Below are 115,343 nucleotides of genomic sequence, written 5' to 3'. Positions count from 1 at the left end.
GGCGCGGAGTTTAAGGATGAGGAAGTAGTGGTTGATCGCAATTACATTACTTCGCGTACACCAAAAGATGAGCCTGCATTTGTTCGTGAAATATTGAAGGTCCTGAAATAAATAAGCAATATTTAAATTAGAGTCTTATAATCCAAGGAGGTAATGGCAATGAGCAGAAAAATCCAAGCGTATTTCAGAACTGAAAATGAAGCAGAAGGCGCAAAAACAGCATTGATTAGCTATAAGGTGGATGGTTTGGAGGTTTGGCCACTCACAGACCCTATCGGCAATGATCGTAATATTCTGTTTCCAATCATTCCACTGGATAGTGCATCTGTAGTCGCAGGCACAACTGGAACGCTTGGAACGGCTAGCACACCTGCAGCTGGAGCTATGCTGGTTCCTGGCATTGCCGCTTCCGATACTCGGGCTGACCCTGAAACACATTATAGTGTGAATGAAGATCAGGTTAGTGCGAACGTGGCAGAAGGAGATCTCGAAGATGGGGATTTAAGTGAACTTCGTTATGTGATGGAGCTAAGTATAGCAGAAGAAAATTATAATGAAGTTGTGGAAATCCTTCGGGGCAAAGGGGCCTATGTTGAACAATTCGAATAGTATTCTATTAAAAATAAACCGCTTTCATGGAATGTAATATAATCGTAATATTACGTACATGATTCCTTAATATAGCGTGTTTATAATAAAGGCATGACCCCCTTTTTAATAATATATGATGATGGACCTGCAGCATTCGGCTGCAGGTCATTTTTTTTATTACAATATAATTGCTGAATAAAAAACTCGGAAGCTGTCAAAATTTATGCCAGGCATCCTTTTTACTACCTTGACTTTAATGCAGTAGTTCAGTAGTATATTAACAATATACGATTTTATCATATGGTTTTGATGACGGGACCAAGTAATTCGAGAACCCACAACTCCAGAGAAGAATCCCTTGTCGATTCGGATGACATCTACTTAAGTGGATGATGAACCGGTATCGCTTGGCTGCAAGGATTCTGTTGATGAGCGAATGAATGACCTCCCCGAGAACGTACGGCGAAAGTGGGCAGTATTGATTGCCGCGATCAGTAGCCGTTACGCGTAGGCGGGCGTTAACCGCTTTGAGCGGCTTCAGTATATTTTTACTGATCCGGAATGTGGGTGGTACCACGTGGTGTATTATTGGTTATGATAATCCCTCGTCCCTGTTTTTTTATAAAACAGGGCGAGGGATTTTTTGCTTTTTCTGCAATAGAAACAGATGAAGAGAACAGCTTTAGAGGGGTTATTTTTTAGGAGGGATAGACTGTGGCTAAAGAAAGATTCGAGAAACCAACAGGAACGCAGGACGTGCTTCCGGGTGCTGTGGAGAAATGGCAGTATATTGAGGGGAAGGCCAGAGATTTATGCCGCCGTTTTAACTACCGGGAAATTCGCACACCTATGTTTGAACACACAGGGTTATTCGAACGTGGAGTAGGCGAAACAACGGATATTGTGGAAGGCGAAATGTATACGTTCAAGGACAAAGGCGACCGTGATTTGGCTCTTCGTCCAGAAGGAACGGCTGGTGTCGTGCGGGCTTACGTTCAGAACAAGCTATACGGTGAACCTGATGTAAGCAAGCTGTATTATATCGGACCTATGTTCCGTTATGAGCGTCCGCAGGCCGGAAGATATCGCCAGTTCCATCAGTTTGGGATTGAGGCGTTTGGGGCCGTGGATCCGGCTATTGATGCAGAAGTAATCTCTATGGGTTATCAATTCTATAAGGATCTAGGTCTTAAGGATGTAAGAGTGGAGCTTAATTCCGTGGGTAATGCACCAAGCCGTGCGGCTTACCGGGAGAAGCTGCTGGGATTCCTTAGACCGATGAAGGATAACCTCTGCAGTGACTGTCAGCGTCGAATCGAGCGTAATCCGCTTCGTGTGCTGGATTGCAAGGTGGATCAGGATAAATTTACAGATGCGCCTTCCATTTTGGACAGTTTGGATGATGAATGCATAACTCATTTTGAGAAGGTTAAGATGCATCTCGACATCATGGGTGTGGAGTTCACGATTAATCCTCGTCTTGTACGTGGTTTGGATTATTACACGCATACTGCGTTTGAATATAAAGCAGCTGGCATTGGCTCTATTGATACCGTAGGCGGCGGAGGCCGTTACAACGGTTTGGTTGAAGAAATCGGTGGACCGGATCAACCGGGTATTGGTTTTGGGATCGGGCTGGAGCGTATTCTTCTTATTCTGGAAGATCAGAAGGTAGCACTGGAGACTGCAAAGCCACTGGATGTGTATTTTGTAGCTCTTGGCGAAGAGGCTGACATTGAAATTTCCAAGCAGCTATACTTTCTGCGTAGCCAAGGGTTCTCGGCAGAACGCGACTACCTCGGCCGGAAGATGAAGGCACAGATGAAGTCAGCTGACCGTATGTCGGCACGTTATACTGCGATTCTTGGCGAAGACGAGCTGAAGAATGGTGTAATTGCGCTGAAGTCGATGAGCACAGGGGAACAGCAGACTGTGAAGCTCGAAGAGCTGGCTCAGGCGTTGGTATAGAAGAAGACTTTTTAAATAGAAACTTATTTTTAACTAAAAAGGGGAATGGTGAATTATGCAAAGAAGTCATAACTGTGGGCAATTAACACCAGAACATATTGGACAAACGGTAACCTTGAACGGATGGGTCCAGACCCGCCGCGACCTTGGGGGCGTACTTTTTATTGACCTGCGTGACAGAAGCGGTATTGTGCAAGTTGTATTCAACCCGGACTACTCCGGCGAAGCACTGCAAATTGCGGATAAGGTTCGCAGTGAGTATGTTTTGGCTGTCAAAGGAAAAGTGGTTAAACGTGATGAAGAAACCATTAACCGCAATCTGCCAACAGGTGAGATTGAAGTTCAAATTACAGACATCGAAGTGCTGAACGCTGCTAAGACTCCTCCATTCTTCATCGAAGATGGAGTGGAAGTAGACGAATCTCTTCGCCTGAAATATCGTTACCTGGATCTGCGTCGTCCAGAAATGCAAAAAACGCTGTTGCTACGCTCGAAAGCTTCTAAGATTTTCCGCGACTTTCTTGACAGTGAAGGATTTATTGATGTAGAAACACCAATCCTAACTAAGAGCTCACCGGAAGGTGCTCGTGATTATTTGGTGCCAAGCCGTGTGCATGAAGGCGAATTTTTCGCATTACCGCAATCTCCACAAATCTACAAGCAGCTATTGATGGTGGGTGGCGTTGAACGCTATTATCAAATTGCTCGTTGTTTCCGTGATGAAGATTTGCGTGCTGACCGCCAGCCGGAATTTACACAAGTGGACATCGAGACTTCATTCCTGTCTCAGGATGAGCTGCTTGGCATGATGGAGAACCTGATGCAGCGTTTGTTTAAAGAAACTGTAGGAGCGGATATTCAGCTTCCATTCCAACGTTTGACTTATGCTGAGGCTATGGGCAAATATGGTTCAGACAAACCTGACCTGCGTTTTGGATTAGAGCTTGTAGAAATGAACGATATTGTTGCCACAAGTGGCGTAAAGGTATTCGCTTCCGTGATCGAAAAAGGCGGAGAAGTGAAATGTCTAAATGCTAAAGGCTGTGGGACTTGGACTCGTAAAGAAATCGATGATCTCGGACCTTATGCTGCGCGTTATGGAGCGAAAGGTTTGGCTTGGATTCAAGTGAAAGACGGCGAGTTCAAAGGACCGATTGTCAAATTCTTCACTGAAGAAGAAATTGCAGCTGTGAAGGAGCGTACAGGCGCTGAAGAAGGTGACCTACTGTTGTTCTCCGCTGATACCAAAAAGGTTGTAGCGGACGTTCTAGGCGCCCTTCGTGTCAAAATCGGACGTCAGCTGGGTCTGATCGACGATAATGTGTTCAAGTTCGCTTGGGTGACTGACTTCCCATTGCTTGGTTATGATGAAGATCAGAAACGTTATGTAGCAGAACACCATCCGTTCACTCGTCCACGTGAAGAGGATCTGCATCTGTTCGACACAGATCCAGGTGCAATTCGTGCACAAGCCTACGATATCGTTCTGAACGGTTATGAAGTAGGCGGCGGCTCCATGCGGATTTACAAACGTGAAGTACAGGAAAAAATGTTCCAAGCTCTCGGCTTCTCAGATGAGGTTGCTTACGAGAAATTTGGTTACCTGATGGATGCGTTCGAATATGGTACACCTCCACATGGTGGTATTGCCTTCGGTTTAGATCGTCTAATTATGCTGCTGGCGGGTCGTACAAATCTACGCGAAACCATCGCATTCCCGAAAACGGCAAGTGCAACGGACCTGCTTATGGATGCACCTGCACCAGTAGACGGTTCACAATTGGAGCAACTGCATATTAAGCTGGCTCTTAAACCAAAGAAAGAAAAAGAAAAAGAATAATTAAATAAAGCGGGCGAGGCAGATTTCTGCTTCGCCATAGCTTTTGAAGGAGGCTGACCTCATGCTGCATCAGTTCTCACGTACGGAACTGGCGATCGGACCGGAAGGTCTGGAGATTATGAAGAACAGCACAGTAGCGGTACTTGGTATCGGCGGTGTTGGCGGTATGGCTGTTGAGGCATTGGCTCGTAGCGGGATCGGCAGACTGATTCTGATTGATAAGGATTCCGTCGACATTACCAATGTGAATCGGCAGATCCACGCACTTACTACAACGGTTGGGCAAAAGAAGGCCGAACTGATGGTAGACCGTGTGAAGCTGATTAATCCGGAATGTGAAGCGATTGCGCTGAACATGTTCTATACGGAAGAAACCTATGAGGAACTGTTCAAGCTGAAACCGGATTATGTGATTGATGCCTCGGATACGATTATCTACAAGGTCCATTTGATTAAAGAATGTCTGGCACGTGGAATTCCTATGATCTCAAGCATGGGCGCTGCCAACAAAATGGATCCTACAAGATTCCAGGTAGCGGACATTTCCAAAACAACGTATGATCCGATTGCCCGGGTCATTCGCCAGAAGCTGCGTAAGGATGGGATTAAGAAAGGCGTGAAGGTGGTTTTCTCTACGGAGCCGCCAATGAAGCCACGTCAGGATGTTACGGACAAGATTGTTCCGGAGAATGCGCCGGATCGACGTAAAGCGAAACAACCGCCAGCCAGCAATTCATTTGTTCCACCGGTAGCCGGCCTAATTATGGTCAGCGTTGCCGTGCGTGACTTGCTTGAGGCTGGAGGCGTCAGCTTGTAAGTGAATCGCTGAGCTGAGGCTGTTTCAATTATAGTTATAGGATTAGAGTAATGGACAAAAGGGCGAGTAGCTGGAATCCGGCTGCGTACGCCCTTTTGTTGTCGTTAAACAGGCGGGTTCTGCAAGAAGCAGGCCACAAATAGGCATAATAGCTGAACCGGGATGAACGGCTGATTATTAGATTTATAATCCGGGTAATATCCGCCTGCGGAACTTAATATCAGTGGAGGTTTTTGTACATGAAATCGAATTTTTGGCGAAATAGTGTGGGGCTTGCGCCTGAGAATGACTGGAAACGGGAATGGGCTGCAGGGATTCTCTCCTATTTTGCTTCAGTTTATATTGTTATGGTGAATGCGACGATTCTCCATGACGCGGGGATGCCGCTTAGACCGGCAATGGTGGCTACACTGTTGACCGCAATTACCGGCTGTCTGCTGATGGCTTTTGGCGGGAAGACGCCTATCATCGTGGTTCCCGGGATGGGGATTAACGCATTTTTCACTTATACGCTTGTTCATTCCATGAAACTGGACTGGAGAGAGGCGCTTACTGTAGTCGTTATAACAGGCGTGTTATTCGCTATCGTGGCCTTTACATCACTTTATCGTATTCTTAGTGAGGCAATTCCCCAAAACCTGCAGCATGCCATTACAGTCGGTATAGGGCTGTTTCTGACCTTTATAGGGCTGCAAAAGAGTGGGATAGTGATTGCCCATCAGACTACTTTTGTTGCCATAGGACATTTTAGTGATCCTGCAGTTATTACATCCTGTGTGACTTTATTGCTGGCTTTAGTGTTATTTATCCGGGGAACTAACGGAGGCCTGCTGATAAGTATGCTGGTCGGTACAGGACTTGCCTACCTGCTGGGAGCTGCACATGCACCGGAAAAACAGGCCTCAGGGCATGTATTCTCAGGTTATGGCGGCCTATTTTTCGGAATGGACTGGAGCGGCATTGTGAGCCTGGTGTTCTGGATTGCTGTATTCCTGTTATTGTTAATCGTTGTATTTGAAAATATCGGTCTTGTAGCCTCGCAGACGATGATGGCAGGCCGTCCAGAACGCTTCAAAAGCAGCCTGCGTGCGCTCTCGCTTGCTAATATCGCCGCGGGTCTTTTCGGAAGCAGTCCGGTTGTGGCCGCTGCAGAATCTAATGCAGGAATAGCTGCGGGCGGGCGTTCGGGTCTCACCTCGCTGGTGACAGGGCTTCTATTCGGGGCGACCTTCTTATTCCTACCGCTGTTATCCTATATTCCCGACAGTGCGATCGCACCGATCCTGATTGTGATCGGCGGACTAATGGTACAAAATGTGCGTGAGATGGACTTAAGTGATTTGACCGAGCTGTTCCCGTCTTTTCTAATCATGGTTATGATTCCATTCACCTATAGCATCGTGGACGGTATGGCTTTTGGTTTTATTACCTACCCAATTGTGAAGCTGGCGCTGGGCAAAGGGAAGGAAGTGCCACCTGCGTTGTATGGAATTGCTGGTTTGTTTGTGGCTAACTTTATTTTGCAGGCTGTGCTATAGAGCGGCATCCAGTTTCTTTGATTGCGAGGGACCTGTTGCACACTAATTAGCTCTATTAGCCAGCGTTGAAATCAAAGAGGTAAATGCGTGTGCCGCTGATTGGATTCAAATGTGCGTAGACGTCGAAAACAAAGGGATAAATACCGTTGACTGGAGCTAAATGCGTGTAGACGACGAAATCTAAGGGATAAATACCGTTGAATGGGGCTAAATGTGTGGAAGCCTCGAAAACAAAGGGAAAAATACCGTAGATGGAAGCTAAATGTGCCTGGACGTCGAAATTAAAGGCAAAAATGCCTCTGATTGGAGCGAAATGCGAGCGAACGCCGAAAACAGAGGAGAAAATGCCTCTGATGCGAGCTAAATGTGCCTGGACGTCGAAATCAAAGGCAAAAATGCCTTTGATCGGAGCTAAATGTGTGCGAACGCCGAAAACAGAGGCAAAAATGCCTCTGATACGAGCTAAATGTGCCTGGACGTCGAAATCAAAGACAAAAATGCCTCTGATGCGAGCCAAATGTGAGCGAACGCTGAAATTAAAGGCAAAAATGCCTCAGATTCGAGCTAAACGTGTGCGAACGTCGAAAACAGAGGCAAAAATGCCGTTGATTCGAGCCGAACGTGTGCGAACGCCGAAACCAAAGGCAAAAAAGCCTCTGCTCGGAGCTAAATGCGTGCGAACGCTGAAACCAAAGGCAAAAAAGCCTTTGGTTTGTCTCAAACATTCGGCGCTTGTGCATGCTAAGGAGCACTAAAGGGCTTTAGAGGTTGAAGAACTTATAAGTTAAGTTTAGTCAAATCATTTGAAAGATTTGGTATTTAAGTGCTGATTGTGCTACAATGGGTATCCTTTTGCGTGAGAAATGGGCGTAGGAGCATGAAAATTTAAGCTCGATAAACTTTTAGGAGGTAACTGAAATTGGAAGACAACTTTCAAAGTGCCTATCAAGAGGAAGAAGACAGGCTGAATCAAGCGCTTACTGAAATTGACACTTTGCTGGAGAAGCTCCAGCAGACACCAGTGTACACGGGACATGACTATACGGAACAGGTGCTGGAAGCGAACCGTGATCAGAAGCGCAAAGATCTTGCTAAGCTTAGGCAGGAGCCTTATTTCGGACGGCTTGATTTTCAAGGCAATGATGAGAATGAACGGAAGGCACTCTATATAGGCAAAATCGGCGTAGACCGTGAGCAGGTAAGCGACCGTCCGCTAGTCATCGACTGGCGCGCACCGGTAGCAAGCCTGTTTTATTCGTTTACCGGCGGTACCGAGCCAGCCTCCTATGAAGCCCCTGAGGGACTAATAGAGGGGCTAGTATACCTCAAACGCAACGTGGTGATTCGGAAGCAAATTCTGGAGCGGGTCGCGGATACGTACAATCGGGAAAGCGATGCACCGATTGTATCAGATGAGTTTCTCGTCTATCGACTTGGGGAGAACAAGGATAATCGTCTACGGGATATCGTATCGACCATTCAAGAGGAGCAGGACAAGATTATCCGTGCTGCCAAAAATACAGCGCTAATCATTCAGGGCGTGGCAGGAAGCGGTAAAACAACCGTTGCACTGCACAGGCTTGCTTTTCTGCTGTATCAATACAAGGATCAGGTTTCTGCGGAAAAAATGATCATTTTTGCACCAAACCGGATGTTTTTGGATTACATCTCGGACGTATTGCCTGAGCTCGGGGTAGGTAATATTGCTCAAAGTACATTTCCGGATTGGGCGGCTAATGTACTAGGACTGGAATTGCCGGAACAGGATGCGACAGAGACGATGAACCGCTGGTTCGAAACCCCTGGCGGCATGCCGGTAATTACAGAAGAGACGCCGGGGCGCCTCAAGGGTTCCACGGTGCTGATGGGAATCATAGAGTCCAGCATCAAGCTATTGGAAAGCAGCTCTGTACCTGAGGGTGATTTTAGCCCGTGGGAGGGTGCGGTGCTACGCCGTTCTATGATTTTGCGCTGGCATAATGAGGAGTATGCTCCCTATCCTCCAGCCAAGCGCAAGGAACGGGTAATGGCGCGGATTCATCGCTGGATTGAGATGGAACTGAAGAAGAGTCCGTCAGCTGCTGCTATGAAGGATCGCAAGAAAAAAGGCGCGCAGCGAGAGAAGGCTTATAGTGCCAAATGGCCTAAATATGATCCATTAACGATCTATAAGCAAATTTTCCGAGCAGCTAAACTTCCTGAGGATTGGCCGGTTGAACCGCCTGAGGAAATTCCGGCAGCTGTACTGAAGGAAACGGCAAAAGAGCTGAAAAAAGGCATCATACGTGAAGAGGATTTACCTCCGCTGCTGTATATCCATTATCTTTTGAATGGTGATGAGGGCGTTACTCGCTTTGACCATGTAGTAATCGATGAGGCTCAGGATTTTTCACCTTTCCAAATTGCCGTTCTGGATTTATATGTGCGAGGCCATTCCTTTACGATCCTGGGTGATCTCTCGCAGGGCATACATGCCTATAAAGGCGTACACGCGTGGGAAGAGATGCAGACGTTGTTTGCACCTGAGAACACGGCTTATCACGCGCTGACACGCAGCTATCGTTCTACTATGGAAATTATAGACTTCGCTAATGGAATTCTATCTTCAGGTGTGGAGAGCTCATTGCTGGCTGTTCCTGTGTTTCGTAGTGGAGATCCCGTGCGTATGATCGCCTATGGCGAGGATGCCGGGGAACTGGTGGCTGATGAGCAAGCTCGCTTGCGGACAATAACCTCTGCACTGAAGTCTCTGTCAGGAAGGGAATACCGTACGGTGGCTGTCCTAACAAGAAATCTTCATGAGGCTGCAGAACTATATGCGGAGCTGGCACAGCATTTTGAAGATATTCATCTGATTGATGGCAGTATGACGCAATATCAGGGCGGGTTATCGGTGCTGCCTGTCTATTTATCAAAAGGTTTGGAGTTCGATGCGGTGATCTTAGCAGATGCCGATCAAGACCATTATGGAGCGACGGCTTGGGACGCGAAGCTGATGTATGTCGGCTGTACACGTGCTCTCCATGAGCTGTGGCTGCTCCATAATGGGGAAGTTCCTTCCTATGTGCAAACGGCGGCTGGAAGCGATTCTGAGGGAGAATAAGACTGGTGGAGAATGGTTATAACTGTTCTTGGTCTTGTAACTCCCCCATAGGTATGGCTTAATAATAAGTGTCCGGCCGGGCAAGAACACTTCTGGAAGGAGGCTGATTGAAATGATTTCAGTATACGAGGTGGTTTCCGTTTAAGACGGAAACCTGCTTAAAGCGAGGAGGCCTTACGGCCTCCTTATTACTAACATAAGAAGTACCACACTTATCCATAAGAACGAAATTTATGAAATCGAATGTAGACGCTACCAAAAGGTTTTTATATAATGAAATTACGGATTTTTCCAAATATGAGGAGAAGAAAGGAGGCAGGTGACGTGATTATAACTAAAAACTTAGTTGACCGACGCATAGGGACACACCTGTTGAAGGAGGAAATGCAAGTTGAGTTATGTAAATGGGAAGGATGTGCTCCCCCCTGGCTTGCTCGAAGAGCTTCAGGGATACATCCAAGGTGAACTGCTCTACATCCCAAAGAAGACGGAAGAGCGGGTTCGATGGGGCGAGAACAGCGGTTCGAGGAAAGAAATAGCGAACCGGAACAAGGAAATTTTCAGTTGTCATCGAAGCGGTGATTCCGTAGCGGAACTTCAGAAGAAGTACCATCTATCGGAAGAAAGCATTCGTAAAATCATATCAAAAATGCGGCTGGCAGTAAATTGCTAGCTTGCAATTCAAGCATAAACGCCTCTGGTGTCCTTAGAAGGACGGTAAGCGTTATGCGAGAAATCATAAGGATAAAGTGTAGTGTGAAACCTATACTTTCTTATATTTTGAAAAAAGAGCATGGCTCCCGCCTTTCTAAGACGAGATCATGCTCTTTTTATTTTGGCGTAAAATAAGTCTATGCTGATACTGTTACCTTGAACCGGCAGGACATCCTAATCCTTCCCTGTGATATGGTATGATAGAGAGGGATTTACATTGAGCTTTTACAAGAATATAGCAAGGAAGTGGAGTTATGGATTTATTTTCTTTCGGAGAGGACACCGGGGGCGGACGGCTGCTTGCGGACCGGATGAGACCGGAGAATCTTGATGAATATATTGGTCAAGAGCATATCATAGGTCGGGGGAAGCTGCTGCGAAGAGCGATTGAGGCGGATCAAGTCTCTTCGATTTTGCTCTATGGCCCCCCGGGATGCGGCAAGACGACACTCGCGCATATTATTTCTCATCACACGCAAGGAGAGTTCGTACGTCTGAATGCGGTGGAAGCTACCGTGAAGGATGTACGGGAGGTTATTGAGCGAGCTCAGAACAATCAAACATTGTACGGCACTAAGACGATCCTGTTCCTGGACGAGGTGCATCGATTTAATAGCTCACGCCAGGATGCGCTTTTGCCAGCAGTAGAAAAAGGGACTATTACCTTCATTGGAGCGACTACAGAGAACCCGTTCCATTATGTTAATGGGGCGCTTATGAGCCGATCCACCTTATTTCAGCTGGAGGCATTAACGAGTGAACACAGCTTGATCGCGATGCGCAGAGCCTTGGCGGACAAAGAGAAAGGTCTTGGATTTATGGAGCTTCAGGTTGATGAGGAGGCTTTGTTGCATATTGCAACAATGGCTAATGGAGACATCCGGCGGGCACTAAATGCGCTGGAGCTTGCAGCCCTGACTACCGCGCCGCAAGTTGATGGAAGTGTTCATATCACGCTGGAGGTGGCGGAAGAATCCATTCGGCGCCCCATTGTGAAGGCTGATGAATCTACGCAGTATGATGTGCTATCCGCTTTTCATAAAAGTATTCGCGGTTCCAGCGACGCCGCGTTGTTTTGGTTTCTGTATGCGGTAGAAAAGCTTGGAATGGACCCTATGACTTTTATTCGGCGCCTGATTGCAGCCAGCAGTGAGGATATCGGCTTGGCTAATCCCCAAGCTATGGTTCAAGCGGTGAGTGCGCTGGATGCGTATCGAAACAATGGTTGGCCAGAGGCGAAGCTGAACATTGCCCAAGCTATTCTTTTTGCAGTGGAAAGTCCGAAGTCTAATGCTGTGGTTATGGCTATTTCCAATGCAATGGCAAGTATGGATGAGATCAAATCAGCGGAGGTACCGCTGCATCTGCGTGATACGCACTATAAAGGTGCAACTGCGTTAGGGCATGAAGGATATCAATATCCGCACAATTTTCCGGGGCATTATGTGAAGCAAGAGTATTTACCTAAGGAGATTTCTCAGCGTGTTTTTTATCAAGCTACTGAGCAAGGAAATGAGATTAAGATTCGTCATAATCAAAAGCTTCGGCGGGAGCAGTAAGCAGCTAGCGACTGTAATACCTTCCAATTTCATGCTGGAAAGCCAAAGATTTTAACTTTCAGTCGAACTAAATAATTCCCAAAAAAAGGCGGCCTAGAGCCGTTTTTTTGTTGCCTACGTTACTTTTAATCACATCGATTGAAAATTTTTTATAGGAAAAGATTGATAATTTACCATAAGTTAATTAAAATGAACTACAAAGTTACGAGATGTTCATTTTTATTTCCGATTGAACTACTGGTAGTATTCTTAACAGTGTTAATTATCATCACATTGGTTATTTCAAAATGTTTCATGAAAATCAACACTATTTATATCAAAATTTACATAATATTTTCATTGTGTTAATTTTGAAATCCTTGTCGTTAGGGTGATGAATATGGGCGAAGAACTACTAGAAATCAAAAATTTGTCGACATCGTTCAGAATTGCAGACGACTATTATGCTGCGGTTGATGATGTTACCCTGTCTGTTCGCAAAAATGAAATTCTGGCTATCGTTGGAGAATCTGGTTCAGGAAAAAGTGCGCTCGCCTTTTCCATTATGGGGCTGCATACCAGAGCCAGAATTGACGGACAAATCAAATACAAGGGCCAGGACATCGTTACTATGTCTCCTGCTGCACTAAACAAGCTGCGCGGGCAAGAAATGTCTATGATTTTTCAAGATCCTTTATCCGCTTTAAACCCGCTAATGATCATCGGTTCACAGATTGAAGAAGTACTTATCCTACATGATTCCAAGCTTTCTAAGAAACAGCGAAAAGAGAAGGTCATTGATCTTTTGACCAAGGTTGGAATTTCCCGTCCCGAGCATACATATCAGCAGTACCCCCACGAATTATCCGGTGGCATGAGGCAGCGGGTGGTTATCGCCATTGCGATAGCCAATGGACCCAAGCTTTTGATCGCCGACGAGCCTACCACAGCACTAGATGTGACTATCCAATTACAAATCCTTGAACTTATTAAAAAATTAAAAAACGATATGGAAGCAGGCATTATCTTAATCACTCATGACTTAGGGGTTGTAAGCGAAATGGCTGACCGTGTTGCGGTGATGTATGCCGGACAAATCGTCGAAATCGCAGATATTTTTACGTTGACGTCTAATCCGAAACATCCATATACGAGATCCTTATTAAACTCCATTCCAACGGCAAAAGAAGAAAAATCCAGGTTGCATGTGATTCAGGGGATTGTTCCACCACTGCAAAACCTTCCGCGTAAGGGCTGCCGTTTCTCGGCACGGACACCTTGGATTCCTGAATCGGAGCATGAGGAGAACCCACAGCTGCATGAAGTCGCACCCGGACATTTCGTTCGCTGCACCTGTTATAACAATTTCCATTTCCCTGATACTAACGAGGAGGCAATCCACAATGGGACTTCTTGAGGTTAAAAATTTAGCAGTACATTTTCCGATCCACGGCGGTGTTTTTCGAAGGGAAGTTGGCGTAGTTAAGGCTGTCGATAATGTTAATTTTACCATTGAAGCTGGGCAAACCTATGGTCTGGTTGGTGAATCTGGTTCCGGAAAGACGACAACGGGTCGCGCGATTATAGGTCTTAATTCTATTACTAGCGGCAGCGTGATTTTTGAAGGGCAAGATTTGGCCTTGAGGGGTGTACGAAAGCAAAGAAATGTCCGCAAAGACATTCAGATGATCTTTCAGGATCCGTACTCTTCCTTAAATCCTAAGAAGCGTGTACTCGATATTATTGCAGAACCGTTGCGTAATTTCGAAAAAATGTCTCCAGGGGAAGAAAAACGCCGGGTGCAGGAATTGCTTTTACAAGTAGGCTTAAGTCCTGAGAACATCCTGAAATATCCGCATGAATTTTCTGGCGGCCAGCGGCAGCGGATCGGAATTGCCAGAGCAATTGCACTCAAGCCAAAACTTATTATTGCTGACGAGCCGGTATCTGCGCTAGATGTCTCAGTACAGGCACAGGTGCTTAACTTCATGCAGGACATTCAAAAAGAGCTGAATCTTACTTTTCTATTTATCAGTCATGATCTCGGGATCATCAGGCATATGTGCGATCACATAGGGATTATGTATAAAGGACGACATGTGGAGCAAGGGACTGCTAAAGATATTTTTGACAATCCTCAGCATATTTATACCAAACGACTCATTGCCGCCATTCCTGATATTGATCCGAAACAGAGAGAAAAGCAGACGGCATTCAGAAAATCAGTAAGCAAGGAATATGAACAAGCGCACCGGAATTATTTTGATGAAGAAGGCATGGCTTATCCATTAAAATCAATTTCCGAGACTCATCTGGTAGCCTTGCCTGAGAAAGGTTGAGAATATGTGGAAGATTATCGTTCGTAGAATTCTTATAATGATCCCTCAAGTAGTTCTATTAAGTATTCTTGTTTTTCTTATGGCGAAGGCGATGCCTGGTGACGCACTCTCAGGAATGCTCGATCCGAATATTGATCCGGCGGCCATTGATGCGATGAGAGAAAAGCTCGGTCTAAATGATCCATGGTACATCCAGTACTGGGATTGGATCACTAAAGCGATACAAGGGGATTTCGGCCAGTCCTTCCGTTTCAAAATGCCGGTCTCAGAGCTAATCGGACAACGCCTGATGAATACACTTTGGCTGGCCATTGTTACGCTGATTCTTACATACCTTATTGCTATCCCGCTTGGTATTACCAGCGGACGTTATAACGATTCGTGGCTGGATCGCTTGATAACTGGCTATACCTATATTGGATTTGCTGCACCATTGTTTATTTTTGCACTTTTAATGGTATGGGTTTTCGGATTTCATTTTCATTGGTTTCCTACCAGCGGCAGTGTCAGTCCCGGGGAAGTTCCAGGTACACTAAGTCACTTCTGGAGTAAATTCTACCATCTGCTTCTGCCTGCGTTATCTATGGCGCTAATTGCAACGGTTGGGACCGTCCAATATCTGAGAAATGAGATCATTGATACGAAGCAAAAAGATTTCATTCTCACTGCTAGAGCTAAAGGGGCTTCGGAGTCACGCGTATACAATCGTCATATTTTGAGAAACTCCTTGCTGCCGATCGCTGCATTTTTTGGATATGAGATCACTGGGCTAATCGGTGGTACGGTGTTCGTTGAAACGATTTTCAGCTATCCAGGAATGGGTTTGCTGTTTCTAAGTTCGATAACGATTCGGGATTTCAGCGTGGTAACAGCCCTCGTTCTTCTGTATGGGGTTGCTTCCATCGTCGGTGCGTTGTTATCAGACATTATTTTAAGTATCGTAGATCCTCGTATCCGGATTAAATAAGAAGATGAACACTTTGGGGTGAATGAAATGGCAAAGACGAGCGCAGAGATAGCTCTGCTGCAGGAAACTGATAAAAGTCCATCGGGCTTCAAAATTGTTTGGCGGGAGATGGTGCGGGATAAGCTGGCACTGGTCTCATTGATTTTCCTATTTACGATTATTGCTGCTGTATATGGGATCTCCTTATTTTTAGATCAGAAAGAAATTGTCACGGTTGACTTGTTCGCCCTATATGAGAAGCCTTCGGCTGTGCATTGGCTGGGGACTGATTATGGAGGACGGGATGTATTCGGTCAATTAATTATAGGAACACGAAATTCCATGTCTATTGCCTTTATGGTTACATTTTTTACGGGAATTATCGGTATTCTGGTAGGTTTAGTCTCAGGTTACTTTGGGGGAACGGTAGATAATGTCGCGATGCGTATTGTGGATTTCTTCATGATTCTACCTTTTTTAATGATTGTTATAGCTTTTGTCAGCGCAGTTCCTAAATACAATACGTTGACCTTCTCCTTTATCATGACAGCATTTCTTTGGATGGGGATTGCCAGGCTAATTCGTTCCAAGACATTGCAAGAGAAGGAATTGGATTATGTTCAGGCATCTAAGACCCTAGGCTCCTCCAATCTAAAAATTATGTTCACGCAAGTTCTGCCGAACTTAAGCTCAATCATTATCGTAACAATGACCTTGAATCTGGCAGCTAATATTGGATTGGAATCAGGCCTATCCTTTCTAGGTTTTGGTTTTCCAGAAAGTACACCCAGTCTGGGTACTCTAGTAAGCTATGCGAGAAATCCGCAGACTCTTGAGTTCAGATGGTGGATCTGGTTACCCGCATCATTGCTGATCCTGGTATTGATGTTGAGTATAAATAATGTGGGTCAAGCGCTTAAACGTGCGACCGACGCAAGACAAAGAAAAGGATAATAAGGGAGGAAATGATTAAATGAGAAAAGCCATTCGTTCAAAAGCTTTACTAGTTTCATTAATGTTTGTAATGTTGTTCGCTCTTGCGGCTTGCGGCTCCAAGAACAACAACGAAGCGGCTGAATCAACAGCAGCTCCTAACGCCAGCGCACCTGCGGCAACCGCAGAAGCAACGGCCGCGCCTGAGGCAGAAGACGGACTTTATAACATTAAAGATTTCAGTAACGTTAAGACTAACCAAGGTGAAGCTATTGACGGAGGGACAATTACATTTGGACTTGTTTCCGATAGTCCATTTGAAGGCACTTTGAACTGGAACTTCTATTCTGGAGATCCAGATGCTCAAGTTCTGAACTGGTTTGATGAAGGTTTGTTAACTTGGGATAAAGACTATGTTTATACTAATGATGGTGCGGCTACTTATGAAGTTGCAGAAGATGGACGTACCTTTACCTTTACGATTCACGACAATGTAAACTGGCAGGATGGTAAACCAGTAACAGCTGAAGACTGGTTGTTCGCCCATGAAGTTATTGGTAATCCTGCTTATGATGGTCCTCGTTACGGTTCTGACTTCACTAATATTGAAGGCATGGATGAGTACCATTCCGGTAAGGCCAAAACCATATCCGGGATTAAAGTGCTGGGTGATAAGAAACTGCAAATTACTTATAAGCAATCTACACCTTCCTTGTTAACGGGTAGCGTATGGATTTATCCATTAGCCAAACATATCTTTGGCGGCATGGATGTTGCCAAAATCTCCTCTTCCCCTGAAGTCCGCCAAAAGCCAATTGGCTTCGGAGCTTTTAAAGTAGAGAGTATCGTTCCTGGTGAGTCTGTAGTATTTGTTAAGAATGAAGATTACTGGCGCGGAGCCCCTAAACTGGATAAAGTAATTTTGAAGGTTATCAACCCAACAACGATTGTACAAGAACTGAAATCTGGTGGAGTTGACTTGGTGGATTCCTTCCCTATTGATCAATACCCTGATAATGCAAAGATGTCAAACGTTGAATTCCTGGGTGCGGTTGATCGTGCTTATACGTATATAGGCTTTAAGCTTGGTAAATGGGATGCAACGAAAAAAGAGGTTGTTACCGATCCTAAAGCTAAAATGGCGGATGTGAATCTTCGTAAAGCAATGTGGGCAGCGGTTGACAATGATACTGTTGGTAAAAAGTTCTATAATGGTCTGCGTTGGAATGCGACTACCTTGATTCCACCTTCCCATCCTGAATTCCATGATGCTTCCAATCCAGGTGTAGCTTATGATCCAGAAGCAGCTAAGAAGATCCTGGATGACGCTGGTTACAAACTAAACGGTGAATTTAGAACGAATCCAGATGGCAGCGAGCTGAAGATTAATTTCATTTCGATGACTGGTGGAGACATTGCTGAGCCGTTGGCTCAATATTATGTACAATCCTGGAAAGCGATTGGTCTGAATGTAACTTTGGAAATGGTAGAGTTTAATACCTTCTATGATCGCATAGGTCAAAATGGTGAGGATGATCCTACTGTTGATGTGTACCAAGGCGCTTGGGGTGTAGGGATTGACGTTGACCCATCAGGTCTGTATGGCAAAGATGCAATCTATAACTTCCCACGTTACTCGAGTGCAGAGAACGATCGTTTGCTCGCCGAAGGGATATCCGAGGCTGCATTTGATGTAGACAAACGTAAAGAAATCTATAAAGAGTGGCAACAATTTATGGTTGACGAGATTCCAGTATTCCCAACACTTTATCGTGCTGTAATAGTGCCGGTTAATAACCGCGTCCTGAATTATTGGGCTGTTGGTGATGGAGTTGGAATCTATTATAACGACATTGCGGTTTCTGCAGATAAAGCTGCGGTAGCTCAGTAAGAGGGTATTAATGAACAGCAGTTCAAGGAGAGATCCTGAGCTGCTGTTTTTTGTTTTTCATTAAATTAACAATAATTCCTATATTTTGTGCATTATTTACTGTAAAAATATAGTGTTTTAATGAAAGATATGGTATATTTTGGGTGAGAGCGAAACTTTCGCTTAAATATAGCTCTTAGAGTGAGGTGAGTGGATGATCGCAATGACGGGTACCTGATTCAAGTGAGGGAGGTGTTACGGGACTGAGGTGTAATCTTTCTTGTGGCATTCACTGAAGAGAGGGGCAGTAGAAATGATCAAGAGGTATAGGAAACAAGGACTGGTGTTCAGTTTGTTGTTTACGCTTACATTTTGTTCAAATGCTGCATTTCAACCGGCGATAGCAGAGGCAGCGGCCGGAGACTACAACTATGCGGAGGTTCTACAAAAATCTATTTATTTCTACGAAACCCAGCGGTCTGGTGAATTGCCAGATAACAATCGGGTGGAATGGCGGGGCGATTCCGGTCTTTTGGACGGGACGGATGTGGGACATGATCTGACTGGTGGTTGGTACGATGCCGGTGATCACGTTAAATTCGGTTTGCCTATGGCTTATTCTACAACGATGCTGGCGTGGTCAGTTTATGAGTACAAGCAAGGATATCAGGGGTCTGGGCAGCTGGAGGAAATTTTAGACAATATTCGCTGGGCAACCGATTATTTTGTAAAAGCTCATACCGCTCCTAACGAGCTGTGGGGACAAGTTGGTAACGGAACAACCGATCATAATTGGTGGGGACCCGCAGAAGTCATGCAGATGCAGAGACCTTCCTACAAAATTGATGCCACTCATCCCGGATCAGATCTTGCCGCAGAAACAGCTGCAGCGTTAGCTTCAGCATCCATTATTTTCAGGGATACGGATGCCGTATACGCGGACAAGCTGCTGCTGCATGCTAAACAGCTTTACAATTTTGCAGACACTTATCGCGGCTCCTATTCCGACAGCATTACCGACGTCAAACAATATTATAATTCTTGGAGCGGTTACGCGGATGAATTGAGCTGGGGGGCTGTCTGGTTGTATTTGGCGACTAACGATCAGCAGTATCTCAATAAGGCTATTGCAGCAAGCGATCAATGGGGAACGAATCAGGCTGGAAACTGGGGGTATCAGTGGACACAGTCTTGGGACGACAAGCATTATGGCGCTCAATTACTGTTGGCACGAATCACCGGGCAGACCAAGTTCATTCAATCCACTGAACGGAATATGCAGTATTGGACGACTGGAGTGGGTGGAACAAGTGACCGTGTTGCCTATACACCTGGCGGACTAGCCCATCTGGATCAATGGGGCGCATTGCGTTATGCAGCCAATCAGGCTTTTATGGCCTTCGTTTACTCAGACTGGGTGAGCGATCCGGTGAAGAAAGATACGGCGCGCTCTTTCGCGGAGAGACAAATTACGTATATGCTTGGCGACAATCCACGAAACAGCAGTTATGTTATCGGTTTTGGTAACAATTCTCCTCAGCATCCCCATCATCGAACCTCACATGGATCATGGAATGATAGTCAGAGCGTTCCGGTAAATCATCGCCATGTCTTGTACGGAGCGCTAGTTGGAGGCCCGTCCAAAACAGACAGCTACACCGACTCCATTAACGATTATGTCTCGAATGAAGTTGCAACCGATTACAATGCAGCTTTTACAGGAGCTATTGCAAAAATGGTGCTGCTGCATGGACAAGGGCAACAGCCCCTTGCACAATTTCCACCTGCAGAGACACGTGAAGATGAGATGTTTGTCGAAGCCTCTGTGAATGCTAGTGGCAGCAACTTTGTAGAGATTCGAGCATTGCTGAATAACCGTACGGGCTGGCCGGCAAGGGCCAGTAAAGAGATGTCTTTTAACTATTATGTGGATCTTAGTGAAGCGATAGCGGCTGGTTATGGTCCTGAGGATATTACGGTTACAGCGGGAGGCTACAATCAGGGTGGAACGGTGTCTGCACTTCAGCCTTACGATGCAGCTAACCATATCTACTATACTAAGATCGATTTTACAGGTACTTTGATTTATCCGGGTGGACAATCTGCTCATCGTAAGGAGATTCAATTCCGAATTGCAGCTCCGCTGAACACTAACTTCTGGAATAATACTAATGATTTTTCATTCCAAGGGGTGGCAGCTCAAGGAGTAACTCCTGTAAAAACTGCGAACATTCCGGTGTTTGATGCAGGTGTACACATGTATGGAGAACTTCCAGCGGGTGGCGGACAACCTGGAGAACCTCAAGTCCCTGCACGTCCGACTAATGTTCAGGCTGTAGCAGGTAATGGGACTGTCCATTTGACTTGGAATGCGATTAGCGGGGTCAGTGAATATACCGTTAAACGCAGTGAAGTGAGTGGAGGCCCGTATACGGTGCTTGAGAATGTCACGGGAACGGATTACATGGATAGTGGACGGGTGAACGGAACCACTTATTATTATGTGATCACTGCCACGAATAGTGTAGGGGAGAGCTTGCCATCTATACAGGTTAGTGCTAAACCCCAAGAACCGACACAGCCCACAACGGGAAATTTGAAGGTGCAATATCGTACGAATGATACGAATGCCAGTGATGGACAGCTGCGCCCTCAGTTCCGAATTATGAATACAGGAACCGAGTCTGTGGCACTTAGCGGCCTGAAGCTGCGTTATTATTTCACTGTGGATGGGGATAAACCACAACAGTTTCATTGTGATTATGCTGTAGTGGGCAGTGGTAATTTAAGCGGCAGTTTTGTTAAGCTGAATCCCGCCAGTACGGGCGCGGATTATTATCTGGAGATTTCTTTTGGTGCAGGGGCTGGAAGTATAGCGCCTGGTGGAGATAGCGGCGAGATTCAGGCTCGCACCAATAAGACGGACTGGACGGATTATAATGAAACGGATGATTATTCCTACAGCGCGGTTCAGCAGACATTTGCCGATTGGAATAAGGTTACACTTTATCAAGGTGAAACACTTGTATGGGGCTTAGAACCATAAATATATCCAAGAGAGGGAGCTTGCCTAAGATGATGAAATTGAGCTTAATAAAGAAGCCTGTTTCTGTAATAATGGCCGCAGTCCTATTTCTCTCACTCATGACCGGTCTATTTAATTTTAGACCTCAGACTGCTCACGCTTCAACTACGGAGCAGACGCGATTTCTGCAATTATATGCGCAGCTAAAAGACCCCGCAAATGGTTATTTCTCTGCCGAAGGAGTACCTTATCATGCGGTAGAGACCTTGATGAGTGAAGCCCCTGATTACGGACATATGACGACCTCAGAAGCTTACAGTTATTGGATGTGGCTTGAGGTACTCTATGGTTATCACACAGGGGACTGGACTAAGCTGGAATCCGCTTGGGACAACATGGAGAAGTATATCATCCCTATTAACGAAGGTGATGGCAAGGAAGAGCAGCCAACCATGAGTTATTACAATCCGAACAGCCCGGCTACGTATGCAGCGGAGCATGCTCAGCCGGATCAGTATCCAAGTCAGCTAGGTGGCCAGTATACAGCAGGTAAAGATCCGCTAGATGCTGAATTGAAGGCGACGTATGGCAACAACCAGACCTACTTGATGCACTGGCTGGTAGACGTGGACAACTGGTACGGCTTCGGCAACTTGCTGAATCCTACGCATACAGCCGCTTATGTGAATACATTCCAACGGGGTGAACAAGAGTCCGTTTGGGAGGCGGTCCCTCACCCGTCTCAAGATGACAAAACGTTCGGAAAAGCAAACGAAGGCTTCATGAGCCTGTTCACAAAAGAAGCTAACGTGCCTTCCGCTCAATGGCGTTACACGAATGCTACAGATGCCGATGCACGGGCAGTACAAGCAATGTACTGGGCTAAAGAGCTCGGCTACAACAATACAGTGTATTTGAATAAAGCTAAGAAAATGGGCGATTTCCTGCGGTACGGTATGTATGATAAATACTTCCAAAAAGTAGGAAGTGCAGCTACTGACGGCACCCCTGATGCCGGGACTGGCAAAGATTCCAATCAATATCTTCTGGCTTGGTATACCGCATGGGGCGGTGGACTTGGAGCAACAGGAAACTGGGCTTGGAGAATCGGTGCGAGCCATGCCCACCAAGGGTATCAGAATGTCGTAGCTGCCTACGCACTTTCTGATTCGGATGGTGGTCTGATTCCGTCATCAGCTACAGCTGGGCAGGATTGGGAAAATTCTCTGAAACGTCAATTGGAATTTTATACTTGGCTGCAGTCCTCTGAAGGGGCAATTGCCGGTGGAGCGACCAATAGTTATCAAGGCGCTTACAAGGCTTATCCAGCTGGAACCAGTACTTTTTATGGCATGGCCTATGACGAAGCTCCAGTCTACCACGATCCTCCATCCAATAACTGGTTCGGAATGCAGGCATGGAGTGTGGAGCGGGTAGCAGAGCTGTACTATATCCTCGCTTCTAACGGAGACACTACATCTGAAAATTTCCAAATGGCAAAACAAGTTATAGAAAATTGGGTAGATTGGTCTAAAGATTATGCCTTTGCCAACAAACGTCCAGTTACGGATGCTGAAGGTTACTATCTGAACAGCCAAGGAAATCGAATTCTTGGAGGCGCCAATCCGCAAGTGGCTACAGTCTCTGCACCAGGAGAATTCTGGATTCCAGGTAATGTGGAATGGACAGGACAACCTAATACGTGGAATGGCTTCAGTGGTTCTGCCGCAAACAGTAACTTGAAAGCTGTAACTAAGAGTCCAAGCCAAGATACAGGTGTACTGGGCAGCTATATTAAGGCACTTACCTTCTATGCGGCTGGCACCAAAGCTGAACATGGCAGCTACAGTACTCTGGGAGGAGAAGCTCAGGTACTGGCTAAATCTTTGTTAGACACGGCATGGGGTTATAACGATGGAATTGGTATTGCAACTACCGAAAGCCGTGCAGATTATTCTCGCTATTTCACTAAAGAAGTCTATTTCCCAAGCGGCTGGACAGGTACATTCGGCCAAGGAAATACAATCCCTGGTACATCAACAGTGCCTTCCGATCCTGCTAAAGGCGGAAATGGGGTATATGCAAGCTATACCGATATCCGTCCAAATATCGTAAATGACTCTAAGTGGCAATATCTGCTGGACAAATACAATACTTCTTTTAATAAAGTGACTAAAACATGGGACAATGGAGCCCCTGAATTTACCTACCATCGCTTCTGGTCGCAAGTAGATATGGCAACTGCTTATGCAGAATACGATCGATTGATCAACAGCAGCGTGCCTACGGAGCCAGTAGCTCCAAAAGCACCTTCCAAACCAAGTGCGGTCGCTGGTAACCAAGTTGTAGATCTTAGTTGGAACAACGTAACTGGAGCTACAAGCTATACTGTGAAAAGAGCTGCAACAACTGGTGGCCCTTACAGCGATGTGGCTGTTGTCACTCAAGCTACTTACAGTGACACTTCCGTGGTTAACGGTACGGATTATTACTATGTAGTTAGTGCTTCCAACGTGGTTGGAGAGAGCCCGAATTCGCCTGAGGTTCACGCCAAGCCTATGGATGTACCGATTCCGGCACAAGGAGATTTGGTGGTGAAGTACCGGACAAGTGATACCAATCCGGGAGATAATCAGTTCCGCCCGCAGCTGCAAATTGTTAACAATGGGGATACGGCTGTAGCGCTTAGCGATGTAAAGCTGCGGTATTATTACACGATTGATGGCGATAAACCTCAACAATTTAATGTTGACTATGCTAACATCGGTGGAAGTAATATACAGGGAACATTCGTGAAGGTAGACCCTGCCAAAACTGGAGCGGACTATTATTTAGAAATCTCCTTCGGCGCAGGTGCAGGCAGTCTTGCACCGGGAGCCAACACGGGTGATATCCAGATCCGGGTCAACAAAACGGACTGGAGCAATTACAACGAGGTTGGAGACTACTCGTATGATCCTACCAAAACATCTTACACGGAATGGAATCATGTGCCGTTGTACTTGAATGGTGCTCTAGCATGGGGACTTGAGCCTTAAAGTCTAAATGAGGGAAGCCCTAGCCATTTGGCTGGGGCTTTTTTTGTTATTGGCTGGTTAGCGACTGCACTGCGACTAATTGTGGCTTCATGTCCATTTTAATTGTATTTCCTACAACTAAAATAGGCTCTAGCCGCGCCAACGTAATTTAATTGCACTTCATACAACTATTTATCAGTATATGGATACTTATTGAGATATAAGCTCAGTTTAACTGTACAATGTGCAACTAAAACCCAAAAAGAAATAAAAAAGCACGAAATTGCTGTATTAAATACAACTATTTCGTGCTTTGGTATGCTAGTTAGATATTGTGAGTCACTACGATTACTTGTAGATCAAGCTTTTATAGAAGTTTGGTTTACATTCACACTTGTGCTGAAGGAACAACCTTCTCCGCGTATTCTATCGTTCCGCCGCCGAGACATTGCTCCCCGAGATAGAAGACAACAGCTTGACCAGGTGTGATCGCTTTTTGTGGAACATCAAAGGCTACATTAATCGTTCCATCTTCACGCGCTGTAAGGGTCACGCCTTGATCTGGCTGGCGATACCGGAATTTGGCGGTGCATTTCAGCGGCTCTTGCCCAAGCGCTTGACCGTCAATCCAGTTAACACCGGAAGCAATCAAGCTAGTGGAGTACAGGCTGTGGTGCTTGTCTCCTTGTACTACATAAAGAATGTTGCGGCTAAGATCTTTTTCAGCTACAAACCACGGTTCGCCGTTGCCAGAGCCACCAATACCAAGGCCTTGGCGTTGGCCTAACGTGTAATACATAAGTCCGTCGTGGCGGCCTTTGATCTCTCCAGTTACTATGTCAACCATATCGCCAGCTTGTGCCGGGAGATATTGGCTGAGGAATTCGCGGAAGTTGCGCTCGCCGATAAAGCAGACGCCTGTGCTATCTTTTTTCTTGGCAGTGTAAAGTCCTGCTTCTTCAGCAATTCTCCGCACTTCAGGTTTCGGCAGATGTCCAATAGGGAACATTGTTTTAGAGAGTTGATGTTGCCCCAGTGCATTCAGGAAATAGGTTTGATCCTTATTGTTGTCTACGCCGCGGAGCAGCTTGTACACACCATCTTCTTCTATAACACGTGCGTAATGTCCAGTTGCGACATAATCGGCACCAAGCTGAAGAGCTTTGTTCAAAAATTCTCCAAACTTAATCTCACGGTTGCACATGACGTCAGGATTTGGCGTCCGGCCGGCCTTATATTCATCGAGAAAATAAGAAAATACCTTATCAAAGTATTCCTTCTCGAAATTAACGGTATAGTAAGGAATATCAATCTGCTCGCATACGCGGCGAACATCCTCTGCATCGCTTTCGGCCGTACATACTCCGAATTCGTCGGTATCGTCCCAGTTCTTCATGAAGATGCCGATGACGTCATAGCCCTGCTGCTTGAGCAGAAGCGCCGTGACGGAGGAATCGACCCCTCCGGACATGCCGACGACGACACGGGTGTCTTGTTTTGCTTTTGTCATCGTAATCACCATTTCTGTACCCAAAATACCGGTCATTCATGGAACACCCGGCTCAAAATGTATTATAACATACCTGTCTACTCTAAACCTCTGAAATAAGAGACTGGAAACAACAAAATGTCCACCTGGGGTGAACATTCTCGTAAAATGTTTTGTTTTCCATTTCATTTGTGACTTCGGATATGATAACATAAACTGAGAGTAATTATCGGAATACCTTGATATGACAATCCAAATGACTTGCCGAATCAATAGTATACAATAATCAGACATTAAACTGAAAGAGGTGCCCCTTTGAAAATATCAACCAAAGGTCGTTACGGACTAACAATTATGATGGAGCTTGCACTGAAATTTGGTGAAGGACCAACTTCACTTAAGAGTATCGCTGAGAAAAATGGTCTTTCCGAGCATTATCTGGAGCAACTAATTGCTCCTCTGCGCAATGCAGGACTTGTAAAAAGTATTCGTGGTGCATATGGCGGATACATTTTGTCGCGTGAGGCGAATGCTATCACTGCCGGTGATATCATCCGTGTGCTGGAGGGTCCTATCTCTCCTGTAGACTTCACGGAAGAGGACGATGCAGCGAAACGGGATTTATGGTTGCGTATTCGCGACAGTATTGCCGATGTGCTGGATTCCACAACACTTTATGATTTGATTAACTACAAAGAAGAGAGTTTGGCTGACAATTACATGTTTTATATTTAGATCTCCAATGAAAGATAACTCAACAGTATTATGAATCAACCTTTAGGCTCCCATTTGGGAGTCTTTTTTTATCTTTTATTATCTGTGATTCTATTTGTTCTTACGTTTATTAAGGAGCGCAATCCAGCAGCAAAAGGCTCCGATAAACGCTGCGAGAATCGGTATCCATTGATTAGAAGTCAAGTTAGCACCTCTCCATAGTACTTATAATTCTTTCGTCATAAAAACACTATAGGGGTCTTCAATGTAATCTGCAAACGGACTACAGTATTCAAACCCATATTGTTCATATAGTTTTCTAGCCGCTTCGAACCCTTCAGTAGATCCGGTTTCCAAGCTCAGCCGCCGATAGCCTTGTTGCTTAGCTTCTTTAATAATATGGGCAAGCATTTTAGATGCAATGCCCTTCCTAAGATGCTTGGTAGAAGTACGCATGGATTTGATTTCACCATGATGGCTACCCATGTCTTTAAGAGCACCGCAACCTAAGAGTTCGCCCTGCTCCCAGGCACTCCAGAAGGTGATTTCTGGTGTTTTTAATTTATCTAAATTTAACGCATGTACACTCTCTGGGGGAGATTGCTCAAACATGCTCTGAAGATGTTCACTGATCAATGTTATGATTTCGGTTCCGGTTAAGTTATCGATTCTAATCTCCATATTATTCACTCCCAATGATAAGATTATGGTTTGTTGTATATATCAAGTTTCTTTAGCGGAGTTCGCTGTTGTATGTTGTAGCAATCGGTCCAAGGCTTTCTGTGTAAGTGGCATAAAGTAATTAAGAATTAAGCCGCCTAAACAAATGGTAAGTAGAGTGCCAATCCCAATAGGTCCATTGAAAATAATAGCTGCAAATAAGAAAACAAGATAAATGATTGTTCTAGTAAATAGTATACTAAGCCTAGTTATCGTTTGCAGTACTAATGTTAGCCGGTCCACTGGAATCGGTGCGAAATTTGCGTATAAATAAATGGATGTACCTAATCCAATTGCGATTAAGCCTAAACCATAAAAAGCAATTTTACTGATCCACAGATTAGGCTCGATCAGATAGTTAAACAAAAAAAGCCACATATCAATACCTAAGCCTGCTATGAATGCAGTTACCAGCCCTAATAATTCCGGTCTTTGCTTGGATAAACATGAATTACATCCAATCAATAGGCATGCGATCAGCACTTCCCAACTGCCTACTGTAAGACCGACATTTTTGGATAGACCCACTAAAAGTGCATCAAAAGGTGACGCTCCAAGGTCAGAGATTATTGTTAGTGAAACGCCTAGGGTTAAGATGAAAATCCCGCAAGTGAAAATGGAAAACGTAGTTACACTAAACTTCTTCATTCTTTTGAAGCAGAAAGATCTTTAGTCATTAAAAGATGAGGGATGCCATCCTCCATAAATTCAGTAGATGAAGCCCGATAACCAAGTTTCTTATAGAAGCCCTCCGCCTGAGTTTGCCCGTGCAATTTAACTTTTTGATGCCCCTTTTCCACCACGATCTCTTCTAATGCAGAAATGATTTTTTTCCCAATTCCAAATTTACGATAAGGTTCTAGGATGCAAATACGCTCTAACTTACCTATACCATCAAGAACGCGGATCCTTCCTGTGGCAACTGGTTGCCCATCATAATAGGCCAGGACATGTTCACATTCTCCATTCAGTGTATCGAATTCATCAAATTCATCATTAAGGGGAACGCCTTGTTCCTCAACAAATACTTTTTTTCTGATTGAAAATGCAGCTTCAAGTTCCTCGATTATTGTAATTCTTTTAAGATTCATTCTTGCTTACTCCATTCTGTATTTGTTTTTTTTAGGAAAAACGTCATAATGAATTAACGACAATTATAAGTATATATACAATCAATATTGTTGTAAATACAACAATATTGGAACTGGTAGGTGATTGAATGAAAGAGATCCTTCGTGAAGTTGGAATGATAGCGAGGGCATTAGATTCCATAAGTAATATAGAGTTCAAGGAATTAGAGCTTACAAAGGGGCAGTATTTATATCTGGTCCGGATATATGAGAATCCGGGCATTATTCAAGAAAAGCTGTCGGAAATGATAAAGGTGGACCGAACAACAGCAGCGCGTGCGATTCAGAAGCTTGAAATCCAAGGTTTTATTGAAAAGAAAGACGATGAAACAAACAAAAAAATAAAAAGGTTATTCACAACTGAAAAAGGTAAACAAGCCTACTCTTTTCTGAAGAGAGAAGGGGACCATACCGACTTGGTTGCGTTAGCAGGATTATCTGAAAAAGAAACGGAAGTCTTGTTTCAACTTTTGCAAAGAGTTAGGAAAAATGTTGAGGTTGAGTGGGAATACGTAAAAAAGGGAAATAAAAGAGAGTACTAAAATCAGCAATTGTTATTGAACTAACCCAACACGATCGCAAGAAAAAATGTCTTGCTAGTGATTATACTGGCAGGGCATTTTAATGAGATGATTCATATATCAACGGAGCCGTGGAACGTACGGAGCGGAGAATAAAAAAAGAACACCCTAAAGTGTTCATTAAGGTTAATTAATGTTAATTATTGTGCTGCGGGGGTATTTCCCATTGCAATAGAAATTCTGTTCCAACTGTTGATTTGATTAATAATCAGCACAAGATCAACATATTGTTTCTCATCGTAATGTTCACGTACTTGCTTATATAGCTCATCCGGAACTCTTTTGGAAGGGATCAGCGTAATATGCTCAGCTAGTTCGAGAGCAACCTTCTCTTCAGTTGTATAAAAACTACATTCCTCCCAAACATTTAAACAATAAATTCGTTGTTCAGTTTCACCCATTTTACGAGCTTCGGATGTATGCATATCTATACAGAAAGCACATCCGTTAATTTGAGAAACTCTGATTTTGATAAGTTCTCTTGTAGTCCGATTAATCGTAGATCTTTTGGTGTACATCTCCATATCCATCATGATTTTCATACCCTCAGGTGCAACTTCATTGTAAGCAACTCTTTGACTCATTAGGCAAGACTCCTTAGGCTTTAATTTAGGAATAGTATAACTTTATTTTAACACTATTATTCTTAATATGCGAACATTTGTACTTATTTTTGTTTATAAGAAGGCAGAAATCACCCGCCGACATATCCTCAAAGCGGAACGGAAATGATATCAATATAATCTTCCACCTGTCTAATTGGCTGTTATTCCACGAGTTTCCCCTTCCTCTTGCCTCACAACTATCGGCTTCCTGGTGAATAAGTTGATAGAAACCAAGAGGAGGAGTGAGGAAATGCCTTATACAACAGGTCTTATTACAAATACAAGAGCAACTGGTACTGCAGCAAGTAATGTAGTAGTCAGTGTTCGTAACACAAGTAATGCGAGTGCAATGATGATCGTCGAAGTTTTTGGTGTTCCATATTCGATGCCAGCTCTTACTCCGCTTTATGTCACAGGGTATTACGTTCCTGCAAAGAGTTCTGATATTAGAGAGTTTTTCATTGGGGGCAATTTGGCTTACGAGGTACAAATTAGTAGTCCTTTTCCTTTGGCAGAAGTAGTTACCTCCGTGTATGGGCTGGACGAGTTCGGAAATCTAGTTACTGATCAGCGAGTGCTTCAATCTGAATTGACGCAGATTACCGCATTATCTATCCCTATATAATAGTAACGTTTAGACCATTAAGCAGCAGTCGCTGAAAGAAATAGGGCGATTGCTGCTTTTTTAGGCGCAATAAAGTATTTTAGGGGCATTCACACAATCATATGAGAGGAATCAAAATATACTGATTTTATACTCCAATGTAGAGAGAGGTAAAAATCATGGCGGATGTAGGAGTAGTTATGCCTGTGTATACCCAAAAGCCGGAGTTTCTGCGGCAAGCTCTGCAGTCTGTTCTACACCAATCTTTTACCAATTTTCGGCTGGTTGTTGTGATCGATGGAGCACCAGATATGGAACCGCTCGTGAGATCCATTATTGTCGAAGATCCGAGGGTAACGGTTATTTCTTACGCACAGAACAGGGGTATAGCACATGCACTGAATACTGGCTTTGATCTTTTGTTTAGTGAGCCCAGTATTCAATATTTGAGTTGGGTTTCCAGCGACAATGTTTATGAACCCCGTTTCCTCGAAATCCTTCGGGGGGCGCTAGTTAGAGGTCCACAGGAGTTAGGCATCGTGTTCAGTTCTTTTCAAAGCATCGATAACGAGGGAAAGTTTCTTCACAACGAACATCAATTGGCTACGCAGCGTAATTATCAGTCACAGCCCAAAGAGAGATTGCTGGATTATTCGCTCATTGGCGTATCTTTTATGTACAAAACACAGATTGCGAAGCTTGTTGGAGCTTATGGAATGGAACCGGTGGAAGATTATGATTACTGGCTGAGACTGGCTGAACATTGTGAGATTCGCTTTATACCGGTGGAACTGGTGAATTATCGTGTAGATTCTACCTTTAGTGTATCTGCCCAGTTACATTCGGTTGAAAATCATCGTAGATGGAGATATGCCTATCATTTGACCCGCCATCAGGCGCGGTTTCGCAGAGGGATTCCGGCGATGATTACCGTTTTATATCCTGTAGTGAATGCTTGTGCGGATGAAATAACGAGGATAGAGAATCTGTACGAACAAACGTATAGCAATTATGAATGCCGGGTGCTGGATTTATCAACTACACGTCAGCCATCAGCTCTATTGGAAACCATACCTCATCCTGCGACAGCGTTCGCTTGGCTGCCTGGGGCTGTGGAGTCACACGCGATTTGCAGTGCTATTGAGCAGCTATCCACCCCATTTACGATAGTTTTAGGTCCAAAGGTTTTTATAGGAGCGCTCGATATTGAGTACATGCTGGAAGCTTTGATTACTACGGGTGGGGATACGATTTCCAACTACTACACGGATGATCATAGCTTGATTGGATTTCGACACAGACATGTCCCCTCGACCAAAAGCCACTATTATAATGAGCTGTTTCGCAGCGCAGATTTGTATGATTTGTTGAAGATCTCTTTTACCTAAAATAATTTGCGAATGAGTGATCATGATGAAGATTTTGTTCACTTTTTATAACCCGAGTGGTGGTATGCAAACTCTGAACCGAGTTCGCTGCCAAGCGTTATATGCTCGCGGTGTAGAGTGCCATTTACTGTATACACACCATGGGAAAGGACAGCAGAATATCCGTAACATTCAAACGCATATTACCAATAGTGATGACGAGATCAGGGCAATGCTTGCTCGTGAAGCTTTTGACTTAATTGTAGTGTGTACGGATATTAACTTAGCAGAGCGGATTCGAGGGTTTGGGTATAAAGGGCCGCTTGTTTTTGAAGTGCAGGGTTTAGGTACCTTAGATGAAGCTGAGCAGGTCGTTAATAATTTTACAGAGCGCATTTACAGGCTCACCGATGCACTGCTGTATCCGGAAACAACCCATTTGCAGGCGCTTTTCAAAGGCGGATTTCCAACCATTCCACAATATTGTTTTGATGATCCGATCGATTGCGATCAGTTTGGATATACCAATTATCCCGCGAAAAGTTTCCCTATCCTCGGTTGGGTAGGACGCATTCAAACGAATAAGAATTGGCGGGAATTTCTGCAAATCGGGCAAAGGCTGCTGACGATCCATCCCGAGCTTTATTTATGGATTTTTCAGGATGATACGTTGTTTGATCCAGAGCAAAAAGAAAGCTTTGATCAATTTGTAGCTGAGACAGGGATTTCTTCACGATTAATTTCGTATTCCAATATTCCTCATGAGCAAATGGCAGATTATATGAGCATTATTGGTGATTCGGGAGGTTTGCTCCTTTCGACCTCAATTTTGGAAGGATTTGGATACGCGGTTGCTGAGGCGATGTTGTGCCGTTGTCCTGTACTTACTACAGATTCAGACGGCGTTCGAAGACTCGTCATTAACAATCACACTGGAAAAATATACACGAGAGGGCAGCTGGATGAAGCTGTGAATGCTGCTCTATCCTTAATGGATGATCCGGCACTGCGGGCCAGAATCAGGATGAATGGAGAATGGCATATCCGGACTAACCTGTCCTCCGAGCTGTATGCAGACAGATTTCTACAGATGTATCATCAATTGATGGGACGTAGAATTCAAATTGAGCGGCGCTGGTCTTAACTCTGCGGTTAATCTGCAGGGTTAAGATGTTTTTTCATGGATTAACAACGAGGTCAGAATTAGTATCAATAAAAGGGTGACAATCATTCCTACCATTTGAATAATATTGTTTTCTATATCTCATTGATTAATTCCTTCGTATTATTCCGGACATTTCCCACTGTAGTGGAAACCGGATAGGCTCTCATTTGATGCTGATCATAGGGTTTAAGAAGCTTTATTAACGAAGTTGCGTCTTGATTGCTCCGGCTTAGCCATTCAGGCTCATCCTCAGGCTTCAAAATAACTGGCATACGGTTGTGGATTTCAGCCATAAGTTCATTTGGGGTAGTCGTTATAATCGTGCAGGTACTTAATTTATTACCTTCAGGGTCCATCCAAATATCATACAATCCGGCCATTGAAAAAATACCCCCATCGCGCATCACGATTCGCATGGGCTGTTTACTGCTGCCCTGTGCCTTCCATTCATAGAAACCATCAGAAGGGATGATGCAGCGGCGGGAGCTTACTAATCGCTTGAAAGAAGGCTTCTCAAGGAGTGACTCTACCCGGGCATTGATCATTTTACTGCCGATTTTATCATCTTTGGCCCAAGAAGGAACCAGACCCCAGCGCAGTTCCCCAAGTTTATTGCTGGACCCTGTGTTAATGACTGCCGGAATTTGCTGCATGGGTGCTGCGTTATATGTTGGAGCATAGTGGATAATGGTAGAATCATTGGCAAAATATCTGACCATCAGCTCTTCCATGGTGACTGTTATTGTATATCGTCCGCACATTTTATACACTTCCCATTCGGTCGTTTTTGAGGCTAGATTTGTTTACAGCTTGTAATCAGCATGTTATGCTCGAAATATTTCTTAGCTTGAACGGCTGTTGAGGGTTGTATCTTATTATAAACGAAGCACAATGAATGAAGAAAGCGGTGCATATAGGTGATTTTGGTAAGCTCTTGTTTAGCTGGCATGAAGGTAAGATATAATGGTACGGATTGTTTGGATGAGAAAATTCAGAAGCTTTTGAATGAGAATCAGGCTATTGCTGTGTGTCCGGAATTATTAGGGGGATTCTCTACGCCTAGAGAGCCAGCTGAAATTGTCGGCGGGGATGGTGAGGATGTGCTTGCAGGAACGGCAAAAGTAGTGGACCGGTCGGGAACAGATGTAACAGAACTATATTTAAAAGGGGCCTATATTACGCTTGAAAAAGCTCAAGAGGTTTCAGCCACGATGGTAGTCCTCAAGGAAAACAGTCCTTCTTGCGGCAGCACCATGATTTATAACGGAGAGTTCAAAGGGAAGAAGATCGCTGGCAACGGCGTGACTGCGGCTTTACTTAGAAAAAACGGCATAGAAGTTACCTCTGAAGAGAATTGGCTGTCATTATCCTAGCCTATACAGGGAATTGATTACAATATTGTGTTCTTTAGTTTGTGGAAAACTAACTTCTCGCGCGGTATAATTTAATAGTTCTTAAAAACGAACTATTGTCCTATACCCTAGAAGTGGAGAAATGAATGATGAAAACCATCTATTTGGACCACGCCGCATCAACTCCGGTTCATCCCGAGGTGGCCAAGGTCATGCTGAATATAATGACAGAACAATATGGAAATGCGTCCAGTGTACATCAGTTCGGACGTTCAGCCAAGAAAATATTAAATGGGGCGCGCGATACTATCGCCGCCTTTTTAGGCTGCTCGCCGGAAGAGTGGGTGTTCACTGGCGGCGGAACCGAAAGCGACAATCTAGCCCTCTATGGAGCTGTCGCTGCTGTTGCCCAGAAAGGCAATCATATTATCACCTCTGCGATAGAGCATCATGCAGTGCTACATACCTGCGAAGAGCTGGAGAAGGAAGGCTTTAAGGTTACTTATCTTCCTGTGGATTCTACAGGCCGAGTATCCGTTGCAGACGTAGAAGCAGCGGTGCAGGAAGACACGGTGCTAATCAGTGTAATGTATGCCAATAATGAGGTAGGAACCGTTCAGCCGATTCAGGAAATTGGCCAGCTTGCCAGAGAGCGGGGAATTCTGTTCCATGTTGATGCTGTACAAGCTCTTGGTGCCTTACCGATCACACTGCGGGAGCTTCCGGTAGATTACATGAGCTTTACAGCTCACAAAATCAATGGACCTGGGGGGATCGGTGGCCTTTATGTGCGGAGTGGAGCACCGCTGCATCCAAGACTCCACGGTGGCCTTCAGGAGCGCGGCAGACGAGCCGGAACAGAAAATCTAGCAGGTACTGCTGGATTTGCCAAGGCTGTTGAGATAGCAGTTACAGGTCTATCAGAACGTCGACAAAAAGTGCAGCTCCTGCGCAATAGACTACTTGAAGAGCTGGATACGCTGATTGGACGGGAAAGTTATTCGATTAACGGCAATACCGATCATTTTTTGCCAAGTATACTGAATTTGAGCTTCCCGGGAGCTAGAACAGATGTTATGCTGATGAACCTGGATATGGACGGGATTGCGGCGGCAAGCGGTTCAGCCTGCACGTCAGGATCACTGGAAATATCCCATGTTCTGAGAGCAATGGAGCTTCCAGAAAATATTTTAGGGTCCGCGATTCGATTTAGCATGGGTTTGGGTAATACTACTGAAGAAATTGAGTACGTTGCTCGAAAAGTTGAAACCATTCTGAATCGGCTGCGTATCAGAGACTAGTTACTTCTAGGCTATGATAGGTATCCCGATCATTCGGGCTTTCACTTTTTGAGAACTCGTAATTACACTCAAAGTGAGGAGACCGAGCAGCCATGAAACTTCAAGATCTGATCGGCTTGGCTGTATATGAAGTTGAAGAGGGTAACGCAATCGGCAAAATTGTCGATATTTTGCTCGATTCAAACTGGAATATTACGGGTATTGAACTGGAAAGCAAATCTTTTTTTGGTGGCCATGTGAAATTTGTGGCATGGGAAGATATTGTGGCCTACGGCGAGGATGCTGTCATGATTCGTAGTAAAGAGTCGATTGATAAGATAGATGCCGATCATATACCTTGTACTTTTCTACTTGGAAAGAACAAACTTAAGGATTTAAAAGTGCTAACTACAACTGGAACTATACTCGGACGAATATCTGATGTTTATTTTGACCAAAAGTTGGGAAACACAATAGGAGCGCTGGAAATTAGTGACGGGCTTGTCACTGATTTGATCGAAGGCCGCAAATGGCTGCCTTGTTCTGACGAGATGTCCATTGGTGAGAATGCATTAATGGTTCCTGCGATGAGCGAAGAACGGCTACAAAAAGCCATTAATATTGTTAACGGATAGGTGGAATGTATTTTATGAAGTGTCCAAACTGCAACTCCAAAGATATCGGAAAGATCGGTTCCCACCAGTTTTATTGCTGGGGCTGTTTCATCGAATTGACGGTAAATGGCGAGAAAATGTCGGTTTATCAAGTTGAAGAAGACGGCACACTAAGCTCACTGGATGACCTGTTCTCCGGGGATGATATGACTCAGGATTTCCCGCAAATTCATGCGTCGTCTTAACTATGAATCTTGCTTTGTAAGCAAGACTGCTCTATGTACTTAAGCGTCAATTTCCTTTCAGCTGAAATCAGTTGCAAGGTTATTGACGCTTTTTTGTGTGTTTGATGGTTATTTTGCTGCGGCCATACATATACTTATTTACGAAGCTAGTCCAGGCTCTACCGCAGGAGGGTACTCTCATGGAACAATGGTCCCAAAGTAAATGGTTCCGCTGGATGATCGGAGTGCTGCTATCCCTGATCATTTTGTATTTTGTTTGGTTGCTTCGTCCGATGCTGCAGGGGATTTTTGTATTCTTAAAGGCAATCCTCGCTCCATTTCTGGCAGCTATGATTATTTCCTATGTGCTGAATCCCGTGGTTAGTATGCTGGCCGGACGGAAGATGCCGCGTAGCGTAGCTGTTCTACTTATATATGCAGTGTTTCTAACGGCGATTACCGTGATCGCCATCAACCTTATCCCGATGTTTATTGAGCAGCTTGAAGAGTTAAATGAACATCTGCCTGAGATCACACTGCAAGCCCAAGGCCTGATGAGCCATATGAATACAAGGCTAATACCACCTGGGGTTGAAATGGGGATGAACAACTGGTTTTTTCAACTGGAGAATCGTCTGGCCGAAGGGATTTCTCATTTTCTCGATAACATAGGGACAACGATTAACTTGCTGTTCAATGCTTTTATCGTGCCGTTTCTGGTGTTCTATATTCTGAAGGATTTTGACGTATTTGAACGGACGGTGGTCTCTTGTCTGCCCCGCGCACGCCGCAAGTCTATTGTTACTTTGTTAAAAGATATTGATGCCGCGCTCGGCAATTACATTCGCGGACAATTTCTGGTCTGCATCATTATAGGTGTGCTCGCCTATATCGGCTATGCTATCGTCGGAATGCCTTATGCCTTACTGTTCGCCAGTGTGGTGGCAGTATTTAATATTGTTCCGTATATGGGTCCTTTTCTAGGGGCTGCACCTGCTATTGTGATGGCTTCGACCGTCTCTTTTCGATTAGTTCTACTGGTTGCTGTGGTAAACACTTTATGCCAAATTGTGGAGAGCAATATTATTTCTCCACAGGTAGTAGGCAGGACGCTACATTTGCATCCGCTGCTTATTATCTTTGCATTGCTGGTAGGTGGTGAGCTGGCAGGGATGATTGGACTGATCCTTGCTGTACCGTTCTTTGCAGCTGCAAAAGTCGTTATTCAACACTTTATGGCGTTTTTAATCAAACGAAAGCCTGTATAAAGGGATAATCATTGACTATTGATAACAGTTTTGTATATAATGTTGGGGAATATTACTGATGACTCAGTATATAGTTGTTCGATGATGAGGAGTATTAATTCTATACCGTTATTGCAGAGAGCCGGCACTAAGGTGCGAGTCGGTTAACGGAACAGAGTGAACTCACCTCGGAGTAACGGTGCAAGTTTACAGGATATCCATAAGAGATAATGGATGTCATGAATGAACCGCCGTCGCCTCACCCCCGCTAAAGGGTGCAAAGTGAGTGGCAGAATAAAGTATATTCAGCCGCTAACTAGGGTGGTACCACGGGAATTATAACCTCTCGTCCCTAGCGATAATACGCTAGGGATGGGAGGTTTTTTTGTAAATATAAGAGAGTATACGTTTCACGCAATACTTCATGTCTTATATTTCCCGCATAAATGCTTACCGTCCTTATAAGGACACCGAGGGCGTATATGCTTGGTTAAGGAATAAGAAATCTAAGAAGTAACACTCCAAGGAGGAGCAGACAATGAGCGACAATCAAACAAATAGCATACCCGCTACTGGTTACCGGGCGCAGGCTATTGAGCCGAAATGGCAAAAGTTCTGGGATGAGAACAAAAGCTTTAAGACAGGAGAAGATCCTGAAAAACCCAATTTTTATGCACTGGATATGTTTCCGTATCCTTCAGGTGCAGGACTGCACGTAGGTCATCCAGAGGGTTACACAGCGACGGATATCGTTTCTCGCTACAAACGGATGCGCGGTTTCAACGTATTGCATCCGATGGGCTGGGATGCTTTTGGACTTCCGGCAGAGCAGTATGCGATGGATACCGGCCAGCATCCACGTGATTTTACCGATAAGAACATCGATAATTTCCGTCGTCAGATCAAATCGCTGGGTTTCTCCTACGATTGGGACCGCGAGATCAGTACGACAGATCCGGATTATTATAAATGGACACAATGGATTTTTATCCAGTTGTATAACAAAGGCCTGGCTTATGTAGCAGAAGTACCTGTTAACTGGTGTGAGGCACTGGGTACGGTACTTGCCAACGAAGAGGTTATCGATGGTAAAAGTGAGCGCGGAGGTCACCCTGTCGTGCGCAAACCGATGCGTCAATGGATTCTGAGAATTACAGAGTACGCTGAGCGTTTGCTGGAGGATCTGGAAGAGCTGGATTGGTCCGAAAGCATCAAGGATATGCAGCGCAACTGGATCGGGAAATCAACAGGTGCAGAAGTGAACTTTAACATTGAAGGTCACGAAGCTAACCTGACCGTGTTTACTACACGTCCAGATACACTGTTCGGAGCAAGTTACTGCGTATTGGCACCAGAGCATGAGCTTGTTGATGTGATTACAACTGAAGCACAGCGTGCTGCTGTGGCAGAATATCGTGAAAAAGCTTCTCGTAAGAGCGATCTGGAGCGTACGGATTTGGCGAAAGAGAAGAGCGGTGTCTTCACAGGCGCATATGCAATTAATCCTGTGAATGGTGCTAAGGCGCCAATCTGGATTGCAGATTATGTGCTTGCTGGTTACGGAACGGGAGCAATTATGGCAGTTCCGGGTCACGATACTCGCGACTGGGAATTTGCTAAACAATTCGGCCTGAATATCGTGGAAGTCGTTCAAGGCGGCAACGTTGAAGAAGAGGCTTATTCTGGAGATGGCCCGCATGTCAATTCTGATTTCCTGAATGGACTCAAGAATGAAGAAGCGATTGCGAAGATGATTGCTTGGTTGGAAGAGAAGGGCGTAGGTAAAGGCAAAGTAACTTATCGTCTGCGTGACTGGCTGTTCAGCCGTCAACGCTACTGGGGAGAGCCCATTCCAATTCTGCATTTGGAAGACGGCACAATGAAGACTGTTCCGGTTGATCAGCTGCCGCTGGTACTGCCAGATGTAGAGGCAATCAAACCTTCGGGTACAGGGGAATCTCCACTTGCGAATGTAACAGAGTGGGTGGAAACTATCGATCCTGAGACTGGCATGAAGGCTCGCCGCGAGACGAACACCATGCCGCAATGGGCGGGCAGCTGCTGGTATTACCTGCGTTATATTGATCCGAAAAATGATCAAGAGCTGTGCTCCCCTGAGAAACAAAAAGCATGGCTTCCAGTAGATCTGTATATTGGTGGAGCGGAACATGCCGTGCTTCACTTGCTCTATGCACGATTCTGGCACAAGGTGCTTTATGATCTCGGCGTAGTTGAAACAAAAGAACCTTTCCATAAGCTGGTTAACCAAGGTATGATTCTTGGAAATAATAATGAAAAAATGAGTAAATCACGCGGAAATGTCATCAACCCTGATGAGATTGTAGAAGCATTTGGTGCAGATACGCTGCGTGTGTATGAAATGTTTATGGGCCCTCTGGAAGCAACCAAACCTTGGAATGAAAAGGGTGTAGAAGGAGTTCACCGTTTCTTGTCCCGTGTATGGCGCCTGTTCGTGAGTGAAGATGGTAAGCTGAGCACCAAAATCACAGCAGACGGTGGCACTGACGAGTTCAAACGCACTTGGCACAAGACCATTAAGAAGGTCACTGATGATTTCGAGCATCTGCGTTTCAATACCTCAATTAGCCAATTGATGATTTTTATTAACGATGCTTATAAGCAAGAAACTTTGTCCCAAGAAGCTGCTGAACACTTCGTACAAATGTTGTCACCACTGGCGCCTCACATCGCTGAAGAGCTGTGGCAGCTGCTCGGTCACGAAGGAAGTATCAGCTACGTGGCTTGGCCAACGTATGATGAAGCATGGACGGTGGATGCTGAGGTTGAAATCGTTATTCAGGTAAATGGTAAAATCGTACAACGCGCATTGATCCCGCAGGATATGGGTCAAGAAGAGATGCAAGCTCATGCGTTGTCACTCCCGAATGTGAGTGCAGCAGTAGAAGGTAAAACCGTACGCAAGATCATTGCGGTTCCTGGCAAGCTTGTAAATATCGTAGTGGGTTAAGCGAAGAACGCAATATTGCCCGCAGCAACGGAGAATTCCGTGCTGCGGGTTTTATTGTTTTCTAACGGTCTACGGGACTTTGAATAATACCGTCATGCCCAAATAACGCATCCAGCTTGGTAACATCCTCATCGTATTTATCATGGGTAGTCATGATGAGACGTTCGAATACGCCCTCAAGGCTAATGCGAAGATGGTTCAGTGCCTCTGCGGTAATCCCACCACGGACAGCTACACGTTCTTGAAGCTCTTGCGGGGTGAATTCTCCTTCTGTTAGCAGCTTGCCTGTTCCAAGCAGCATTTCACCTGCAAGCCGGCTGATTAACGTCTCTTCAATCCCGGTAACTTCCACCGCAGCTTCAATCCAGCGTTCAATGAAATAGCTCAAGAACGCAGGTCCGCAGCTGGAGAAATCAGAAGCGATTCGGGTATGGGCCTCTTGAATTTCCAAAGGAACACCTATGAAAGACAACAGCTGCAGCAGCACGAGCCTGTCTTCTTTATTAAGCCTGCTGCCAAATATGCACAGTGATGTCCCACTTTTGACACAGTGTGTAATGCTGGGGATGATCTTGGCTATTTTGGACGGCAAAGCGGATTCCAGATGTTGCAATTGAACGGGACTTGTAATGGATACGACGATTTGATCGCTACGGAGATAAGGGCCGATCTCATCTGTTAAGGTTTTGAATTCCAGCGGTTTTACACATAAAAAAACAATGTCACTTCCAGTCGCTGTTTCACTATTGCTTCCGCATAAGTTTATGCCGGGATGACGATCTTCTAGCTCCAGCAGTTTATTCAGACTGCGGTTGCTGGCGAGTACATCGCACGGATTCAGGGCTCCGGAAGAAAGAAAGGCGTCAATCAGCAGGCTGCCCATGCTGCCTGTTCCGATAAATCCAACTTTCACCTGTGGTTCCTCCTTTCTAGCGTTGCTTATTTACTAACTGACATGAATGCTCTTCGTTATATGTATGCAGGATAGACTTGGACAGATGACAGGTTTTGTATGAATTATTAAAGGAGTTTCCAGCCGCAGGAATGTATGAAGATTCACAAAAAGGCATAAGAAGAATTTTTGTGAGGAGGAAAGTAATATGAATAAAGGAAGTATCGTACTCGGAGTGGCTGCTGCTGTAATAGGAAGTGGGCTTTTATGGGCGGCAGGGAGCAAGGGCGATTCCGGGATTGCCGGGTGGGAGACTTTGAATGTTGGTATGGAGCAAGCGGTTGGAATCGCTGAGTCTGGTGCCGCTCCAGCTGCTGGGGGCAGTGAGGGAGGTCATCAGACGAAGGGAAATAAGCTACATTTAGAGAAAGATGCAGGGCAGGCTGAAGCTGCTGGGAATGCTGAAGAAGGTGAGAAGGTTAAGGAGGCTGCGCAAGCAGAACAAGCTGACCAAACTTCGGCAGCTGAAAAAGCTTCGACAGCAGTTGCGGGGGAGAGAGCAGAAGGAGCGGGCCAAACGCCAATGGCAGAAGGCCAAACACCAGCAGGGGCAGAAGTTCAAATGCCAAACATTGCAGGGAAGCAAACGCCGGCAGGGGATAAAGTTGTTGCGGCTAAGGAGACAACTGAGCTTTCCATATCAGCAGCTTCACAGGAAGGTAAAGTAAATGTGAATACTGCGGGTGTTAAGGAGCTGATGGATCTTCCGGGCATCGGAGAAAAGAAGGCTCAGGCAATTATGGATTACCGCAACCGTGCAGGGACCTTTCGCAGCCTGTCTGATCTGGGGAAGGTAAAGGGGATAGGACCTAAAATGCTGGAGAAGTTAAAAGCTTTAGTAATATTTTGAAGATAAATAAGAAATGAAGATCGTTGGAAGTGCCACAACCGTTGTCCTAGTGAAAACTTGCGGGGATGTGCTACAATAGTTAACAACTATTTAGAAGGATATGGAGATTGATTATGACTACTGCCTATCGTAAAGACTGGGATACTTATTTCATGGACATTGCCTGTATGGTCTCAACACGTTCACGCTGCTCACGACGACATGTAGGTGCTGTACTGGTGCAAGGCAAGAAGCTGCTTGGTACCGCGTACAACGGGGCGCCAATGGGCGTACCTGATTGCTCAGAGGCAGGTTGTATGCTCTCGGAGCAATATGAGATGGAGATCGTGGATGGCGTAGAGACTATGGTGAAGAAACAGCGCTGCATTCGCACGATTCATGCCGAACAGAATCTTTTGCTATTCACAGACCGGATTGACCGGGAAGGCAGTACCGTCTACGTGACGGATGAGCCTTGCTGGACCTGTGCAAATATGCTGGCTAATAGCGGTATTGTGGAGATTGTGTATTATCGTCCTTACCGTAAGGATATGGAAAAGGTAGAAGCAATGATGGCTGCCAAAGGCATCGTATTTCGCCAATTGGAGAACTATGAGCCGCCAAGTGAAACGATGATTAAAGTAGCGGAGTAGCTGTATTGTACAACCCTAATTGAATAAGATGGCTTGAGGAAGAACCTCTCGTGCGCTTTTATGGCGTATGCAGAGGTTCTTTTTTTTTGTTAAATCTTGCGAAAGGAGGAGAGTGGAGGCATGAAGGAGAGACCCTTATTAAGTTTTACAGTGTGCTGGATTGCTGGAAGCGCAGCAGCGTGTTTAGGTTCAGGGTTTAGAACGTGGTTGGCGTGGGCTGGTTTATTAATTTTACTGGTGAGTATGAGGGTTTGGGTGAACATGAGATGGAAACAGCTGGCGATATTTTGTTTGGCGATTAGTTTATCCGCTGGATATTGGGAATGGAATGAAGGCCGCAATTTAAGTCACCTGCCTGAAGCGCTAGGGAGATTATTGTCGGAGTTGAATGAGACTGCCGTGGAGGCTAAGGGGACGATAGTTTCCGTTGTGGAACGGGACGGGGACCGGGTTGATTTCACGATGAAGCTCTCAGAGTTATCGTTGATTACTGAGGAAGATGCCGCTTCACCTGATCCGCGGGACGAACAAGATAAAAGAGTGCATGGGGAGTTAATTATGGTGCAGATCAAACTACTTGCCGAGCAAGAAATCGCTATTGCTGCGGAGTGGCGCAGAGGGGATCAGGTGTCGCTAAACGGTGTACTTGAAGAGCCAGCAACAGCGCGGAATTACGGAGGGTTTGATTATAGGGCCTATTTGCATACGCAGAAGATTCACTGGATTCTAAAGAGTCAAGGTGCAGAAAATGTACAAGCAACTGCTCCAGATTCATGGAATCCGTTAATGATCTTACGCTGGAATGATAAAGCGCGGGCAATTCTTGGAGCGGAGACGGATCGGCTGTTTCAAGCGCGCCACTCTGGATATATGAAGGGTTTGGTGATTGGGATGCAGGATGATCTCGATCCGGATACCTTTAAGCAGTTCTCACAACTTGGTTTGACACATATCCTCGCCATTTCAGGTATGCATGTTGCGGTGTATGTTGGTGTTCTTTTATTTATATTCAGGCGCTTACGGATGACAAAAGAAACCACGCTAACAGTCACCTTAGTGCTCGTTCCTGTATACGTCCTGTTGACAGGTGCGGGTCCGTCTATCGTGCGTGCGGGATTAATGAGTATGATTGCATTGCTCGCTGCACGAGTTGGCATGCTGAAGGATGGACTGAATATTTTGGCTGCAGCGGCACTGGTTATGCTGATTTGGAATCCTTACATGCTGCTCAGTGTCAGTTTCCAGTTGTCGTTTCTGGTGACCTTAGGATTAATGGTCTACGTTCCGCTTATGGACCCTCTGCTGAGCGCACTGCCACGCTGGCTTAAAAGCGCCGTCTCTGTGACTCTAGTTGCCCAGTTGGTCTCATTTCCATTGACGATTTATTATTTTAATCAATTTTCTCTGCTGTCTTTAGTGGCTAATCTGGTTTTTGTGCCCTTTATTACTTTTATCGTATTGCCGTTAGGAACGCTTGCGCTACTGCTTGGACGATTGTGGGGAGATGCCGCGATTTTTTTGGCACATATTACGGAGCTGCTGAATAACGTTACTTTTTATGCGGTTGAATGGATTAATGGTTTTGCTGGTGGAGTTCTGATTTGGCGCTCGCCTTCACTGCTGTGGATCGGAGTGTATTATGTCTTATTGTATGGGCTGTTGTATGCTGCCAAGCTAAGAGTAGAAGCCCGCGCAACACCTCAGTATATGGAGGATGAGACGAGGCCGTTAGCTGAGATTGGTTTATCTGTGAACAAGCACGGCGGGTTTGGGGGAACGGGGAGCGCACAGTATTTTTTGGATGAACCTAAGATTGTACGTTGGAGCGGAGCGATTGTTCTACTATCTGCGGTTGGACTGGGCCTAATGCTGTACAAGGGTTATCAGTCAGAACGTCAAGCGGGTAAAGGGACGATTAGTTACCTGGATATCGGGCAAGGCGACAGTATCCTCATCACTACACCAAAAGGAGCTCATATTCTTGTAGATGGTGGAGGAACGTTAAATTTTGGGCAAAAAGAAGAATGGCGCATTCGCCGCAGCCCGTTCGAGGTAGGGGCTAAAGTGTTGGTGCCTTTGCTTAAAAAACGTGGGATCCACCGTCTGGACGCGATTATTTTGACTCATGGGGATCAGGATCATGCCGGGGGACTCCAAGCCGTTATGGAGGCGATTCCGGTTTCGGCACTGCTTTTTAATGGCACACTCGCTGACCGTGAATCTTATATGGAGATGATGCGGACTGCGCTGGAGAACAATGTTCAACTGTATGCCGTACATCAGGGAATGAGGCTTTCCCCGGATGATAAGACGGAGCTGTCCTTTTTATGGCCGGAAGAACAAGATAGAGAGGGAGCAGCGTCAGGTTCTTCTATGCTGAATAGCATCCCACTGCTGGAGGATCAGAACCACGATTCTGTAGTTTTTCGTCTAGAGATGAACGGAAGAAATTTTCTATTTACCGGAGATATGGATCTGGAAGCCGAGGAGGAGATTGTGCAGCAAGCCCTGCAAAAGCGCATTAACGCAGGACCTGTCATTGACGTTTTGAAAGTAGCTCACCATGGGAGCAAAACTTCAACAGGCGAGTCTTGGCTGCAGTTTTGGCACCCAGCCGCTGCGGTGATTTCTGCAGGAGTAAATAATCTATATGGTCATCCGAAAGCTGAGGTATTGGAACGTTTGGAAGCTAATCAAGCTGCTATTTTTAGAACGGATCAGCAGGGAGAGATCCAGATGCGTGTGCGGGCCGACGGGATTATTGTGCGTCATAAGTTGGCGGAGGGAGCGGATTAGGGAGGTAGTCGAGTAATGTGATTGAGTGCTGGGTTGGTGTATGTTAATTTTCGCAGGCTCTATAAAGTCCCTTTAAGGCCCCTTTAAAGCTCCTTAAAGCCCCTTTAAAGCTCCTTTCGTGGTCTTTTACACCACTATAAAATCTAAAACCTTGTTTAGTTGCACTTTGTGCAATAGATCGCACCTTAAAGTAGCTGGATCTTCATTTAGTTGCACTTTGTACACTTAAAATCTGGAAAAACGCCTATTTTTCTAATTTTGAGCAGAAATAGTTGCATGAAGTGCAACTAAATCACTTTATGAGCTGGAAAGATCTTTTTTAGTTGCACAAAGTGCAACTAAACGCTCCATATGAACATATCAAAGCACCTCAGTTACATATTATCGTTGTAGCGATACTAACTTTCACATAAGTTCCTGTTACTTGCTGATGATCCCAGTCCATTTGTTCTAGCACCAGCTGCTCTAATAATGCAGATGATATCCTGTCTAGCACCTGCTGTTTTAGCGTAGTAGCTACTGTCCCTGTTCTAGCACCAACTACTCTAATACTGTAACTGTTGTCCTGTTTAGCACCAGCTGCTCTAATACTGTAACTGTTGTCCTGTTTAGCACCAGCTGCTCTAATACTGTAACTGTTGTCCTGTTTAGCACCAGCTGCTCTAATCCAGTAGCTCTAGGAACCGCCGTCCTCCTCCAGTAATTATTACGTACGCATGCACAATCTATGTAAACGCTTTATAATAGAGATAGAAGATTCTGGTAAACTCTATGCCTACTTAAACTATGTTGCAAAGTGCGGTGGTGAGAAGCTTGTGTCCTCCGTGTTTTGTAGCGAATTAGGAGATGAAGCGATAGTGAATACATATGCAGAATTTAGAGTCACAGCGGAAAGTGTATATGATGTTCAAGTGGAACGCAGTAATCCAATTGGACATGCTTGGCGGATGATCGCCAGGGATCATGAGCAGGTGTTCGGAAAAGCTCCGGTACAAGGAGCAGCAGCTACTGTAATTATTCGTTATGCGACAGAGGATGATGGCTGCCCGGAATGGGCGGAGGGTTTTTGTTTGCGTTTTACAGGTAGTGAAGAGGATCGGATCTTGCATATTATCGGCCGCGATGAATTGGGCATTATTTATGGGATGCTTCATTATAGCCGCCACGTGCTTGGTGTCGATCCCTTCTGGTTCTGGGCGGAGCTTCCTCCTGTTAAGAAAGATGCGATCAATTTACCTATTTCTGATTACAACAGCATTCAGCCAAAGGTACGCTACCGAGGTTGGTTCGTGAATGATGAAGTGTGTCTTATCGGCTGGAAGGAGGATTATCCTCCGACGGCGGAGGTATGGGAGCCTGTTTTTGAAGCGCTGCTGCGCTGTGGTGGAAATATGGTAATCCCGGGGACAGATTTGCCGAGAAACGGAATTCATCATCAGCTTGCGGTGGATATGGGACTGTGGATCACACATCATCATGCGGAGCCGCTTGGCGCGCAAATGTTCCTACGTGCTTTTCCGGGCAAGCAAGCCAGCTATAAAGAATATCCAGAATTGTTTGAACAGCTGTGGAGAGAGGCCATCGAGCGGCAAAAAGATGAAAAAACACTCTGGGTGCTCTCTTTCCGCGGACAGGGTGATAAACCTTTTTGGGAGAATGATCCCTCTTTTGATACTCCGGAGAAACGGGGCGATTTGATCTCATTTGTAGTTCGCAAGCAATACGATATGATCTGTGAATATGTGGACCAGCCTGTGTGCTGTATGGCGATGTACGGAGAAATTGCAGAGCTGTATAAACAAGGAAAGATCGAAGTGCCAGAAGGTGTTATTAAAATATGGGCGGATAACGGATACGGTAAAATGGTGTCGCGACGACATGGCCATCTGAATCTGCGCGTGCCTGCTCTACCCGAGGCAGGAGATCAAGGCAAAAACGGGGTATATTACCACGTCACCTTCCACGACTTGCAGGCCTCTAATCATCTAACACAATTCCCAACGGATCCGTCCTTTATAGTGGAGGAATTACAGGGGGCATTTGCGGCAGGGGCTAGTGAATATCTGCTAGTGAATTCAGGGAATATTTTGCCTCATCTCTATACATTAGATCTGACAGCAAAGTTGTGGATGGATGGAACAGCAGATGCTGATGAACAGCTTCAGACCTTCGTTAACCGTTTCTACACAGCGCAGCAGGGGCGAATTGCACAATTGTACAAAAGCTACTTCAAAAACACCATAGTATATGGTCCTAATGCTGACGACCGCGCAGGCGATGAATTCTATCATCATCCGGCAAGGCAGATTATAGGGCATTGGCTGCAAAATAAGACGGAGAGCGATGAGCGACTGCGCTGGGCCTCAGGGGATGTTCCTTTTTTAGAGCAGGTTCGATGGTTCAGGGATCGAGCTGAGCGAGTAATACTAGTCTGGTATCTGCTGCGAAAGCAGTGCCTAGAGGTGATGGAACTTTTACCCGAAAAAGAGCGAAACAGGCTGCATGTTCAACTGCTAGTTCAAATTGAGCTGCATTGGAGCGGGTGCAGAGGGTTATCCTCTCTTTGTCAGGCGTACATGTGTTACCAAGAAGAGCGATTTCCAGAGGCGTTTATCGAAGCTTCTCATGCGGTTTGGGATTATAAGGAGGGCCAGCAGGCTCTTTTACGGGCAGAGATCGGCCAGTGGGAGCATTTTTATCGGGCTGATTGGTTGACCAATATTGCCAACACTATAGATCATGTAGAAACGGCCCGTAAATTTTTGCGGATTCAGGGGGATAGTCCGGATATGTTTTTATGGTATAAGGAATATTTGATGCCCGAGACCGAAAAGCATATCTATCTGGAAAATACGCATCGTAATCCGTTATCAGACGATGAGCTTGCACGGCGGCTACAGGAGAAATTCAGCTCTCTTTAAAAAATATCCACACACCACTAGTGAACGCTTAAACGTTCATCGGTGGTGTTTTTTAATAAATGACCTATTTTTTTATTTTAGAGGGAACTTTTTCAAGTTTGGAAAGTCTTATTAGGCAAGAGGTGAGGCGAAACATGCTAAGCGAAGATATACCATATACAGCAGCGTATGCGCCCGCAATGAGTTTGCGGGAAATGATGGAGGCGTATGGCTCGGATGTGTGGAATTATGCTTTTTTCTTAACTAGAAGTCGAGAGCAGGCAAATGATATCAGCCAAGAAGTGTTTTTGAAGGCGTACAAGAATGTTGGGAAATACCGGGGGCAATCTTCGATGAAAACCTGGCTGCTTACGATTACCAGAAATACGGCCTTCAGTTGGAGCAAAAATAGCTTTTGGCGCAGATTCATAGCTTTGGGTGATCAACCTACTGCTGTTAATGCACCTTCTGCGGAAAAAGAAGCCCTTGGCAATCAGTATGCGAACCGGATCTGGGAAATTATTATGACCCTTCCAGAGAAGAACAGAGAGGTGCTTGTGCTAGATATTCAACATGGATTATCCATTGCCGAAATGTCAGATTTGCTGAATGTAGCACAAGGAACCGTGAAATCTCGGCTCGCGCGGGCGAGAGAGAAGGTTAAAGAGGCTATCCAGAAGGAGGAGAGGGAATGAAACGCAACGCCGATGATAGTAATCCAGTGATGATCGGGCAGACGGATTGGTATGCGCAAGCAGGCAAAAATCCTTTCATTGAAGATGGTTTTACGCCTGAGTTAATGATGCGGATCGAACAGGCTGCTGCGAATAAAAGTTCAGCTTACAAACGTTATTGGATAAATAAAAATGTGGTGTTGACCAGTCTGGCTACGATTTTGTTGATAGGTGCGCTTACCTTCCCTATGGGCATATGGAAAAACACAGGGCCAATCCATTCGTCATCCGTTCAGTCACAAGGCGCAGGCATACTGCCTTCTTCTAGTCCTGCAACTAATGATAAAGCGATAGAGCCTCCGACAAGTCCAGTAGAATTTGAGATTAGCGGTAAGAAATACTACATGCCTTTGCCAATTAACAGAGATAAGAGTAAAGCGTATGCCGTTGAGACAACAGCGGGAATCCTTTGGTCGCCGCCACCCCCGATGGTGGACTACAAGAAGCCAAAGTACACACATCCTACAGAACCGTTCACTCTTTACCTGAGCTCGAAGGACCAGACGGAATTATCGGCTTCTTCAGCTACTAGGATTTATACTTTACCTCTTTTTGCAGGAGGGGCAAGTACTTATCAATATTTGAGTGGATTTTTTGGAGCGGGCGATTACGCTCTGCTATTTACCTATACGAAGACTATAGGTTCAGGCATTATGGAGAATGGTAGATTTTTTATTCTAAATGTTAAAAAAGCAGCGACAGGAGAATCAGTGGTACCGAAAGAGCTTACGTCCTTTGATTGGGAGCTATTAGAATATAAGTCAATAATCGCAGTGGATAAGGAGCATGACCAGATCGTATTTAGTTACCTAGAATACCCGGTAGATAAGACATACCAAGACAAAACAGTGCTTTATGATATGGAGACCTTAAGCATTCAAACACCTGCATCGACCATTGGATTTAGAGACATTAATGGACAATCGTTAACCATGGAATATGAGATGAATGGAGAACTTTATAAAGCTGATATTCTTACGAAAGGTGGACCAGGGTGGTTAGATGAAGATTGGGCATTTTTATCAGAAGAGCGACAAAATGAGCTGTATCAGGAATTTTACAGTCAGACTCCCTAGTAGATAAATCACTAAATAAAAGCTATACTTTTTGATAAAGTATTTTCTTTTGAGAAGAGTGGAGCCGAAGCGATGAAGAAGTTAACGATTGATGATGTGGCTCAAAAAGCGGGAGTTTCGAAAAGTACGGTCTCCCAATTTTTGAACAAACGTTTTAAATATATGAGCGAAGCGACGAAAAACCGGATTGAGGCCGTAATTGAGGAGCTTAATTATCAGCCAAATGGTCTGGCACGCAGTCTGAAGCAGAACCGGACGCATATGGTCGGGATCATCGTAGCTAATATTGACTACACGCTGTCAATCCAATGTATCCGGGCGATTGAGAATGAGCTGCAGCATCACGGAATCCAAGTGATCATATGCAACGCAGATGAGAATGCGGAGAAAGAAAGCAAATATGTAGAAACCTTAATCGCTCGTCAGGTGGATGGGCTGATTATTTTTCCTACAGGGAATAACCCGTCTGCCTATAGCAAGCTGGTAGAGGCTGATTTCCCGCTAGTCTTTATGGATCGTCTAGTAGATGGAATCACCACGCAGAGTCTATTGCTGGATAATGAAATGGCGGCAAAGATAGGCGTAGGGCAGCTAATTCAGCAAGGCCATGAGCGGATTGCTCTGGTGTCCCTCCCAATTGGGGAGCATGCGATTACTCCTCGCAAAGAGCGGATTAGTGGCTACAAAAAAGCGATGGAAGAAGCGGGCATAACGCTGCGTGAGGAGTATATTTGCAGTGTATCCAAAGAGGAATTAGCTTCGGGGCTGGAACACTTATTAGCACTGCCGGAGCCACCAACTGCACTGCTGGCTACGAACGACATCACACTAGCGGAAATTCTGAAATATGCGAATCGAAATGCCATCTCTATTCCAGAACAGTTGTCGGTCATCGGGATAGATGATGCGGAATTCGCGCAAATTTATAATCCGGTCATTACGACAATCCGTCAGCCTGCTTACGAGATGGGGATGCAGGCTGCCAAGATTATACTCTCTTGTATCGAGGATAAGGGAGCTTCTGTTCCAATTACATACCGTTTCCCGCCGACCTTGCAGCAAGGGCAGTCGGTGAAGTCTTACAAATAAGTTTGAACTATAAAAAGGGGAGTGCCCAGCAGCTATTTCTTAGCTTGCTGGGCACTCCCCCTTTTATTGGACCTAACTTTATCTAAACACTAAACTTGGGTTTGATTGGGTAATATTCTCGCGTAGGAAGTCACTATCGGACTCAGCTGACCTTATATGCGGTATAATCCCATATTTGGAGTACTATCGGACCCCATCGCAGCTATCGGCATGGAAAACATGCTAAATGCCCTTTTTCATAAGGAATAGTGTCACTGGAGTCCGAAACTACGCCGCAAAGGTGAAAAAATTGCAAATAGCGTCTTCTGGGTCCGAAAGCCCTGAGGTACGTGATTACACTGCTGAAGCATAGCAATAGCCATAGCATAGCAATAGCCATAGCATAGCAATAGCAGCCAATCAGCAACCCAAAAAGCAGAGCAGCGCTCCTCCAATAACGGAGAATCGCTGCTCTGTGTCTTTTTGCAATTATTAGACTTCTTGTTGCATAAACTTCGCAAGTTCCTCACGGGTGGGAAGTCCGTCCATATCGCCTGGCGACATGACGGCTAACGCACCGATCGCATTGCCGCGTTTGACGGCCTCAGCAATCGGAAGCTTTTCCAGCATCGCACTGATTACGCCAACCGCAAATCCATCACCTGCACCCACCGTATCAACAACCTGCTCCACCTTGAATCCGTCCACGTAACCTTCCCCAGCAGAGGATTTATAGTAAGCGCCTTCAGGGCCAAGCTTGATGACGACTAAGCTTACGCCACGCTCCAGGTAATAGTCTGCAATCTCTTCGGGTGTGCTCAGTCCGGTAAGGATTTTACCTTCACCGAGTCCCGGCAGGAACCAGTCGCAGCGTGTAGCCAGATCATTGATGGTACTCACCATTGTTTCTGTATCCGGCCATAAGCTGGGACGCAGATTAGGATCCAGAGAGATCGTCTTTCCTTTACTCTTCATAAATTCCATAGCGTGAATAGAAAATTCATGACAGCTCTTGGACAAAGCGGCGGAGATACTTGTAACATGCAGATGTCCTGCGGAGTTGAAGTAAGCCTCGTCGAAATCCTCCAGACTAAGCGTGGAGGCCGCGGAGTTTTTGCGGAAGTATTCGACCTTTGGATCGCCGGTAACCACTTTCGATTTGATAAGCATACCTGTTGAATACTCTTTAGTAAAAGTAATATTGTCCGTATTAATGTTCTCGTTCTTCATCGCCTGTGCAATGAATGTGCCAAAGTTATCTTCGCCAAGCTTCGTAACATAACCTGTAGGATGATTCAAACGCGACAAGCCTGTAGCCACGTTGCTTTCTGCACCTGCTAATGCTTTGGAGAACGAAAATACTTCATGCAGAGGACCGGCCTCATTCGCATAAAACATCGCCATCGGCTCCCCGAAAGTGACGGCATCCAGCTGTTTACTCATTTTTAGTTCCTCCTAGGGTAATGATTTTATCCCAGTATAATGATTTGTAATTTGAAATTATCACATAAATCGGTTTTGTACAATAAAAGAATAATTGTTAACCAAAAAACTTTTTTCGTAAAAAGAAAATAATGTTTCCATAAACCCTTGTTTTATAAAGGTTTTTCTTAGATTTTATTACTTATTTGCACCTGATGTAATAAAAATGTATTGACTGTTAATCGTATTGTTATTACTATTTCCTTATAGAACAAAACGCAATAATTAGTAAATTTAATAAAAAAGTTTATCTAAAAAAGTATTTCCTGTTTATCTATGATCGTACCAAGAGAAAGGGAGTCTACTGATGAAGAAAATGAAAGTATTGCAGAATGTGGCATCCGTCGGGGTTGTAGCGGTTATTCGAGCAGATAGTGCTGAGGAAGCTTTTAAGATGTCCGTTGCTTGTATAGAAGGCGGTCTAAATAATATTGAGGTAACTTTTACTACACCAGACGCGGATGTGGCGATTAAGAGATTGGTTGCTGAGTACGGAGGTCGTGCGGTGATTGGCGCCGGAACTGTCTTGGACCCCTTAACAGCTAGAATAGCCATTCTTGCAGGTTCAGAGTTTGTGGTTAGTCCCTCTTTTGAAGTGGAGACAGCTAAGATGTGTAATCTTTACGGCATTCCCTATATGCCTGGTTGCATGACATTAAATGAAATGAAGGAAGCGCTGAAGTACGGCGTGGATGTGCTTAAATTGTTCCCTGGCAGTGCTTTCGGGCCGGATTATGTAAAAGCGGTTAAAGGTCCTATGCCACATGTAAATATTATGCCGACCGGTGGCGTGGATTTGAACAATATGGAGAAGTGGATTGCAAACGGCTGCATGGCTGTGGGCATTGGGGGGAATTTGACTGCACCGGCGAAGAATGGCCGATACGATCAGATTACTGATCTTGCTGCCCAATATGTGGCGAAGTTTAAAGAGATAAAAGGGATTTAATGTATAGTTTGAACGGAGATTGAAATCCTGATTTGCGTTTTTATTTATAGGCTGTGTGGCTGACAGACGTTGGCCATGCAGCCTTTTTATGTTGATTTTCTTTGAGCTGTCAATATTCCTTTTATTCTATGCTTTTTAGAAAGTATAGAATCGGGATAAAGATAATAAACTATATAATAGAAGAGTAGTGATACATGGACTGAACGTCAGGATTTATTATCCAGCCGGGAGTGAGTATATGCCTGCTTATAATGATAAAAAGCTGTATCAAGCAGCGGATGAAGATGATGCTGAGTACGTAGAAATTGAGTCGGCATTCCATGGTTGTAAGGTGACGGAAGGGCAGATCTACAGATTAGAGCGCAATTACAATAACCCTCAATTATTTGAGAATGGAGAAGCCTATGTGGTGGATGATGAGACTAGGGAAAACTACGCGGTCTTCATGCTCTGCAAAATTGCGCTCTATAAATAGAGTTTCTTGCTCGATACCGGAGGGTAATATTTAAGACAGACGGTTTCATTTCCGACAAGGGGATAGGCCGTTTCTTTTGATGTCATTTTTGTTACTAAGATAGTGAAAAAGAGTATTTGAATGATTGTTGTTTCCCCTGTATGCTTAGTAGGAATTATTGGCTGTGCAATGCGGGATAGCGCGTTGTAACGGCTGGCTTAACATGACGTTCTAAGAAAAGTTTGGTATTCTAAAAATATTAATTACACGGTTGCAACAAATTCGCAGTCTTGCGCGTCAGTAAGATTGCATAGAGAGGGGGAACCTTCGTGGTGGAGCAGGGACTCATCAGAGCCGCTCAAGCGGGCGATCGCGACGCTCTAATCACCCTATTGCGAGAAATTGAAGGACATGTATATAAAACGGCCTTCTACATTTTGCATAATGAACAAGATGCGTTAGATGCATCTCAGGAAGCCTTGATCCGGGTTTATACAAAAATCGGCTCATATGAGGAGAAGGCCCAGTTCAAAACGTGGGTTCAGCGAATCGTCACTAACATTTGCATTGATAAATTCAGAAGAACTAAACCTACAGTTTCTATTGATGAACATGAAATGGTGTTTCAGGATAAACACAATGTGGAACGTGAGGTTCTATCCTCTTATTTAGCTGAGGATATACGCGAAGCGATTGATCAATTGCCCGAGCATCATCGGACAGTCATCGTCCTGCGCTATTTACAGGATTTTTCTTACAACGAGATTGCAGATTGTCTGGATTTGCCCTTGAATACAGTGAAATCATACTTATTTCGGGCTAGACAGCAACTGCAGAATAGACTTCAGGAGTACCAGAAAGGTGGTGTATCGGGATGAAATGCGCGGAGGTGATGGAATGGATGCACCGCTATTTAGACAAAGATTTGAGTCAAGATGAGATTGTTGAGATGTTCCGTCATATCGATAATTGTCCTTCCTGCGCGGAAGTCTTTGAGCGCCTGACACTTCTCTCCAATGAATTGGAGCAGTTGCCAGACGTGAAACCCCCGTTTAGTCTGGTTGACTCTATTTTACCTCAGCTTGCAGAATTGGATCGAAGCAGTCGTGAACAGAGTGCTGTGAGATCTGAGGAGCCGGTTGTTGTCCCATTTTCACGTGAAAGCTCCCGCGGTAAACCTTCCAAGGGAACCTCTATAGCAACACGGACAGGCATTGGAGCTATTGCAGCTGCCGTTCTATTAGGGATCGCAATATTTAATATGCCCGATAAAATGCCTGGGGCAGAAGTAGAACAAAGGATGCAGGATAGTGCTAAAACAGCCAGCGATGATACTAAGGATACAGCAATGGAATCACAAGCTTCTATTACTGCTAACTCTGATGGAGCTTCACCTGCAGCTGGTGGAGAGAACGAGGGCGCTGCGCAGTATAAGACGGATGCACCGGAGATGAACGAAGATAACGCCGCTTTAGATAGAGCGACGGGACCAGTGGACCCTACCTCGATGCCAAGTGCACCGGCGGATGCAGCTGATGCGGGAGCTGGAGCTGGAGGGCGTTCGATCACCGAACCGCCTCAAAGCGCAGATCCTAAGCCTACAGAGAAAATTGTTTCGCCAAAGCAGGATATCGCCACGAAATCTCATAATTCAGATTCTAGTAATGCCAGTAGCAATCAGCTAAAGGTGAATAATAAGGAGCAAACTGCTGATATGAATTCAGACAGCGCAGCTGATTCTGCTCCGCTGATGGAGGATTCTTTAAAGATTCCTTATGACTATGGACGGGAAGTTATGAGCTTAAGCAGTTCTGAAGATCCTAATGTGCAGACCTGGACTTCTCCTGATGGTCAGTATGCTATAGAATTTGTTGGGCTGCAGCTTGTGATTTATAAGAAGTCGCCAGAGGGCTCAGCGGAAGAACGGTTAGCCGTAAACTCTTATCCGCTAGAAGGAAATTGGATTTCTGGTGAATGGTCTGCGGACAGCTCGAAGTTTACGTACGTGACTGAAAAAGATGGTGTGAATGTAACCAAGGTGTACACTGTACAGGAAGCAGCTTCTTCAAGTCCGGCTGTATCCCCTGGGGCGACACCAACGAACACTCCAACCTCATCTTCAACAAATTAAAGTGGGGTTGGAACTTTTTTCGAAGTTTCTGAATATACTATATCAACAGGACAGGAACTAGAAAGTATAGGTTTTGCAGAACATCGGTATGACCGCCGGATGTGGAGTTTCTAGAGCTTCGCACTCCGTCGTTTATATAGATGCGCCGCTTAAACGGAGAGGCTTTGGCCATGGCTGCCAGAGTTTCTCCGTTTTTGCATGCATTTTTGTAGTTTTTTTTGCTACAATAGAACTCTGGACAAAATGGGCTAGATGAATGGAAAAGGAAGTGGCGGGATGGATGCCAAAACGGCGATAAAAGAAATCAAACAAGGGAAGATCTCACCGTTATATGTTTTATATGGCAGTGAGAAATTTCGAATGAATGAATTCACGGCACTGCTGGAAGAACAGCTGATTGCTAAAGAGGATCGTGATTTCGCAGTTATTCCCTTTGATCTCTCTGAGACGCCGGTGCAGGCTGTGGTAGAAGAAGCTGAGACTGTGCCATTTATGGTAGAACGTAAATTATTGCTGGTGCGGGATGCCTCGTTATTTACAGCGGGCAAAGAAAATGCCAAACTGGAGCATCGTATAGATCTTTTAAGTGACTATTTGCAGCATCCTGTAGACTTCAGTGTAATCGTCTTTATGGTGAATAATGATAAGCTGGATGAGCGTAAAAAAATTGTGAAGACTGTCAAATCAGTGGGCACAGTATTAGCCTTTAATCCGCTGGGAGCAGAAGAGCTGCTGCGCTGGGTGGAAAAAGGAATTCGTGAGCGGGGTTGTGTAATGGCACCTGGCACGGCAGAAATTCTTATAACGAATGCAGGCACAGGCTTGCAAGGTTTATCTGCAGAGATGGACAAGCTTTGTTTATTTGCTGGTAAGGGCGGCACAGTGGATGCGGGGGCCGTAGAGAGTCTGGTACACCGTGGTACAGAACAAAATGTGTTTACGCTTGTTGAGGATATCGCTAATCTGCGTCTTGATAAGGCGCTTGATACCTTATATGAGCTGCTGAAGCAGCGTGAGGAACCGATCAAGATCGCAGCGTTGGTTGCGCGGCAGTTCCGCATTATTTTGCAGGTTAAGGATTTATCAGCACATAGTTATTCGCAGGGACAGATTGCGTCACAGATCGGATTGCATCCATATGCGGTTAAGCTTGCTGGGGAGCAGGCCCATAAGTTCTCCAGTGAACGATTGCGGCAAATCTTAAGTGCATTGGCGGATCTGGATTATAAAATGAAAACAGGGGCTATAGACAAAGTGCTAGGGCTGGAGCTGTTCATGCTGCGTTTAGGTGTCTGAGCTAAGAAGGGGAAAAAGTATTGGAGATGATCTGACTATGAAAAGAATATTTCAATATTCGGCACTGCTGTTACTCGTTCTATTAATTAGTTCCTGTGGCAAAACGGATACTAATTCACCGTCAGGTTCAGCTTCTGAGTCGCCTGCGAATACGAATACCTCTGCAGATGCACCTTCTTATTTTGGGGAATGGAGTGTACAAGGTCTAGTAGGTTCTACACCTGTCTCGGCAGCGGAGGATGAAAAGCTTATTGGCATGCGGGTAACTTATTCGCAAGAAAAGGCATCTTTTGATAAAGATGAAATTATGAACCCTGAATATAAAGAAGAGAGCATTACAAAGGATGACTTTTTTAACGAATACAGAAATGAATTAAGCGACCTTGGCATCGAGACGGAATCGGTTAAGACGGTGTCTATAAATAATTGGACGAATCCCGGCAGCAGTTTTATTGTTAAAGACGATCAAACGATGATTTTTTTATGGGATGGTAACTATTATGAAATGAAAAAAGAGAATAAATAAATGAAAGAAGACCGCCTCTCTGAGGGGGTCTTCTTTCATTTAATAAACATCTCTTAAACACTACTTATTATTAATTAATAGACACAAAAAAACCTAACCGTATGAAGCATAGCGGTCAGGTTCTTCAATTGCTCATTATGAATGTCGTCTTAGGCTTGAGCCGTAAGAGCGTTCAATTTCTTCGCCAAGCGGGATTTTTTGCGGGCAGCCGCATTTTTATGAACCAGACCTTTACTTACGGCCTTGTCCAGCTTTTTGGAAGCAGCTAGGAAAGCAGCTTGAGCAGTTTCTACTTCCGTACCAGTCAGAGCTACATCAGCAGTTTTCACAGCTGTACGAAGCGCGGATTTTTGGGAAGCATTCAGTGCACGGCGTTTTTCGTTCGTGTTTACGCGTTTAACCGCGGATTTAATATTTGGCATTGCATTCACCTCCTGTAAGACATTCGAAATCATTATCAAATGATTCACAACTTAAAATAGTTTAGCATGACCGGTAGCAAAAAGCAATACTTAAAGCTTTCAAATTAAACCTCCGTATCCTGCATAAACATTGGCTTTCTCTCGCACACTATCGACAAAAGAGCATAGGCAGAAGCTTGCCAAATGAGGATGAACTCATGGAAGTGTATGCTTACAAAACTTTTAGGAGGCTGGTACACAATGGAACCGGATCTGCAGCTATATTCTGTGCGCACCGATTTGGCATTAGAGGCAAAGGAAATGGCTCAAGGCCCACAACGAACGCCGATCCCTGGTGTGAACGAAGAAGTGGAAGAGTCTGATGGGATTAAAGTGACCCGTCTTGGTGTAGCTAATGCTGCCGGATCACAGGCAATAGGACGCGCAATTGGTAACTATGTAACCCTTGAGGTACCCGCTCTGCGTGGCGGAGATACAGGCTTGCAGCAAAAGGTGGCAGAAGTTTTTGCCCGCGAATTTGAGGACTTTTTGATCAGAATTGGGATTGGCAAGGATGCATCTGTGTTGATTGTTGGTCTTGGTAACTGGAATGTTACACCGGATTCACTGGGTCCGTTGGTGGTGGAGAACTCACTCATTACGCGGCAGTTCTATGAGCTGGTTCCGGATCAGATCTCCCCTGGTTATCGTAAGGTGAGCGCTATTGCTCCTGGAGTGCTTGGGCTGACTGGGATTGAGTCGAGTGAAGTCGTGCAGGGAATCGTGGATCGGACGAAACCTGAGCTTATTATTGCCATAGATGCGTTGGCATCCCGGTCACTGGAGCGTATCAATACGACGATTCAAATTGCCGACATTGGGATCCATCCCGGTTCGGGGATTGGCAACAAGCGACGTGGATTAACCCAAGAAATTCTGGGTGTTCCTTGTATCGCAATCGGAGTGCCCACTGTCTGCTATGCCTCAACTATTGTAAATAATGTGCTGGAGATGATGAAAAATCACTTCGGGCAAGGAGCAAACCATACGAAGGAAATCATGGGGATGCTGGACGATATCTCTGAGCAGGAACGCTTGTCATTAGTGAAGGAAGTGCTTGAACCTCTGGGGCACGATTTGATTGTCACTCCCAAGGAAATCGATGAATTTATTGAAGGGATCGCGAATATTGTGGCCAGTGGTCTGAATGCGGCTTTACATGATGCGGTTGATCCTGAGAATGTTGGCGCGTATACCCACTAACTGAATTATGGTTTGTTTAGCCCGGCGGGATGCTGAATTAAGGTATCCTGTACGGGCTTTATGTCTATTCTCTCATTTTCGGTTCTAGTATTGCTCTTGCGCTCATAGATTTGGAGTATAAGAGATTACAGAGGGCTGGAGGAGGACATAACTACAATGAATAAAAAATGGTTTCAGCTTTGGAACATCGGCCGTTTAAGGGGAAAAATGCTGGATGTTTTATCGCTGGGGAGAACGATGCTGCTGTTGGCCGGAGGTTCACTAGTATTTTTTATGCTGCTTGGAGCCGGTGGATTGGCCGGACAGAAGCTTAGCTCTTCACCCATTCCTTCAATGAAGGGGCTTGCCGCCTCCCTGTCCAGTGGTTTTTTCATGGAGCTGCTGGGGATGGAGGTGCCGCATTTACCGCAGGGTAAAGAGCCTTCCGCTTTTTCAGGTGAAAAGGTAACTTCTTTCGTATTTCAGTTGCTAACCAGTGTGAATCCAGGTGACCCTAAGAGTCTAGTCTCTCGTGAAGTGCCGGGGATGGCGGCGGATGATCCATTTCTTTTGCGGAAAGGTTCAGGTGGATCTACAGGAGCACCAGTGGATTATCATCCTGGGACTGATGAACTGGCTGAGGGTGGTGAAGATGCAGAAACTTCTGTTCCGGACGAAGGGGACAAGCATGGAGATACTACAACACAGCAGCCTGAAGCGACGGTTGCACCATCCCCTGAACCATCAGCGGAGGAAGGGACGGATAAGAGTGATCCGCAAAGCGGCACAGACAGCACTAAGGATACCTCCATCAAACGGATTCTAATCTATCATTCACATCCTAGAGAGGCCTACAATCCTCTGTTAGGGGCAGCAAATGAAAATCCCAGCTCCGGAGTTTCAACTAAAAATGTAATGCTGGTAGGATCATATATTACGAAAAGACTGGAACAGCTCGGGATTGGTACGGTTCATGCCAAAGAAGATTTTCCAACCAAAATCACCGACTATAACTGGAACTTTTCCTATAAATATTCCCGGATCTTGGTTAAATCAGCACTCAGCGCAAATGAGGAAATGGATAGTTTTATCGACATTCACCGCGATTCGCAGCGTCATAGCAAAACAACAGCTGTTATTGACGGGAAAAGCTATGCACAGGTCTATTTTATCATTGGACATGCAAATAAAGACTGGAAGAAGAACGAAGAGTTTGCCAATAAGATTCATCAACAGCTTGAAAAGAATTACCCGGGAATATCTCGTGGGATATGGGGAAAAGCTGCGGGTAAAGGAAATAACGGGGAGTACAATCAGACCCTCTCTCCTAATAGTGTTTTGATTGAAGTGGGCGGAATTGATAATTCGGCTGAGGAATTAAAGCGTACGGCTGATATTTTGGCGGATGCTATCGCTGATGTTTACTGGAGCAGTCATGACGCTGAGAAGGTGAACGCACCTGAAAAAGTGGCGAATCCCACTACAACACCAAAGAAATCAAACGGAGCTTCTTAAAATAAATTACCAAGGATTAAAAAGGAGTGGTGTGTACATGTCGCGTTTCGGAAAAAAACTGGTTATGGTCGGGATTTGGGCAGGGATTGGCATCCTCTTAGGGATGCAGTTCGGCGGAAGTGGGGGGTCAACAGTCTCTAAGATTCTGCCCGGCTGGAATGCCAGCCCGACTACACCGACCAGTCAAGTAACAGGCATGCAGCCACAGCCACAATTGCAAAAGAATGGTGTGACACAGGGTGGGCAGACTTATGTATATGTGCCAATGGTGATCGATCCTGTCACAGGTGCTTATACGGCCGTCTCTCCTTTGCCTCAAAATAGCAATACAACGCCAGCCGCAGATCCTCCTCAACAAGTTGTGGATGATTATAGTACGAAATCTCCGGAGCAAATTCTAATTCCTGAGGAGCAAAAGCCTACAGTCGATGTTCTGGCAGATAAGACGGCAGGTCTCTTGCAGCAGGCTTCCCAGAAGGGAATCCGCTGGGTAGTTTCATTGTTCGCTTCGGCAGAAAATTAACAGCAAATTTAGAAGAAACGGTTATTTCACGGGATCGTGTATAGCTGTTTCTTTTGTTTTGGGCCAGCGCGGGATTGATGGAGTAAGCTTGTACTGTTATAATAAGTGGATTAATATCAGGCTGTCTGTGGGGGTAAGGAATGACTGACGTTCAGAAAAGACAACAACAAATTCGCAATTTCTCGATTATTGCACATATAGACCATGGTAAATCGACACTAGCTGACCGCATTTTGGAATACACGGGGGCACTAACCACGCGTGAAATGCAGGAACAGGTACTCGATCAGATGGATCTGGAGCGCGAACGTGGTATCACAATAAAGCTGCAAGCCGTGCGTTTAACCTATCGTGCAGACGATGGTGTAGAGTATTATCTCAACTTGATTGATACACCGGGGCACGTCGATTTCACCTATGAAGTTTCCCGCAGTCTTGCAGCATGTGAAGGTGCACTGCTGGTTGTGGATGCGGCTCAAGGAATTGAAGCACAGACACTGGCCAATGTGTATTTAGCACTGGATAACAACTTGGAAATCCTACCTGTGCTCAACAAAATTGATTTGCCAAACGCTGACCCTGACCGGGTAAAGCAGGAGATCGAGGATGTTATCGGGCTGGATACCAGCGAAGCGGTTATGGCATCTGCCAAAGCCGGTATCGGAATCAAGGAAATTCTGGAGCAGGTGGTGAAGCAGGTTCCTGCGCCATCCGGTAATTCAGAAGAGCCGCTTAAAGCATTGATCTTTGACTCTCACTACGATCCTTACAAAGGCGTTATCGTCTATGTGCGCGTAATGGACGGGAAGATCCGTGCGGGTTCGAAGATTAAGATGATGGCAACTGAGAAGACCTTCGAGGTCATTGAAGTTGGCGCATTTATGCCGCGTATGACCATTGTCGATGAATTGAACATCGGTGATGTTGGCTTTATCGTAGCTGGGATCAAGCATGTTGGAGATACCCGTGTCGGTGATACTGTCACTGACGCAAAGAATCCTACTGCTGAGCCGCTTCCAGGTTACCGTAAGATCAACCCGATGGTATATTGCGGGTTGTATCCGATTGAGACCTCCGATTATAACGATCTTCGTGAGGCGCTGGAGAAGCTCCAGCTGAATGATGCTTCGCTAAGCTTTGAGCCGGAAAGTTCAAGCGCACTTGGATTTGGTTTCCGTTGCGGTTTCCTTGGACTCTTGCATATGGAGATCATTCAAGAGCGGATTGAGCGCGAGTTCAATTTGCCGCTAATCACAACAGCGCCGAGTGTTATTTACCGAATTATGCTGACCAATGGCGAAATGATCCAAATCGACAACCCGTCACATTATCCGGAGATCGGTACGATTGACTATATTGAAGAGCCGTATGTTAAAGCAGCGATCATTGTGCCTAACGACTTCGTGGGTACTGTAATGGAGCTGTGCCAGAACAAACGCGGCGAGTTCGTAAATATGGAATATCTAGATACTAATCGTGTAACGATTACGTACGAGATTCCGCTGTCAGAGATCGTTTATGATTTCTTTGATCAGTTGAAATCCGGTACGAAAGGTTATGCTTCTTACGACTATGAAATTTGCGGATACCGTCGTTCGAATCTGGTCAAGATGGATATCTTGCTTAACAATGAGCAGGTCGATGCCTTGTCCTTTATCGTTCACCGCGATCGTGCCTACAACCGCGGACGTATCATTTGTGAGAAGCTGCGGGGGATTATCCCGCGTCAAATGTTCGAAGTGCCGATTCAAGCCTCTGTGGGTACGAAGGTGGTTGCGCGTGAAACCGTTAAGGCGATGCGCAAAAACGTACTTGCTAAATGTTACGGCGGCGATATTTCCCGTAAACGGAAGCTGCTGGAGAAGCAAAAAGAAGGTAAGAAACGCATGAAGCAAGTGGGTAGTGTAGAAGTACCACAAGAAGCGTTTATGGCAGTACTGAAGATCGATGAGTAGAAAATAGGTAGAGCCGGGAGAATATCCCGGCTCTATTTTTTTAAGCAGGAGCAGATTACAATAGGGGGAAGGATTGTAAGCACATACAAAGTGAGGGGAGTCCTCGTGAAGCGATTATATTTGAAACTTACGCCAAGTACCTTTAAGAATCGGATTTTGTTAGCCTTCTTGCTGTTGGTACTAACACCCATTGCCATACTCGTTCTATATAACTTTAAAGAGACAGAACAAATGCTGCAGGATAATGCGGAAACGAAGAACATAGAGCAGCTTATTGGTATTAAGAATGGTTTTGTTGATCTCATGAGTCTCGTGATGAAAACAGGGTCATTACTCGAACAAGATACGACGATTTTATCGATAATGAAGAATCCCGAGCAATCTGATGAAATCACGAGAAAAAAACTCGTTGAAAACAAGTTTGGAGCGATTGAAAATACATTCTTTATGAGTGGAGCGACGGTGTATTATACATTAATCGACCTTCATGGAAACGCATACACTTCCTTTATGCCAAAGGAAACTTTGAGCTACGACGAAATCCAATCAGAGGATTGGGTTCAAGCCTTGAAGCGAGAAGGAACGAATCGATATATATGGAATCCGAATGACAAGAATAATGTGGTCCGGGAAAGTACAACAAGTAAGAAAATGCTTAGTCTTTATGAGGTTATGCGTGATAATGGTTTGAATATTTATGCCTATGCAAGATTAAGTATCGATTATGAGGAGTGGTTTACCAGATCAACGTTAGGGAGTAAACAGGAAGGGGCTTTATTTCTACTCGATGCCTTGGGGGGTGTGATGCTTAATCCGCTTAAGGATGAGACTTTTTCCCCTGATATTGCGCAGAGTATTGTGAAGAGTGCCAACCAGCGGCAGACGGGGCGTGCTGCATCCATTGTCGATCCGAAGGAGGAAAGTTTATACACATACAGCTACATCGAGGAGTTAAATGGCTATGTTGTTAAAAAGGTGCAGCTAGCACAGCTATTTCTTGAGGTAGACAAGCAGAAACGACGGTTTTTTGGTGGATTTGGAATCATTCTACTGCTATTTGTTCTATTAACTTATTTCATATCATCGACGATTACAGTACCGCTTAAGAAGCTACAGAAGAAGATGGAAATGACCGCTAAGACGAATCTCAAAATGAAATTACCCGAGCAAGGGCGGGGAGAGATTCTTGCCCTGACTCAGAGTTTCAATATCATGATCCATGATTTAAATGAGCTGTTGCAGCGACTTCAGCTTGAAGAAAAACAGAAGCAATTCGTTCGATTTCAGGTATTACTTTCGCAGATGAACCCGCATTTTCTACTAAATACATTGAATACGATAAAGAGCATTGCCTTAGATAAAGATGATGATGAAATTTATGGAATTTGTGTTTCACTAGGAAAAATATTGGAGACAACCTTAAATACTGAAGTCGATTTGATCCTGTTAAAGGATGAAATCGTACTAATAGAATCTTACATGGAGATACAGCGGCAACGTTTTGGACATGGGATTGAAATTCAATATGATATCAACGAGGAACTGCAATACGCATTAATCCCTAAATTTTGTCTGCAGCCCTTAATTGAAAATAGCTTGATTCACGGCTTCGGTCAGTCTGTAAAACAAGGGAGAATTGATATCTCCGCTAAAGTGACTGAGCAACAGCTGTATCTGCAGGTTAGAGATAACGGCATGGGGATAGAAAGAGCACAGCTGAATAAGGCTACACGGAAACGTAAAGGAATCGGTGTTCAGAATATTAGGGAGAGCTTGGAGCTGTTGTTCAAGAATCAACGGACAGGTATGGACATTGTGTCATCAGACACAGGAACTGAAGTGATCATCCATTTTCCATTCCTTATTTCAAAACCTTACGATGGAGGTAAGCTCACATGTGGAGAACGTTAATTGTGGATGATGAACAACCTGCGGTTAAAAGTATACGGAAGCTATTCTTAAAGGCTGGAATCCCGTTTGAAATTATAGGTGAGGCGGAGAATGGAGAAGTAGGCTTGCAAATGATTCGTGAGCTGCAGCCTGATGTGGTAGTGACGGATATTAATATGCCGGTGATGGATGGGGTGAAGCTTCTTCAAATTACGCGAGAGGAAGGCTTCGACTGCCGATTTGTAATGTTGACCGCATTGAGTGAATTTGAATACGCCCGGCAGGCGCTCGTATTTGGGGCTTCGGACTACATTTTGAAGTTATCTTTAGATCTCCAAGGCTTGAAGCAGACTATGGGTAAGGTCCAGGCCGAGCTGGAGCGAATGGTGAAGATGAAGAAGGCCGATAAATGGTTTCCTGAGAAGCAACAAACGGGACCGACAGATCATGTGGAGATGAACAAAATTATAGCTTATATTGAAGAACATTATGCTGAGGACATCTCGCTCAAATCCATGTCAGAGTTGATCCGGATGGATGCCAGCTATATAAGTGACTTATTCAAGAAAAAGACAGGGAAAACGTTGACCAATTATATTCAAGAGCGTCGGATTCAGGCTGGGAAAATGCTGCTTGCAGAGACGAAGCTAACAATTAGCGAGATTGGGCAGCAAGTAGGCTTTGAGAACGATAATTATTTTATAAAAATCTTCAAAAAGTGGTGTGGTGTCACGCCAAATGAATTCCGTAAAGAACCAAAAAACGTTCTATAAGTTCCCAAATGTAGTTCATCCCCCAGAATCCGCTCTGATGATAAAGTTATAGATGTAGAGCACAACACATAATCCTTCCAAGGGGGAAGCTATCTATGAAGAAAAAGTGGTATCCTGCAGTGCTTTCTGTCTTATTAGCAGGTACGATGCTGGCTGGTTGTGGGAGTGGTGGAAGTAATGCATCGCAGGGCAGTGCAAATGGAGAACCAGCAAAGGAGAAAATAAAGCTTACGATGTGGGGGGCAGTTCCTGCAGAAGCCGGGCCTCAAGCTGTAGTTGATAACTGGAATAAAGATCATCCAGATATTCAAGTCGAGTATATCCGTAATGTAAATGACGATGCAGGCAACTTAAAGCTGGACACTGCTTTGATGACCAATCAAAACATAGACCTTTTCATGAACTACGATCTTGCTCATTTACAGAAACGTATGGATGCAGGCGTTGCCTTGGATCTAAGCACGAAAACAGATTATGATATCGACAGCCAGATCGGCGAGGACGCAGCGATGTGGAAAATCAATGATAAATACTATGGGATTCCTACAAAGAAAAACATGGCGTTTGTATGGTTGAACAAAGATATGCTGGATGCAGCAGGATTACCGATTCCTGCGGTGGACTGGACTTGGTCAGATCTTGAGGAGTATGCGAAGAAGCTAACGAAACCTGGTGTGTACGGATTATTGCAGGCAGATTCCTCCTTCGCAACAACGATGGACGGTACGCTTGCTGGAATGGGTGTGAAACAGGCGGATGGTACTTCAAACTTTGGAAATGATCTCTGGAAACAGCAACTGGAAATATTGCATAACATGATGTTCGTGGACAAATCCACACCGGAATATGGGGAGCAGCTGACCAGTAAAATGCCGGTTGACACCATGTTCCTGCAAGGCAAAGCGGCAATGCTGGCAGCAGGTGAGTTTATTTTCCGCAATGCGAACAACTTGAAGGACTATCCGCATGATTTCAAAACCGCGTTCGCCGCTATTCCAAAAGTGAATAAAGATCAAAAGGATTATAAATATTCGGGCGGTGTGGGCGACATGCTTGCTCTTAATGCAAAGTCCAAGAACCTGGATGCGGCTTGGGAGTTCGCAAAATGGTATGCGGATGGCGGTATGCTGCCAATGGCAAGCGGGGGTCGTATTCCAGCCTCTAAGAGTGTGGACAGTAAGGAAGCGATGAGCCTTCTCTTGAATGGTGTAGAAGACAAATATGATACAGATTCAATGAATAATATTGTATTCGGCAAATTCCCATCCTTCCAGCTAAATGTACCTCAACAAGCCATTGATGCACGTAAAGAAGAGTATGAAAAATACTTCTTAAATAAGCAAGATATTGATACCACGATGAAAAATATGCAAACCCGTTCGCAAGAGTTAATGAAATAAAGAAATAGCTGGCACAAAAGAGAAGGAGGAAGAATTCTTCGTTCTTCTCTTTCGTGTACCCATTTTTCAGCATACGAAAGGCGGCGATACCGTGAAGCGGAGAAGCTGGATGGACAGACAAGGCTGGATCGGCATGACTTTTATTCTCCCGAATATGATTGGTATTCTCTTATTCTTTGTGATTCCTGCAATCTTTTCCTTTGTCCTGATGTTTACGAATTATCAATTTTCAAATCCGAATTGGCAATTTACCGGGCTGGATAATCTCAAACGGTTGTTCCATGACGATAATTTCTATGCCTCGATCAAATATACGGTGATATTCCTGATATCGGTTCCAGTATCGATGGTGCTCGCTTTTATTGTGGCGCTATTTCTAAACCGCAGTGTGTATCTTAAAGGATTATTGCGTGGAATGTTTTTCCTGCCGTATATCTCTAGTGGAGTAGCCGTTGCATTTGTCTGGATGCTGCTATTTCAGCCTTCACAGGGACCCATCAATGAACTGCTTCGCTGGATTGGCATAACATCGCCGCCAGGGTGGTTTGCGGATACGGAAACCGCAATGTATGCCATTGATATCGTACAGATCTGGCTGATGCTTGGCTACAATATGATCATATATTTAGCAGCACTACAGGAAATTTCGACAGAACAGCTGGAAGCTGCCCGGATCGATGGTGCAAGCACATTTAAAACAACATGGAAAATTGTATGGCCTCTTGTTAGTCCAACAACTTTTTTATTAATGATTACCGGATTAATTATGACGATGAAATCGTTCTCGATTATTCAAGCCATTACGGCTGGAGGACCTAGCGGAAGTACGACGGTCTTATCACTATTCGTTTATAAAACAGCATTCAGTTATTACGATATGGGATATGCTTCAGTCATTTCATGGTTCTTGTTCGCCGTCATTCTCGTCATTACAGTCATTCAGTGGATCGGCCAAAAGCGCTGGGTTCATTACTAATTAAACCCACAAAGTGGAGCTTTGCGGGAGGCCCCGAAACCATAAATTAAAGGAGCAGGCGGTATGAATGAAAAAGCAGGAAACATGAAGGTGAAGCTGCCAGTGACGATCATCATGTTTGTTCTAGGACTATTTATGATTGTGCCTTTTCTATGGATGCTCAGCACATCTTTTCAGACACCTGCCGAGGTGTTTAACGAATGGCTGCCTTCATCTCTCAACTGGAGCAATCATATTCGGGTGTGGACAGGAAGTTATGATTTTGTTCCGTATTATTTAAATTCACTTAAGATATCGATTATTGGGACTGCGGGAGCTGTGTTTCTATCTGCCCTTGCCGCTTACGGATTTTCACGTACTTCGTTTAAAGGGCGGGATGGCCTATTTGTCATATATCTATCCATGATGATGGTTCCACCGCAGGTGCTTTTTGTTCCTAAGTTTATCATGTTTAACTGGGTTGGGATTTACAATACGCATTTGGCCCTAATCCTTCCAGCCATGTTCTCGATCTTCGGTGTATTTATGCTTCGGCAGTTCTTTATGGGCATTCCTAAGGAAATTACGGAATCTGCTTTTCTGGATGGAGCCGGTCATTACAAAATATTTTTCCGCTTAATTCTGCCATTAGCGAAGCCGGCAATCGCTACGTTTGCTATTCTTGATTTCTCCTGGCAATGGAATGATTATGAGAATGCGCTTGTATTTTTGCAGAGCCCTAAGCTATATACCATTCCGCTTGGATTGCAGAATTTTATTCTTGAGAACAATGTGGATTACAACGGGATGATGGCCGCTTCGTCGGCTGCGATCATTCCAATGATTGTTATCTTCTTCATAGGTCAGAAATATATTATTCAAGGGATTTCTAGCTCGGCTGTGAAAGGCTAACTATAGGAGGGATACTGACATGAGAACAGAAACGGTTAAATCCGATGTGACAGTGGTCGGGGGTGGACTTGCAGGGATGAACGCGGCGATTGCTGCAGCACGTCTTGGGTTAAAGGTAGCACTGGTACAGAATCGTCCTGTACTTGGTGGTAACTCGAGTTCAGAGGTTCGGGTATGGGTATGTGGTGCAACAGGACATGGTGTAAATCGCTATGCACGGGAGACAGGCATTATGGGTGAGCTGTTCATCGAGAATCAATACCGGAACCCGGAAGGGAATCCATATCTATGGGATCTAACCTTGCTCGAAGCGGTGAAGGCAGAATCGAATATCAGCTTGTTCCTAAATACCGATGTACGTGAAGTGGAAGCGGAAGGTGAGGCAGAGGAGCGTACGATTCAGAGTGTGACCGGCTGGATGATGGGATCTGAGCGTTTAATCACGTTCGAGAGCGATGCTTTCATCGATTGTACGGGTGATGGTTTAGTGGGCTTCCTAGCAGGAGCGGATTTTCGATTAGGACGTGAAGCCCGTCATGAATTTAATGAGGAATGGGCACCAGAAGTGCCTGATAATATTACATTAGGCAGTACATTATTATTCTATACACAGGATACTGGAAAACCGGTACGTTATGTTGCACCCTCATTCGCGAAGGATATTACAACAACGTCTATCCCGATCCGCCGGGTCATTCGGAGTGGGGATTCAGGCTGTCACTACTGGTGGATTGAGTGGGGCGGCGAGCTTGATACGGTGGATGAGAATGAACGTATACGTGATGAACTATCCTCTGTTATTTATGGGATTTGGGATTACATTAAAAACTCAGGTCATTTTGATGCCGAAAATATGACGCTGGAGTGGGTTGGCTCAATTCCGGGTAAACGTGAATACAGACGGTTTGTTGGCGATACGATCTTAACGCAAAATGATATTCTTGCGCAGCGTGAATTTGCAGACCGGATTGGATTCGGAGGATGGTCGATTGATCTGCATCCACCGCAAGGGATGTACGCAGAAGAGAGTGGCTCCAAGCATCTGCATGCGGATGGGATCTACCATATTCCATTTGGTTCGCTATATTCGAAGAATGTGCGGAATCTATTCTTCGCGGGTCGTAATATCAGTGCATCTCATGTGGCTTTTGGAACCACACGTGTTATGGCAACCTGTGCGATCATGGGTGAAGCAGCTGGAGCAGGTGCAGCTTTATCCGTCATCAAAGGTGTGACCCCACGTGAAATTCGCGAGCAGCATATGCATGAATTGCAACAGGTGATGTTAAAGCAAGATGCTTCGATTATTGGATTACGTAACGAAGATTCACTGGACCTCGCCAGAAAAAGCGAGATTCATGCATCCAGCACGTTGAATGGTATCCTGTTGGATCGTCCAGCCGAAGCTTATGAGCTTTCTCATGATGTAGGGATTTTGTTTCCGGTTGAAGGAAGTATCCGCGGGTTAAGGCTGCTTGTGTCAGCAAGTATTCAGACGCAGCTGACCGTGGAGATCTGGACGACTGGACGCGCGGAAAATTACGTGCCGGCGGAGTGCAAACAGGTTGATGTTATAACAGTACAGGCTGGAGAGCAGCAATGGATTGAAGTACCGATACAAGAGGAGAAATGTAGTCTTATCGGTGAATGTAATATCTTCGCTATTATTCGAGCTAATGAACACCTTCAATTGCATATTTCAGAAACCCCAATCACTGGTGTCATTACATTTGAGCGAGGTGCTAAATCCGTTGTTGATTCAGCGCTGGAGGATCATCAGCCAGATCAGCCGGTGATAGAGTGGAGCATGAAACAACTTGTACGCAGGCATTTCTGCTTTGCAGTAGAAACATCGGCATATGCTGCATCTAAAGTCATTGATGGGTATGTTCGACCTTTCGCGGGACCGCATAGCTGGGTTTCTGAGCCGATGACCGCGGGTAGATCGGAGTGGGTAGAGGCGCGTCTCCCTGATGCTGTTCCAGTCTCCGAAATCCATTTCACCTTTAATGATGATGTCAATGAAGATCTCATCAACTTACATCACCATGAAACGCCATTTCTAGTGATTCCTGAACTGGTAAAGAACTATGATGTAGAGCTGCTCATTGATGGCGCGTGGCAAGTCATGCTCCGTGTCAAAGATAACCATCGCCGGAAAAATGTTCATCGATTAGAGAAGCCTGTCCTTACAGATGCTGTCCGGATCGTTATTCATGAAACTAACGGTGGAGTACATGCCGAACTTGTGGAAATGCGGATTTATCAAGAAGCAACGGCTTTGCCGTCCTTATAGGGACGGTATCCGTTTCTGCGGGAAATACAAAATATATAGGATAACGTAAAACTTATACTTTCTTATATTATAAAATAGAGTTCATTTATAAATGAACGCCCTCGGAGGGAAGCCGTCAGGCTTCCCTTTTCTTGTTTTTTAGATTACACTATTCAAACGATATTTTTATATAAAGGAGACAGCTAATGACAACGAAGACTAATGGCCGTCCCCCTGAGGCTGTATACATTCATATCCCTTTTTGTACCAATAAGTGCTTTTATTGTGATTTCAATTCCTATGTACTCAAGGATCAGCCAGTTATGGATTATCTCGAAGCTTTGGATCGAGAGATGGAGCAGACCGTCAAGAACACCCCTCCGGGTGTTATCAAAACGATCTTCGTCGGCGGAGGCACACCCACTGTTTTAAAACCTGATGAAATGGCTTATTTCTTAAAGTCTGTTCGCACGCATTTCCCCAACTGGGATAAAGATATTGAGTTTTCTATGGAAGCTAACCCTGGAACAACGGATCTGGACAAGCTGACGGTTATGAAAGAAGGCGGCGTGAACCGGGTGAGCTTTGGTGTTCAAGCATTTCAGAACGAGCTGCTCACAGGCATCGGCCGGATTCATAATGTAGATGATGTATACCGGAGCCTAGAGAATGCACGTGCAGTTGGACTAAATAATCTTTCGGTTGACCTGATGTTTGGGCTGCCTAATCAAACTGTTGAGATGTTGGGCGAAAGTATCCGCAAGGCGTTGGAGCTGGATCTACCCCACTATTCTATTTACAGCTTGAAGGTGGAGGAGAATACTCTTTTTCACACGCTGTTTAATAAGAACAAGCTTCCTCTTCCTAATGAAGAAGATGAATTGCAAATGTACCTCCTGTTGATGTCCTCTATGAAGGAAGCTGGTTACAATCAATACGAGATCAGTAACTTCGCGAAACCAGGAATGGAGAGCCGCCATAATATCACCTACTGGCGTAATGAAGATTATTATGGTCTAGGAGCAGGAGCGCATGGATATGTGGGACGTCAGCGGCATATTAATGTTAAGGGCGTAAATCCATATGTAGAAGCCACACGTAAAGGGCTGCCACGACTGGATGCATACCCAATCTCAGAAGCAGAAGCGATGGAAGACTTTATGATGGTCGGCTTGCGTATGCATGAGGGCGTCTCTAATGAAGCTTTTCAGGCGCAATTCGGGCGTTCAATAGAGGAAGTATTCGAAAAATCCTTGCATAAAATGCTGCATGCAGGGCTGTTGGAACAAGAAGCAGGGGTTTACCGACTCAGCAAGCAAGGAATCTTGTTTGGGAACGATGTTTTTGCTGAATTTGTAGGCGCCCTGACAGAAGTTTAATTTTAAAATACCCCTTGAATTGTAATTCACTCTGTTGTATATTTATTCATATTATCAACAGAGGGGTGAACCAAAGTGCTTGCCAAGACGGAAATGATTCGCCATTCGTCTCCAGCGGGAGACGCACAGGTGATTTGTAGAAATGCTGTGGTAGAAGATGTTGAGCCATTGTATCTAATGATAGAAGAGTATGCCCAGCGCGGCATCATGTTGCCCCGTTCCCGGCAGGCGCTGACACGCCAGATCGATCAATTCGTAGTTGCCGAAATCGAAGGCAGATTCGTAGGCTGTGGTTCACTTTTCAAGCTCGGGAATGATCTCGTAGAGATTCGTTCAATTGGATTGAATGATGAAGGTAAGGGTAAAGGCGTAGGCTCCATGATATTGGCGAAGCTGGTCGAGGAAGCTAGGAACCAGAAAATCCCAAAGGTTATGGCACTAACCTATGCTGTTGATTTTTTTCTTAGAAATGGATTTGAAGTCGTCCAGAAAGAGATTTTCCCTGAAAAAGTATGGACAGATTGCGTGAATTGTAAAAAGCAGCATGCCTGCGATGAAATAGCAGTGCTTAAGATACTGAACTGACTTGACAACGTCAATGTCAGTTTGGTATTTTTGTATTAGTGGTTAGCACTCATCTGAGTCGAGTGCTAACGAATCGGAGCCACAGCCGATAGGAGGGAATAACATGTTAACTGATCGCCAGAGAATGATACTAAATGCAATTGTGGATGATTATATTTCATCGGCAGAGCCAGTAGGATCTCGCAGCATTTCTAAACGGGGAGATGTAGGATACAGTCCGGCTACGATTCGAAATGAAATGGCTGACCTAGAGGATTTAGGTTATCTCGAGCAGCCTCATACATCGGCGGGAAGAATTCCTTCCCATAAAGGATACCGATATTATGTGGATCATTTGGTACCGTGGAATTCCGCCGAAACGGCAGAAATGGGCACGATCCGCGCTTTTTTTGCCGAGAAGCTAAATGCAATGGAGCAGGTAATCCAACATGCGGCGATGATTCTTTCCAATATGACGAATTATACTTCCATCCTGCTGGGACCGGAGGTTTTTCATACTTCATTGCGTCATTTTCAGTTGTTACCACTAGATGATACAACCGCTGTGGCCATTATCGTCACAAGTACGGGGCAAGTTGAGAATCGTACGGTGAACATTCCGCCGGAGATTTCTGTTTCCGAGATGGAGAAAGTGGTTAACCTACTGAATAGTAAACTGGTCAATGTACCACTCTATAAGCTGAAGACTCGGCTCTATTCCGAGCTTGGCGAAGAAATGCAGCGTCACATCTCACATTATGAAGAATTAATGCAGGTGCTGGACACCGCGCTGGAAAGCGATCAAGAGCAGCGCATCTATCTCAGCGGAGCAACGAATATGCTGACACAGCCCGAGTTCAAAGACGTAGACAAGGTGAAGAGTATTCTTGATCTGCTGGAAGAGACACCGACACTGCTCAAAATGCTGGCCCCTACAGTGGGTGGCACAGGTATTCAAGTACGAATAGGAACAGAAAACAATCACGAAGCGTTCGCTAACTGTAGTCTGATCACCGCCACTTATTCACTTGATGGGCAGGCACTAGGAAGCATTGGGATCCTTGGGCCGACCCGTATGGAATATGCAAGAGTGATGGGGATCTTGGGCATTTTATCCCGAGATTTGACAGCGATGCTGGCGCACTGGTATAAGTGAACAGAGTCAACATGATTTCGTGAATGATTTTAAGGAGGTGAAGACAACTTGAAAAAGGAACAAGTTCAAGATTCTAATGAATTCAAAGAGGAATTGATCAATGAGGAGCCTGTGGCTGAAGTAGTCTCAGATGCCGACTCATTTACAGCTGAAAACGTTAGTGAAGGTGCTTCAGATACAGGTGCTGAGGTGAAACGCCTACAGGATCTTGCTGATGAATATCAAGGTCGTGCACTGCGTGCACAAGCTGATTTTGATAACTTCCGTCGTCGTACCCAGAAGGAAAAAGAAGAGTTGGCTCAATATGCTACCTCCAAGCTCCTGACGGAATTGCTTTCCGTGCTGGACAATTTCGAGCGTGCGTTAGTCACTACTCCAGCTAATCCTGAATCCGAAGCTTTCGCGAAGGGCGTTAATATGATTTTCCGTCAGCTGGATGGGGTATTGAAGGCTGAGGGGCTTACAGCTATGGAAACAGTAGGACAGCCTTTTAATCCTGAATACCATCAGGCTATTATGCAGGTTGAGAGCGAGGAGTACGAAGAGGGTATCGTTACAGAAGAGGTTCAAAAGGGATATCTTCTGAAAGATAGAGTTCTTCGTCCGGCCATGGTCAAAGTCAGCATGTAGTCTGTCTATATAGGACGGGCAGTTTCTGCTCGCCATAAAGCAGCAGTGCTTTTGCCTACTATTTATCCGATTGCAGGCTGTTGCCCGGATAGTTTATTATCAATCGAATTTTTTTGATATTTTTATAAATTTATTGAGCTTAGGCTCCATATAACTTTAGAGGAGGCAAATTATTGTGAGTAAAGTTATCGGTATTGACTTAGGAACCACGAACTCTTGCGTTGCCGTTATGGAAGGCGGCGAAGCCGTAGTAATTCCAAACCCAGAAGGCGCGCGTACAACCCCTTCGGTTGTAGGTTTTAAGAAAGACGGCGAGCGTATCGTCGGTGAAACGGCTAAACGCCAAGCGATTACTAACCCTGATCGTACGATCAGCTCTGTTAAACGTCACATGGGTACTAACCATAAAGAAAGCATTGATGGTAAAGACTACTCCCCACAAGAAATTTCGGCAATGATTCTGCAAAAGCTGAAATCCGATGCAGAGGCTTATCTTGGCCAAACTGTTACTCAAGCAGTTATTACTGTTCCTGCTTATTTTAATGACAGCCAACGTCAAGCTACCAAAGATGCAGGTAAAATTGCAGGTTTGGAAGTTCTGCGTATTGTGAACGAGCCAACAGCAGCAGCTTTGGCATATGGTCTGGAGAAATCCGAAGATCAAACCATTCTAGTCTATGACCTTGGTGGCGGTACTTTTGACGTATCCATCCTTGAACTTGGTGATGGCTTCTTCGAAGTAAAAGCTACAAGCGGCGACAACAAGCTGGGTGGCGACGACTTTGACCAAGTGGTTATGGATTACCTGGTATCCGAATTCAAAAAAGAGCAAGGCATTGATCTGAGCAAAGATAAATCTGCTGTACAACGTTTGAAAGATGCAGCTGAAAAAGCGAAAAAAGAATTGTCAGGCGTACTGACAACAACTGTATCGCTTCCGTTCATCACTGTGGTTGACGGCGTACCTCAGCACTTAGAGATCAACTTGACTCGTGCGAAATTTGATGAACTGACTGCTGGTCTGGTAGAACGTACTTTGGGACCAACTCGTCAAGCATTGTCTGATGCTGGCATGACCCCTGCAGACCTTACTAGAATCGTTCTGGTTGGTGGTTCTACACGTATCCCAGCTGTACAAGATGCTATCAAAAAGCTTACTGGCAAAGAACCACACAAAGGTGTGAATCCGGATGAAGTAGTAGCTCTTGGTGCTGCTGTTCAAGCGGGTGTATTGACTGGTGATGTTAAAGACGTTGTATTGCTTGATGTAACTCCGCTTTCCCTGGGTATTGAAACTGCAGGTGGCGTGTTCACGAAGATGATCGAGCGTAATACTACGATTCCTACAAGCAAATCCCAAGTATTCTCAACCTTTGCTGACAACCAACCTAGCGTAGAGATTCACGTGCTGCAAGGTGAGCGTCAAATGGCAAATGGCAACAAGACACTGGGACGCTTCATGCTGAACGAGATTCCACCAGCACCACGTGGCGTGCCACAAATCGAAGTTTCTTTCGATATTGATGCCAATGGTATCGTAAATGTATCTGCGACAGATAAAGGCACGAACAAGAGCCAAAAAATCACTATCACTTCTTCCAGCGGCCTGAGCGACGCAGAAGTAGAACAAATGATGAAGGATGCCGAGCTTCACGCTGAGGAAGACCGTAAGCGTAAAGAACTGGTAGAAGCGAAGAACGGTGCTGACCAACTCGTGTATTCTACTGAAAAAGTAATTAAAGACCTTGGCGATAAAGCTGATGCTTCTGATGTTGAAAAAGCAAATGAAGCTAAAGATAAAGTTAAAGCAGCACTTGAAACTGACAATCTTGAAGAAATCAATGCAGCTACAGAAGCATTGACTGAGATTGTACAACAGTTGTCCATGAAGCTGTACGAACAAGCTGCTCAAGCTGAGCAAGGTGCTGAAGGTGGCGCTGGAGCCGCTGAAGGCGCTCCTAAAAAAGATAATGTAGTTGACGCTGACTATGAGGTTGTTGACGAAGATAAGAATCAAGGGTAACCTTATACGATAAGTGTAATAGGAAACTGATAAATTCTTATATAGTTAAGAAGGGAAGGTCAAAACCGGGTCATCCCGTGTTTTGACTTTCCTTTTGTAATATCAGATTGCACACTCTTTGCGAATGCGCCTTCTGATATTGTAAGAATAAACATCGCTGAATCTGGATGGTCAGATCCTGAGGTTTTATCGTATAATGGTTTGTTTGACAGGTAATAAGGAATTTGAGTATGTATGCACGGAGGTGAAAGCAGTGGCAGATAAACGCGATTATTATGAAGTGCTTGGCCTTAGTAGAGATGCTTCAGACGATGAGGTGAAAAAAGCGTACCGGAAATTGGCGCGCCAATATCACCCAGACGTGAATAAAGCAGATGACGCTGAAGCTAAGTTTAAGGAAGTAAAAGAAGCTTATGATGTTCTTAGTGATGGACAACAGCGAGCTAGATATGACCAATATGGCCATATTGACCCTAACCAAGGTATGGGCGGCTTCGGAGGCGGCGGTGGTGGCGACTTCGGAGGACTTGGCGATATCTTTGATATGTTCTTTGGAGGCGGCGGACGCCGTGATCCTAACGCACCGCAGCGCGGTGGGGATTTGCAGTATACCATGACCATTGAATTCAAGGAAGCGGTATTCGGCAAAGAAACCGATATTACTATTCCACGTACAGAAACTTGCGATACCTGCTACGGCTCCGGGGCTAAACCGGGCACTAAACCAGAGACTTGTTCCGTATGTCATGGTAGTGGACAACAGGAATTCGTACAGAATACACCGCTTGGACAGATGCGTAATCGTCGTCCTTGTTCACATTGCAGTGGTACAGGTAAGATTATTAAGGAAAAATGTACGACTTGCGCCGGACAGGGTAAGGTTAAAAAGCAACGCAAGATCCATGTGCGTATCCCGGCCGGTGTTGATGACGGTGCACAGCTGCGCATGACTGGCGAAGGCGAAGGCGGCTTACGCAGCGGTCCTGCTGGAGACTTGTATATTGTTATCCGTGTCAAATCGCATGATTTCTTCGTGCGTGAGAACGATGATATTATGTGCGAGGTTCCGCTTACGTTTGCACAGGCAGCACTTGGTGATGAGATTGAAATTCCAACCTTAACCGAAAAAGTGAAGCTGAAGATTCCTGCCGGAACGCAAACAGGCACTTTCTTCCGCCTCAAAGGTAAAGGTGTTCCACGTCTGCGTGGATCTGGCCAAGGTGATCAGCATGTACGAGTAATTGTTGTGACACCTAGCAAGCTCAATGAAGAGCAAAAAGAATTGCTACGCCAGTTCGCTTCTCTGAACGGAGAAAACACACATGAGCACGAGCAGTCCTTCTTTGATCGTGTGAAACGTGCGTTTCGTGGGGACTGATATCCTAACTCATTCATTCAGTAAATGAATAGAAAAAGACAGCAGAGCAGCGATCCTCCCGTTATTGGGGGATCGCTGCTCTGCGTTTTTGTCCAGGCATGAGATTAGGGCAGGGCCAGTTAACTAACCTCATGCAAATCTTTGGAGGAGCTGTGATGCTTGAACCTGCGGAATTCTGCGTGTTTGGCTAACTCGGCCAATCCCGTAACCTCGGTAAACCTGGTAACCCCGGTGACCCCGGTGACCCCGACAAGCCCGGCAACCGCGAACCGCGAACCGCGAACCGCGAACCGCGAACCGCGAACCGCGAACCGCGAACCGCGAACCGCGAACCGCGAACCGCGAACCGCGAACCGCGAACCGCGAACCGCGAACCGCGAACCGCGAACCGCGAACCGCGAACCCCGAACCCTTAACCTTGGAACCCCCGACTGGTCTCCAGCTTTTTTAAACACACTAAATGCTTTGAATTATCTACGTGGGCTTGCGGACCCAGAAGACGCTATTTGCAAATTTATCGCCTTTTGAGCGAAGTTTCGGACTCCAGTGCAGCTATTGCTCAGAAAAGTGCTCATGATTGGTGTTTTTCGTGCTAATAGCGACTATGGGGTCCGTTGGCATGGAAAATGTCGCATAATTCAGTGTTTAAGTGCAACTGTGTCCGATAGCGCTGAGAATAATCATCCGAGTGGATAGGACCCAAAAGACGCTGGAGGCATACGGACCCAGTTGACGCTATTTGCAAATTTATCGCCTTTTGAGCGAAGTTTCGGACTCCAGTGCAGCTATTGCTCAGAAAAGTGCTCATATTTGGTGTCTTTCGTGCTAATAGCGACTATGGGGTCCGTTGGCATGGCAAATGTCGCATAATTCAGCGTTTAAGTGCAACTGTGTCCGATAGCGCTGAGAATAATCATCCGAGTGGATAGGACCCGGAAGACGCTGGAGGCATACGGACTCAACTGACGCTATTTGTACATTTTTCTCCTTTTGAGCCAAGTTTCGGACTCCAGTGCAGCTATTGCCTAGAAAAGTGCTCATATTTGGTGTCTTTCGTGCTAATAGCGCTATGGGGTCCGTTGGCATGGCAAAAGTCGCATAAATCAGCGTTTAAGTGCAACGGTGTCCGATAGTGCCGAGCATAATCTTCTGCGTGGATAGGACCCGGAAGAGGCTGGAGGCATACGGACCCAGTTGACGCTATTTGCAAATTTTTCTCCTTTTGAGCGAAGTTTCGGACTCCAGTGCAGCTATTGCCTAGAAAAGTGCTCATATTTGGTGTTTTACGTGCTAATAGCGACTATGGGGTCCGTTGGCATGGCAAAAGTCGCATAAATCAGCGTTTAAGTGCAACGGTGTCCGATAGCGCTGAGAATAATCATCTGAGTGGATAGGACCCAGAAGAATCTGGAGGCTTACGGACCCAGTTGATGCTATTTGCACATTTATCGCCTTTTGAGCGAAGTCGGACTCAGCTGATGCAATTTGCACATTTTTCTCCTTTTGGGCGAAGTTTCGGACTCCAGTGCAGCTATTGCCCAGAAACACGCTCATATTTGGTGTCTTTCGTGCCAATAGCGACTATGGGGTCCGTTGGCATGGCAAATGTCGCATAATTCAGTGTTTAAGTGCAACTGTGTCCGATAGTTGTCTCGTATGCGCCGCAGAAGTGACCTTAAGACGAGAAAGCCCCAGCAGCCATTTGGCTGCTGGGGCTTTCTTTGAGAGTTCAACTAGATACTGTTTAAGAACGTAGGTCCTCAAACACACGGCTCAGAATGGTTGCTGCTTGTGCACGAGTCAGAGTGCCTTGTGGATTGAAGTTGTCCGCACCAACGCCCTTGAGATAACCTTTGCTTACAGCATAGGCTACGGCGTTACGTGCTTCTGCAGCGATGTTGTCGGCATCCTTAAAGCTCAAAGGAGTCTTAGCTACTGTAAGATCAGCGCCTAGGGCCTCAGCAATGATAAGGGCTGCTTCTTCGCGAGTCAGCACATCGCGTGAACCACTTTGTTTGATACGAGTATTCCATGTGTCACCTTTTCCGAGTAGACGGTCGAAGAGCGTTAACAGTTCCGCTTGATTTAAGGTGTCAGCAGGTTTGAAGCTGCCATCGGTTCCTTTGCCGGCAATGATGCCATGAGCAGCAAGAACTTCGATATCGCCTTTAGCCCAGTGTGTGTCGATATCCTTGAAGCTTACATTATGGGATGCAACGCTATAAGAGCCGTCGCCAGTAACTGTAAACTGTAGAATACCTTCTTTAGAGAAAGATCCAGGTTGCAGATAGGACCATTTATGATCCTTTGTTTCTGCATAGGCGGCAGTTTTTCGAGCATCACGTAGACTGCTGTCTTTTAGATTAAGCTGAAGGGTAACCGGCTTTCCGGTTGTCCAACCATTTTTGATGGTAAGAATGGAAGAACCAATATTGATCGCAGCTGAGCTTCCTGATAACACTGCTGCATCACTAGCATCAGCCAGACTTATCGTAAGCAACAAACCACTGCTGCTAATGAAATCCGGAAGGGTTGCCGCTGGAATAAGAACATTGAATCCATTACCGTTAAGGCTGAGTGCATTCTCCGATTTCTTCAACTGTTCAGCTTGCGCCGGGGTAAGCGTAATAACAACTTGGCTATACTTATTGAAATTCACATCGCTAAGATCAAGTACAGAAGTCTTATCTTTTGCATTCTGAATCGAATTTGTTAATGCAGTATCTAAGATATTAAACACCGCTGAAGCTTTACCACCAGCTGGATCGGCTGTCTCTACTAGCTTCCCGGATTTCGAAGAAGGTCCAGGAGTGGGAGTGCTGGTTGCTGTAGGTACATACGACTCAGAAGATGGAGGCGATGTAGGCGATGGTGTTGGTGTCGGTGTTGGTGTTTCTGTTGGATCTGGCGTTGCTGATGGCGTTGGCGTTGGTGTCGGTGTCGGTGTCGGTGTCGGCGTTGGTGTAGGTTTTTCAGGTGTGTTTACAGTTACACTTACTGTTCTTAAACCAGATGGGATAGTTGATGTTGTGGCATCATTCCAAATCTGGACATCATATAGCTCAAAGGAATAATCTCCTGCTGTTGCTGGTTCGAAGGTTATTTGGGCTAGTGAGCCAGAGCCGTGATAAGCACCTCCTGACAGATTGACACTATATTGTGTCAGTTTGTGGCCGTCTCCAAGGTCATACGTTTGTGAATATTCTGTAAGTGGAACACTAGAGAAATGCTCCTCTTGATACGTAACCAGCTGTACGCTTGGCTGGATTACTGGTGTTTCAAGGGAATCATCGTATATGACACCGAATGAAGCCCCATAGACGCCATAAACCTCGTCTGTCACGGAATAATCTAAATCAACGGTCACAGATTGTCCTACTTCAATGGTGGATGCAGAAAGAGCCGGAGTTACTGTGAAAGTACCGTCCCCTGTGCTATAAAGCAGCCGCTGTACGTAATCATCGTCGTCTGCACCATTGCCTACTTTATCGACCACATGGACTTTGTACTCATTTAGCCCCTCGTTAACAGGAACATCAATGGTAAAGGCACCGTTATTTGCAATCACACCGCCAAATTTATAAGCATTCCCATCATAATGTTTGCCTTCGGCATATACGGTAAACCAGTTTCCAATAGGGTTTGTATTAGAAATATAATAGGCCATTAGGTCATCATCAATGAAACCACTAATTTGTGCCACGCCAGGATCGGTTGGCGCTTCACGTTCATACTCCTCAATGGTGATGCCGGAAACTAGCGGCTTCTCGGTATCAATTGTGAACTCAGCCTTTTGTTTCTCGAGCAGTTGCCCATTGGGAAGCACAGGAATGATGTAGTAGTGACCATCTGCTAAAGTCGACTTGGCGGAGGTCTCCAGGTCTGTTAATGTTCCATCCCAATTTGGAACTTCGTATACACCACGATAGATCTTCTCATCGATCGCATAAACTTCACCTAAAACTGTTGCAGGAGCATCTTTTGAAGAGGCAACGAAACTTATGCCTTCCAGCTCTTCATTGACAGAAAAGGAAAAGGTGGTGTCGTCTGAGCGACCATCACCATTAGGTGAAATTTGTGGACTTTCAAAAGAGAGCTGATTAATAGGTGCTACATTAAATTGGTCACCTACAACAACGTTAAATGGCAGACGAAGGGTTTCTGTATCAGAGGTAAGTAACAGGTTGCCTTCATATGCGCCCTCTTTTGCTGTTTTAGATACATTGAGTGTGAATTGTGCATATTGATCTGCCCCTGAGGTAACGCTGTGTGGTGCAAAATCAATACTAATATCAGTAGGAGCTTCTGTCAGCCATTTGGTGGACAGGGTGTATGTTTCTCCATTCCCTTTAAAGTCCTCTACATAGACAGCTTTCGTTACAGTAACACCCTTTGGCTGTAAGCCGAAGGATAAGGAACCTGTGTAATAAGGGATTTCAACAGTACCCGGAAGACCGCTGTTAAGGATCTCACCGACTTTAGCAATGGATTTAGCGTTTATCGACTTCTCCAGATTAATTAAACCTGCACCTTGTTGGTACAAGGAGTAAGAATTCCCATCACGGTTAAAAATAGGATCAGCATTGTTCATCAACAGAGCTTTAATTTCATTTGGCTTCAGATCAGAGTTTTTACTCAGTAACAAAGCCACAGCTCCTACAACATGTGGGGTTGCCATGCTAGTGCCATTTTTTAAGCCGAAAGCATGGTCATAGTTCCCATCCCAGCTAGGGATCGTCGAGTTGATATTGACTCCGGGCGCTACAACATCAGGTTTTATTAGATAATCGGGCATCCCTGGACCCATAGAACTGAAGTTTGCTAACTGATTTACTTCAAGCGCTATATAGTAACTGATTATATCTTTAGCAGCAGCCATCTGAGTTTTTATTTTTTTGCCATCGGCTTGACTGATTCCGTAGGTAGGAATGTAATCCCCAGGCGCACCAAGGGTGGGGCTGATTTCACCAGGCTCATTATTGGCAATCAGCAAAAGCTTCGCACCAGCAGCTTTGGCATTAAGAGATTTGTCTGAGAAGCTCAGCGAGCCCCGATCAACAAGCACTACCTTATCTTTGACATCCAGATTTTTGTAATCGGAAGGACTCCCAAGACCAGCGAAAACGATCATACTGCCAGCAATATTATCGATTAAATCTGGGGAGTAACTGGCTAATGTCCCGGGAATCTTTTTAACATCACCAATATCAAAGAAAGGGGTATTTATCGGAGTAGTAGAAGCTCCAACACTAAGCGCGAGTTGGGCACCAGCGGGCTCGCCCAGTGTTCCTGCATCCGGTCCAGCGTTACCGGCGGCAATAATAACGTTCACGCCCGATTTTACGGTATTGTCTATCGCGATTGAACTCGCGGAATAGCTTTGGTTGACACTAGAGCCTAGAGATAGGTTAATAACATCTGCTCCGTCATCGACCGCTTTCTCAATACCCGCAATTACATCCGCTGTGGAACCAGATCCATAGGGACCAAGTACGCGATACGCATACAATTCTACCTCAGGTGCCACATCTAAAATTGTCCCGGCAACGTGTGTACCATGCGAGGTTTCGTAAGGAGTACCTGCTCTTGGAGGGAAGTTAGCATCAGGGGCTGTTTCAGCAGGATCATCATCCTGATCATATACATCATAGCCGCCCTTATAATTATCTTTTAACAAAGGGTGATTCTTATCAATACCAGTATCGACAACAGCTACCTGTACATCTTTGCCTGTGTAACCTAAATCATGTAGTTTGTCCGCGCCTATTAGCTTGCCGCTGTCTGAATAGGAACGTGTAACAGGTAATGTCGCTACTTCAACACTGTCTGCTAGTGCATGTACTTCTTCATTTGGATAGATAGCCGCAACGCCTGGAAGCTCTAACAGCTTGTTTACTTGATTGGCTGGCAGCGTAATGGAATACCCGTTAAAAATCTCACTGTATTCAAAACCGATATCGGCATCGATTTTCTGTGTTGAGGAAATAAAGCTTTTATGCTCTGAGATAATTTTACTGCGTTGTGAGGAGACTGAGGATCGTAAAGAATAAGTTTTTGCCTCATTTACATACACACTGACTGGTTTATTAGTCAATTCCACAATTACTGAAACTGGTGCTGAACCTTTGAGTATTCCAGCATAGTTATGAGGGGTTACACTTTGAGACTGTACATCCGTAACCAGGGTTGAAGATTCAAGGGATGAGTTCGCAAATGCAGCTGATGGAAAAAGAACAGACACAGCCAGTCCGAAGCTTGCCGCTCCAATACCGAATCTTTGAATAGAGTGTTTAAAGGTACGTTTCAAATAAGTTCATCCTCCCAAATGAATTTTTTGTATTGCAATGTGTCTGTGGTTCTCCTCCTCAAAATAAAATGTAAAAAATTATGAAAATTAAATTTATTCTACAGCTATAACTTCAAATCGAATATACAACTTTAGTACCATATTGCAGCGAAGCGTTGAGGAAAATGTCGAATTCCCAGTAGATAAGTGGAATATAAGAAAATCAGAGCATAAAACAAATGAAATTAAGACAATATAAATGAATGCAACAGATATCTGAATTTCAAGCGAGAGCGGGGATAAGATGTCGGAAAGATATATTTTGGCATATTTTAAAAGTCCAGAGGAAGCCGAAGGCGTCGCGCGCAAGCTTCGTGCACTTCGGGCCATTGAAGTTTCCATTGATCGCTTCAGTAGATATGGAGGTACCAGCTTTAGCTCAGGGGTAAATCCGGTGACAGGCAATGTGGCCAGAATGGACTCCATGACTGCTGAGCATGCACACACAGGCATACTTGCAGCTGCGGACACCAGCTCTAGCGGGATGAGTCATGGTGGTAACGGTGGTCCAACGGGGAGAGATATTTTGCTTACGGTTATTGTGCATACGAAGTCCTACGATCAGGCTCTGCGCTTAATTGAAGAAGCAGGCGGGATGGCCTGATCAGGCACTTCATTGAGTAAGAAGAAAGGAGACGAACAATGGATAGAGAGAACTCACAAATCTTCTCCAAGACGGAGAAATTGAAAATGTTATACGAAGCTAAAGCAGAGGATGTAGAATTCTCGGCGGCGGAAGCCGATCTTGATGATATTGAAGCTCAGGATCGCGCACAAGAAGCGGACAAACGTCAGCTGAATGAGATTATGAAGAAAGAATAGCAGCTAAAAAAGCTAAGGCGGATACCTCACTTTGTGGGGTATTTTTGCGTTTGGGCATGTATAATTAGGGCGAAGAGCTTAAGTGTGGGGGGAGAAGATGGATAACGTTATTTTGTGGACAGGGTTAGCCTTATTGATCGCATTATTAACCTATTTGAACCAGAAGCAGTTGTACTCTCCAAAAGTAAAACGCGCCTATCGTGAGTTGCGGGAGCTGACAAAGAAGGTTCGTATGGAGCGCTCTGAGGCGAGCGATTTGTATCGATGGGAAGCAGAATTAACCGAACTAGAGAATCATCCGAATGAACTGAATAAATTGGATGCCGAAATTAGGTTTCATCACGCATTTTTGTTATATCTTGAACGTCACTACCCTTCAGACCCAAGGATTATTGGTTTGAAGCAAGCTGACGCATATCAGAAGGATATGGTTTTGGGGATTAAAATAAAAGATTATAAATCCAATAAGTAAGATAATTTTGAATGTGTGTACAATGGGAGAAGGAATATATTCGTACAGGTCGCAGACAACTGTTGCATGAAGGCGAGGGTAGGCGTGGCTTGCTGCGCCGCAGCCTGGCTGGAGTGCATTTGAAAACGGAGGAACTTCCATACTTTGCTAAATGGGATTGAGAATGATAGGAATTTGAAAATGAAATTGAGAGTTTGAACCCTAGCTGATATTTGCAGCTGGGGTTTTTGTTATTAGATCAGTAAAAATGAACTGAGTTAGGCAATTTTTTAGCTTATAAGTAAGGTTACCGCTAAGAAGAATTTGGGGGTCTCATAGTCGACGTAGCTGTAGATATTTTTCTGTTGGAATCGGGTAACATTTTCGGCATGTTTGAGGTTGGAAAATGAAATTAGGGAAAACCTCCCTCTATTTTTCTCTAAATGCTCGAAAAAAAGAGATTTTAGGGAAAACCTCCCTGAAAATCCCCTGAAAAGATAGAAAAAGACCTGATTTCATGAGTTTTTGGGGAGTATTTCCCAAAAAGATAGATGAACATTCGAATCTTGCACATCATTAGGGATGTTTTCCCTAATTATCATCATTTCGAGTATATTAACGTCTGCAGATGTTATAAATATTTTAAGTAATATAGCTAATATCACACTACAGATTAAGGATGTATAATTGTTCGAATATACTAGCTACGACCAATCAACTATTGAATTTTTTCAGGGGGAATTAGAATGGGGCTGGTACACTCTCAAGGAGTTACTGATGAGCTTGTTGTTAGATCTTTAGAAAGAAATTTAGCTATTATCCGGTTTGACCTTGATCGCCGGGTAGCTTATGTGAATGAAGTTTTTGCAAATTCCATGGGATATAAAAAAGATGAAATGTACGGAATGCATCATAAAGAGTTCTGTTTTCCACATTTCGCAGATAGCCCAGGTTACGAACGGTTTTGGCAGGATCTTTTTACAGGGAAGAGTTTTCAGGATAAGATCGAACGAATGGATTCGAAAGGAAATGCGGTTTGGCTTGAAGCCACCTACATGCCAGTATTTGATGAAAGCAATGAACAAGTCATCGGAGTATCTAAAATAGCAACTAATATCACCCAAAGACAAAACAACATGAGTAATGTTGTCCAACGGATGCAAGAGATGGCAGACAGCTTGAATCAAAGAGCAGATTTAGGTATTGAGCGCAGTCAAGAATTATTACGAAGCATCAACAAAATCGCCGAAGTATCGATAGAAAATACACATACTTTAGCTAATCTTGAAAAGCAAGCTGTAGCGATTCATAGCATCGTGCAAACGATTCGCGATATTGCTTCGCAAACGCAATTATTAGCCCTAAATGCTGCTATTGAGGCAGCGCATGCCGGGGAGTATGGCCGAGGTTTTGACGTAGTGGCAAAAGAAGTAAGAAAATTATCTTCCATGGTACAAGATTCGATCATAAAGGTACGGGATAGTGTGGATGCGATCACGCTGGAAATTGGAAAGATCTCTATAGGAACAAATCAAGTGCAAGAAAATATAGAAGATAGTCAGCAGCAGGTTCTGGTAGCGTTGGAGGATTTTTCGAAGATTGCTTCTTCTGCACAAAATCTCGACACACAAGCGCGCGAGGTTATGGATATCCTTTAATTGTTAATATGTATGTTGATAGATTGAATATCAGCAAAAAAGGGTCGGTCTCCTACTTAAAAGAGATGGACCCTTTTATTGTTGGTATTATCCGATTTTGTTAACAATCAAGGTAGGAATCATATATCTATGATTTGTGATGACTCCGTCTACAGTAACACTAACCTTAGTAACTCCGGTGTCCCCAATCGCCCCATCAGAGCCAGTCCCACCTTTAGCCCCCCCGTCACCCCAGTCGCTCCAGTTGCCCCAGTTGCCCCATCATATCCAAGTAATTCTGCTGTAGCTAATCGATGCGGGCTACTAATTTCTCTGCACTGTCTTTACCCCAAAATGAGATTTGGATTGGATGGTCTGGCAAACTAGCAGTTGTGAAAAAAAATTCGAAGGTATTAAAATCCGCAAAATATTTTTTAGTTATTACCTGATTTGGCATCACATCTAGCAGATCGCCTACATATTGAATTCTTTTTTCATTCATGTAGTAGCCTTCGATCAGAACTGTGGAAGCAATCTGACCGCTACCATTAGCAATTTTGACAGTGACCTGTTGTGTAAGTCTTGTGTTGTTTTCTGAGTTAACATTGTTTTCTATCGGACCAGTAGTTAAAAGAGTCATTGTCCTTCCTCCATTTGCTTCATTCAGATTATTAAGCCTGTTTGATTTTCTCTATGTCTTTAAGAGTAGCGATAGTTTATGCTCAGAAAAACGAACCTTTTCCAAGGATTGGTTGTCATATAGATATCTCAGTCAAGAAAGGAGGGCGTAAAATTTGGAGAGTAACCGGGAGTTATTTGAAACCTACAATAAAGATGTATACCGGACTTGCTACTATATGGTGCATGACGCGGCGGATGCAGAGGATTTGACTCAGGATGTCTTTATTACCGTATTTCGCAGTAATCGTGAGCACGTGGAGCATATCAAGGCTTGGATTATGAAAATAACGGTCAACCATTGCCTCAATCATTTGAAACGAAAACGGACTTTACAACAGAAGATTACGGACAACCTTCATTTCTTTAATAAAACGGCAGAAACAGCTGTGGAGCAGCAGATTGAGCAGCGTGAGACGGAGGTCGAGTGGGCGCAATATATGAGCCAGGTCCCTATCAAACTTAGGATGGTGCTCACACTTAGGTATATGCATGATTTCAGTCTGGCTGAAATTTCGGATCTGCTGTCCATCCCACTCGGAACGACCAAATCTAGACTGCATAAAGGGCTAACGGTAATGAGGAGAATCCTGCAGGAGGCTGGGGTTCAACTTGAACTAAAGGAGGGCGAAGCTTTTGAAAAAGTTAGAAAATATGCTGGAGCATCGTTTAAATGAAGATAAAGGCGTGCCTTATCCAGATTTTGAACGCATGTGGGGACGTTTAGAGCAAGAAAACAGTACAATGACTCCCCTACAACTTCGTATGGCGAATGGTAGCGGGAACAGAGGGAGAAACTGGAGTAAAATAGCTGTGGTGGCTTCATTTTCAGTACTTATTGCAGCGGCACCCGTATATGCAGCAGTGCATTATGATTGGGATAATTTGCTCCATGGGAGAGGAGGCGTTCAAGCAGCGCTGGCCCAAAATCTCGGACAACAACTGAACCAGTCAGTGACGCAGGATGGAGTAACTCTGAAGCTACATACAGCGATTGTGGATGAGAATCGGACGGTTATCTTATTCACTTTGGATGTAGGAAAACGCTTGGAAAATGAAAATTGGAATGTTAATGGAATGACTTTGAAGGGCGCAGATGGGGCGAATGGTCCTAGTGAGTTCAGTTATGTGTTATGGGATGAGAAAAATCAACATTACAACGGATATTTCGAGAGTGATTGGACACCGAAAAAGGATACTGTGAATGTGCAACTAGTTGCAGATAATCTGCAAGCCTTTAGTACACAGGAGTTAGATTTACCGCTGGATATCCAATCGCAGGAGACACAAAAGTTTCCTATTGGACAGGAAGGAATGCGCAGCATAGAGGTGAAACCTTTTACCCAAGGACAAGAAAAAATATTATTCTCTTCAGCAATCATTTTTGATCAGCCAGAAACAAAAGAATGGGCCTTTCCAAATATAGTGGCTTACAAAAACGGAACGCTCATAAATTCGCTGGCTGGAGGTGCTTTCGGTACACCGGGAGAAAACGGGGAATATACGTCCCAGCAATATTTTAAGGCGGCTGATATTTCCAGTGAAGAAGTGAATTACAAGCTGCAGTACATGAAACAAGAAAAAAAGGTTGAGGGGCCCCTAGCTTTTGATCTTCAATTAAGCAAAAAGCAGATGGAGAGCGGAACCATAAATACCTCATTGAATCTGCCGCTAGAAGAGGGCGAACCTAATTACACGCTGGAGAAAATGGTAGTGACGCCTACTCAAATTCGAATCGCTATTAGAAGTAAAGAGAAAGGCAACAATTTCCCGTATCAAAAGTCTACTCTTGAAGTAGCAGGCAAGACGCTGGAGGGCAATTTCTGGAGATCTCCAGAAGGTGAGCCGGAATTAACAGTGCTTCGTTTTGAGCGGCCAGTTGACCTTGAAATCACAGAAGAGACGCCAATTACCTTTGTTGCTAAATACAAGGTGACTCAGCACGGCAGCTATAAAATTAACAAGGACGAAAAAACACCACTTCTGTTGACGAATATATCTGATAAGAAACAGACGCTTATCCAGCAGCTTAGCGGATATCCGGTAAAATGGACGTACTATATGCAGGGTGCCGATCTTTATGTAGAGACTGAAAGTGAAGATGCTCGCTTCGGTGGAATTAACCAGACCCATATCGGACTGGGGAAAGAGCGTATTTTAGGTAAACCTCTGACCGTTAATTTCACTGGGGATGGAAACAATAAGGCCATTGATGTTTACAAGGGTTTCAAAGGTACAGAAGCTTCTATTTATATATTCTTCTATACGACTGACGATCCGGATAAAGAAACAAGAGTGCAGCTGCGGCCATAGAAAATCTTTTTTAGGGAGGAACCTTGTGTTCTTCCCTTTTTTTCGTTTACAGTGAGTAGATGCTGAGTGGACTCAGCGAGGATTAGCGTAAAGGAGAGAAAAGGATGGAAATCACTCGCTGTGCTTGGGTTAATGAGGATCCTTTATATATCGCATACCATGATGAAGAGTGGGGAAAACCTCTGTATGATGACCGGAAGCTGTTTGAATTACTTATGCTCGAAGGCATGCAGGCAGGGTTAAGCTGGTACACCGTCTTAAAAAAACGGGCACATTACAGAGAGGTATTTGATGGATTTGATCCGCAAAAGATTGTGCATTATGATGAGCCGAAAATCGCTGAGTTGATGAACGATCCCGGGATTATTAGAAATCGCTTAAAGATTGATTCTATCATTCGTAATGCAAAAGTATATTTGCAAATTAGTGCGGAAACAGGCAGCTTTTCAGATTATCTCTGGAGCTTTGTGGGGGGCGCGCCTACGCTTAACCATTGGATGACACGTGCGGATGTCCCTGCTTTAACGGCTCAGTCTGACGCAATGAGTAAAGCATTAAAAAAGCGAGGCATGAAGTTTGTCGGCTCTACCATATGTTATGCTTTTATGCAGGCATCGGGGATGGTAGATGATCATTCGCTCGATTGCTTTTGCAGGAGCAGCACGGGCATGGCAGAGCGTTGATCTGTAGTTTGGCGTTACCCCAAGAAGAAATGTTATACTATGAAGCGAATGCTCACAAAACTAAGTCTATGCTTACGAAGCCAGTTTTGCACGAAGTCAATCAATGAAGCTAACGCTCACAAAACTAAGCCTATGCTTACGAAGCCAGTTTTGCACGAAGTCAATCAATGAAGCTAACGCTCACAAAACTTTAGGAGGATCACATAAAGATGTTATGGCATGAAGTGACGATACATACAACAGAAGATGCACAAGAAATGATTTCGAATTTTTTATATGAAGCAGGAGCGGGTGGGGTTTCTATTGAAGAATCCGGAACACTCAGTAAAGAGCGGAATACGCGTTACGGTGAATTATATGACCAACCCTTGAATGATATCCCAGAAGGGGAAGCGGTAATCAAAGGTTATTATGCCGATTCCACGGATATGGATGCTGTTATAGAAGAACTGACTCCACGGGTAGCAGAATTGCGTGAGTACGGTATTGATCCGGGCAAATCGCTGATTTCTTGGAAAACCGTAGATGAAGACGAATGGGCGCATGCTTGGAAGCAATATTTTAAACCACTCAGGGTATCGGAGCGTCTCACGATTAAACCAACTTGGGAGGAATATACGCCTGAGAGCCCCGATGAGGCAATCATTGAGCTGGACCCTGGTATGGCATTTGGTACAGGGACTCACCCTACAACAGCTTTGTGCCTGCGTGCGCTCGAGAAGAATATTAGCGGCGGCGAAGAAGTAATCGATGTTGGTACGGGTTCAGGAATATTGGCTGTAGGTGCAATGCTGCTCGGTGCGAAATCCGTGCTGGCGTTAGATTTGGACCCTGTAGCTGTTGAAAGTGCGCGGGAGAATGTAGCACTGAATAAACTTGAAAAGTTCATTACGGTAAAAGAAAGCGACCTGCTCTCCTTGCTAGGTGGTGAAGGTGTAGCTGACACGGCTGCTGGAGAAATGTGGCCATCCGCTAGACCGGGTCACACTCTTGAGGGAACACCTGCGGAGCAAGTAACAGAGGATAGCCTCGGCGTTACACTCCCGGTGAAGATTGTAGTTGCGAATATTTTGGCAGAAATCATCGTATTGTTTACGGATGATGTGTATCGTGCACTTCAGCCAGGAGGCTTGTATATTACCTCTGGTATTTATAAGGATAAAGAAGGACTTGTGGCTAACGCACTACAAGAGTCCGGCTTTGAGATTATGGAAGTATCCCGTGAAGAAGATTGGGTGGCATTTACAGCCGGAAAGAGGTAAAAATGGATATATTGCAAAGTATAATACGTGTAGATCTGGATCAGCTTCCTTTTCTGCTCATTACGATTTTAATTGCTTTTACAGTACATGAATTCAGTCATGCTTATTTCGCAAATAAGTTCGGTGACCCTACCGCTAGATTATTAGGACGCATGACGCTTAACCCTGCTGTACACTTCGATTTTTTTGGTATTTTACTGCTGCTGGTTGCTGGTTTCGGGTGGGCACGTCCAGTTCCTGTAAACCGTGATAACTTTAGCCGCCCCCGTCTGATGGGAGTCATTGTGTCTGCTGCGGGCCCAATCAGTAACCTGTTACTAGGGATTATTGGTGCTTTAATATATGGGGTGCTTGCGGCAACCGGTGTATTAGAGTCGATCTCCAATGATCGCGTTTTAGAAGCAGTGTATCTGTTCTTTGGCACCTTTATTCAATGGAACTTCTTTTTATTCTTGTTCAATCTGATTCCATTGCCTCCGCTGGATGGCTACCGGATTGTGGAGGATATTGCTCCTCGCTCCATTCGGGGCAGATTACAGCAATTTGAGCAATGGGCTGTATTTATCTTTTTATTAATTCTGTTTATTCCAGGGTTACGAACCTATACCATTGATCCTCTTGGCCACTGGGCTAGTGAAATGTCGAGAACATTTGTGCAGCTATTCCTAAGAATGTTTGGCAGCTAAGGTAGGGACTGAAGTCTGGTCAACCCTGCTTAAACATTGTATTATGTAATTTGTTGAAAAATAGGATAGTTAAATTTCGCCTGATCCATAGTTATATTTCTCTAAGAAACGGGTGACGTCTTTATTAAGGCGTCTTTACCGTTTCTTCTTACTGAATTCATGAACAGGATGATGAAGAGATGCAGCGATATTTTGTTACACCGGAGCAGTTTGGTGCAGATAACGTTAGAATTGACGGGGAAGATGCAAGGCATATTGCCAAAGTCATGCGCGGTAAGGTTGGGGACAAGCTTATTGTCAGCGATGGCGTCTCCCGTGAAGCGTTAGTTGAGATTGCTCAGATCGAAATAGGGGAAGTGACAGTGAATATCCTGGAAACCCTGGAGATGACGCATGAACCGCGGATAAAAATCACAGTGGCTCAGAGCTTACCCAAGGCCGATAAGATGGAAACTGTCATTCAAAAGTGTACAGAAATTGGAGCCGTTGGTTTTATTCCTTTTCTGTCGGAGCGCACGATTGTACAATACGATGAACGCAAGGAAAGTAAGCGGCTGGACCGCTGGCGTAAAATTTGTAAAGAAGCTGCCGAGCAGGCACACCGGAACATCGTTCCGGCTGTAGGCTCACCGTTATCCTGGAAGCAGCTGCTACAGACTTTTAGTGAGTATGATGCTGTTTATTTCTGTTATGAAAAAGAAGAAGGCTTGCAGCTTCGCAGCAGTGTTGCCCCTTGGTTATCCTCGCTTTCACCGCAGGCTGGTGGGAAGGTACTGATTGTGGTAGGTCCTGAAGGGGGTTTTACACCAGAGGAATGCCAAAAGGCAGAAGAAGCTGGTGCGGTTTCCGTAGGACTAGGACGGCGTATTCTGCGCTGTGAGACAGCGGGTATGGTTGCCGCTGCTTGTATTTTATATGAATCGGGAGAAATGGGAGGAGCTTAAGAGATGCCATCCGTAGCATTTTATACTTTAGGTTGTAAAGTGAATTTTTATGACACCGAAGCCATCTGGCAGCTATTCAAAAATGAAGGTTACGAGCAGGTCGATTTCGAGGGACCCGCCGATGTATATCTGATTAATACTTGTACTGTAACTAATACAGGTGACAAAAAAAGCCGTCAAATGATTCGTCGTGCCGTTCGCCGCAATCCGGAAGCTATCGTGGCGGTTACTGGCTGCTATGCGCAGACCTCTCCTGGTGAGATTCTTGATATTCCTGGTGTCGATCTTGTTATTGGTAACCAGGACCGCGATCAGATCATGACGCATGTGAAAAACATTGAAGCCTCACGTCAGCCGGTCAACGCTGTTCGTAATATTATGAAGACACGTGAATTCGAAGAGATGGATGTACCTGGCTTTGCGGATCGGACGCGTGCTTTTATGAAGATTCAGGATGGCTGCAACAACTTCTGCACATTCTGCATCATTCCATGGTCGCGTGGACTTTCCCGCAGCCGTGATCCCAAAAGTATCGTAACCCAGGCACATCAATTAGTAGAAGCAGGGTATAAGGAATTTGTGCTCACGGGTATTCATACCGGCGGTTACGGTGATGATCTTGATAATTACCGTCTAGCCGATTTGCTGTGGGATCTAGATAAGGTGGATGGACTGGAGCGGGTACGTATCAGTTCTATCGAAGCTAGCCAGATCGATGAGAAGCTGCTGGAGGTGCTGAACCGTTCCTCTAAAATGTGCCGTCATCTGCATATCCCGCTGCAAGCCGGACATAATGATGTGCTGAAAGCGATGCGCCGTAAATATACGACAGAAGAATATTACGCCAAAATGCAGCTGATCCGTCAGGCGATGCCGGATGTCGGGATTACTACGGATGTTATCGTTGGATTCCCGGGGGAGACCGATGAAATGTTCCGTGCCGGCTACGACTTCATGAAAGCTATTAATTACTCCGAGATGCACGTATTCCCTTACTCCAAGCGGACGGGCACTCCAGCAGCGCGGATGGAGAATCAGATCGACGAAGAAATCAAAAATGTACGCGTGCAGGAATTGATTGATCTTTCGGAAGAAATGCAAATAGCTTATGCTCGCAAATTTGTAGGTCAGACATTAAGTGTTATTCCGGAAAGAGCCGCAAAAGGGGCTCCGGGGCGCAATATCCAGCATGGATTTAGCGACAACTATTTGCAGGTGTTCTTTGATGGAGAAGATTCACTCCAAGGAGAACTTTGTCAGGTGAAGATAACGGAAGCTGGCGTGAACGAATGCCGCGGTGAGTTGGTCGGGGTTAGTCAGACTGGGCTTCAGCAGGCTGTCCGTTAAGCAATAGATAGTAGTAAAAGACAACAGAGCAGCCATTTTCCCGTTAGCGGGGAAGGGCTGCTCTGTTTTTAGTTATTGCTGCCTAGACCACCAATTCATAACAATCTCCTGATGCTTTCGGACCCAGCTGGCGTTATTTGCATTTTTTTTGCCTTTTATGCTTAGTTTCGGACTCCAGTGCAGCTATTCCTCAGAAAGTGGTTCTTAATAGGTGTTTTTCATGACAATAGCGACTATGGTGTCCGTTAGTGTTCCAAAAGTGGGATAATGCTGCGAATAAGGTCAGCTGTGTCCGATAGTGACTTCATACGCGTAGAAGTGGATCAAAAAAACATCCGTAGGATCATGATTGAAACAATCCCCGCCAGTACAGTGCCTAGCAAGCTCCGGGTTTTTATCGCAACCAAAAAAGTAGGCAATGCCGCAAAAAGCTCAATGTTATTAGCTAAAGACGAAAATTTCCCATCATTCAAAAATATCTCCTGACCTATTAATGCTGCCATAACAGAGATAGGAACATAGTTTAACCAGCGCATTCCCCATTCTGGCAATTCAAACCGGCTAAGGATCATGAGCGGAGCCACCCTGGGAATAAAGGTCACAAAAGCTGCTCCTAGAATGATCAGAAAGACATCCCATCTTACTTCCATTTTTCAAACACCATCCCTATCGTTGAAGCAATGACTGTAGCGATAATCACTCCAACACTGCTGGAGAATAGGAAGGAGCTTCCTACTGCTATGATCACGGCAAGGATTGCGACAACCAAATCTAGTTTGATTTTATTACGGTCAATCATGGAAATTACAAGAATGCCAATAAACATCGCAGGTAAGGCAAACTGTAAACCGAATTGATCAGGGTCTGAGATCCACTGAGCTAAAAAAGCTCCCGCTACATTCGCAAGAAACCAATTTAAATAAGCGGTGAGATTTAGACCGTGCATCCATTTTTCACTGATTTGCTGCTTATTCAAAGCTTGATTGATGGCAACTCCAAAGGTCTCATCAGTCAATAAAGAACCAACCAGCATATTTCTCAGTGGGGAAAGATGGCGGAAATAAGGTGAAAGAGCTGCACTAAGCAAAATATGGCGAAGATTCACGATAAATATCGTAATAATAATGGCCGCAGGCGAGCTGCTAACAGCTATCATTCCAGCAGCTATAAACTGAGCTGAGCCCGCGTAAAGAATCAAGCTGATTAAGGCAATCTCAGCAATGCTGAGCCCGGCTGTCTTTTGAACAACACCTGCTGCAAGTCCGATGCTTAAGTAGCCTAGTAGTGTGGGAATACAATCTTTTACCCCTTTAAGGAAGCTATCTTCCTGTTTAGGAGACGGGATTGCTTCTAGTTGGACGTTCTCTGCACTCATCGTAGCCCCCTTGTTTCAAGAAAGAATTTAGTAGTTAGCATATTACTTCCTAATATTTTGATCAACCTTTACCGTATTATCTAGTCTGAAAGTCCCGAATTTCGCTTTATAGAGCCAGGGGGTAAACACTTAGGGTACAATTGTCGATATAAGTAAAAGAGTGTGGGGATAAACCACCGAACGACATTATAGCCTAAGGGAGAGAACAAATGACTGTGTACAGGAAAATGACGAAAATGCTCCTCATCATGATATTGTTAGCTACTGCGGTTTTTCCGGTAAGTGTCTTTGCAGCGACCGGTGATATCAACTCGATTGAATTCGAAAGCTCCGCTAAAGTAGAGCTTACGGTTGGACAAACGCCAAAGCAACTTAAGGTATATGCGAATGTGGAAGGGTCCTCATCTAAAAAAGATGTGACAGGTGCAGTTGTATGGAATTCTTCTAACACAAACGCTGTAAAGGTAGTAAATGGCCTATTGACTCCGATTGACAGTGGAAAAGCTATTATTACAGCGACTTATAATCATGCACTTGCTACCATTGAAGTTGAGGTAGCCCATCCTGTTAAAGAACTGAAGCTCGAATATAGTTCTGAAGGGAACTACAAATTGGGTGATGATGAGGATAAACTGCTGGTCAAAGCCAATGCGATTGGTGGAGAAACAGCGACTTCTGCTAAGGATGTAACGGCTGATACTACTTGGAGCAGCTCCAACACAAGCGTGTTGACCATTGCAGAAGGTAAGATCACTTTGGCTGGTGAAGGTACAGCAACGATCACTGCCAAATACAAGACCTTAACAGCAACCTTTAAGGCTGTAGTGAAATTGCCTTATTCTGAAATTGAGCTTAAACATGACGACAAAATCGTTAAAGAACTAGAGATGCTAGTCGGAGATGCACCTTTGAAGTTGGTTGCAGAGACTAAAGAAACTACAAAATCCAGCGCAAATGATATTTCAGAGAAAGCAGAATGGTCCTCTTCTAGTGCTAGTGTAGCTACAGTAGACAAAGGCGAGATCAAAGTGTTGTCTGCTGGTAAAGCTGTAATTACAGTATCCTATCTAGGGATTACACAAACAGTAGACGTATATGTACGTGCTCCTTATGAAGCGCTACTACTTACTCCTACAGGAGATCAATTCCTGTTTATGGGCGAAACCCTGAACGTTAAAGCTGAGGTTCGCGATGCTGCGAATTCTACTCCGAACATTTCAGGCAGCGCAGTATGGACTTCGGATAACCAATTGGCGGCAACCGTTACGCCTGGTAGCGATACTGCGGCAGTGACTGCTAAAGCAGTGGGAACTTCGGTTATTAAAGCAGAGTACAGAGGAATTAATAAAAGCTTTAAGCTGACAGTGTATCCTACGATCACAGAACTGGCAGCCGACAAGACGGAATTGGAGCTTTACACAGATGACACCGTAAGCCTTCCAAAAGTAAATGGTACAAAGCTTGACGGAACAAAGCTAGATCTTAGTAGTGATATTGAGTGGACCTCTGCGGATGATGAGATTGCCACCATTAAAGACGGCAAGATTGTAGCTGAATCGGCAGGTATTGTGAAGGTTATCGGTAAAATAAAATCAGAAAACCCAACGACTTCAAAAACTGCTGTAAGAGAAAAAAGTGTTGAAGTAAAGGTTACAGTGAAAGATAAAGTCCTTGTCTTGCTTGGACCAGAAGAAAACCTGGTGATTGTTACTGGTGAAGAGAAGGCTGTTCCTGAAGTAAAAGCTGTGATGGAAAACGGCAGTGAACTTGATGCTACTGCAACTATGGAATGGGAGCTTACCGGTACGAATGCGATTATCAAGACAACAACTTCCGGTAAGGTAATCAAAGGACTGGTGAAGGGTTCTGCTACTTTAAAGGGAACTTACGCTAATAAAACCATCAGTATCCCAGTTACCATTGAACAAAAGGTTACTAAGCTAGTTGTAGAACCTACTGCTATCGAAATGAACATTAAAGGCTCTAAAGCGATAAAGGTTACGGCTTATTATTCTAATGGTAAGACAGGGAATGTCTCCAGCAGTATGAATTGGGAGTCCTCAAACGAGGCGGTTGCTACGGTTAAAGCTACAACCGTTAAAGCAGTAACAGAAGGTACTGCTACGTTGACAGGATCTTACCAAGGGATTGCTGCTAGTGTCAAAATTACTGTAGTTCCTAAATTAACAAAGCTGACCGTTAATGAGAGCAGACTGAAAATGGCTCCGGGAGCCGTTCAGAATGTAGTCGTGACTGCACAGTATGATACTGGTAAGACTGCTGTTGTTACTGGAAGTGCGGTATGGACCAGCTCCAAGCCTTCTGTAGCGAGAGTATCTGCAAGTGGTCAGATTGTAGCTGTGAGTAAAGGAACGACATCCATTAAAGGAAAGCTAGGCGGCAAAACAGTTACAGTATCAGTGACAGTGAAGTAATAGAGAATAGGATCTGAATTATCAACTATGAATCTGCAAAGCCAACATTATGTTGCTTTGCAGATTTTTTTATTTAGATTCTATAGTAATTCCGACTATTCCGATGTATAATCACATAAAACATAATAGATGCGTTGGGGGAGATGAAAACATGGCAAAACAAAAGGTGTTGTCGATCAAGACGATTGTAGCGATTGGTATTGGTTCTGCTTTATTCGTTATATTGGGGAGATTCGGCTCGATTCCTTCGGGTATTCCAAACACTAACATCGAGACTACATACGCATTACTGGCATTGTTCTCCCTATTGTACGGCCCGTTTGCCGGATTATTTATAGGCCTGATCGGGCATACCCTGAAGGATACGATATCTTATGGATCGCCATGGTTCAGTTGGGTCATATCATCAGGAATTGTAGGGCTGGTTATTGGCTTGTTAGTAGCTAGAATCGCTATTCATGACGGGGAATTCGGACGGAAGGAAATAATACGCTTTAATTTGGCTCAGATTGCAGCGAATGCTGTAGCTTGGTTCCTTGTAGCCCCAGTGTTGGATATTCTGATCTATGCAGAACCCGCTAATAAAGTATTTACGCAAGGACTGACCGCAGGTGCATTAAATATAGCTTCGGTGGCAGTGATCGGATCTTTACTAGCCATTGCGTATGCTAAGACAAGAACGAAACAGGGCAGCTTGACTAGAGAAGCTTGAGTGGAATACATATCCAAGCTAAAAAGCCGGTGGAAATCACCGGCTTTTTTCTCTTCACATTAACCCAGAGGAAGGTCTCAGATGAAAAAAGTAATGATTGAATTTAAGGATTTCAGCTTTCAATATCGGGCGCAGCAGGAACCCACACTACAGGGGATTAACTTAACGATTGTTGAAGGGGAGAAGGTGCTTATCGTGGGACCCTCAGGTTCTGGGAAAAGTACACTGGCTCATTGCATTAATGGTCTCATCCCTTTTGCTTACAGAGGGGAAATATCAGGTTCATTACGGGTTATAGGCCAGGAGCAGAAGGATCTGAGTATCGCAGAGCTGTCCAATCAGGTAGGTACCGTATTGCAGGACCCGGATGGACAATTTGTAGGATTAACGGTTGGTGAGGATATCGCCTTCAGTCTAGAGAACCATGTGGTTCAGCAGACAGAAATGAAGAGCAAAGTGGCGGCTGCCGCAAGAGCGGTGGATATCCACGACTTTCTGGCCTCTTCTCCTCAGGAGTTATCGGGTGGACAAAAGCAAAAAACGTCCTTGGCAGGTGTACTGGTAGGTGATGTGGACATCCTGCTCTTTGATGAACCGCTGGCAAGCTTAGATCCTTATACCGGTACAAAAGCGATTGAGCTTATTGATCGAGTGCATAAAGAGACAGGTAAAACCGTTATTATGATAGAGCATCGTCTTGAAGAGGTGCTGCATCGGGCGGTGGACCGTATTATTGTGATCCATGAAGGACGTATTGCGGCGGATATGCCGGCTGCAGAACTGTTGAGCACAACGTTGCTTTCAGAAGTTGGCATTCGGGAACCTCTCTATTTAACGGCTTTGAAGTATGCCGGATGTTCGATTACAGCAAATATGAATCCGCAACATGTGAACGATATAGAGTTGGAGGCGTGTTCTAATAAACTTAAGATCTGGTATGAGTGCAATCAGTCGCGCCAGGATAAGCTGGAGAGCCCACCCATCCTTGAACTGCAAGATATTTCTTTTGGATACGAAAAAAATCAGCAGGTGCTGGATAAGCTCAATCTCTGTATTCATAAAGGAGAGATGGTCTGTATAGCGGGGCGAAATGGGGCTGGGAAATCTACAGTTTCTAAGCTGATTTGTGGCTTCTATAAACCTACTTCCGGATCAATACGGATGCATGGGCGTGATATTGCTCAGGACACGATTAAGGAGCGGGCAGAGCGGATTGGTTTTGTTATGCAAAATCCCAATCATATGATTTCAAAGACACTTTTATATGATGAGGTTGCCCTAGGACTAAGACTCCGAGGTTGCCCTGAGGAGCTCGTTCGTGAACGCGTCCATCAAGTCTTGAAGGTGTGCGGACTTTATGTTTTTCGCAGCTGGCCGATCTCGGCGCTAAGTTACGGCCAAAAGAAACGGGTCACGATTGCCGCCATTCTGGTACTGGAGCCGGAAGTGATCATTTTGGATGAACCGACTGCTGCTCAGGATTACAGGCATTATAACGAAATGATGGAGTTTCTCTTGACGCTGCGGGGGCAGGGGATGACGGTCATTATGATTACGCATGATATGCACTTGATGCTGGAATATGCCGATAGAGCTATAGTGTTAGCTGATGGCGTGAAGCTTGCGGATGATAGCCCTGAGCGAATATTAACGAATACTGATGTGGTGAAAAAAGCGAACTTGAAAGAAACCTCGCTTTTTGCCCTAGCTATAAAAGCTGGATTGAAACAACCGGAGGAGTTCGTTAGAAGGTTTATTGCGTATGATAGGAGGAGCCGAGGCGGATGAAGGCCAAAATGTTAACTTTTACGAAGCAGGATTCACCTATTCACCGTCTTACCGGCGCTACGAAGTTGATTTTATTTGTAGTGTGGTCTGTGACGGGGATGATTACATATGATACAAGATGTCTAATTGTGATGCTGTTATTTAGTTTGCTTGCCTTTAGAATTTCCAAAGTTCAATTTCAGGATTATGCTTTCGTATTATATTTCATCTTGATTTTCTTTTTGCTTAATCATATAGCTATCTTTATCTTTTCTCCTTTGGAGGGCGTACGTGTTTACGGGACACGTCATGATATTATGCATATTGCAGGCCGGTATACGGTAACTTGGGAGCAGCTATTTTATCAATTCAATATTGCCCTGAAATATGCGGTGGTCATTCCTATGGCATTATTATTTCTTCTAACGACCAATCCCAGTGAATTTGCAGCATCCTTAAATAGAGTTGGAGTGAACTATAAAATTGCATATTCTGTATCGCTGGCACTGCGGTACATTCCGGATATTCAACGAGACTATGAGAATATATCGTTTTCTGCTCAAGCAAGGGGAATAGATATTTCTAGAAAAGAAAAGCTGCCTAAGCGGCTAAAAAATATCATTTCGATTCTGATGCCCCTAATTCTGACTAGTATCGAGCGGATTGAAAATATCAGTACCGCTATGGAGCTGCGCGGCTTTGGCACTGAGACCAAACGAACTTGGTATAGCCGTCGCCCGTTCACGAGAGACGATTATTTTGCATTGGCTTTGTTTGCGCTGATTGGAATTTTCTCGACGGTGATCACTTTTTACGACGGTTCGCGGTTTTATAATATTTTCGATTGAAGTATAATAGTACAGTTGTGGAAAACTGGGATTATAATAAACGGCACCTTTTTGTTAAGACTGAAGATGTTTCTCCAGTTTTGACCATATAGGCAGGTAGCATAATGGCAGTGCTAGAAGTGAGCAGACTACGTTGAAAATGGTCTGGGCGTGGGCGATTTGTGAAGCAGGGCCTCCACCAATCCATGCAGCACTTGCTTGTAGCAGCCCGATCATGGGCAAGAATAATAGTGCACCACCTACATTAAGCGCAACATGGGACCAAGCGACGAAGACGCCGGATGGCGTGCCGCCGATGGAAGCGATGACCGCTGTGACACAGGTGCCTACGTTGGCGCCCAGCACAATGGCTATACCTAGCTCAGGCGGCATGGCACCCGAGGCGGCAATGCTCATAGCCATAGCTATGACAGCAGCGCTGCTATGGAGCATGGCTGTTAGGCACGCTCCAGCGGCGAGCCCCCATAAGGCACTAGTAGCGGCATGGTTTAGGAACCAGAGGAATAAGCCACTTTCCTGAAGTATTCCGCCGATAGACTGCATGACAGCGATGCCCCATAGGACGAGGGAGAAGCCTGATACAGCCAGACTGATAAATTGCAGCGGCGGGGATATTTTGTGGCAGAGCTCTGCCACTCGCGATGTAGGCGGCAGTTCGCCTGCAATAACTGCCGCTGCCCACAGACTGAGCGAGGCTGCCAGCAAGGGCGTGGCCATGGTATTGATCTGAAGTCCGATCAATTCTGTAGTTAATGTGGTGCCGATGTTGCTGCCCAGGATAATGCCAAGTGTGCGGGCATAGGTAAGCAGGCCGGCATTGACCATGCCGATAGTCAACACCGTTACAGCAGTACTGCTCTGGAGTAAGGCGGACAACAGGCTGCTGGCAATCATTCCTTTAATAGGTGTTGAGGTAGCTCTATTTAGGCTTGTAGTTAATAGAGGGCCTGCTAGCTTGGACAACGCCGTTTCCATCAGCTTCATGCCGGCTAGAAAGATAACAAGACCATATATGATAGGGAACAGCAAATCACTGAACATAGGGCATACTCCTTTGGGCGAGGGTTGTACACCAATATATGAATGTATTGCATGGGACATGTATAAAAACATTTTTAGAAAAACAGGGAGTTGAAGTCATTGCCATCGGTTATTTTAGAACGCAATCGCAAAAAAAGACTGGAACAGGGCCATCCATGGGTCTATGCAGGTGAAGTCGCATCGGTAGAAGGGAATCCGGAAGCGGGGGGATTAGTAGATGTCCTTAATCATCAGGGCCGATTTTTGGCCGTGGGATATTACAATCCAGCGTCACAGATTCGGGTAAGAATTGTATCGCAGGGACCCCTTGCGATCATGGATACAGCCTTTTTTGCAGAACGGTTTGCGAATTGTCTGCAACACAGAAACCGGTTCCTTCCGGGTGCGGATGCTTATCGCTTGGTTTATGGTGAAGCGGACTTTTTGCCGGGGCTTATTGTAGATCGATTCGGAGATATTTTGGTTGTGCAGCTGCTTACCCTCGGAATGGACAAGCGGCGTGCAGAAATCGTCGAAGCATTGGTGCAGGTTATGGCACCGCGCGGAATCTATGAGCGCAGTGATGTTAGTGTGCGCGAGCTTGAAGGTATGGAGCAGACAACGGGTGTGCTGTACGGGGAATGTCCAAGGCATGTAACCGTGAGCGAGAATGGCCTGAAGCTGGTCGTTGATATTGAAGAGGGCCAGAAGACAGGTTACTTCTTTGACCAACGTGAGAATAGAGCTTCCATTGCTCCGCTCATGAAAGGGTGGGGAGGACGAAGCGGCATTACGCTACAGGAAATTGAAACTGAGGATGGTTCACTACAGACCTTACCAGTTAATAAGAGCGGCAAACATGTAACGTTCCCTTATTGGGACGGTGCGACAGTGCTGGAATGCTTCTCGCATACGGGCAGCTTCACGCTGCATGCCTGCAAGTATGGCGCGAAAAAAGTAACCTGCCTTGACGTTTCAGCACACGCCATTGAGAGTGCCAAAGTGAATGTGGAGCTGAACGGCTTTAGCGATCGTGTTGAATTCGTAGTGGATGATGCTTTTGCATATCTACGGAATCAGGTTAAAGGACTAGAGGAACGTTCTGAACGGGCGACAGTTGCCAGTGGAACAGAGACGGCAGCAGCTGCTACAAATCCTAAATCCGGAGGCAAAACAGCCAAAACCGACACATCCAAGCCGATGACAGCAGGTGGAGGAAGAACTTGGGATGTAGTCATCCTGGACCCTCCGGCGTTTGCCAAAACCAAAAGTGCAGTAGCTGGCGCTTGTCGTGGTTACAAGGATATCAATCTGCACGGGATGAAGCTGGTGAACGAAGGCGGCTATTTGGTTACCGCAAGCTGTTCTTACCATATGCAGCCAGATCTGTTCCTCGAAACGATTGCCGATGCGGCTAAAGATGCTGGCAAGGTGCTGAGACTTGTGGAATGGCGGGCCGCAGGCAAAGACCACCCACAAATACTTGGCGTTAACGAAGGACACTATCTGAAGTTTGCGATTTTTGAAGTGCGGAGTAAAAAATAAGCCTGAAGGTCAAAAAGGTTTACAGTGCCAAGTAACAAGTAGGATAAACGGGCTGGACGTAGGGTGGTCGTGAGTCGACTGTAATGCAAGGAGTTGCTAACGGACTCAGATGACTCTATTTAGCGCAAACAGGCTATTATTGAATTCTTACGGACCCCAAAGGCGCTATTGCCCCAAAAACACCCGTAATGTCACACATTTTCGAAGAATAGCGTCAGTGGGGTCCGAAAAGCTGCCATAACAGCACTGAATCCACGAATAACGGCTCCTGGGTCCGTAAGTAATTAATGAAACAAGCCGAGCCGAAATGTTGAATGTTAAATTCGGAATACTAAATGGTAAACAACGAATGATGCTTATTGAATTATGATATGCGGAATGCGGATTACAAAACGATCGGTGTAGAGTGCTAATGTTGAGTGCGGGGTGTTGAGTATTGAACGCCGAACGCTGAACAGTCTAACATTGACCCTATGCTCTGACATTGGCAGCTCCAATCTAACGTTGCACATCTGGCATTAAAAACAAACTAAACACTCTAAAAAGCAAGCCGCCAAAATTCGGAGGTTTGCTTTTTTTATTTGTACTCGTAGCTGTTTATCCTTTGTAAAACATTAGAAAATACTAGCAAACACATGTTCCGATTAGTGTGGTTATGATATACTGAGGGGACGAGGAATCACTGAACTTTTTTAATTGGAGTGTAATCAATGGGTGGATATTTCACCCTGTATTCTATATATTTTCTCCGCTACGGAAGGAGTTTATCATTTATGCCGGTAACCTTTTTATTAGGCCGCTCGGGCAGTGGCAAGACAACAAAAATATGGGAATCTATCTCTTCTTCCTTAGAAAAGGAACCGCTTGGTGCGCCGATTATTATTCTTGTGCCAGAGCAAGGTTCTTTTGGAGCAGAACGGGGGCTTCTGACCGTAGGGAATGTGAAGGGAAGCCTTCGGGCGCAGACACTGAGTTTTTCGCGGCTTGCCTATCGTGTGAAGCAGGAAACTGGTGGCAGTGCAAGTCTGCCAATCAGTGAAGAAGGTAAGAAAATGTTAATTTACAAAATCATCAGTCGTCGCAAAGAGGAACTGAAATTATTCGGTGCCTCAGCAGACAGACCGGGTTTTGTGGAACGTCTGAACCAACTGCACACGGAGATGAAACGTTGCTGTTTGGGTTCCACTGATTTAGAGGAACAGTTGTCCGCTATGCGAGGAGCTATTGCAAGAAGTCCTATTCTTGAGGGTAAGCTGGATGATTTGCAGCTGGTTTTTAGCGATTTAGAGAAGGAAATGTCCCGTCTTTATATCGATGAAGAGGATCGTTTAGCAGAACTGGCTGAGCATATTCCAGATTCCTCTTACATTCGCGGGGCAGAGATTTGGGTAGATGGGTTCCATGGATTTACTCCGCAGGAATTCGTAGTGCTTCGAGAATTGATGCAGCAAGCTTCGAAGCTGACGGTTTCGCTTACAATTGATCGTCCTTACCCCTATGGAGATCAGTTGAATGAGCTTGAATTGTTTCACCCAACTGCGGTTACTTACATTAAACTGCGTGGAATTGCTGAAGAGCTGGGCATTGATGTATGGGACGAGCTGCTGGAGCCAATGGTTCTTCCACGTTTTGAAGAAAGTCCAGTACTTGCTCACCTTGAACGGGGATATGATCGCCGGAAAGCTTGGATAGGTGCGGATGAACTGGCAAGAGAGGCTATCTCCATAGGCGCCGCAGTGTCGCACAGAGCAGAGGTTGAGGGAGCGCTGCGCGAAATGACTAGACTGGCGCGAGATGAAGGTGCAAAATATGGCGAAATGGCCGTATTGATGCGCAATATTGGCGATTATGAGCAGCTGGTTCAGCCGTTGTTCCAAGATTATGGAGTGCCATTTTTTCTGGACCAGAAGGTGAATGAGCTGCATCATCCGCTAGTGGAGTTTATACGTTCCGCGTTGGATGTAGTGCGTCGTCGCTGGCGTTACGAGGATGTATTCCGTTGTGTAAAGACGGAGCTTCTGCTTCCGCTAGACGATAGTATTACGCGTGAGGATATGGATGCTTTAGAAAACTATGTGCTGGCTTGTGGGATTCAGGGGTACCGCTGGACAGATGGCCGCTCCTGGAAAGGTATTCCTAGCTTGTCGCTGGAGGGCGGCAGACAGATGGATGATAAACTGCTTGCTACTATGGAACGATGCCGTGCTAGTATAACAGGTCCATTATTTGCTTTTGAGAAACGAATCCAGAAAAGCCGAAGCGGCCTTGAACTATGTACGGCAATGTACAAGCTGCTTGAAGAGACGGATGTTGCACGAAAGCTAGAGAAACTCAGTGTTAAGTCTATGGAGAAGGGCCAACCCGAGAAGGCTAGGGAACATAGCCAGTTGTGGGGTGCGGTACTTGATCTGCTAGATCAGATAGTAGAAATGATGGGCAATGAAAGACTTGAGTTTGAAGTGTTCACTGGAGTTCTAGAGACAGGACTTGCTGAACTTAAAATGGGACTAGTTCCACCCGCACTGGATCAAGTATTGGTCGGCAATATGGATCGGACTCGCCCAACGGGGGTTAAATACGCCTTTTTGCTTGGATTTAATGAAGGTGTTGTGCCTGCGCAGTTTAAGGAAGATGGAATTCTCTCGGAAGGTGAACGCTCCGTACTAGAGAATGCTGGAATGGAGCTTGCTCCCGGCGCTTCTCGTAAACTGCTGGACGAGCGGTTTCTGATCTATAATGCACTAACGACAGGAAGCCGAAAGCTCTGGATTAGCTACGCTACAGCGGATGATGAGGGCAAAGCTCTCCTTCCCTCTGAGGTTATCCGGCATTTGCATAGAATGTTCCCAAGGGTTCAAGAGCATAGCTTGTCAGCACTTCCCCCAGCGGGACTACCGGCAGAAGTCGGAAATCCTATTCATCTCGGTTTCATTGGTCAACCAGAACAGAGTCTTCGCGCATTGATTATGCAGCTGCGGCAGTGGCGCCAGGGGACAGAAATTCCGGAGCTATGGTGGGGTGTGTATAACTGGTTTACTAAGAACGAAGATCGTAAATTTCAACTGGAACGTTTGCTAAGCTCACTGTTCTATCGTAATGAAGGAACGAAGCTAAAGCGTGGCACAAGCCTCAGATTGTATGGTGGCTCAACACTGCGGGGCAGTGTGTCCCGGATGGAGAAATTTGTTGCGTGCTCATTTTCCCATTTTGCGTCCTACGGACTAAGACTGAAAGAGCGCCAGTTATATAAGCTGCAAGCCCCTGATATTGGACAACTGTTCCATGCTGCGTTAAGTGATATGGCGATAAGACTGAAACAAGAGGGACGGGGCTGGGGCAGCTTGTCTCCGGATGAATGTCGGCGTGAGGCCAGTGAGACAGTAGAACGGCTATCTCCGATGTTGCAGGGTGAAATTCTAATGAGCTCCAAACGTTACGGGTACATCTCCCGTAAGCTTAAGAATATTGTTGGACGTGCTTCTGTGATTCTGGGCGAGCACGCCCGCCGGGGCAGCTTTGAGCCAGTAGGGCTGGAGCTGGATTTTGGACCGGATAAGGAGTTGCCGCCTTTAAGAATTACGCTGCCGAATGGCTGTGTGATGGAGGTCGTTGGCCGGATTGACCGTGTAGACATGGCCCGTGGAGAGAACGGAATTCTTCTGCGGGTAATTGATTATAAATCGAGCCAAAAGGATCTCAAGCTGCATGAGGTGTATTATGGATTGTCGCTGCAAATGCTGACTTATTTGGATGTGCTGCTGACATATTCGGAGCAATGGCTGGGGCAGCCGGCACTTCCAGCAGGCACACTTTATTTCCATGTGCATGATCCGTTGTTAACTTCATCCAACGGGATGAACAAGGAACAGGCTGAGCAAGAGCTGTTGAAACGCTTCAAGATGAAAGGACTGCTTACAGCTGATCGTGAGGTTGTCTCCCTGATGGATACCACTTTAGACAAAGGGTATTCTTCTATCGTGCCTGTAGCAGTAAAAGCTGACGGCAGCTTTTATAGCAGTGCTTCAGTAGCTACACCAGAGCAGTGGAGCCATCTATTATCCTCCGTTAGAGGGACGATCTCGGATATCGGGACACGGATTACAGAGGGTGATGTGGCGATTGAGCCGTACCGAATTGGACAGGAGACCGCCTGCACATTCTGTTCCTTTAGGCCTGTCTGCCAGTTCGATGAAGCTGTGGAAGGTAACAGCTATAACAATCTGGGTAAGCCAGGGAAGGACGTTATATGGGATCTGCTGTCCCGCAAAGGAGGAACTACACCTTGAGTATGAAGGCTGAAATAGAAGCGAAACCGGAAGGAAGTATATGGAGTGATGACCAGTGGCGCGCCATTGCGGAGAGCGGTGATGACATCCTCGTTGCTGCGGCAGCAGGTTCCGGTAAGACGGCGGTGCTGGTAGAACGGATTATTCGAAAGATCAGTAAGGAAGAGAACGGCTTCAGTGTAGACAGGCTACTAGTAGCCACGTTTACCAAAGCTGCGGCTGCCGAAATGCGGCAGCGGATCAGGGAAGCCCTTGATCGGGAGCTGGAGGAGAATGGCGAGAACGACCATTTGCGCCGTCAGCTATCCCTGCTGGGCAAAGCTTCGATTACAACGTTACACTCCTTCTGTCTGGAAGTGATCCGGCGTTATTATCAAATGATTCCGATTGATCCGGGTTTCCGCATATTAAATGAGCATGAAGCGGAGATGATGCGGCAGGAGCTGCTCGAAGAGTTGCTGGAGGAAAAGTACGGTGAGGTAGGTGCGGATGGCGAGGATAACATATTTGTGCAGCTAGCTGATTGGTTCAGTGGTGAACGCAGTGATGATGCAGTGCATGCGCTCATACAGCGATTGCATGATTACGCCCGCAGCCATCCTTGGCCAGCGCAATGGCTCCGTGATACTGCAGCTGATTTCTCATTGCCAGACACCGAAAGTCTGGGTGGAACGCCATGGGTGTTGAGCATTCTTGAAGAAGCGAAGCTGACACTTGCGGGTGCAGCCAGTCAGCTGATTCAAGGCCGGGAGATTGCACTACAACCGGGTGGTCCGGCACCCTATGCTGAGAATTTAACCGCTGATCTTGAGATGGTAAATGCACTGCAGGATGCCGTAAACGAACGACCTTGGGCAGAATTATATGATATTTTCATGGAAGTATATTTTGGGAAATTAAAGGCTTGTAAGAAGGATTCGACAGATCCTGGACTGCAGGAGATGGTGAAGGAACTGCGCGACAGTGTGAAGAAGAGTATTTTAGATCTTCAGAAAGCATTGTTTGGCCGTCCGCCTGAGGTTTTTTTGAAAGAGCTGAACGAAGCGGCTCCACTGATGGCAGAGCTTGCAGAGACAGTGATAGCATTCGGTGAACGTTATAGAATTGAAAAAGCAGGAAGAGGTCTAGTCGACTTCAGTGATTTGGAGCATTATTGTCTGCAAATTCTACGCCATCCGGACTCTACGCCCGGTCATTCCCTGCCTTCTGATGCAGCTATGGAATACCGTGCTCAATTCGATGAGGTTCTGCTGGATGAGTATCAGGATACGAATAGTGTGCAAGAGGAGATTGTGCGGCTAATATCCCGTGAAACACCCGGTAACCGGTTTATGGTCGGAGATATGAAGCAAAGTATCTATCGATTCCGTCTGGCGGAGCCGGGGCTATTCCTGGATAAATACCGCAGCTTTGGCTCACACCCAATCGATGATCCATCTGAAATTACTAATGAATCGTCTAGCGGTTCGGTTATCGATCTGGCCCGTAATTTTCGCAGTCGCATGGAGGTTGTGAATGCCGTTAATATGATCTTCCGGCAGATTATGAATGAGACGGTAGCGGAGATTAATTATGACGAACGCGCTGAGCTTGTTTACGGAGCGAATTTCCCAGGTGCAGCAGAGAAGGGTCCTGATACCTTTTTTGCACCGGAGTTATTATTGATAGATCGTGGTTCAACAACAGGGAAGTCAGAAGAGACTTCTGAAGACGGTGAGGCGCCACTTCAGGAGAGTGAAGCCATTGAGAGCGAGACGGCGCAGCTGGAAGCACGGGCAATTGCCCGGCGTATTTCACAAATGACGGGGATGACCGGTGGATCGCCGCTGCTTATCTACGATAAAGGACTCAAGATTATGCGCCCGGTTATTTACGGTGATATCGTAATCCTGCTTCGCTCGGCAAGAATCTGGACCCCTCTAATCATCGAAGAGCTTCGGATGGAAGGAATCCCTGCTTATGGTGATCTGAATAAAGGTTATTTTGAAGCTACAGAAGTGGAAATTGCACTTTCCCTCTTAAAAATAGTTGATAATCCTCAGCAGGACATTCCGCTGGCTGGCGTACTTCGTTCACCTGTGGTCGGATTAACGGAAGAAGAATTGGCTACGGTGCGTATGTGTAGTCAGGGTCCTTATTTTCAAGCAGTACAGATGGCGGTGGATATGCAAGATGCAAAAGAGGCTGAAGAAGAGTATGACCTCTTCTCGGCTCATGTGATTGAATCCGCAAGCACCGTCGAAAATAATGTTTTACCTGATAAAGATCTGCCGCAGATCAGTCCAGAACTGAAGCGCAAGCTTAGACATTTCCTAGAACAGCTGGAAAGCTGGAGAAATGCGGCTAGACAAGGTAGTCTCAGTGAGCTGATCTGGCGTATCTATGGGGAGAGCGGCTATCTGGAATGGGTTGGAGGACTGCCTGGAGGCTCGCAGCGCCAGAACAATCTTAAAGCTTTGTATGATCGGGCTGTGCAATTTGAGAATGACACCGCAGCGCGTGGATTGTTCCGTTTTCTGGTGTTCATTTCACGGCTTCGTGAGAATGGCGGAGATCTGGGTGTAGCTGGCGGTGGCGGTGAAGAAGGCAATGGCGTCAGAATCATGACCATTCATAAATCCAAGGGGCTGGAGTTCCCTGTTGTTTTTGTAGCCGGGATGGCAAAACAGTTCAATCGACAAGATTTGCATTCGCCATTTCTTATGCACAAAGAGCTTGGCTTTGGGCCGCGTTTTGTGGAACGGGAAACGCGAGTTAGCTACCCAACACTTCCTTATCTGGCTATTAACCGGCGTACACGGCTTGAATTATTAGCTGAAGAGATGCGTGTATTATATGTAGCGTTAACTCGTCCGAGAGATAAAATGATTCTAGTAGGCACTGTAAGAGATTTGCCGCGCAAAATCGCTAGCTGGAGCAGCGTACAGAACCGGGATGAGCTGCTGCTTGCAGATCATCTGCTGGCCCGAGGGCGCAGCTATTTGGACTGGGTCGGACCGGCATTGATCCGGCACCCTGCGGCGGCGGTTCTTCGTAAGCTGGGCGGTTCAGAAGGTACCGTCTCCACGGTGCTGCACAACGATGTCTCCAACTGGAGCATTAGTGTGCAAAATGCTTCCGAACTTAATTCTGGGGCGTTCCTGCCAACGGATCAGACTGAAGAGAAGGTAGAGGAACGGCAAGCTGTACTCGAAGCACTGCATAAGGGTGAAGCTGTAAATATATATGGAACAGAGACTAGCGATGAAATTGCTAGAAGACTGGAATGGAATTACCCGTATGCGGCAGCCTCAGGTATTCCGGCTAAAACTTCTGTTACGGAGTTAAAAGCGTTGTTGTCGTTGCAGGAGCAGCCCTCTTTTGATCTGCTGGAAGAAGGCAATTCTACAACCTCAATAGAAAACGATAAACGTCCAAGTGTTGCAGGTGCGGACAGTCTTCATTTGCGGCGTCCGAAATTTATGGAAAAACGCAGTCTAACCCCAGCGGAACGCGGGACAGCATACCATACAGTCATGCAGCATATTCCGCTGGAGGGCCCGGTTGATCCTATGGTTGTGGAAGAAACCTTAGCCCGACTTCAGAGAGTGGCTATTCTAACTGCTGAGCAGGTGGAGGCTGTAGCTCCCGATCAGATAGAAGCTTTTTATACTAATGAACTGGGACGTAGATTAATAGCTTCTTCTTGGAAGCTTAGAGAAATGCCGTTCAGTTATATGGTTCCCGCAGGTGAGGCTTATCGAGGGCTCGATTATATGAATGAAGCCGTCTCGGAGCTTTCCCCTGAGAACAATAAGGAAGGCTTTAGTGAGGCTGTGCTAATTCAAGGGGTCATTGACTGCCTGTTCCGTGAAGAGGACCGGATTATTCTGCTAGACTATAAGACGGACTCTGTATTAGAACATCAGGGCGGACTAGAGGCACTTAAGGAAAAATATCGTTTTCAGCTAGAGTTATACAGCAAGGCATTACATGATATTTTGGGAGAACCGATCAGCGAGATTTGGCTGTACTTTTTTGACGGCGATCATGCTGTGAAATTATAAATTATTCATTGCCGCATAGGAGCGGGGAAAGAGGACGAAGATGCGGATATTGCATACGGGGGATTGGCACTTGGGCCGTACGCTGGAGGGAAGAAGCCGCCAGAAGGAGCAAGAGCAGTTCATAGATGAATTGGTGGAGATCGCCGATTTTCATAAGGTGGATTTGATTATGATGGCGGGAGATGTGTACGATTCCGTTAATCCACCAGCGGCTTCGGAGCAATTATTCTATGAGGCTGCTGCCAGGCTGACTTCAGGGGGCAGGCCCCTTGTGGTGATTGCCGGCAATCATGACCAACCGGAGCGCGTATCTTCAGTCTCCCCGCTTGTATTAAGGCAGGGGATTACCTTGGTAGGACTTCCAACCTCAGAGCCAGTGACAGTTCATGCTGCGCGGACAGGTGAGATTGCCAAAATCGCAGCCCTTCCCTATCCCTCTGAGGCACGTCTCGGTGAGTTGCTTGCTGGGGACAGCGGGGAAGAGGAGCTTCGACTAGCTTACAGCGCACGGGTAGGCAAACTTATGCAACTGTTGGGACGGGAATTTACGCCACAAACCGTGAATTTGGCGATGAGCCATATTTATGTGCTTGGAGGTGTAGAGAGTGATTCGGAACGCCCGATTCAGGTGGGCGGGGCTTACACTGTAGACCCTTCTGCTTTATCCTGTGGAGCGCAATATACTGCACTAGGCCATCTTCATCGCGCTCAGCGTGTTAAAGGGGAAGGGATGATCCGTTATAGCGGATCCCCGCTGGCATATAGCTTTTCGGAAGCAGGACAAGCCAAGTCGGTGACGCTGATTGATGTTGCGCCGGGCGGTGAGCCGACCTTCGAAGAAATCTATCTTCGCTGTGGGCGTCCACTTGTAAGATGGAGCTCTACGGGGGGATTGCAAGAGGTATATAACTGGTTGGATGAAGGTAGAGATGCTTCCGCTTTTATAGATTTGGAGATTCGGCTCAGTGAAGCTATGTCGATGAATGATATTCAGCGCCTGCGT

The 115,343-nt window shown here is 45.3% G+C and carries 92 protein-coding genes (2 of these 92 running past the window's edge); 77 read left to right on the top strand and 15 right to left on the bottom strand.

The genetic code is table 11. From position 1 onward, the window contains the following. From MHI25_RS24470 to MHI25_RS24440, 7 genes are all read left to right on the top strand, one after another. A protein-coding gene (locus tag MHI25_RS24470; RefSeq protein ID WP_076105448.1) for a type 1 glutamine amidotransferase domain-containing protein crosses the window boundary here: on the top strand, window positions 1-111 show its end. It extends 399 nt beyond the left edge of the window; 111 of the gene's 510 nt are visible here — the last part of the coding sequence; its start codon lies off the left edge, out of view; it ends in the stop codon at window positions 109-111. A 48-nt stretch (window positions 112-159) separates the two neighbouring features. Continuing rightward, complete coding sequence (locus tag MHI25_RS24465) at window positions 160-609, top strand: hypothetical protein (protein WP_036677637.1); 450 nt, start codon at window positions 160-162, stop codon at window positions 607-609. 367 nt (window positions 610-976) lie between these two features. Further along, the gene (locus MHI25_RS24460) at window positions 977-1,102 is read left to right on the top strand and encodes a hypothetical protein (RefSeq protein WP_256716501.1); all 126 of its coding nucleotides are present in this window, start codon (window positions 977-979) and stop codon (window positions 1,100-1,102) included. A 203-nt stretch (window positions 1,103-1,305) separates the two neighbouring features. Beyond that, the gene (gene hisS / locus MHI25_RS24455) at window positions 1,306-2,559 is read left to right on the top strand and encodes a histidine--tRNA ligase (RefSeq protein WP_076304246.1); all 1,254 of its coding nucleotides are present in this window, start codon (window positions 1,306-1,308) and stop codon (window positions 2,557-2,559) included. A 55-nt stretch (window positions 2,560-2,614) separates the two neighbouring features. Then, window positions 2,615-4,399, top strand: a complete 1,785-nt coding sequence (gene aspS / locus MHI25_RS24450; protein WP_076193219.1) for an aspartate--tRNA ligase — start codon at window positions 2,615-2,617, stop codon at window positions 4,397-4,399. 61 nt (window positions 4,400-4,460) lie between these two features. After that, window positions 4,461-5,216 carry a tRNA threonylcarbamoyladenosine dehydratase gene (locus MHI25_RS24445; protein ID WP_076130395.1) on the top strand — a complete coding sequence of 252 codons (756 nt, stop codon included), beginning with the start codon at window positions 4,461-4,463 and terminating at the stop codon, window positions 5,214-5,216. A gap of 239 nt (window positions 5,217-5,455) precedes the next feature. After that, window positions 5,456-6,754, top strand: coding sequence for an NCS2 family permease (locus MHI25_RS24440; protein ID WP_036677630.1), 1,299 nt, complete (start codon window positions 5,456-5,458; stop codon window positions 6,752-6,754). A 55-nt stretch (window positions 6,755-6,809) separates the two neighbouring features. Here MHI25_RS24440 and MHI25_RS24435 read toward each other — a convergent pair whose 3' ends face one another. Continuing rightward, entirely contained in the window at window positions 6,810-7,271 is a 462-nt protein-coding gene (locus tag MHI25_RS24435; protein WP_340394511.1) for a hypothetical protein, read from the bottom strand. 402 nt (window positions 7,272-7,673) lie between these two features. Here MHI25_RS24435 and MHI25_RS24430 point away from each other — a divergent pair, with 402 nt between their 5' ends. From MHI25_RS24430 to MHI25_RS24385, 10 genes are all read left to right on the top strand, one after another. Continuing rightward, on the top strand, window positions 7,674-9,857 hold the full coding sequence (locus MHI25_RS24430; protein ID WP_076193226.1) for a UvrD-helicase domain-containing protein: 2,184 nt from the start codon (window positions 7,674-7,676) through the stop codon (window positions 9,855-9,857). A gap of 391 nt (window positions 9,858-10,248) precedes the next feature. Continuing rightward, on the top strand, window positions 10,249-10,530 hold the full coding sequence (locus MHI25_RS24425) for a CD3324 family protein (protein WP_076129667.1): 282 nt from the start codon (window positions 10,249-10,251) through the stop codon (window positions 10,528-10,530). A gap of 295 nt (window positions 10,531-10,825) precedes the next feature. Next, window positions 10,826-12,130: a replication-associated recombination protein A gene (locus tag MHI25_RS24420; protein WP_076129668.1), complete on the top strand. Its 1,305-nt coding sequence runs from the start codon at window positions 10,826-10,828 to the stop codon at window positions 12,128-12,130. Window positions 12,131-12,509: 379 nt separating this feature from the next. Beyond that, the gene (locus MHI25_RS24415) at window positions 12,510-13,526 is read left to right on the top strand and encodes an ABC transporter ATP-binding protein (protein WP_076129669.1); all 1,017 of its coding nucleotides are present in this window, start codon (window positions 12,510-12,512) and stop codon (window positions 13,524-13,526) included. Further along, window positions 13,513-14,448 carry an ATP-binding cassette domain-containing protein gene (locus MHI25_RS24410; protein WP_076129670.1) on the top strand — a complete coding sequence of 312 codons (936 nt, stop codon included), beginning with the start codon at window positions 13,513-13,515 and terminating at the stop codon, window positions 14,446-14,448. Before MHI25_RS24415 ends, MHI25_RS24410 begins: the two co-directional genes overlap by 14 nt. 4 nt (window positions 14,449-14,452) lie before the next feature. Further along, window positions 14,453-15,415, top strand: coding sequence for an oligopeptide ABC transporter permease (opp4B, locus tag MHI25_RS24405; RefSeq protein WP_036677612.1), 963 nt, complete (start codon window positions 14,453-14,455; stop codon window positions 15,413-15,415). A 27-nt stretch (window positions 15,416-15,442) separates the two neighbouring features. Then, on the top strand, window positions 15,443-16,348 hold the full coding sequence (locus tag MHI25_RS24400; protein ID WP_076129671.1) for an ABC transporter permease: 906 nt from the start codon (window positions 15,443-15,445) through the stop codon (window positions 16,346-16,348). Between the two features lie 19 nt (window positions 16,349-16,367). Continuing rightward, window positions 16,368-18,218 (top strand): oligopeptide ABC transporter substrate-binding protein, encoded by a 1,851-nt coding sequence (locus MHI25_RS24395; protein WP_340394510.1) that lies wholly within the window; start codon window positions 16,368-16,370, stop codon window positions 18,216-18,218. Window positions 18,219-18,510: 292 nt separating this feature from the next. Continuing rightward, window positions 18,511-21,243 carry a glycoside hydrolase family 9 protein gene (locus MHI25_RS24390; RefSeq protein WP_340394509.1) on the top strand — a complete coding sequence of 911 codons (2,733 nt, stop codon included), beginning with the start codon at window positions 18,511-18,513 and terminating at the stop codon, window positions 21,241-21,243. A gap of 32 nt (window positions 21,244-21,275) precedes the next feature. Continuing rightward, window positions 21,276-24,260 (top strand): glycoside hydrolase family 48 protein, encoded by a 2,985-nt coding sequence (locus tag MHI25_RS24385; RefSeq protein WP_081386463.1) that lies wholly within the window; start codon window positions 21,276-21,278, stop codon window positions 24,258-24,260. 367 nt (window positions 24,261-24,627) lie between these two features. Here the strand turns inward: MHI25_RS24385 and mnmA are convergent, their stop codons facing one another. Beyond that, a complete protein-coding gene (gene mnmA / locus MHI25_RS24380; RefSeq protein WP_076129704.1) occupies window positions 24,628-25,749 on the bottom strand; it encodes a tRNA 2-thiouridine(34) synthase MnmA in 1,122 nt (373 codons plus the stop codon). A 294-nt stretch (window positions 25,750-26,043) separates the two neighbouring features. On the opposite strand from mnmA, the gene MHI25_RS24375 reads away from it, so the two are divergent. After that, window positions 26,044-26,463 (top strand): Rrf2 family transcriptional regulator, encoded by a 420-nt coding sequence (locus tag MHI25_RS24375; RefSeq protein ID WP_036677599.1) that lies wholly within the window; start codon window positions 26,044-26,046, stop codon window positions 26,461-26,463. Window positions 26,464-26,667: 204 nt separating this feature from the next. Here MHI25_RS24375 and MHI25_RS24370 read toward each other — a convergent pair whose 3' ends face one another. Genes MHI25_RS24370 through MHI25_RS24360 form a run of 3 tightly spaced genes read right to left on the bottom strand, consistent with a single transcriptional unit; the run spans window position 26,668 to window position 28,253 of the window. Continuing rightward, entirely contained in the window at window positions 26,668-27,123 is a 456-nt protein-coding gene (locus tag MHI25_RS24370) for a GNAT family N-acetyltransferase (RefSeq protein ID WP_076185501.1), read from the bottom strand. Between the two features lie 42 nt (window positions 27,124-27,165). Then, window positions 27,166-27,810: a hypothetical protein gene (locus tag MHI25_RS24365; protein WP_076185500.1), complete on the bottom strand. Its 645-nt coding sequence runs from the start codon at window positions 27,808-27,810 to the stop codon at window positions 27,166-27,168. After that, window positions 27,807-28,253, bottom strand: coding sequence for a GNAT family N-acetyltransferase (locus tag MHI25_RS24360; RefSeq protein ID WP_076185499.1), 447 nt, complete (start codon window positions 28,251-28,253; stop codon window positions 27,807-27,809). The genes MHI25_RS24365 and MHI25_RS24360 overlap by 4 nt, the downstream gene beginning before the upstream one ends. 128 nt (window positions 28,254-28,381) lie before the next feature. On the opposite strand from MHI25_RS24360, the gene MHI25_RS24355 reads away from it, so the two are divergent. After that, window positions 28,382-28,834 (top strand): MarR family transcriptional regulator, encoded by a 453-nt coding sequence (locus MHI25_RS24355; protein WP_076105880.1) that lies wholly within the window; start codon window positions 28,382-28,384, stop codon window positions 28,832-28,834. Between the two features lie 179 nt (window positions 28,835-29,013). Here the strand turns inward: MHI25_RS24355 and MHI25_RS24350 are convergent, their stop codons facing one another. Further along, window positions 29,014-29,457 carry a carboxymuconolactone decarboxylase family protein gene (locus MHI25_RS24350; protein ID WP_340394508.1) on the bottom strand — a complete coding sequence of 148 codons (444 nt, stop codon included), beginning with the start codon at window positions 29,455-29,457 and terminating at the stop codon, window positions 29,014-29,016. 271 nt (window positions 29,458-29,728) lie between these two features. On the opposite strand from MHI25_RS24350, the gene MHI25_RS24345 reads away from it, so the two are divergent. From MHI25_RS24345 to MHI25_RS24335, 3 genes are all read left to right on the top strand, one after another. Beyond that, window positions 29,729-30,103 carry a hypothetical protein gene (locus tag MHI25_RS24345; protein WP_076129677.1) on the top strand — a complete coding sequence of 125 codons (375 nt, stop codon included), beginning with the start codon at window positions 29,729-29,731 and terminating at the stop codon, window positions 30,101-30,103. A gap of 158 nt (window positions 30,104-30,261) precedes the next feature. Next, window positions 30,262-31,470, top strand: coding sequence for a glycosyltransferase (locus tag MHI25_RS24340; RefSeq protein WP_340394507.1), 1,209 nt, complete (start codon window positions 30,262-30,264; stop codon window positions 31,468-31,470). A 22-nt stretch (window positions 31,471-31,492) separates the two neighbouring features. Next, window positions 31,493-32,593: a glycosyltransferase family 4 protein gene (locus tag MHI25_RS24335; RefSeq protein WP_254857104.1), complete on the top strand. Its 1,101-nt coding sequence runs from the start codon at window positions 31,493-31,495 to the stop codon at window positions 32,591-32,593. Between the two features lie 113 nt (window positions 32,594-32,706). Here the strand turns inward: MHI25_RS24335 and MHI25_RS24330 are convergent, their stop codons facing one another. Then, on the bottom strand, window positions 32,707-33,375 hold the full coding sequence (locus MHI25_RS24330; RefSeq protein WP_340394506.1) for an SOS response-associated peptidase: 669 nt from the start codon (window positions 33,373-33,375) through the stop codon (window positions 32,707-32,709). 156 nt (window positions 33,376-33,531) lie between these two features. On the opposite strand from MHI25_RS24330, the gene MHI25_RS24325 reads away from it, so the two are divergent. The 6 genes from MHI25_RS24325 (at window position 33,532) to leuS (ending at window position 40,320) form a co-directional block, all read left to right on the top strand. Further along, on the top strand, window positions 33,532-33,987 hold the full coding sequence (locus MHI25_RS24325) for a DUF523 domain-containing protein (protein WP_076129681.1): 456 nt from the start codon (window positions 33,532-33,534) through the stop codon (window positions 33,985-33,987). Between the two features lie 128 nt (window positions 33,988-34,115). Then, entirely contained in the window at window positions 34,116-35,267 is a 1,152-nt protein-coding gene (locus MHI25_RS24320; protein WP_076179374.1) for a cysteine desulfurase family protein, read from the top strand. Between the two features lie 92 nt (window positions 35,268-35,359). Beyond that, entirely contained in the window at window positions 35,360-35,881 is a 522-nt protein-coding gene (locus MHI25_RS24315; protein ID WP_036677560.1) for a PRC-barrel domain-containing protein, read from the top strand. Between the two features lie 14 nt (window positions 35,882-35,895). Beyond that, a complete protein-coding gene (locus tag MHI25_RS24310) occupies window positions 35,896-36,105 on the top strand; it encodes a hypothetical protein (RefSeq protein ID WP_036677557.1) in 210 nt (69 codons plus the stop codon). A gap of 179 nt (window positions 36,106-36,284) precedes the next feature. Next, window positions 36,285-37,352, top strand: coding sequence for an AI-2E family transporter (locus MHI25_RS24305; RefSeq protein WP_036677553.1), 1,068 nt, complete (start codon window positions 36,285-36,287; stop codon window positions 37,350-37,352). 517 nt (window positions 37,353-37,869) lie between these two features. Beyond that, window positions 37,870-40,320, top strand: coding sequence for a leucine--tRNA ligase (gene leuS / locus MHI25_RS24300; RefSeq protein WP_076129683.1), 2,451 nt, complete (start codon window positions 37,870-37,872; stop codon window positions 40,318-40,320). Between the two features lie 61 nt (window positions 40,321-40,381). Here the strand turns inward: leuS and comER are convergent, their stop codons facing one another. After that, window positions 40,382-41,233, bottom strand: coding sequence for a late competence protein ComER (gene comER, locus MHI25_RS24295; RefSeq protein WP_036677548.1), 852 nt, complete (start codon window positions 41,231-41,233; stop codon window positions 40,382-40,384). Window positions 41,234-41,420: 187 nt separating this feature from the next. Between comER and MHI25_RS24290 the strand changes: the two genes are divergently transcribed. The 7 genes from MHI25_RS24290 (at window position 41,421) to MHI25_RS24260 (ending at window position 51,349) form a co-directional block, all read left to right on the top strand. Further along, a complete protein-coding gene (locus MHI25_RS24290) occupies window positions 41,421-42,122 on the top strand; it encodes a ComEA family DNA-binding protein (protein ID WP_339169382.1) in 702 nt (233 codons plus the stop codon). A 113-nt stretch (window positions 42,123-42,235) separates the two neighbouring features. After that, a complete protein-coding gene (locus MHI25_RS24285) occupies window positions 42,236-42,754 on the top strand; it encodes a dCMP deaminase family protein (protein ID WP_076137388.1) in 519 nt (172 codons plus the stop codon). A gap of 120 nt (window positions 42,755-42,874) precedes the next feature. Next, complete coding sequence (locus MHI25_RS24280; RefSeq protein WP_340394504.1) at window positions 42,875-45,550, top strand: ComEC/Rec2 family competence protein; 2,676 nt, start codon at window positions 42,875-42,877, stop codon at window positions 45,548-45,550. 857 nt (window positions 45,551-46,407) lie between these two features. Further along, complete coding sequence (locus MHI25_RS24275) at window positions 46,408-48,471, top strand: glycosyl hydrolase 115 family protein (protein ID WP_340394503.1); 2,064 nt, start codon at window positions 46,408-46,410, stop codon at window positions 48,469-48,471. 134 nt (window positions 48,472-48,605) lie between these two features. Further along, window positions 48,606-49,145: an RNA polymerase sigma factor gene (locus MHI25_RS24270; RefSeq protein WP_076129686.1), complete on the top strand. Its 540-nt coding sequence runs from the start codon at window positions 48,606-48,608 to the stop codon at window positions 49,143-49,145. Next, window positions 49,142-50,260: a hypothetical protein gene (locus tag MHI25_RS24265; protein ID WP_340394502.1), complete on the top strand. Its 1,119-nt coding sequence runs from the start codon at window positions 49,142-49,144 to the stop codon at window positions 50,258-50,260. Before MHI25_RS24270 ends, MHI25_RS24265 begins: the two co-directional genes overlap by 4 nt. A gap of 72 nt (window positions 50,261-50,332) precedes the next feature. Continuing rightward, a complete protein-coding gene (locus MHI25_RS24260; protein ID WP_076179378.1) occupies window positions 50,333-51,349 on the top strand; it encodes a LacI family DNA-binding transcriptional regulator in 1,017 nt (338 codons plus the stop codon). Between the two features lie 471 nt (window positions 51,350-51,820). On the opposite strand, the gene MHI25_RS24255 is transcribed toward MHI25_RS24260, so the two are convergent. Further along, complete coding sequence (locus tag MHI25_RS24255; protein ID WP_076179379.1) at window positions 51,821-52,771, bottom strand: sugar kinase; 951 nt, start codon at window positions 52,769-52,771, stop codon at window positions 51,821-51,823. A 346-nt stretch (window positions 52,772-53,117) separates the two neighbouring features. Between MHI25_RS24255 and MHI25_RS24250 the strand changes: the two genes are divergently transcribed. The 6 genes from MHI25_RS24250 to MHI25_RS24225 all read left to right on the top strand — a co-directional run bounded on the left by MHI25_RS24250 (window position 53,118) and on the right by MHI25_RS24225 (window position 58,166). Then, window positions 53,118-53,759, top strand: coding sequence for a bifunctional 2-keto-4-hydroxyglutarate aldolase/2-keto-3-deoxy-6-phosphogluconate aldolase (locus MHI25_RS24250; protein ID WP_339188183.1), 642 nt, complete (start codon window positions 53,118-53,120; stop codon window positions 53,757-53,759). Between the two features lie 238 nt (window positions 53,760-53,997). Further along, window positions 53,998-54,234, top strand: a complete 237-nt coding sequence (locus MHI25_RS24245) for a hypothetical protein (protein WP_038572950.1) — start codon at window positions 53,998-54,000, stop codon at window positions 54,232-54,234. A 308-nt stretch (window positions 54,235-54,542) separates the two neighbouring features. After that, entirely contained in the window at window positions 54,543-55,091 is a 549-nt protein-coding gene (locus MHI25_RS24240; RefSeq protein WP_036677530.1) for a sigma-70 family RNA polymerase sigma factor, read from the top strand. Next, window positions 55,088-56,344: a zf-HC2 domain-containing protein gene (locus tag MHI25_RS24235; RefSeq protein ID WP_340394501.1), complete on the top strand. Its 1,257-nt coding sequence runs from the start codon at window positions 55,088-55,090 to the stop codon at window positions 56,342-56,344. Before MHI25_RS24240 ends, MHI25_RS24235 begins: the two co-directional genes overlap by 4 nt. 276 nt (window positions 56,345-56,620) lie before the next feature. Then, window positions 56,621-57,640, top strand: coding sequence for a DNA polymerase III subunit delta (holA, locus tag MHI25_RS24230; RefSeq protein WP_036677525.1), 1,020 nt, complete (start codon window positions 56,621-56,623; stop codon window positions 57,638-57,640). Window positions 57,641-57,677: 37 nt separating this feature from the next. Continuing rightward, the gene (locus MHI25_RS24225) at window positions 57,678-58,166 is read left to right on the top strand and encodes a hypothetical protein (protein ID WP_076193273.1); all 489 of its coding nucleotides are present in this window, start codon (window positions 57,678-57,680) and stop codon (window positions 58,164-58,166) included. Between the two features lie 149 nt (window positions 58,167-58,315). On the opposite strand, the gene rpsT is transcribed toward MHI25_RS24225, so the two are convergent. Next, the gene (gene rpsT / locus MHI25_RS24220; protein ID WP_036677521.1) at window positions 58,316-58,588 is read right to left on the bottom strand and encodes a 30S ribosomal protein S20; all 273 of its coding nucleotides are present in this window, start codon (window positions 58,586-58,588) and stop codon (window positions 58,316-58,318) included. Between the two features lie 240 nt (window positions 58,589-58,828). Here rpsT and gpr point away from each other — a divergent pair, with 240 nt between their 5' ends. From gpr to dnaJ, 16 genes are all read left to right on the top strand, one after another. Continuing rightward, window positions 58,829-59,830 (top strand): GPR endopeptidase, encoded by a 1,002-nt coding sequence (gene gpr, locus MHI25_RS24215; protein ID WP_036677518.1) that lies wholly within the window; start codon window positions 58,829-58,831, stop codon window positions 59,828-59,830. Window positions 59,831-59,986: 156 nt separating this feature from the next. Beyond that, complete coding sequence (locus MHI25_RS24210; protein ID WP_076129693.1) at window positions 59,987-61,324, top strand: stage II sporulation protein P; 1,338 nt, start codon at window positions 59,987-59,989, stop codon at window positions 61,322-61,324. A 37-nt stretch (window positions 61,325-61,361) separates the two neighbouring features. Continuing rightward, the gene (locus tag MHI25_RS24205) at window positions 61,362-61,847 is read left to right on the top strand and encodes a hypothetical protein (protein WP_076185487.1); all 486 of its coding nucleotides are present in this window, start codon (window positions 61,362-61,364) and stop codon (window positions 61,845-61,847) included. A gap of 140 nt (window positions 61,848-61,987) precedes the next feature. Then, complete coding sequence (gene lepA, locus MHI25_RS24200; protein WP_036677511.1) at window positions 61,988-63,802, top strand: translation elongation factor 4; 1,815 nt, start codon at window positions 61,988-61,990, stop codon at window positions 63,800-63,802. A 105-nt stretch (window positions 63,803-63,907) separates the two neighbouring features. Continuing rightward, complete coding sequence (locus MHI25_RS24195) at window positions 63,908-65,713, top strand: histidine kinase (protein ID WP_254848730.1); 1,806 nt, start codon at window positions 63,908-63,910, stop codon at window positions 65,711-65,713. After that, on the top strand, window positions 65,698-66,465 hold the full coding sequence (locus tag MHI25_RS24190) for a response regulator (protein ID WP_340394499.1): 768 nt from the start codon (window positions 65,698-65,700) through the stop codon (window positions 66,463-66,465). Before MHI25_RS24195 ends, MHI25_RS24190 begins: the two co-directional genes overlap by 16 nt. A gap of 95 nt (window positions 66,466-66,560) precedes the next feature. Further along, a complete protein-coding gene (locus tag MHI25_RS24185) occupies window positions 66,561-67,865 on the top strand; it encodes an extracellular solute-binding protein (protein WP_076129697.1) in 1,305 nt (434 codons plus the stop codon). A 91-nt stretch (window positions 67,866-67,956) separates the two neighbouring features. Further along, window positions 67,957-68,841, top strand: a complete 885-nt coding sequence (locus tag MHI25_RS24180; RefSeq protein ID WP_249267723.1) for a sugar ABC transporter permease — start codon at window positions 67,957-67,959, stop codon at window positions 68,839-68,841. A 63-nt stretch (window positions 68,842-68,904) separates the two neighbouring features. After that, window positions 68,905-69,732: a carbohydrate ABC transporter permease gene (locus MHI25_RS24175; RefSeq protein WP_076129699.1), complete on the top strand. Its 828-nt coding sequence runs from the start codon at window positions 68,905-68,907 to the stop codon at window positions 69,730-69,732. A 19-nt stretch (window positions 69,733-69,751) separates the two neighbouring features. After that, window positions 69,752-72,028, top strand: coding sequence for an FAD-dependent oxidoreductase (locus MHI25_RS24170; RefSeq protein WP_340394497.1), 2,277 nt, complete (start codon window positions 69,752-69,754; stop codon window positions 72,026-72,028). 185 nt (window positions 72,029-72,213) lie between these two features. Then, on the top strand, window positions 72,214-73,386 hold the full coding sequence (gene hemW, locus MHI25_RS24165; RefSeq protein WP_076105910.1) for a radical SAM family heme chaperone HemW: 1,173 nt from the start codon (window positions 72,214-72,216) through the stop codon (window positions 73,384-73,386). Between the two features lie 93 nt (window positions 73,387-73,479). Further along, window positions 73,480-73,971 (top strand): N-acetyltransferase, encoded by a 492-nt coding sequence (locus MHI25_RS24160; protein ID WP_051490987.1) that lies wholly within the window; start codon window positions 73,480-73,482, stop codon window positions 73,969-73,971. Window positions 73,972-74,074: 103 nt separating this feature from the next. Continuing rightward, complete coding sequence (gene hrcA / locus MHI25_RS24155; protein WP_036677493.1) at window positions 74,075-75,106, top strand: heat-inducible transcriptional repressor HrcA; 1,032 nt, start codon at window positions 74,075-74,077, stop codon at window positions 75,104-75,106. 48 nt (window positions 75,107-75,154) lie between these two features. Further along, a complete protein-coding gene (grpE, locus tag MHI25_RS24150; RefSeq protein WP_036677491.1) occupies window positions 75,155-75,736 on the top strand; it encodes a nucleotide exchange factor GrpE in 582 nt (193 codons plus the stop codon). Between the two features lie 175 nt (window positions 75,737-75,911). Then, window positions 75,912-77,759: a molecular chaperone DnaK gene (gene dnaK, locus MHI25_RS24145; protein WP_036677488.1), complete on the top strand. Its 1,848-nt coding sequence runs from the start codon at window positions 75,912-75,914 to the stop codon at window positions 77,757-77,759. Window positions 77,760-78,012: 253 nt separating this feature from the next. Continuing rightward, window positions 78,013-79,137 carry a molecular chaperone DnaJ gene (dnaJ, locus tag MHI25_RS24140; protein ID WP_340394496.1) on the top strand — a complete coding sequence of 375 codons (1,125 nt, stop codon included), beginning with the start codon at window positions 78,013-78,015 and terminating at the stop codon, window positions 79,135-79,137. Window positions 79,138-80,881: 1,744 nt separating this feature from the next. Here the strand turns inward: dnaJ and MHI25_RS24135 are convergent. Continuing rightward, window positions 80,882-85,444, bottom strand: coding sequence for a S8 family serine peptidase (locus MHI25_RS24135; protein WP_340394495.1), 4,563 nt, complete (start codon window positions 85,442-85,444; stop codon window positions 80,882-80,884). Window positions 85,445-85,727: 283 nt separating this feature from the next. Between MHI25_RS24135 and MHI25_RS24130 the strand changes: the two genes are divergently transcribed. The 5 genes from MHI25_RS24130 (at window position 85,728) to MHI25_RS24110 (ending at window position 88,414) form a co-directional block, all read left to right on the top strand. After that, a complete protein-coding gene (locus tag MHI25_RS24130) occupies window positions 85,728-86,087 on the top strand; it encodes a hypothetical protein (RefSeq protein ID WP_076128954.1) in 360 nt (119 codons plus the stop codon). A 38-nt stretch (window positions 86,088-86,125) separates the two neighbouring features. Next, window positions 86,126-86,305, top strand: a complete 180-nt coding sequence (locus MHI25_RS24125) for a YfhD family protein (RefSeq protein WP_036683923.1) — start codon at window positions 86,126-86,128, stop codon at window positions 86,303-86,305. Window positions 86,306-86,402: 97 nt separating this feature from the next. Further along, entirely contained in the window at window positions 86,403-86,777 is a 375-nt protein-coding gene (locus tag MHI25_RS24120; RefSeq protein WP_076128956.1) for a hypothetical protein, read from the top strand. An 11-nt stretch (window positions 86,778-86,788) separates the two neighbouring features. Next, window positions 86,789-86,938 (top strand): hypothetical protein, encoded by a 150-nt coding sequence (locus tag MHI25_RS24115; protein WP_175619034.1) that lies wholly within the window; start codon window positions 86,789-86,791, stop codon window positions 86,936-86,938. A gap of 564 nt (window positions 86,939-87,502) precedes the next feature. Further along, entirely contained in the window at window positions 87,503-88,414 is a 912-nt protein-coding gene (locus tag MHI25_RS24110; protein ID WP_076310171.1) for a methyl-accepting chemotaxis protein, read from the top strand. Between the two features lie 286 nt (window positions 88,415-88,700). On the opposite strand, the gene MHI25_RS24105 is transcribed toward MHI25_RS24110, so the two are convergent. Continuing rightward, window positions 88,701-89,033: a hypothetical protein gene (locus MHI25_RS24105; RefSeq protein ID WP_339169352.1), complete on the bottom strand. Its 333-nt coding sequence runs from the start codon at window positions 89,031-89,033 to the stop codon at window positions 88,701-88,703. A gap of 154 nt (window positions 89,034-89,187) precedes the next feature. Here MHI25_RS24105 and MHI25_RS24100 point away from each other — a divergent pair, with 154 nt between their 5' ends. The 7 genes from MHI25_RS24100 (at window position 89,188) to mtaB (ending at window position 96,306) form a co-directional block, all read left to right on the top strand. After that, on the top strand, window positions 89,188-89,748 hold the full coding sequence (locus MHI25_RS24100) for an RNA polymerase sigma factor (protein WP_076128962.1): 561 nt from the start codon (window positions 89,188-89,190) through the stop codon (window positions 89,746-89,748). Beyond that, complete coding sequence (locus tag MHI25_RS24095; RefSeq protein WP_340394494.1) at window positions 89,708-91,384, top strand: DUF4179 domain-containing protein; 1,677 nt, start codon at window positions 89,708-89,710, stop codon at window positions 91,382-91,384. The genes MHI25_RS24100 and MHI25_RS24095 overlap by 41 nt, the downstream gene beginning before the upstream one ends. A gap of 104 nt (window positions 91,385-91,488) precedes the next feature. Then, the gene (locus tag MHI25_RS24090) at window positions 91,489-92,067 is read left to right on the top strand and encodes a DNA-3-methyladenine glycosylase I (protein ID WP_248549498.1); all 579 of its coding nucleotides are present in this window, start codon (window positions 91,489-91,491) and stop codon (window positions 92,065-92,067) included. Between the two features lie 209 nt (window positions 92,068-92,276). Further along, a complete protein-coding gene (prmA, locus tag MHI25_RS24085) occupies window positions 92,277-93,329 on the top strand; it encodes a 50S ribosomal protein L11 methyltransferase (protein ID WP_036683907.1) in 1,053 nt (350 codons plus the stop codon). A gap of 2 nt (window positions 93,330-93,331) precedes the next feature. Further along, window positions 93,332-94,015 carry a site-2 protease family protein gene (locus tag MHI25_RS24080; protein WP_076128966.1) on the top strand — a complete coding sequence of 228 codons (684 nt, stop codon included), beginning with the start codon at window positions 93,332-93,334 and terminating at the stop codon, window positions 94,013-94,015. Between the two features lie 179 nt (window positions 94,016-94,194). Further along, a complete protein-coding gene (locus MHI25_RS24075) occupies window positions 94,195-94,959 on the top strand; it encodes an RsmE family RNA methyltransferase (protein WP_076185272.1) in 765 nt (254 codons plus the stop codon). Window positions 94,960-94,962: 3 nt separating this feature from the next. Further along, complete coding sequence (gene mtaB / locus MHI25_RS24070; protein WP_076128970.1) at window positions 94,963-96,306, top strand: tRNA (N(6)-L-threonylcarbamoyladenosine(37)-C(2))-methylthiotransferase MtaB; 1,344 nt, start codon at window positions 94,963-94,965, stop codon at window positions 96,304-96,306. Window positions 96,307-96,629: 323 nt separating this feature from the next. On the opposite strand, the gene MHI25_RS24065 is transcribed toward mtaB, so the two are convergent. Further along, window positions 96,630-96,956 carry an AzlD domain-containing protein gene (locus tag MHI25_RS24065; protein ID WP_076192109.1) on the bottom strand — a complete coding sequence of 109 codons (327 nt, stop codon included), beginning with the start codon at window positions 96,954-96,956 and terminating at the stop codon, window positions 96,630-96,632. Beyond that, window positions 96,947-97,681 carry an AzlC family ABC transporter permease gene (locus MHI25_RS24060; RefSeq protein WP_036683898.1) on the bottom strand — a complete coding sequence of 245 codons (735 nt, stop codon included), beginning with the start codon at window positions 97,679-97,681 and terminating at the stop codon, window positions 96,947-96,949. The genes MHI25_RS24065 and MHI25_RS24060 overlap by 10 nt, the downstream gene beginning before the upstream one ends. Window positions 97,682-97,890: 209 nt before the next feature. On the opposite strand from MHI25_RS24060, the gene MHI25_RS24055 reads away from it, so the two are divergent. From MHI25_RS24055 to MHI25_RS24040, 4 genes are all read left to right on the top strand, one after another. After that, window positions 97,891-100,116, top strand: a complete 2,226-nt coding sequence (locus MHI25_RS24055) for a hypothetical protein (protein ID WP_076278796.1) — start codon at window positions 97,891-97,893, stop codon at window positions 100,114-100,116. Between the two features lie 151 nt (window positions 100,117-100,267). Beyond that, entirely contained in the window at window positions 100,268-100,828 is a 561-nt protein-coding gene (locus MHI25_RS24050) for an ECF-type riboflavin transporter substrate-binding protein (RefSeq protein ID WP_076128974.1), read from the top strand. An 81-nt stretch (window positions 100,829-100,909) separates the two neighbouring features. Further along, entirely contained in the window at window positions 100,910-102,616 is a 1,707-nt protein-coding gene (locus MHI25_RS24045; protein WP_339169339.1) for an ABC transporter ATP-binding protein, read from the top strand. After that, the gene (locus tag MHI25_RS24040; RefSeq protein ID WP_076128979.1) at window positions 102,613-103,443 is read left to right on the top strand and encodes an energy-coupling factor transporter transmembrane component T; all 831 of its coding nucleotides are present in this window, start codon (window positions 102,613-102,615) and stop codon (window positions 103,441-103,443) included. Before MHI25_RS24045 ends, MHI25_RS24040 begins: the two co-directional genes overlap by 4 nt. A gap of 54 nt (window positions 103,444-103,497) precedes the next feature. Here the strand turns inward: MHI25_RS24040 and MHI25_RS24035 are convergent, their stop codons facing one another. Next, entirely contained in the window at window positions 103,498-104,484 is a 987-nt protein-coding gene (locus tag MHI25_RS24035) for a Na/Pi symporter (RefSeq protein ID WP_280753452.1), read from the bottom strand. 99 nt (window positions 104,485-104,583) lie between these two features. On the opposite strand from MHI25_RS24035, the gene MHI25_RS24030 reads away from it, so the two are divergent. The 4 genes from MHI25_RS24030 to MHI25_RS24015 all read left to right on the top strand — a co-directional run. After that, window positions 104,584-106,008, top strand: a complete 1,425-nt coding sequence (locus tag MHI25_RS24030; protein WP_076276742.1) for a class I SAM-dependent rRNA methyltransferase — start codon at window positions 104,584-104,586, stop codon at window positions 106,006-106,008. 773 nt (window positions 106,009-106,781) lie between these two features. Beyond that, the gene (gene addB / locus MHI25_RS24025) at window positions 106,782-110,294 is read left to right on the top strand and encodes a helicase-exonuclease AddAB subunit AddB (RefSeq protein ID WP_340394493.1); all 3,513 of its coding nucleotides are present in this window, start codon (window positions 106,782-106,784) and stop codon (window positions 110,292-110,294) included. Window positions 110,295-110,296: 2 nt separating this feature from the next. Beyond that, window positions 110,297-114,340: a helicase-exonuclease AddAB subunit AddA gene (gene addA, locus MHI25_RS24020; RefSeq protein ID WP_340395705.1), complete on the top strand. Its 4,044-nt coding sequence runs from the start codon at window positions 110,297-110,299 to the stop codon at window positions 114,338-114,340. 40 nt (window positions 114,341-114,380) lie between these two features. Beyond that, window positions 114,381-115,343, top strand: partial view of an exonuclease SbcCD subunit D gene (locus MHI25_RS24015; RefSeq protein ID WP_076136581.1) — the 5' portion only. It continues 219 nt past the right edge of the window; the window shows 963 of its 1,182 coding nt (coding positions 1-963); the start codon lies at window positions 114,381-114,383; the stop codon falls past the right edge of the window.

The organism is Paenibacillus sp. FSL E2-0177 (assembly GCF_037992975.1).
GTDB lineage: Bacteria > Bacillota > Bacilli > Paenibacillales > Paenibacillaceae > Paenibacillus_AQ > Paenibacillus_AQ odorifer.
The sequence above is the reverse complement of the archived record's forward strand: the minus strand, read 5'-3'. Positions and strand labels throughout refer to the sequence as shown.

Coding starts and splice junctions, on each gene's coding strand:
- rpsT (WP_036677521.1), bottom strand. CDS start 58,588: ATGCCAAATATTAAATCCGCGGTTAAACGCGTAAACACGAACGAAAAA.
- MHI25_RS24420 (WP_076129668.1), top strand. CDS start 10,826: ATGGATTTATTTTCTTTCGGAGAGGACACCGGGGGCGGACGGCTGCTT.
- MHI25_RS24305 (WP_036677553.1), top strand. CDS start 36,285: ATGGAACAATGGTCCCAAAGTAAATGGTTCCGCTGGATGATCGGAGTG.
- MHI25_RS24170 (WP_340394497.1), top strand. CDS start 69,752: ATGAGAACAGAAACGGTTAAATCCGATGTGACAGTGGTCGGGGGTGGA.
- MHI25_RS24065 (WP_076192109.1), bottom strand. CDS start 96,956: ATGGAAGTAAGATGGGATGTCTTTCTGATCATTCTAGGAGCAGCTTTT.
- leuS (WP_076129683.1), top strand. CDS start 37,870: ATGAGCGACAATCAAACAAATAGCATACCCGCTACTGGTTACCGGGCG.
- MHI25_RS24330 (WP_340394506.1), bottom strand. CDS start 33,375: ATGTGCGGACGATATACAATAACAGTCACCATGGAAGAGCTGATGGTC.
- MHI25_RS24310 (WP_036677557.1), top strand. CDS start 35,896: ATGAAGTGTCCAAACTGCAACTCCAAAGATATCGGAAAGATCGGTTCC.
- MHI25_RS24280 (WP_340394504.1), top strand. CDS start 42,875: ATGAAGGAGAGACCCTTATTAAGTTTTACAGTGTGCTGGATTGCTGGA.
- MHI25_RS24335 (WP_254857104.1), top strand. CDS start 31,493: ATGATGAAGATTTTGTTCACTTTTTATAACCCGAGTGGTGGTATGCAA.
- hemW (WP_076105910.1), top strand. CDS start 72,214: ATGACAACGAAGACTAATGGCCGTCCCCCTGAGGCTGTATACATTCAT.
- MHI25_RS24120 (WP_076128956.1), top strand. CDS start 86,403: ATGGATAACGTTATTTTGTGGACAGGGTTAGCCTTATTGATCGCATTA.
- MHI25_RS24445 (WP_076130395.1), top strand. CDS start 4,461: ATGCTGCATCAGTTCTCACGTACGGAACTGGCGATCGGACCGGAAGGT.
- MHI25_RS24245 (WP_038572950.1), top strand. CDS start 53,998: ATGCCTGCTTATAATGATAAAAAGCTGTATCAAGCAGCGGATGAAGAT.
- MHI25_RS24285 (WP_076137388.1), top strand. CDS start 42,236: ATGACTACTGCCTATCGTAAAGACTGGGATACTTATTTCATGGACATT.
- MHI25_RS24400 (WP_076129671.1), top strand. CDS start 15,443: ATGGCAAAGACGAGCGCAGAGATAGCTCTGCTGCAGGAAACTGATAAA.
- opp4B (WP_036677612.1), top strand. CDS start 14,453: ATGTGGAAGATTATCGTTCGTAGAATTCTTATAATGATCCCTCAAGTA.
- MHI25_RS24270 (WP_076129686.1), top strand. CDS start 48,606: ATGCTAAGCGAAGATATACCATATACAGCAGCGTATGCGCCCGCAATG.
- MHI25_RS24410 (WP_076129670.1), top strand. CDS start 13,513: ATGGGACTTCTTGAGGTTAAAAATTTAGCAGTACATTTTCCGATCCAC.
- aspS (WP_076193219.1), top strand. CDS start 2,615: ATGCAAAGAAGTCATAACTGTGGGCAATTAACACCAGAACATATTGGA.
- MHI25_RS24055 (WP_076278796.1), top strand. CDS start 97,891: ATGACTGTGTACAGGAAAATGACGAAAATGCTCCTCATCATGATATTG.
- MHI25_RS24080 (WP_076128966.1), top strand. CDS start 93,332: ATGGATATATTGCAAAGTATAATACGTGTAGATCTGGATCAGCTTCCT.
- MHI25_RS24040 (WP_076128979.1), top strand. CDS start 102,613: ATGAAGGCCAAAATGTTAACTTTTACGAAGCAGGATTCACCTATTCAC.
- MHI25_RS24225 (WP_076193273.1), top strand. CDS start 57,678: ATGAAAAGAATATTTCAATATTCGGCACTGCTGTTACTCGTTCTATTA.
- lepA (WP_036677511.1), top strand. CDS start 61,988: ATGACTGACGTTCAGAAAAGACAACAACAAATTCGCAATTTCTCGATT.
- MHI25_RS24320 (WP_076179374.1), top strand. CDS start 34,116: ATGAAAACCATCTATTTGGACCACGCCGCATCAACTCCGGTTCATCCC.
- MHI25_RS24105 (WP_339169352.1), bottom strand. CDS start 89,033: ATGACTCTTTTAACTACTGGTCCGATAGAAAACAATGTTAACTCAGAA.
- MHI25_RS24050 (WP_076128974.1), top strand. CDS start 100,268: ATGGCAAAACAAAAGGTGTTGTCGATCAAGACGATTGTAGCGATTGGT.
- MHI25_RS24130 (WP_076128954.1), top strand. CDS start 85,728: ATGTCGGAAAGATATATTTTGGCATATTTTAAAAGTCCAGAGGAAGCC.
- MHI25_RS24365 (WP_076185500.1), bottom strand. CDS start 27,810: ATGAAGAAGTTTAGTGTAACTACGTTTTCCATTTTCACTTGCGGGATT.
- MHI25_RS24075 (WP_076185272.1), top strand. CDS start 94,195: ATGCAGCGATATTTTGTTACACCGGAGCAGTTTGGTGCAGATAACGTT.
- MHI25_RS24190 (WP_340394499.1), top strand. CDS start 65,698: ATGTGGAGAACGTTAATTGTGGATGATGAACAACCTGCGGTTAAAAGT.
- MHI25_RS24315 (WP_036677560.1), top strand. CDS start 35,360: ATGAAACTTCAAGATCTGATCGGCTTGGCTGTATATGAAGTTGAAGAG.
- MHI25_RS24370 (WP_076185501.1), bottom strand. CDS start 27,123: ATGGAGATTAGAATCGATAACTTAACCGGAACCGAAATCATAACATTG.
- MHI25_RS24345 (WP_076129677.1), top strand. CDS start 29,729: ATGCCTTATACAACAGGTCTTATTACAAATACAAGAGCAACTGGTACT.
- MHI25_RS24415 (WP_076129669.1), top strand. CDS start 12,510: ATGGGCGAAGAACTACTAGAAATCAAAAATTTGTCGACATCGTTCAGA.
- MHI25_RS24250 (WP_339188183.1), top strand. CDS start 53,118: ATGAAGAAAATGAAAGTATTGCAGAATGTGGCATCCGTCGGGGTTGTA.
- MHI25_RS24160 (WP_051490987.1), top strand. CDS start 73,480: ATGATTCGCCATTCGTCTCCAGCGGGAGACGCACAGGTGATTTGTAGA.
- MHI25_RS24340 (WP_340394507.1), top strand. CDS start 30,262: ATGGCGGATGTAGGAGTAGTTATGCCTGTGTATACCCAAAAGCCGGAG.
- MHI25_RS24125 (WP_036683923.1), top strand. CDS start 86,126: ATGGATAGAGAGAACTCACAAATCTTCTCCAAGACGGAGAAATTGAAA.
- MHI25_RS24465 (WP_036677637.1), top strand. CDS start 160: ATGAGCAGAAAAATCCAAGCGTATTTCAGAACTGAAAATGAAGCAGAA.
- MHI25_RS24255 (WP_076179379.1), bottom strand. CDS start 52,771: ATGAGTAAACAGCTGGATGCCGTCACTTTCGGGGAGCCGATGGCGATG.
- addB (WP_340394493.1), top strand. CDS start 106,782: ATGCCGGTAACCTTTTTATTAGGCCGCTCGGGCAGTGGCAAGACAACA.
- MHI25_RS24390 (WP_340394509.1), top strand. CDS start 18,511: ATGATCAAGAGGTATAGGAAACAAGGACTGGTGTTCAGTTTGTTGTTT.
- MHI25_RS24260 (WP_076179378.1), top strand. CDS start 50,333: ATGAAGAAGTTAACGATTGATGATGTGGCTCAAAAAGCGGGAGTTTCG.
- MHI25_RS24290 (WP_339169382.1), top strand. CDS start 41,421: ATGAATAAAGGAAGTATCGTACTCGGAGTGGCTGCTGCTGTAATAGGA.
- MHI25_RS24175 (WP_076129699.1), top strand. CDS start 68,905: ATGAATGAAAAAGCAGGAAACATGAAGGTGAAGCTGCCAGTGACGATC.
- MHI25_RS24395 (WP_340394510.1), top strand. CDS start 16,368: ATGAGAAAAGCCATTCGTTCAAAAGCTTTACTAGTTTCATTAATGTTT.
- gpr (WP_036677518.1), top strand. CDS start 58,829: ATGGAACCGGATCTGCAGCTATATTCTGTGCGCACCGATTTGGCATTA.
- hrcA (WP_036677493.1), top strand. CDS start 74,075: ATGTTAACTGATCGCCAGAGAATGATACTAAATGCAATTGTGGATGAT.
- MHI25_RS24205 (WP_076185487.1), top strand. CDS start 61,362: ATGTCGCGTTTCGGAAAAAAACTGGTTATGGTCGGGATTTGGGCAGGG.
- MHI25_RS24110 (WP_076310171.1), top strand. CDS start 87,503: ATGGGGCTGGTACACTCTCAAGGAGTTACTGATGAGCTTGTTGTTAGA.
- MHI25_RS24265 (WP_340394502.1), top strand. CDS start 49,142: ATGAAACGCAACGCCGATGATAGTAATCCAGTGATGATCGGGCAGACG.
- MHI25_RS24385 (WP_081386463.1), top strand. CDS start 21,276: ATGAAATTGAGCTTAATAAAGAAGCCTGTTTCTGTAATAATGGCCGCA.
- MHI25_RS24355 (WP_076105880.1), top strand. CDS start 28,382: ATGAAAGAGATCCTTCGTGAAGTTGGAATGATAGCGAGGGCATTAGAT.
- MHI25_RS24045 (WP_339169339.1), top strand. CDS start 100,910: ATGAAAAAAGTAATGATTGAATTTAAGGATTTCAGCTTTCAATATCGG.
- MHI25_RS24350 (WP_340394508.1), bottom strand. CDS start 29,457: ATGAGTCAAAGAGTTGCTTACAATGAAGTTGCACCTGAGGGTATGAAA.
- MHI25_RS24235 (WP_340394501.1), top strand. CDS start 55,088: ATGAAATGCGCGGAGGTGATGGAATGGATGCACCGCTATTTAGACAAA.
- MHI25_RS24440 (WP_036677630.1), top strand. CDS start 5,456: ATGAAATCGAATTTTTGGCGAAATAGTGTGGGGCTTGCGCCTGAGAAT.
- MHI25_RS24360 (WP_076185499.1), bottom strand. CDS start 28,253: ATGAATCTTAAAAGAATTACAATAATCGAGGAACTTGAAGCTGCATTT.
- mtaB (WP_076128970.1), top strand. CDS start 94,963: ATGCCATCCGTAGCATTTTATACTTTAGGTTGTAAAGTGAATTTTTAT.
- prmA (WP_036683907.1), top strand. CDS start 92,277: ATGTTATGGCATGAAGTGACGATACATACAACAGAAGATGCACAAGAA.
- addA (WP_340395705.1), top strand. CDS start 110,297: ATGAAGGCTGAAATAGAAGCGAAACCGGAAGGAAGTATATGGAGTGAT.
- holA (WP_036677525.1), top strand. CDS start 56,621: ATGGATGCCAAAACGGCGATAAAAGAAATCAAACAAGGGAAGATCTCA.
- MHI25_RS24090 (WP_248549498.1), top strand. CDS start 91,489: ATGGAAATCACTCGCTGTGCTTGGGTTAATGAGGATCCTTTATATATC.
- mnmA (WP_076129704.1), bottom strand. CDS start 25,749: ATGACAAAAGCAAAACAAGACACCCGTGTCGTCGTCGGCATGTCCGGA.
- MHI25_RS24115 (WP_175619034.1), top strand. CDS start 86,789: ATGTGTGTACAATGGGAGAAGGAATATATTCGTACAGGTCGCAGACAA.
- MHI25_RS24035 (WP_280753452.1), bottom strand. CDS start 104,484: ATGTTCAGTGATTTGCTGTTCCCTATCATATATGGTCTTGTTATCTTT.
- MHI25_RS24185 (WP_076129697.1), top strand. CDS start 66,561: ATGAAGAAAAAGTGGTATCCTGCAGTGCTTTCTGTCTTATTAGCAGGT.
- MHI25_RS24060 (WP_036683898.1), bottom strand. CDS start 97,681: ATGAGTGCAGAGAACGTCCAACTAGAAGCAATCCCGTCTCCTAAACAG.
- MHI25_RS24210 (WP_076129693.1), top strand. CDS start 59,987: ATGAATAAAAAATGGTTTCAGCTTTGGAACATCGGCCGTTTAAGGGGA.